This is a genomic window from Virgibacillus sp. FSP13, from assembly GCF_054048505.1.
This window is the reverse complement of the sequence record NZ_JBSVKG010000006.1, coordinates 1-115,343: the sequence shown is the minus strand read 5'-3', so window position 1 is coordinate 115,343 and position 115,343 is coordinate 1. Positions and strand designations below refer to the sequence as shown.

Here is a 115,343-nt window from a genome sequence, read left to right as displayed (position 1 = left end):
AATTTAGATAATCACGAATTATTGCTCTTAACTGGTGATGAAGACGCTGAATTCATTGAAGTGAAAAGTGCTACTGGTGATGCGTCAGTGCTGTTAAAATTCCTGTTCTATTGCATTGTTGACACATCGGAGACGCCGGAATTTATATTTGGAGTTCATACACCATCAAGTCACGCAAGTGTCAAAGAGCAAATGCCTATTTTAATTAGGCGCATCGAACGTAAACGGGAACACTTTGACGAGCCATTCAAATTACTTTGTCGTATTGTTTTAGCGATGACAGCAGAATCAGAAAACATTTCATTTTCTTCTTATGCTGCGGAACTAGAATGGGATGACATTGATCCGCGCGATGGAAAAGAAGTAGCGGATGAGATTAAAACAATTGTTGAAGCATTGACTAAAGCGCTTGATGGTAACTTGATTAGTATTGATGCGGCGGTTGAATTCTTGAAGCAATATATATCAACTATGAATGATTTTGAAAGTGACGACGACAAGGTTCCTGGCGAAAAAGACCGTATCATGAAAACAAGATTAATGAACATGCGATTGGAAGATAGCCAATTCAATGAGGATCAGCTGGACGAGATTAATAAATTGCTAGAAAAAATTAATAAGGAGTAATCCATCATGGCCACTCCGGAAATTAATGCGAGACAGTTAATTAAAGATTTGCAGTATCATGCGGGCCCTTATGCCAAATATGCACTTGAAGCCAGGAAAAAGTACATTGAATTACGAATGCATCAAGACAAGCGGATCCAGCAAGTTTATTTAAGGGCTATTAAACGGATTGCGAAGGAGCTCAAAGAATTAAGTTCGACAGGCGGTAATCCTCTAAAAGTAAGACAATTGCTGGATATCGAAAAGGCACTTGCTGAAGAATTCAAGAAATTGAATAGTGAGATTGACGATCTGACACTTGAGTACATTAGAGGCGGTGTTGCAGCTGGTGTATCGTACAGCCAAGCCATTACTTTAAGCGCGCTAACTGAAGCAGGAATAAAGAAAACACCAATGATTAAGACGTTTTCAAAGATAAACACAAGAGCAGTCGAGGCTATCTATGCTAGAACACATAAAGGATTGTCTACATCTGATCGTATTTGGAGGAACAGCAAAAGAGCTGAAACTGTTGTCCGAAACATCATCCAAGAGGGTGTTGCAACTGGATCGGATGCAAAGGAAGTAGCCCAGGCATTAGAAAAATATGTTCAATCAGACTCTAAAACAATGGCTGAACATTATCCGAACATGATGGAACGGATCCAAAGCAGGGTTCCAATTCGATTATCCTATGAAGCTTTAAGACTAGCACGTACTGAAATGACTGCAGCATTTGGAGAAGGAACAATCCAAGGTGGCAGGGTTTCACCTTCATATATCGGTACTAGGTGGGTGCTATCGCCTTCACATCCGGTTAAAGACATATGCGATACGTTTGCTAATGCTGATCATGGACTCGGAAAAGGCGTTTATCCAAAAGGAGAAGAACCAATGTTCCCTCCACACCCCAATTGTTTATGCACACTATTACCGGTTCATGAACAACCGGAAGATTTAGTTGCTAGATTAAGGGATTGGATGAAAAGACCTGCTAGTCAACCAGATTTGGAAGAGTGGTACCGGGATGTTTATAAATCGGCATAAGTTGAGTGAAATTATTTTAAAGGTGGCGTTTACTATGTCAAACAATTTCAAAAACGCAGTATCAGAGTCATTGCGCATTACGTTCGTGGCACTTGTAATCACGTGGATAATCGCATCTTGGTGATTATTTTGAAAGGGAAGACTGGTATCAAAATGTTTATAAAGTAGCGTAAAGGAGTGTTTCGAAGTTGACGCCAAACAAGATAAAAGTAGCTGGAATTGATTATGAAATAAAAGAAGTCGATGGATTAGCTGATGAACACGGTTTGGGTGGTCTGATACTTTATGAAAAAGGGATTATAAAAATTGATTCTAGTATGTGCAAAGATAAGAAAGAACAAGTATTTGTTCATGAATTATTGCATTCTATATTCAACGAAGCCGGATATGATGAGCAAAACGAGGACATGGTCAATCGTTTGAGCATTGTATTATATCAAGTTTTGAAAGATAATAAGTTAATTTTTTAATAGAAATGTCATCCGAATTGAAAGGAGTAATTATTTGTATCTAAATGGTTTATATGCACTGATTTGGATTGTGGCAATTTTATTTTTAGCCCCGATTATTGACTATGATCCCCTCATTGTTTTCGTGGCTATGATTCATTATTACGTTCTAATGAATTACTTGAAAGGGGGTGAGAAAAAGCATGAGCAAAAAGCAACTCATGATGCTTTTCGGTAATCTTAGTGGCGAAATGCAAGTAACAGGTGTTCCGTTAGCTTCCGGTGTAGATATCGAGAAGTTTAAAAAAGAAGATGAGGACTTAATGGAAGTTGTCGTTGAAATACCTGCAGGTCCATCTACCCGTGGGTGGAATTACACCAAATTTGCATTACAAAGCATTGTAGATAAGGTTATGCGCAATACATTAGCCGGGTTTCTTGGTCATCAAAAGCCTGAAGCGGTTAAAAATGAATTCAAAACACCTGTAACGCATTGGATAGGAGCGAAAATGGAGGGCGAATCAGCTTTTTTTCGTGGTGTGATAGATAAATCTGCTACCGATCTAAAAAGGTGGCTGAGAACAGGCCGTATTAAGCAAGTAAGTATATTTGGTTATCCTAAACTCCAAACGTCAAACGGGGAAACACAAGTAATTGATTATGATGCTCTTTCTATTGACTGGACGCCTTTAGACAGGGCGGGCATGCCTACGAAGATTGTCGCCACTTCTGGCGAAATGTGGGATGTAGAAGGAATTGGTCCGGAAGTAATTAATAAAAATAATGGAGGTGCAAAGGCATTGAATCCTGAAGAACTTTTGAAGGAACTTGGCAAAATGGCTAAGAATAAACAAATCACAGTACCAATGATAGCTGGAGAAATGGGGCTATCTGTTGAACAAATAGCTGGTGAGATGGATTCATCATGGCTAGAAACAAAAACAAGCGCTGAGAAGCAATTAAAAGATGTTTCTGATGCATTAGGTATTAGTGGAGAAATGAATGTTGTGGAAGTAGCTAAAAACGCTGCTCAAGCTGTAAAAGAAAAGGAAACCGCTGATTTCGATAAACTTGTCGGTGAAATGATGGACGAGAAAATTAAATCTGATGCAGTGAAAAAGGATATTCATAATTCAGAAACGCAAATCGGGAAACTATTTTTCTATCATTCCAAAGGTCTAACTCCGGGGATGGAAAAAGACAAGATTGCTGGTGAGTTAGATAACTTCCTGGCAGATAAAGTGGTTAAGAATATTATGGATGCATATCACACAGACAGACCTGCTGGGATTGGTTCAACTGGTTCTGTGACTAATACGTCTAGCAGATTAAAAACAAAGCGTACATCGCTATAAGGAGGGAATTTGAATGGCTTACAAAGGGCAAGCAGTACCAACTACCGTTCATAAAACAGGTCGCGCAAAAATCGGCGATGGTAAAAGTGTTCGGGTGACTGTACCTGAAAATACAACTGTAGCAGCTAATGGACTATATGAGTTTGATGGATTTCTGGGCTTTGCAATGCAATCAGTTGTAACTGGCGCAGGAGAAACTGAGGAAATTGTACTAAATATTGAACAAGCGGAATATGAAACGGATCAGATCAGCACTTCCCAACCTTTTGAAAAGGGTACGAAAGTCTATTACAACCCGTCAACCAAAAAACTAACCGAAACAGCTGAATCTGGAGACGCAGAACCTGTCCCATATAAAAAAGCGGGGCGTGTAACTTCAAAGAAAGATTCAAATAACGTTATCTGGTTCATTCTTGGACCACAAGTATAAGGAGGGGAAATAACACATGAAAACATATAGCATTGAAACATTAAAAGATAAACGTCGTCAGGGTACATTCGAATTGGATGTTCCTTTTTTATTGAATGGCGAAATGCAGACAGTTAAAAAGAAAATTGTAAATGGCGAGATGGAGTCATACGATCTAGGAAAACCAATCGGGGAAATGATGACTAACGCTACTACCCGAAAAGAATTCCTGCAAAAAGTCGTTCTTGATGTGGAACTCGGGCGTGAAGAAGTGCCAACTCTTTACGGTCCTATTTACGAGCGCATGGAGGATTCAAATTTCCCGGAAGACTTTGAAGCAAAGTGGGCGCAATATGGGCAGGTAATCTTTTTCGAACATGCAGAAGGTGAAGAAGTTAAGTTTGGTAGCCTTTCTGCAGAGCAAGGACCAATCGCACACATTCGTGGGTTTGCTGCCGGGTTTGAATACACAAAAGAGATTGAGTTGTTTAACCAAACATTTAATCTTGAATTGCTCAACCGCGCATTTGGCGAGGCGCACAACGCTATGTTGAACCATCTGCACTTTGCGCCAATCATCAAGGCGAAGTATAAAGCTGATAATAAAGCTGAAGCTGTCTATGTTGATGAAAATCGTAAAGAATTACAAAGCGAAGATGGTAGTCACTATATTTTAAGTCTGCGCGAAACAATCAAAAAAGGACTACAAGCAACACGTACAGCTAAACGTCCAGCAACTATCTTGCTTGCTAATTCCGCTGATCAATACGACATTGAAGAAGCAATGGGAAGCTTCACAATTAACGGCACACCACATAAAGGCATTTCGGGTGTTGACTCCATCATTTATTACGATGGTTGGGAAACAAATGTTGGTAAAAAATCTTACACTTACGATGGTGTACCTGCTGGTAAAATTTATGCTGTTCGTCCAAAACGTGGATTCAAAGAACTTATCAAACAAGACATGCAAATTAATGCAACGATGGGTGATGCTTCTCGTTTAGTTGAATCTCAAGTAATTGGAGATTTCTGGCGCGGTGTATTTGCTGCTGTTGAAGAAAACGTCCAAGAAATCACACTTCCGGGAAACTAAGGAGTGATGAATCATGACTCCAACTAAGGAGTTAAGAACACGTCTACGCAAGCTATTGAATGAGCGCATTCCAAGCGATGGATCAGCTGATGATACTAACTTTGCTGATGGCGAATTAGATGAGCTTATAAGTGAAAATAATAGTATTTATGCTGCAGCATCATTCGGTTGGACTGAGAAGGCCGCTCTGTTACAGGGTGACATCGAACAGTATTCAGCGGGTGATGAAAGATATACCCTAACATCGCTAAAAGATAAGCTGAGTCACGCAATGCAAATGGCTGCTCATTATGGGGAGCTAGGAAAAACGGATTCCGGCGGAGGATTTATGTTTAAGGTAACGCCACCAGAGGTGCTGTAAATGGATTTTGTAGCATTGAGAAAAGCGCATATTGATTGGAATATTAATCAGAATCCAACAACAATATCGATTAAACGAACAGAAAAAAAGAGGATCGGCGGTGGCTTCGACGAGGTTGGAAGCACTGTTGGTCCTTTTGTTGTGCGCGTTTTTGCTAAAAGTAGTAAGTCTGGAAAAGATGTCAGTACATTAGCAGGGACGAAAGAAGTTAATACAACGTGGTCTTTGCTTGCTGATTCGAACGCAGATATTAAGTCGGGTTCCGAGGTGAAAGACGAATTCGAAGTGGATGTGCTAGGTAAATTCCTAGTCATTTCTGTTCGCCCGCAAATAATTCAAAGTGCAATTGTCGGTTATCAAGTTGATCTGGAAAGGTTGAGTTAATATGTCGGGTGCAGTGGATAAAATCAGAAGAAAAAAAGCAGCGTTATACGCATTAGCTGAAAATTTCGCCGGACATATGGAGTCTTACGCTAAACAGAATGCATCTTGGGTTGATCGCACAGGCCATGCAAGACAATCTATTCATGGTGGTGTAGAAGAAAGTGGTGATGAGGTTACTATTTATCTTTCACATGGCGTTCAATATGGACGTTATCTTGAAGAGGGTACGTCACCACATATTATAAGACCTAAAACCAAGCAAGCATTGTATTGGTATGGTGCTAATCATCCTGTAAAGGAAGTGCATCACCCAGGAACAAGAGCACAGCCGATCATTGGACCAACTGTTGACACATTCTGGCCACGTATCAAAAAGGCAAGACGAGAATTGTTCAGGGAGGATTAGCGTATGAGGAATGCAATACGAGAAAAGTTGCTTGCAGAGATAGCGGAATTCAATGATGTATACGAGCCTCATGCTGCTGGTCCTGATTCCGATAAACCTTATGGTGTCATCCGCCAGGGTGTGGATACAGAAGAAAATGACTGGATGGGTTTCCGTAGAATTGTTGAGATCTGGCCTTATGTATCGAGGAGCACATTTACAAAAGTAGATGACCTGCAGAATAAAATAGTAAAGGCTTTGGATCAGCGAGTCATAACAGATTCCGCAACCGGAGAAGTGTTTTCTTGTATATATCTGGGAACAGCCGGGCAAGACGTTGTAGACAATGATTGGGATGCTATTACACGTGGACTAAGATTTGCTGTTATGGCATTACAACATGTTGAACAGGGCGCGATAATTAAATCAGAACCATGGATAACCGCATTGTCTAAATGGACAGGCGGTTTTTTAGATGATTCATGGACTGTATATGAAAACCAGTTGCCGCTTGGTTATAAAAGGCCGTGTGTATTGTGGCGGTTGGATAACTATCAGGTTGAAGGCGTTTCGCGTTCTGTTTACGAGGTTAGCAAGGCAATTGTCGGTCACGTTATTAGTCCATACGCCAATCAAAAAATTGAAGCGGGATCAACTATCGTTGAAAAATTAATGGCTGAAATTAAGGTTCCGTTAAATATTGATGACAGACGATATATGACAGTGCACCAACCAACTGCTGATTTTAAAGCAGATGGATTAAATAAAGGTCAAATAAATGTCCGGTTGTCGAGAAAATCGAGCCGGATTAAAGATGATATACCTATCATGAAAGAAATCAAACATTCGGGTGGATGGAGGTGATTTGGTTGGCAGATAAGACGGAGAAGAAGCAGCACAAAACAAGTGATATCGAATCAAAGTATAGTAAGGATGAACTTGTTTTAAACGCAAAGAAAGCATTTGGAGTCGCGCCGGAAGTAGTTGCCGGGGCACTTTTTAATTTTAAACAGGAAAAGTTTACAAAAAAAGAAGTTAAAGATGCAATTGATAAATTCTTAAAAAGGAAGGTGTAGTTAAATGGCACGAGGAGAATGGAATCCATCGGAAGAAAAAGTATTAGCCGGTTTTTATATGCGGTTTGTTTCTGCAGCAGAGAGGTTAATCAGCCCTAGTCCACGTGGGGTCGTGGCTATCCCTGTAAAGGCAAACTGGGGTCCGGTAAAGAAAGTTGTCGATATTGTTGGTAATGGCGGTCTGATAGATACGTATGGAAGCGATGTTTCCGGTGATTTCACAGCCTACAATGCTATTAACCTAGCAATTTTAGGTAAGCCAAGTAAAATACTAGGCTATCGGTTGACGGATGGTAGTGAAAAGAAAGCAACCGTTACACTAACTGGTGGTGAAACGCCAGCTGATGCGCTAAAATTGGAAACTATTTATCCGACAGAACGTGATTTTAATGTTACCGCACGTGAAAGTTTAGAAGGTAAAGGAAAACAAGAATTAATCCTATTTGAAGGAACGAAACAACTTGAATCATATACATTCACAAATGTTGATGAAGCTGTTTCTAAAATTAATACTGATAGCAAATACGTCACAGCTACTAAGGTTGCTGATGGTCCGTTGACTGTCGTATCTAATCAAACATTCACTGGTGGCAATGCCGGAATAGGATCAATCACAAATGCAAAATATCTCGATGCAATGACAGCATTTGAAGGTAAAACATTTAACGCTTTTGCATTAGATAGTGTATCTGAATCCGACTTACAGGCATCGGTTGTTTCCTGGACAAAGCGCTTACGCAGTCAAGGTAAACGTATTTTGTCATATTTAGGTGGCTCTGTGGAAGACGATAGGGATCCTAGTATAGGTAATGCACGTTCTAAAGACTTTAATTATGAAGGGATTATCAATCTCATTGTAAGTGTGAAGCTAGGTGATAAATTATATCCAAGCGGTGAGGCAGCCACATTTTTAGCTGGACTAGCTTCAGGACAGGAATTACAAGAAAGTTTAACGTTTGCATCTACACCATTTACGGATGTACAGCCTTCCCTAACCCCAGAGCAACGATCGGAGGCAACGTTGGCTGGATCCTTTGTAATGTTTGAAGAAAATGGTCTTGTGAAGTGCGCTCGTGGAATTAACACACTTACAGTTTTAAGCGATGATCAAAACGAATCTTGGAGCAAAATTAAACTTACTAGATTACGTGATGCCATTGACACTGATTTGGCCAATGAAGCAAATTCCCAATACGTTGGGAAGCTAATAAACAATGATGATGGACAGGCAGCTTTGTTATCAGCAATTAAGGTTTATTTCGAAACGTTGGTTCCGAATTTAATTGCTCCTGACTTCGTTGTTCAAAAAGACGAAGCATTAAATGCCGATGCTGATAAAGATCAGTTTTTCTGGGAGTATTACGTAACTGATGTTGACAGTATGGAAGAAATCTATGGTACAGGAAATCATCAATAAGAAAGGGTGATAATTAATGAGTTTAGAAGCGGAACGCGTCGTCAATGGTAGTTTTGGCGAAATGTGGGAAGACGGTCAATGGCAAGAAAATATTAATAGTTTGACTGCTAGTGTAGAGATCACAAAGAATGCTCTTAACGTATCGGGGACACGGTGGTCAAAACATAAAGTTGTAGGTTTGAACGGCACGGGAACAGCAAGCGGATTTAAAGTAACGTCAGGAATGATTCAGAAAAACTCCTGGGCAATGGGTGATCGCGGCGTTCCTAAAAAAACAGAATTAATCAGTAAATTAGATGATCCAGAAGCATACGGGCATGAGCGCGTACGGTTGAAAAATGTTAAGTGGGATTCCATCTCATTAGCTAACTGGACAGCAGGACAAGAAATAACTGAAGAAACACCATTTACTTTTGAAGGATTTGAATTGCTTGATCCAATCGAAGCTTAAAATAGGAGGTCGTGAAAATGGCAGAAGTCAACGAAAAACAAATATTAGATAAATTATTTAGCGCTGGCGAAGAGGATAGCGTGCCAAAAAGAAAGGTGACAATTGATCGAATTGACCTTTCTTTTTTAATGTCCGGATTACGTGAAGGGAAAATTGAACAGATCGAAAAACGGTTTACAACGAAAACTAGAGTGCGCGGGGAAGAACGCGAAAAGCTAGATAGTAAACGATTTAATCGCGCACTTGTAGCGGAAGCAACACTGGCTATCGGTGATGATGAGAATGTTCGTTTTGATCATCCGCAACTGCTTTCTAAATATAAGGCTTCAGGGGCGGAGCAAGTTGTTAAGAAAATTTTATTGGCTGGTGAAGTTGCACAATTAGCTGATGTGGTACTTGATCTATCTGGTTACTACGATCAAGCGGAAACGGACGATGAGTTAAAAAACTCCTTGCCGGACGAGGATTAACATTCCTTGTCTGGGAAGCCGCTAAAAAGCTTAGTAAATGGCCGAAGGAAATTTGGGAAAGGGATCCAGATGAACGAAGGCTGATTTTACGAGGCGTTATTAACGATATGGAAGAGGAAAACAGACGGGGTAAACAAGGGGGTGGCTTAATTGGCTGATGAATTCTATCGCGAAGAGATAATCTTTGATGTTAATGACGATGAAGCAATAAGACGTGCAAAAAGAGCAGAGGACAGAATAAAAAAGACTTTTGAACGCACTCAAAGACGCGCAAAAGCGTTAGGTAGGATGAGGGCAAAACCTATTATTATGGCTAGAGATAGAATGACAAAGCAAGTCACTAAAGCGGATCGAATGATTAGGCGCTTGGATTCCAAAAAAGCCTCCCCTATTATTACCGCTAAGGATGAAGCGACACGGGTAATTAAAAAAACAGACAAGCTGTTAACGTCCATGTCAAAGAAAGATGTTGAAGTAACAACAAAAATGAAAGGTGACCTATTAAAAGATATTTCAAAGACTCGAAAGGTCATAAAAGAAATTGACACAGCGAGGATAGGCCCTAGAGCTCGTTTAAAGGGAAATATAGTAAAGGAATTAAAGCGCACCGAAGCATTAGTAAGAACTGTTGGCATGCTGAGATCATACCCGAAGGTAACTTTAAAAGACCGTGTAACAGCAACACTCAAACGAGTGCAAAGTGGTTTACGGAAAGTATCATCGAAGTCGTGGGAAATAGTCATTGCAGCCAAGAACAAAACGTTTGCTGTATTCAGAGCGATTCGTGGCCAACTTACCAGCTTAAAAGGTATGGCAACAATCGCGATTTCATTTATTGGTCTAAACAAGCTTAATCAGGCAACAACTGGTGCTGCAATGCAATTTGAAGAGTATGAAGTGGCTATGGGTCACTGGCTCGACGGTAACATGAAAAAAGCTAACAAATTAATTGACTGGATGGGTCGTTTTGCTGATAAGACGCCATTTAATTCAGATGATTTATTTCCGGCCTTGACTAGAGGTGTTGGAATAACCGATAGTGTTGACCAAGCGAAAGACCTGTTAAAGATTTCCACTGATATGGCTGCGTTAACACCAGGTAAAACGGTTAATGATGCTATGGAGGCATTAGCTGACGCTCAAATGGGTGAATTTGAACGAATGAAAGAATTCCAGGTGAAAATGACCAAAGAGCAATATGATGCGATTGGTGGTTGGGCCGGGTTCATCGATGTTGTTCAAAAGCGTGTAAAAGGTGGAGCTGAAAAGCTATCTGATACCGCATCAGGCATGATATCTACAATACAAGGCTATGCAAAGACATATTTTCGTTCGCTTGGTGAAGGTATTTTAACATCCTTAAAGCCGAGATTAGAATCTATAAGTAAGTGGATCGACAATAACCAAGATAAATGGAATGAATGGAAAGAAACAATCCGAAAAGCAGGGGAACAGGCTTCTGAGTGGGCTTTTGAAAAGCTAGAAAAGGGATTTAATTACATTCGTGAAAACTATCTTGAAAATGAAGATTTTAAAAAACTAGATTTCGCTGGAAAAGTATCCTTCGTTATCGGCGATTTTACTGATAAACTCACCGAATGGGTTGAATCTGATGGTGCAAAAGCCGTAGCAAAAGCAGGGGCTGATCTTGGCGTTGGAATAATAACTGCTATGGCTAAAGCTATGGGAAAAGAGATATTAGAGGACCCTATAACAGCGTTTCTGTTAGGCGGGATAATAGGTTTAAAGACACCAGGACCGCCAACAGTAAAACTAGTTGTTGCTTTGGCAATTGCCGCAACTCCATGGGTTAAGAAAACTTTGGATTTTATTCGTGGTCATTCACCATATATAACGGACGAGAAAGTCAAAGAATATAACGATACCATGTCCGGTAAAAGTACACCAAAACATGGGTACGGTGGCTCGAATGCAAAAATAGATGAAGCACCGGAAAAAGGGTTTTGGGGTAGCACATGGGATAACATAAAAGGCGGATTTAATAGTGTAAGGAAAGCTGTACGCGGTTATGCAACTGGCGGTTTTATTAATCAAGAACACTTAGCGATGGTTGGTGAAGGTAATCGCCCTGAAGTTGTTATTCCTCTAGGATCAGAAAAAAGAGATCGTGCTATGGATTTGTGGCATAAAGCAGGGGAGATAATGGGTATCACCCCATTTGCAAACGGTGGCATAGTTAACGCTACTCCTAGTGGTGCAGTTGTCCAAGCCTCAATGAGTATCAATCAAGTCTCTGCATCAGGAATTGATAAAGAGGCGAATAGCTACGGTGAAAAATTTTCTGAATCAGTTGCTGATGGAATCAATGGAAGCGTTATTTATTTAGATAGCTGGAAGAAACGAAATATACACCAACCGATGCAAGGCATTGTAAAGGAAGCGGTTGGATTTGGATCCGACACAACAACTGCATTTGCAACTGGAATGAAGTCACAAGAGGCTAAAGTGAAGGAAACATCCAAGTACCTTGCTGAACAGGTTGAGAAGACGTTTAAAAAAGAATTAGGAATTCATTCGCCTTCTAGAGTAATGGCAGAATTAGGGCAATTTGCATCACTTGGAATCGTAAAAGGTCTTGATTCTGTTGACATCAAGGGGTTTGCTGAAAAGCAAGCAGGGTCACTAGCTGCAGCATTTTCCGGAATGGGTTCGATTGGTGGAAATGTTAGCGAATGGATAAAGGCGGCTATGATGGTCACAGGCGTCCCAGATTCATGGCTTGGGCCATTGTCTGTGATTGCGCAAAAGGAATCCGGCGGTAATCCGCTTGCTCAAAACAATTGGGATATTAACGCAGCAAGAGGAACACCGTCAAAAGGATTAATGCAAACAATTGGCCCGACATTTGAAGCGTACAAAGGAAACGGGATGAATAATATCCTTAATCCTATTCATAATGCGGTTGCAGCAATCAATTATATTAAATCACGTTATGGAACGGTATTTAACACACCAGGCATTCAATCAATGATGCATGGCGGACCATACAAAGGTTATTTCCGTGGAACACCGGGACCACTTTCTCAAGATCAAACAGCTTGGGTTGGCGAACGTGGGCCAGAATTATTGAAATTGCCTAGAGGGTCAGAAGTTATTCCAAATCATCAAAGCAGAGGATATAATGCACCTGAATATCAAGCACCAGAGCCTAACTATGATAATGGTGGCAGTGGTGGTGACGTACATTTACACTTTGATATGGATGGTATGGTTGGTCAAATCTTAGTGGAAAACAAAGAGGAAATCGACGGTAAAGTGGATGAGGTTGCAGATACCTTTGCTAAAAAGTTAAAAGCAATCATCGAAAATTTATCGTAATTGGAGGTGCGAAACATGGATTTTTACCTAATCCCTCCAGGAGGAAAGAAATTTCAATTCCCTGTGAACCCGGAAACGGTTGACGTTCAAACAGAAAAGCAAATAGACACAATTACCCTAAATGATATAGGGGAAATTGATGTACCTACGGGAGAGAGGAGAGCTGGTTATCAGTTCTCTTCTTTCTTACCTAAATATCATGATTCATACTGTCAGTATCAAAATATACCAGATCCGGATGCGGCGATAAAACAATTAATCAAAATGAGAGAACAAGGCAAACCAGTAAGATTATTGATTAGTCAGTCATCGATTAATGAATTAGTCTTAATTACGAATGTGAATCACCAAATTAAAGGCGGAGAAGTAGGTGACGTTTACTTTGATATTGAGATGCGCTCATGGAAAGAGGTCAAGGTCAGAAAAACCACACGAAAAATCACCGTTCCAAAAAGACCTAGACCTAATCCTAAGCCGAAATCAAAAACATACGTTGTAAAAAAAGGTGATACCTTGTGGGATATTGCTCGGGAATACTATGGATCCGGATTGAAATGGCGGAAGATCTGGAATGTTTCATCCAATAAATCAATGCTAATTAAAAGGGATAGTCGCAATAAAACGGATCCGGGTCACTGGATTTTCCCAGGTCAATCCTTGGTGATCCCATCATGAGTTATGAATTAATTGTTGATCGTAAATACGACATAAGTGAATTAAACGAATCGGTAGAAGTCGAGGAAAGCCTCGATGAAGTATCTGTTCGTGTCAGCGCGACATTTTTACAGACTAAAGATTTTCCAAAGTTAGATGGTGGGGAGGATTTTTCTGTATTCGGCAAACCATATGGAACCTCTAAAGTAAAACAACTATTTAGTGGTGTTGTGTGGGAAATAAACGATAATAAACGCGGATCTAATAAGATAACCCTTCAATGTTATGACCGAAGCATTTATATGGCAAAAAGTGAAGATGAATACCTTTTTCCAAAAGGAAAGACTGCTACACAGCACATCAAGCAATACGCCAATGATTGGGGCATTCCAACGGGTAAATTTGCTAACACTTATATCGCTTTATCAAAGGCAGTTTATAGAGCGCAGCCAATCCAAAGAATGATGGAAAATGATCTGAAGGAAACGTCTGATAAAGGCGGTGGGCTGTATATTCCGCGTATGAATGTAAACAAGCTAGAACTTATTCACTTTGGTAACAATAAGGAAGTTTGGATATTAGAATCCACTGAGGAAATTGATCGAACTAGGTCATTGGAAAACATAGTAACACAGGTTAAGGTACTTGGAAAAGAGGAAGAAAGCAAGCGATCGCTTGTACTAGCTACTGTCTCAAAAAATACAAAAAAGTACGGAACAATTCAAAAGGTGCTGCAGGATTCAAAGGTTAAAAAGAAATCAGATGCTGAAAAAGCAGGAAAGAAGATGCTGTCCGGGATTAGCGAAAGGATCATCGTTCGTGCGCTTGATATAAACACTATAAGAGTCGGCGATGCAGTGAAACTGGATGACAAAGAATGGTTTGTTGTTTCCGTTAAACGTAACTTGGGACCATCCGGGATGATGACATTAGAATTGGGATCACTTGATTATATAAGGAGGAAATACTATGACTGATCCATACAAAGATCTGGTCAGGACTTTGGAGAAAAGAAATAAAAAAAATATGCAATATGTCATGTTAGGTGTTGGCTCAGATCTAGGTACTATCACCTCCCGAATGGAATTGAAGTTGGATAATTTCAAGCATCCAATTAATGACTATATGATTTCTGAACATTTAACAATGAATCCTGATTATTTTACGAAAGTTGAGGAAAACACCCATGGACACAGAGTAATAACGAATAAAGAATTAAAACCGCTAGCACCTGGGGACAGGGTAGTAGTTCTACTTGTGAATGGCGGTCAAGAGCATGTAGTTGTAGCAAGGGTGGTGGCTAACTGATGCCGAATTTATTCCCTGAAGATGTAACGGATGATTTAAATGTCGAAGATATAGATGAATCTGAAATTGTTGAATTTGGACGGTCCTGGAAGTTCGATTTTGAAAAAGGTGAGTTTGTACTGAATCCAGTTGGCAAGGTCGTAGAAACATCTCCATATGATGCTTGGGTTGAGTGGTGTCAAAAGGCAATGTACACACAAAGATACAGATATCTTATTTACTCCGATGATCACGGCCAAGAATTTGATGAATTAATTCAATTGGATCTTACTCGAGATGCAAATGAAAGTGAAATACAACGGATGGTGACGGAATGCCTAATGGTTAATCCACGTACTGAAAGTGTTGGTAATTTTAGTTTTGAATGGGAGAAGGATAAACTGTATTTTTCTTTTGATCTGTACAATGTAATGGGAGATAGACTGCGAATGGATGAAAGCGTGGTGGTCAAATGAGCGATATCGAATTGCCAGCTTTTTTGGAAGATGAAGACGAAGAAACAATACTGCAGCGAATGTTGGATCTAATTCCTGACGATATTGATAAGTCAGAGGGATCCTATATATGGGATAGTTTAATGCCTGTTGCCATCGAGGTTGCGAAAACAGGGGAATGGGCAAGGATGGTGTTGGAAAGAGGATTTACATCAACTACCTACGGAAATTACTTAGACCTAAAGGCATCCGAAAAAGGACTAGAAAGACAAGATGCAGTAAAGTCCTTTGGTTCTGCTACATTTTATGGTACTGCAGGAACGATAATTCCAATAGGCACTCGAATTTCCACATTGTCCGATAACGTAACTCCACCGATTGAATTTGAAACAACTGAGCAAGGGACAATACCTGAAGAAGGTAGCGTTGTTATTCCAATCGAGGCGGTTATTGCTGGTGAAAGTGGAAACGTTAAAAAAGGTGCAATAAGTATTATTTTGAATGATATTAGCGGTGTAATATCTGTAATCAATCAGCATGCCACATACGGTGGCTTTGATGAAGAAAGTGATGAAAGATTAAGGGATAGAGTCCTAGCAGAAAACAAGAGGGCAGATGGTGCTGGTAACATTGATGACTATATATCTTGGTCTCAGGAAGTACCTAGTGTTGGGAATGTAGTAGTTGAACCCATTTGGGATGGGATAAACACTGTAAGAGTAATTGTTTTTGACAGAAATGGGGATTCAGCATCACAACAATTAATTAAACAGGTGCAAGATTACCTGGATCCAACAAAAGATGGTGGCGGTCATGGAAAAGCGCCAATCGGAGCAATTGTTACGGTTGGAACCGTCTCGAAAGTAAATGTAGACGTATCAATTCAAGGATTGCAAATAGAAGATGACTATAAGCTTGAACAATTAAAAGAAGACATAACAAAATCATTGGTTACTTATTTAGAAACGATTGATGTGGGTGGCACAATTATGCTAAAGGCTGTTTCTGCAGCGATAATCCAGACTGAGGGTGTGTTTGATTTTGCTGATGTTACCTTAAATGGCAATAAAGAAAATATACCAATTACAAATACCCAAGTTCCATCTTTAGGGAGTGTGACGTATCTGTGATCTTTAATGTTGATAATCTAACAACATCGGAAAGGTTATTAAATATGCTCCCAGATTACTATAAAAAATCTCTTGTAATGAAAGAAATAATGAAATCGGATGGGGCGGAACTCGGGATCATTCAAGATGGTTTAGACGATATATTATTGCAGTTTTACATTGATACAGCTACGTGGAGCATCACACTTTGGGAAAAAGAATATGATGTTGAACAGAAAAGTCATAAACCTATTGAAGAACGGCGGGAAGTCGTTAAATCAAGGATGAATAAAGGTGATACCTCATATGCAGTACTAATAAAAAGAGTGGCGGATGCTTACACAAACGGTGATGTTGAGACTAAGTTTGAAAACGGGGTAGTTGTAAAGTTTACTAGTTTTTATGGAATTCCATCTAATCTTGATGATGTGAGAATAAGCTTAGAACGGATTATACCTGCACATTTACCTTTGATTTTCAAGTATAGTTATGTGCTAATTAAAGAAATACATGGTGTGAAAACATTGCATGAAATGGAGCAATTAACACTAAATAAGTTTGCAGGAGGTGCGTGATTATGGCGAGCAATACGCAAAATTTGAAGTTGCTAAAAAAGGATCCAGTAGCGGATGGTAACGAAACATTTAATATTGAAACAATGCTTAATGATAACTGGGATAAAATTGATGAAAAGGTTGCTACAAAAGAAGAATTAGATAACATCGATGTTCCTGTTAAATCGGTTAACAATAAAACTGGTGACGTCACCTTATCAGCTAGTGATGTAGGCGCGGAAACACCAGCAGGAGCACAAGCCAAAGCAAATACAGTTGAACAGGCTGCAAATGAGTATACAAATCAAGAGGTAGGCGCCGTGCAGAAACAGCTTGATGATCATCAGATGGATTATTCGCAGTTTAAAGGTGATTTGTCTACTTTAAAAACAACCGCAAAAGACAGCATTCCGAATATCGTGAATGAACTTTTTACAAATGTCAGTAATGGGAAAAAAATAATCGGCGGGGCTATTACTGACGTAGACGATAGGGTGAATGTTCCTGCCGAGGCTACATTTAAGCAGTTGGCAGATGCGATAGGACAGATTCAGACAGGGAGGAAGTGGGCATACGGTGAAGGAACAGGACTGACTGGCATATTAGAAGTAAATGGACTAGATTTCACACCAAGATTCCTTATGGCGAAGTTCTTTGATAACGGACCTAATAGCGAAAGTAAAAACTTTAGTGCCTACGCTCCATTTAGAGGGGGAAATGAAACCTATAATTTAAACGCTTCGGAGTTCGCAGGAGACACTCATCCGATAAGGGACTTAGAGATGGGACCGGGGTACTTTAAAATGCTCATTTATGGGGAAAAACGATACAGGTGGTACGCATTTGAATAAAGGAGGGTTTATATGAAAATAGGAAGACGTATTTATTATGAAAAAGAAACAGGGAATGTAATCTTAGACACAGGAGAAAAGCAGGGATTCATCAAGAAGACTACAATCGAACAAGATATTAAAAACTATAGAAATTTGACTGGATTAAACCGAGATACATTCGATGTTCTTGAATTGGAATACGGTCAACACGCCCAAGATTTCGTGGAATCTAATGGTTATCGAGTAAACCCAGAAACTAAAACATTAGAGTTTAGCTATCCTGACCCAAACGAGGAGGAACCGCAAGAACCGGTTTACCAAGAACCTTTAAGTATAACGGTTGAAAACATGAAAAAAGAAAATGAACTACTAAAAGCACAAAACAAAGCAACATCAGAAAGAGCGGATTTTATTGAGGATGTCATAGCTGAAATGGCTATGCAGGTCTATCAATGATTATCCGCTTTTTATTATGGCTTCTAATCAAATTGGAAGGGGGTGAGATCATGATTGAAATGTTTTTCGCACAACGTGTTATTCTTGGCAAGACACAATATAATAAAATCCCATCTACTTTACAATCTGGTGTAAAAGAGATCCTGGAAGACAGCGGTCTTGGTTTTTTGATCGATGGTGAGTAATTTCATCGGATAGTCAACCCCACTTCCTTATGCTAAGATTATTAGAAAAGGAGTGGGGGGTTATGATTTTTTATCACTTTTCCAACGAGAATATTAATGTTTTAGAACCGAAGTTGGGTCCCAGGAGACACAGTTCGGAAGACTCATCAATTGTAAATAAACCAGTAATTTTTCTTAAAGCTAATGCAAATATCATGTTTTTCGACGGCAAGCCTTCGTTATTCAGATATACAGTAGATATAAACACCTTGGACAAAAACTTATATCGTGACATGTCAATGGACCATGATTATGAGATTATGAAATCACTAGATCCGACCAATGCCACTATTGATAATGCTGGGGTTTATTATTATTTGGATAACATCAAACCAATAAAAAAAGAGCAATGGAATGGAGAATTTTATGAATGATATATTATTGCGTTTTTCTTGCACATCAGGATGATGCGCAATAAGTAAAAGCACCCAATTGAGGTGTGTTTTTTATTTAAAAAAGGATTTATCCTCCCTTTGTCGAAATAAGTAGATGGAAGGGGGAGGAAAAATGAGACATTATAAAACTGAAGGTCTAATTGAAGGTTATATTCAACCACCAGTTGATAGAGTTGCATACACAATGGCTTTTATGGTTGAAGGTCAACTTGCATTAGAACTTAACATATCACATGCAGCAACTTTAAATTCAAATAGTGGGGTAACGGAAGAAAATGTTTATCAGTGGTTATGGGAAAAAGGAAATGAACTTTTTTTAGATGCACTTTCGTTCCCATATGGAACTAAGATTACCCTAACTTCCAATGATGTCATTAACGGAAATATAGTAACTCCATTTGAAAACTTGAAAAATGAAGGGATTAAGCATCTATAAAAGGGTGCTTTTTCTTTGTACTGTTAGGGGGAAGACGATGAATGAAACATTAATTCAATATTTTTTGACACAAGGGCCGTTCGCGGTCCTTTTTGTGTGGCTTTTTTATTCATCTAGGAAGGAAAGTCAAGAAAGGGAACAAAAACTTTATAAAACCATAGATGATCAAAACGATATTATGAAAGGTTTCAGTAGCAAATACGATATTGTCATAACAAAATTAGATGACATTGAAGAACGTTTACCACCCAGGTAGCGTTCTTTTTTATTTGTTTTGAAAGGAGGTGTTTTATTTGGACAAAGGTACATTGATCCGAACTGTGGTGCTTATTGTAGCGCTAATTAATCAGTTTCTAGTTACAGCGGGTTTGAATCCAATCCCCGGAGCAGAAGAAACCTGGGGAGAAGTAGTAACAATGATTATCACCGCTGTTGTCAGTGCTTGGACGTGGTTTCGTAATAATTATGTCACAGCAACTGGTAAAAAGCAGAAAGAAGTTTTAGACCGAAATAATCTTACAAAATAAAAAAGGAGATTGATATTATGACTTTCAAATTATATTTAGACCCAGGACATGGCGGAAGCGATCCAGGTGCAAGTGGATACGGAATTAAAGAAAAAGACGTTGTTTTAGACATGAGCCTACAAATTAGAGATTATCTTCTAAGTAATTACAAAGGCATTGACATTAAAATGTCACGAACTGGAGACACTTATCCTACACTCACGGAGCGAACAAATGAAGCTAATGCGTGGGGTGCTGATGCTTTCCTATCGATTCACATTAACGCAGGCGGTGGTACAGGCTTTGAGTCTTATGTTTATCCAGGTGTCGGCGGAAAAACGAAAGAATTTCAAGACAAAGTGCATAAAGAACTGATGCGTGACACGTACTTTGATTTTACAGATCGTGGGCAGAAAATGGCTAATCTACATGTATGTCGTGAATCGCACATGCCGGCTCTACTAACGGAAAATCTGTTTATTGACACTAAAAAAGATGCAGATTTTCTTAAGCAATCCAAACAAATTAAAGATGCTGCAATTAATCATGCACATGGGGTTGCTAAGTTTGCTAATCTGAAAAAGAAAAGTGGTGGGGGTACTGGCTCCGGTGGTTCGAATGGTGGAACGTATACCGTTAAGCCTGGAGACACCCTAAGCCGAATTGCAGTTGATCACAATACGACTGTTGCTAAACTTGTTGATATTAATAATATTGATGATCCTAGTCTTATTCATCCTGGGCAGAAGATTAAATTAAGTGGTTCGGCCAAGAAATATCATAAAGTCGTTTCCGGAGATACAGTATCAGAGCTTGCTGTCAAATTCGATACTAACTTAACCAAAATCAAAGCATGGAATGATCTTGACAACAACTTTACGATTTATGTTGGGCAGAAATTACGTGTGAAATAAAAAACGCCCCTCGTTATGAGGGGCTAATTAAAAACTTTTTGTAAGCCTGTATAAACCTAAAATCCTATCATCTTTCAAGAAACTGAGACCATATTCTTTATGCAATCCCTGCACTTTATTTATTAAATATTCGATATTAGTATCCTCTATTAATTCAGTTATATCTAATATGCCAGATAAAGGTATTTTTTTAACACCTAAATCATTTATATAATATTCTTGAAGGTGCATTAAGAATGCTGCTTTTGAAAAGCAATATTTGAAAGAGGTAGGGCTTATATTAAAATTAAAATCCAATTCCTTAAGTAAAGGTTCCTTGATGTTAATATTTAGAGATGTTATTATCTTCTCATCATAAACTTTACGATTGGTAAGTACTCTATGTACCTCGAAACAGTTGCTGTTAAAATCAATAGTATCGAATTGACTTACCCCAACTTTTATAAGATATCCAGCACATCCATAGTGTCCCATTTCAATAGACTTTACAATTCCTAAAATTATTATTTTTGCTAAACTATTACTTTTTTGGTCAATTTTATAGGAAAAACTCTCGCCATCTACAATTTGTTTATTTGAATATAAATCAGATTCGCTTCTAACAAGATTAAAAGCTAAGTTAATTATAGTTGTTAATTTTTTTACATCATTTTCCATAACTGATTTGTATATTAAAGAAAAGTATATTGTAAATATATTGGTTGCGGTAATAAATGCATGTGATTGATTTGACTGATTTACTAATCGAGTTAGACAATGATAAAGGTTTGGATGATTATTGATACTTAATATCGTTAAAGCGTTGTATAAGTTTTTATAATATTTAATGTTTCGTTTCTCAAAAAGTGTAACTTGACTTGTTAAAATTTCGGCATCCCCATTCAATTCAATTTCAAAAATGCTTTTATTAATTTGGAAGACACCTGGAACAATTTCATTATAATGCGACAAAATCTTTTCCGTATCTTCTGGTCTTAGGTTTTCTGATATTTTAGAAAGCAATAGATTGTTATTTTCAAGGCTTGTTTCATAAAGAACAACAGTTAAATCAAATAGACGTAAAGCAATGACTTCTTCATAATATCGATTATGAATGCCCTTAATAAATTCTGTTTGTATTTCTAAGTACTCATCTATACTATTACTTAAATCTTTAGGTAAGTTATATTTAATTTTGGAAATTAAAATTTGAATAATTATCTGAGAACTAATATTATATTGGTTGATAAATCTTTTTAATCGCCAACGAGGCACAAAGTCCTTTAATTTATACAGGATTTTAGATTTTCTGTTAGATCTTCCTCGTAATATTGATTTTGTTTTTTTGTTATTCTTTCTAAGAATTTTTAAATGTTTGTTTTTAACTTTAAAGATATTTATAGATTTAATTATTTTACCATATGAATATATTATATTAGCGCTCCAAATAAAGAAGATGACTATGGTCAAAATATTCATCAAGGTAGTATATTCATTAAATAACTTAGTGTTATTTTTTATCCCCCACAGAATTATTATAATTATAGTAAGTGTTATGAAGGAAATAATTGATTTCTCAACCTTTTGTTTGAAACTTGAATATGCAATATCCTTTCTTTCTCTGTAGGAAAATATGTATATAGTAAAACTTAAGGGGATGATAAACTTGAAAAAGGAAAGTACATCGCCTAAAATATAATTTGAAAAAGAAGACATAAGATTATAAATAAAAATACCCCCATAAAAATAACAATTAACAGTATCAAATTAAGATACTGTTAATTGATGGTGTTTGTCAAAGTAATCTTTTATAATACTAATTTCCATTTCATCGTCCGTATATATATAATTTGGAAGTCCTTTTCTTATTTTAAGCCAGGGTTCCTCTTGATGTGTTTTAAATTCTAACTGCTTTCCATTGAATTTTTTATATTTATCCCATACTCTTTCTAAAAAGGTTATCGTTTCACTATCTATTGATAAACTCTTTATTTCTTGTTCTGTAATGTCGTTTTTGATCTCATTGAAATCATATGAGCTATACTTTTTATAGACCTCCCTTACAACTGGGCCATGTACCCATGCCTCAATGGGTTCCTTGAAAAGTCTTTCTCCATGGTTTTCAGATAAATAATGACCTTGGGCGTAATAAAGCAACTTTTGTAGTTTTAAGTTAGTAATATTTTCTATTGTATTAGGGATACTTTTATGAATAAAATATTTGGCTAACTCTAAAGAATTATACATAAACATTTCCCTCCTTGCTAATTTTCGAATAATTAAATAAACTTATCTTTAATTATATTATCTCATTTATTTAGTTGTTTTACAAATAATTTTAGCCTACTGTGCGGCTTTTTTTAAACCTAATGGGATGTTACTTTTAGAAAATTATCTTTACATTCCTCCCAAGTCCTATATTCATATAAATAAACAGCATAATCATACTTTGTAGAATCACCCACGTGATTCCGAAACGACACTTTAACAACCTTTCCCGTCTTATTATCCCTTATCGTCAAATAGCAAGATTCACTCTGCCAGCTTTTTTCAAGTTTTAAACTGTACCTTGTAGGTAAATCACGTTTAAGTTGATCTACCAATGATTCAACATTTGACTTTATCTTCTCGCTTATGTAATACGGAGGACGCACATTCCTTTCCAATTTATATGATCCGATCCACATTTCAATTCTCCTTTTCATTTTTATACGTCCTAACATCACCCGACAATTCTGCACACAGCTTGTCACATTCCTTTTTACTCGGCGTATCTTTATATGCATTATATCTTTCCTCTGACATAGCGCCGCCAAACCAAATATGTTCCTCGTAATCCTCCAGTTCCTGTAATGAACCAAATCCAATCAAGTGACCATCCATAATCTTTTCCATATAAAATCCCTCCTCATAACTATAATCGAAATAAGCAGCACAGAAAGTGTCATCTTTCCGAAATAAAATCTATTTCCATAATTTAACCGTATATGTGTTCGCGTTTTGTGATATAATAAGAACAAACATTTCTAAACTGGAGGTTTTTAAAATGATGAAACCTGGAGAAAGACTAGAAATGATTTACATCGATCACAACAATAAAATCACACAACGAACAATCAAAGTGCTGCGATCAAATAAAGATACGGTGCTCGCTTATTGTTATACAAAGAAGCAAGTAAGGACGTTTAAAATTGAAAATATATTGTCTACACAACCAATAAGAAGAATGGGGGCTTAACGATGAACAAACTTACACCAGGTAGTAACATGATGTGGGAATCAAGTCGCATGATGTTGCCTGAACATAAAGCGCGGATACGGCAACATCAAAAAGAAATGATGAAAAAGACAAAACCAATCTTAGACGATCAGCAGAAATTAGAGATTGGATACAAATTGCAATGCGCATTACATAATGATTTGACTGTTGAGGTGAAGTATTTTGATGACGGGGATTTTTTAACGATTAAAGATAAGTTGCGGATGATCGATACACGTAAAATAAGATTACGTGAAGGAGAAGAAATAGCATTTAATGATGTGCTGGATGTCACAATAGAATAGCCCCTCATGAAAAGGGGCTATAATCATCAGCTATGCATTTTTTGGATGGACTCTTTTATTCGTAATTTTATTATAAGCAGCGTAAAACTTGTTTTCGGCGTATTTTAATGACGACCTATCATCTTCCATTTCCGCAAATCCTAAAACTGCTCTTAAAAGAAAATCGATTGTATAGTCTTTTTCTTTATCTGGTAGATCAAGATGCCAATAAAACGGCTCATCCGTATCTAAAATCTCCCTGCACATCAACGCTATCTTTTTACATCTTTCTTGCTCGCTCATTTTATAGCCTCCTTTTTAACAAGATATTCGTTTGCTAAGGGGCTTATTCATTTTAACGATTACGGGGCTATTTTTTATGTCCAAAAATCATCGAATTCCACATCATATCCAGCCTTTCTAAGCGCCTTTATAATCTTAGATCCATTCTTCATAGAAGGTGTATTATCATCATCCTTCGCTATCCTGCTAATACTGTTTTTGTTTACCCTACTCTCTTTAGCGATTTCCTCTTGTGTGATTGAGTTCTTATCAAGAAACTTCCCAAACTTTGAACGTGGTTTTCCTAGTCCGAACATTGCTACATCAACCTTTCTAAATATATGTTTAGGACCATCATTGACAATAAACTTGTACTTTAATCACATTTTTGTGATTTTGTATAAAAAGTTAGGAATAATGGACAACCAGTACATAATACCTATATATCAAGTAGGTGATATCCAGATGAAAACATCATTTAGAAGGGGTGTAGATGTCATGAGAATGAAGAATGTGCCTGTTTCTTTCAACTTGGATGACCCGGAACAAAAGAGATTGTACAATTTTTTGACTAGATTGCCCAATGGGAAAAGAAGAAACGCCAGCGGATATTTGAAAAGGCTTGTCGATCGGGATTATCAGATCCAAAAAAACGAGGATATAAAGCAAGTGTCATCTAAAGGAAATGGAGGTATCAAGTTAACTCTGTAGAAAAGCAAAAAGAACGCCCAAGGTCGCTGACGTTCTTCACTGTCAGCTTATGCGCGGGGTCTCTTAAATATGACTGTTTTATAAAAAAGGAGGTATTTTTTGTGCAGACAATAAAGTTTGATGATTTTTTAAATCGGAATTTCAAAAAAGAAAATAAAGTGGTGTCTCACTTTAAAAATCATAAGAAAATTTATTTTGCTGCAGGAACCGCATTGGTTTTTTTGGGAATTCCCGACATCACTTTTGCAAGTACCGGAATCGATGTAAAAGCGAGAGAACTTTATTTTGGTAAGTTCATGACCTTTGCGAAGTGGGCAATTATTATAAAAGGTGGCTGGGACACAATAAACAAGGCAATGAAAGAAGATTTTGACGGGGCTAAAAAATCGTTCTTTTCATATCTAATCGTTTATGTCATATTGCTAGGGTTACCGTGGGCGCTCGATGAAGTTGAAGGTGTGTTTGCGACATGATCGTAAAAATGAATGGAGAGAAATTGTTAACTGTCACTCCACCAACTGAACCAGAGCTCAATCCATTTCTTCCTGGTATTGAAAGTGGAAGCGCGGTAGTGGAAGGAGAAGTTCCGTGGTGGGATATTAAAGGTCAATTCGATTCAGCTTTTGAAGGCCTTAAAGAAGATATGACGGAATTCTTTGTAGAAGGAATAATTTCATTTTTAGAAGCTGCGGTAAAGGTTTTAGTTGATCTGAGTTATTCCTTTGCTTTAGTGGGAGGTGGCATTTTAATTCTTTTAAAAGTAACAACTGGTTCCCGAAGGTTAGGAAAATGGTTTTCTGCCTTGATTGTTATTCACTTTTTAATAACCTTTATTTTTGCATAGGAGGATGGACATATGAAGGGCAAAAAGTTGTCTAATATATTAAAGGTTGTTAGCCCAAAATACGTTTACATCAAGTTAAAACCAAATAATTCAATTCGGAATAATAATACACACTTAATTGCTAGAACGATAGCTTCATTGTATAAAAGCCTTTGGCATAGCGTGAGAAAAGAAGATGAAAAAACATATAAATTACTGGGGAAAGAACTTTTTATAGGTACAAAGTGGAGTTTTGAACGGCAGGGGAAAATCGCCTACTACATCTATATTGAAAAGGAGAAGGTTGAGTTTTATTTTATTATCCCTGAACAGCATTTAAGTATTATGAAGGAAAAATTAGGCGATGTTTGGGGGAATATTACGGTGGAGGAAGTAGCTGAAATACCTTCTTTCGATGAAAAATCAATAAAAAAACAACTAATCTATGAGAAAGAGGATCCACTGAGTTTGCGAATTGATAGACGGGATAACGACTTGCTGGAAAGCAATTTGAACGTGATCGATGTTTTAGAGGAAGGCGACAAAGCGGGAATCCTGTATAATTTCATACCGATGCCACAAGGGAGTTTTCGGCATAGTCATCGTTATACTATGGAAAAGGTTAAAAACAGCCAACCTGTAGATCGCGATAAAACGGGAACGGCATTTATATTCAAGTATGTTATTAGCTTGATAGATAGTTTGCTTCAAAGTGTGAGCGATGCCTTAGTAGGGGAAAAGAAAAACAACAAAGAAAGTGCCCTGGAAAGTATTGTAGATCGATTGAATGGTGGCCAAAAAGTGAGTGATCATACTGAAAACAAAGTTCATTCAACAATACTAAATACACAAATATTAGTTATGAGCGAAAGCAAAGAACGTATTAGAGAGAGAAATAATGCTAAAAGTTTAGTGCAAAGCTTTGATATGTTAAGTGACGATAATAGGCTTGTAAGCAAGAATTTTAAAGGAAAAATCAATATTCAATCAAAAAATATATCCGGTGCTGCGGTTAACAAAATGAGTGACAGTGAAGTGCAAAACTTCATATCCCTTGCAGGAAAAAGCATTCTTGAAAAGTACCCATTTGTTGATAAAGTCGAAACGCAAGAAACAACGGTTCCGGAAGATTTACGAAAGGGAACCATGCGAATAGGTGTTAATACCTTCAGAGGCATTAAACAGCCAGCATATTTAAGCGTAGATAAGGAATTCCGTTATTTATCACTTATTTTAATTGGACCAAACCGTTCTGGTAAATCAACTCTGATCGGAAATCTTTCATATGACAGCATACAAAATGATGAATGCACAATCATATTCGATTACATTGGAAACTGCGAATTGAGCGAGGAAGTTTCCGATCTTTACCCTGACGACAGGGTCCTGAACATTGAATGTGATGATTTCGAGAAACTGCAAGGACTTGGATATAACGAAGCTGGATTCGACCCGGATCCATTTAAACAATACGACAACGCTAAAAAGCAAACCACCCAACTAATGACGCTTATCAACTCCATTAATACTTCCGAAACTCACTTATCCCCAAAAATGGAACGTTACCTGGTTGCCGCATCGTTGGTCACTTTTATTAATAATGGCAGCATACGTGATGTATTCCAAGTCCTGCAAGATCATGAGACCAGGCACGCGTTTCTCGATGATATTCCAAAAGAACAAGTCGATAACCTAAAAGAATATATGCAGTCACTGGACGAATTAGACGACTACAACAAGGAAGGAATGATTGTAGGGACAAAATTAAGTTTGATCGTTGGTATCATCGATCGGTTGAATAAATTAAAAGCAAATACCTATATGGAGCTCATGCTCAAAAAGTCTACAGAGAATAATATTGATTTAGTTGAGGAAATGCAAATAAGTCAGTTGATTTGCATTAAAATGCCGGAGCATATGTTTACAACAGATAATGAAAAAGATGTCTATTCTACTTATTGGATCACTAAAATTTGGATGGCTTTGCAAATAAGAAAATCAATGTATAAGAGAGAAGAAATGAAAAAGGTAAATCTAGTTATTGATGAATTGTACCAGGTGCAAACAACTGAAAAATTTCTCACCACAAAATTAAGCCGTTTACCAAAGTTTAATATTAAACCAATCATTAGTTGCCATTATCTGAATCAGATCAAACATATACGCGAGGAATTGCGATCTGCCAGCGCATCTTACATGCTCATTAGCGGATGCGATAAACAAAATTATTCTGAACTAAAAGATGAATTATATCCATTCGATCTTGACGATCTGCTAAAACTTAAACGCTACCATTCTTTAAATTTGATAAAAAACAAAGAAGGGTATGGAAGATTCATAACAAGGCTGCCAAAGCCAATAACAAACGAAAGGATGGTTGAAGATGAAGGCAATAAAGGTGAAGACGAAAGGTATGAAGGGAACACAGATGAAGGATCTAGGGAGCAGGCTTAAACCATACATTCCTGACTTCGAAGATTATCATTGTGACGTGTGCGGAAAGTTATTTAAAGATGATGATGAAATCGTCATCACAGACGATGTTATATTGCATGAAGACGAATGCTTTATGGCATGGTGCTATTTAACATTTGGTGGAAACTATACCTACAAAGAGTATCGGGATGAAATATTGGAGCGTTTGGGCTGAATTCTTTAAGCAATAACGGCACATACTAAGAAAAAAGGATGTGTCAACATGCTATTAATTGTCGGGCTTATCTTAGGAGCAGTAATCGGATATAAAATAAATGGATTTGTTAAAAGAATGGATCGTAATGGTATTAAGTTTAAAATGTTTGGACTGAACATTGCCATAAATAAAACAGAAGAGGAATCTTTAATGATAGATACCAGTAAAGCAAAGAAACCTGTTAAGCTTCATATAAGAAGTTAAAATTTCATGTTGTTGACGAATTGTTGACGAAATCCGTCAACAACAACCAAAATTAATCACATTTAAACCAAAACCAAAAATATTTAACCCTAAAAACTTGCGATCTGACCGCATTTAAGTTTAAATAATTATATAAGTTCATATTACAATTTCCTTCGGGGTCGGGTGAAATTCCCAATCGGCGGTGATGAAGCGAGGGCTTCTCAGTCCGTGACCCGTGCGGTTTAATGCCAAACGGTGGATCTGGTGAAACTCCAGAGCCGACAGTTATAGTCTGGATGGGAGAAGGAATTTTTCAGGTAGCAAGTATGTTTCTGTGTGAAAATGATCAAAACAGATAGTTATTTGTGTATGCTTCTTTGCGTATATATGAAATCTATTTGTATACCATTTTTAGATGAAATGTTTTACATACGTGTTTTACTTATTGAAAATTCTGCCCTAACACCTCCGAAGTATTTCGGGGGTTTTTTTAATGCTAAAAAAAGAGGTGATGAGTCAATGGATGATGATTATATGCGATTTGCTTTGAGGTTGGCTAAGGAAGTGTTGGGTCAAACAAGTCCGAATCCACCAGTTGGTGCTGTAGTTGTAAATGAAGGTGAAATACTTGGTTTTGGCGCGCATTTGAAAGCGGGAGAGGCGCATGCCGAGGTACATGCTTTAGAGATGGCAGGTGATAAAGCGAATGGTGCAACAATTTACGTAACACTTGAACCATGCAGCCACTACGGGAAAACACCGCCATGTGTCGAACTTATTATTGAAAAAGGTATAAAGCGTGTAGTCATTGCGGTAACAGATCCAAACGAAAAAGTGGCTGGTAAGGGAATTGAAGAACTGCGAAAAGCTGGGATTGATGTAGAGGTCGGCATTTTACAGGCAGAAGCTGAACAAATAAATGCCGCGTTTTTCCACTTTATCAAAACCGGGGCACCATATGTAACGGTAAAATCGGCAGTCAGCCTTGATGGGAAAACGGCTACGGTTAATGGAGACAGCAAGTGGATTACAGGTGAACAGGCCCGGATGGATGTGCATCATTATCGACATACACATGATGCGATTCTAGTTGGGGTTAACACTGTTATTATGGATAATCCTAGCCTTACTACAAGACTTCCAAACGGCGGGAGGAACCCAGTGCGTATTATCTTAGATACCCACCTCAGAACACCAATAGATGCCAACGTTGTGACAGACAATCAAGCAGACACATGGATTTTTGTCGGAAAAAATACTAGTAATCAAACAATGACTCCATATCAAAGTAGGGACCGGGTCAAGGTCATTCAATTAGATGAAGAAGTAATTCCCATTGAAAAGGTGCTCAAAGTTTTAGGAAGCAAGGGGATCATGTCGGTGTTCGTGGAAGGAGGAGCTGAAATAAATGGAGCATTTTTAGAAGAAAGGCGTCTAAATCAAATGATTCTTTATCTTGCCCCCAAATTGATTGGCGGGAAAACAGCTCCAACAGCCTTTGCTGGACGTGGCTTCCAGTCCATTGCTGAGACATTATCACTTGCTATCAGTGATGTTGAGATGATTGGCGAAGATATCAAAATAGTAGCTGCACCAAGAAAGGATGAGTAGATGTTTACAGGGATTATTGAAGAAAAGGGCACGATACAAAATATGAATAGCGTTTCGGATCAATCCATCAAATTAACGGTTGAATCGAAAAAAATAATTGAAGATGTAAACGTTGGCGATAGTATTGCCGTAAACGGGATTTGTCTCACGGTAACAGATTATTCCAAAACATCCTTTCAAGTCGATGTTATGCCGGAAACGTTCAAATCTACTGCACTGAAGTTATTAGAAGTTGGATCACATGTGAATCTGGAACGATCGATGCCTGCTAGTGGTAGATTCGGCGGTCATTTTGTTTCCGGACATGTAGATGGGACAGGAGAAATCACCAGGAAGGAAAAACATGAAAATGCCGTTTATTATGACATCCGTATTCCAGAAGCGCATGCAGCATTAATTGTCCTAAAAGGTTCGATTGCAATAGATGGGATTAGTCTTACTGTTTTTGATGTAAAAGCAAGTTCACTAACCATTGCACTTATTCCACATACCGTTTCAGAAACGAATCTGGGCGAAAAAAACCAAGGTGACTTAGTTAATATCGAGTGTGACATGCTCGCAAAATATGTACAGAATTTGTTAACCAAATAGTCTTAAAAGAAGGCATTCCTAAACAGTAATAGACTTATATGAAAGGGAAGTGGGAATATGTTCCATACAATAGACGCTGCAATTGCAGATTTAAAACAGGGAAAACCAATTATCGTTGTTGATGATGAAAATAGAGAAAATGAAGGGGACCTAGTTGCATTATCAGAAAAAGCTACACCAGATGTGATAAATTTTATGATCACGCATGGAAAAGGGCTTGTCTGTACATCAATTGAGACTGATTTAGCCAGTCGACTTGAATTACCAGAGATGACTAGTCTTAGTACTGATCCATTCGGCACCGCTTTTACGGTGACGATTGATCATAACGACACGAGGACAGGGATTAGTGCTGCGGAACGATCCCAGACAATTCGTGCATTGGTTGATGCTAATGCAGGTGCAAATGACTTTAAGCGCCCAGGCCATGTTTTCCCATTGGTTGCAAAAGATGGAGGTGTACTCGTTCGGCAAGGTCATACCGAAGCATCTGTTGATCTAGCAAAATTGTGTGGGGCTTTTCCGTCAGGGGTGATTTGCGAGATTATCAAGGAAGATGGAACGATGGCTCGCGTGCCTGAATTAACCAAAATGGCAAAGGAGTTCGAGCTTAAGCTGATAACGATTGCTGATTTGATTGGTTACAGGAAAAAGCATGAAAAACATGTTAAACGTGAAGTGGAAACAGTTTTGCCGACAGATTTTGGTGACTTTAAAGTAGTTGGTTATACAAATGGTCTTGATGGGAAAGAACATATTGCCCTCGTAAAAGGGGAGATCAACTCAGATGAATCGATTTTAACTCGAGTACACTCAGAATGTTTGACTGGTGATGTATTTGGATCGCATCGCTGTGATTGTGGGCCACAATTACATGAAGCTCTTGCGGACATTGAAGCGGCTGGTAAAGGAGTTTTGCTTTATATGCGACAAGAAGGGCGCGGGATTGGACTACTTAACAAATTGCGAGCGTATAAACTACAAGATGCAGGTGTAGATACAGTAGAAGCGAATGAACAGCTGGGATTCGCCCCGGATTTACGTGAATATGATGTAAGTGCACAAATTTTATTAGATTTGGGCGTTACGAATGTCCAACTCTTAACGAACAACCCTGAAAAAGTAACGGAATTAGAAAAGCACGGAATTTGTGTTGAAAAACGTATCCCGATTCAAACAACTATTCGGAGAGAAAATGAGAAATACATGCATACGAAGTCAGATAAGTTAGGACATATTTTGGAATTTCATTAAAGGCCCCTATCGTAATGCTTGTTGCTATTTAAAATTTCGTAGTTGATATAAAAAGCGATGCTATTTTGCGACGTTTTCTTCCGGTCTAATAAGCTGAGTGCTTGTATTCCGCTCCGGCAGAATACTTCGCTTTCCGCGGACACGGCTTCAGCCTACTCGCGGAAAAAACACCGCTGCGGGGTCTTCAGACACGTGCTGTTCCCGCAGGACAAGAAAAGCTTCGGCAGCGTTACATCGCACGCAGAAAATGGATCTTTATTTTCAAGGAGTCTACGTATTCTGCCTACGCTGGTGGTAGTGTTCTAATTATTAGAAGGGGAAAACTAAGGAATCTACGTTACGCGGACTTTTACACCCTTGAACAGAAAGCTATTCAAAGCCGTGGAAAAATGCGAGACTTTTTTAAAATATAAACCAATTTGCTAGTACCGATGTAGTGCTGTTGAAGCGTTCTCGTCGCAGGACAAGGAAGACTTCGGAGCGATACAACTTCATGAGAAAAAGTGCTTTTCTTTTTCGGGGAGTCGACTGCCCGCAGTGGGAATCAACTGTCTTATTCTTATTTAAATACATTAATAAATAGTCGAAAAGGTAAAACAGCGGAGGAAATACGCTGAGACTCCTGGGGGAGGAAAGGCCTAGGTGAGACCCCGCAGTGCGTAAGGGGAACAAAGGCTAAGGTCGCCACGTCCTGTGGCAACGCCTTTGTGACCAACGTCGTGTTGGCTTGAGTAGGCTCAACAGCCGCCCCCGGAAAGCGAAGTGTATTTCCGTAGCGGTGGTTAGTGCGCGCATTTTATATCCATTGTGTAAAAAAGCAACAAATGTTTTCGATGGGGAGAGTAATCGTAGTCCCGATCTATTAGAAGACAGCATCATTAAAAGAAGGTTGTTCAAAAGTTACCAATTGATAAATGAAATGGTGGTTTATGAACACTAATAAATAAAAGGGGATGGAGAAATGGGAAAAACATTGGAAGGAAGTTTAGTCGGAACAGAATTAAAAATTGGTATTGTAGTTGCACGGTTTAACGAATTTATTACTAGCAAACTTTTAGAAGGCGCCATTAGTACATTAACAAGGCACGGGGTCAGTCCAGATAATGTGGATGTAGCATGGGTTCCGGGTGCATTTGAGATTCCATTGGCAGCAAAGAAAATGGCAGACAATCAGGAGTATGATGCAGTTATTACATTAGGCGCGGTTATCCGCGGTGCAACACCACACTTTGATTATGTATGTAACGAAGCGGCTAAAGGGGTTTCGCATGCATCCCTAATGACAGGAAAACCAGTAATATTTGGCGTTTTAACAACTGAAACAATTGAACAAGCAATTGAACGTGCGGGTACAAAGGCCGGGAACAAAGGTGCAGAGGCCGCAGTCGCAGCAATCGAAATGACTAATTTAGTAAAACAAATGGATTGATCAGGAGGAAAGAGAGCAGCTATTAAGGCTGTTCTCTTTGCTTTTATTGAACTCCTAAATCTTTTTCTTTTAAGAGGTTTTGAACACGCACTTTAATGGAAAAATTGAGGTTGATGGGCTAAACTAAAGATAGATAATGTAAAGGTTGGAGGAGTTTGCAATTAAATTTTTAGGCTATCAACTAACTGCAATTTCCATTATTTGGATTGGGATGGCATTCTTCTTTTCAAAGATGGACGATGTTAGTAAAATAATATTTTATGCTGTGACATCATGGCTGCTATTTTTGCTGGTTATTTTTGTTAAACAATTCACTAAAAAGCGGAAGATGAAGGAATAATCTCTCGCGTTCTCTTTTTCCACGCTTGAAAATCCATTATACTATACTTATTGAAGCTTTTCAGTGAGGAAGGAAAATAAATGCTTACAGTTGAAAATTTATATAAATCATTTGGCGAAAAAATATTGTTCAATCATGTTTCATGCTCTATTTCTCCGTATGACCGTGTAGGGTTGATCGGTGTTAACGGAACGGGCAAGTCGAGTTTCCTAAAAGCGATTGCTGGACTTGAACCTGCTGAAGAAGGCACAGTGAAACATGCAAAAGATTACAAAATAGAGTATTTGGCCCAGGAGCCTGAGCTTGATTCCGATTTGACGGTGATCGAACAAATTTATTATGGTGAAGCTCGTATGATGAAGGTTATCCGAGAATATGAACAGGCGCTTCAACAATTGCAGAAAGAACCAAGTAATGAGCAAGCCCAGGAACATGTCTTGAAAATGCAACAGCAGATGGATCAGTATGAGGCCTGGGAAGCAAATACAGTAGCGAAAACGATTTTAACGAAATTAGGGATTACTGATTTTGATAAAAATGTTACGGAACTTTCCGGTGGTCAGAAAAAACGCGTTGCCATTGCAAAGGCATTAATTCAACCGGCAGACTTATTGATTTTGGATGAACCGACAAACCATCTGGATAATGAAACGGTTGAGTGGCTGGAAAAGTATCTGACAACCTATAAAGGCGCGTTACTACTTGTTACCCATGATCGCTACTTTTTAAATCGGGTGACGAATCACATTTTTGAATTGGATAAAGGAAATCTTTATACGTATGAAGGCAATTACGAGTTATTTTTAGAGAAAAAAGCGGAACGGGAAGCATTGGAAGAAAGTCTTGAGCAAAAACATCAAAATACATTAAAACGAGAGCTTGCCTGGCTAAAAAGAGGAGCAAAAGCGAGATCTACCAAGCAAAAAGCACGAATTGACCGGGTTCAGGAAATGAAGGAAAAGAAATTTGACACAACCAAACAGGATGTATCCTTTCAAGTAGGATCAACCAGACTTGGCAAAAAGGTAATCGAAGCACAAAACATTACAAAATCGTTTGCGGGGAAAAAGTTACTCGATGATTTTAATTACTTGGTCGTTCCTGGTGATCGCCTAGGTATTATTGGTCCAAATGGTTCCGGAAAATCAACTTTATTAAATATCATGGCAGAACGAATCACTCCAGATGGCGGGTCCATTGAGATTGGTGAAACAGTTAATATCGGCTATTATACGCAAGGTGATGAGGAACTGGATGAAAGTATGCGAATCATCGACTATATTAAAGAAGTTGCTGAAGTAATCTACACTAAAGACGGTGAGACGATTACGGCAGAACAGATGCTTGAGCGATTTCTATTTTCCCGTAGTGAGCAATGGACGTATATTAGTAGACTTTCTGGTGGGGAGAAGCGACGTCTGTATTTGTTGAAAGTTTTAATGACGGAGCCGAATGTTTTGTTTTTAGACGAACCGACAAACGACTTAGACACGCAGACGTTAAGTGTGTTGGAAGAATATCTGGATCAATTTCCTGGCGTCGTTATAACCGTTTCCCATGATCGGTACTTCTTAGATAGGGTTATTGATCATTTACTAGTGTTTGCGGGTGATGGCAATGTGGAACGTTTTTATGGGAACTATAGTGAGTATTTAGAAAATGAAAGCAAGAAGAATGTACAGTCTGCCCCAGCATCTGTCAAAGAGAATGTCACGAAACCAGCGAAAAAGAAGAAGTTATCCTATCTGGAACAAAAAGAATGGGATCGGATAGAAGATGATATTACCGAATTGGAATTGAAGATAGAAGCACTTCAAGAGAGTGTTGCCAATGCTGGTAGTGACTTGGATAAAGTGCAAGAGTTTTATAAAGAGCAGCAACAGGTGGAGGAAGAACTAGAAGCGAAGATGGATCGCTGGACAGAGCTTTCTGTGTTAGTTGAGGAACAAGAAAATAATTAAGTAGAAAAAGGGCCTTGAACGATGTCATATCGTTCAAGGCTTTTTAATGTTAATTTGAATAGTGCATGACCATGAATCAGAAAACTACTCTGTCAATCCATCAATCTCAATCGTATCAACAATTCCTGTGCCATTGTCACGGATGTTTGCTTTCATCTTTACATTATCTCCTTCGCGTAGGAATAATGCTAGTGGAGCTTTTCCAACATTGATGGTATAAATGGTTTTGTCTCCTTTTAATAGGAATTGAACGACTTGACCGGATTTTTGGGTTGTAACTAAGGCACGATCAACTTCCCCTTTTACTTCTTCCAAAGCACTTTCTCCGGTTGCTTCTACATTACTTGGATCCTGTGCTAGTGCCAAGCGGTAGGATTCCAATGTTTCTCTTGCTGTGTCACCAAACACAACAAAATCAGAGTCAGCAGCTTTGATGTAGGCATATTTCTTAAATAAACCATTTGGATCTAAAACATTCACGACCCATGTGGGATTTCCGTCAATATTATAAAGAATTGGCATTGATCCTTTCCATTTTTTCTCTGGGTATTCTTTATTGACGATCTCCTTGGCCCCTTTACTATCCATGATTCCGCTGTTTTTCTTACTGTTGTAATAGGTTAATTCACCCGTTCTTGCATTAATTAAGGTGTAACCAAGCGCAGAATCAATGTTTTCTTTTGGTGATGCCATGTCGGTAAAGTAGTACATATCGCCATTTTCATCAAAAATCGGGGTAACACTACTTTCTGTACCAGAGTCATTTGGAATTTTTACATCCTCTTTGCCAAACAACGAGTTTAGCCAGCCATGTACATATTTACCAAAATAATTGTTCTCATCTGTTGCCATTTCGGAACTTAATGAACCGTCAATAAAGTCTGGCGCTTGATCGATTGTATATGAACTTGTTTCACTTGTTACAGGGTCAACGACGGCAACTCGCATCGTTTTCATATTCGGTTTGTTTGTTAGGCCAATTGGTTTATATAGCGTCTGGACATACCATGGCTTGCCATCTTCATCGACTTCGATCTGCGGTTCTCCGCTTTGAATATAAGTTGGATATTCGGAGTAAATCGTTCGTTCAATATTGTGATTAAAATAGCTTGAGTTTGTATACTTCATTTTACTGTCGATAAATTTCGGTTGTGCATTTGTATCGGTTGCCGAAATGGTGAAATACCCTGCTGTTTCTTTGCCGCGGAAATACTTCCAGAATCCAGTAAATTCAACAGGGGCAACGAAAACAACATCACCATCAATTTTCTGCACTTGCAATTTGCCTAAATCATAGAACTGTGTATCTGGGACGACACTCATTGATTTTTGTACTTTATTTCGGGCAAATTCTGGTGATACTGTAATCGGTGTATCGTCTTTATTTAATGGCTTAGCCTCGGCCACTTCTTGCTTATTAATTGATTCATAAGTATCGTCTAAGGTGAAAATTCCCAGTACAAAAACGGTTGGAATAGCCAAAATACCCAATAGAATGATAGCGCCTAATACTGCTTCATATGACCCAATTTTTTTCTTTTTCAGTTTTGTCGCGGTTATGCCATATAATAGGAAAATACCGATAATCGCAATAACGATGTTGGCAATTAGGATATTAGGTACAGTGATTGGTAATAAAATCATATAGTTTGCCAAACCGCCAATAATAAATAGGAAAATAAATATGAATAAAGCAGATGTCATCGTTCCTTTACGGTGACTGTTTTTAGCTATGATAATACCAGCTAAAACAAAATACATAATAAAAGATAGGATTGTTGTTGTTAAAATTCCTGCCATTCTCTCAACTCCTGTGATGTTTGATTCATTATGTAATACGTTTTGAAGCTTGATTGGTTTCACTTTTTGGTGATTTCTTATAGACTTGTACTAGTTAAAGAAAAGGGGTCGTTGTTTTGAAAAAGATTTACAGTGACATCATTCAATTTCGTGGTACACATCGTGATTTCGGATATAAACAAGGTATGTTATTAAAGGATTCATTAACAATAAAAAATCGGGAAAAACAGTGGAAGATCAGAAGACCACGTTTTACGATCGATGTAAATGAAACAAAAGAGAAAATCGAAGCCTTTGCTCCAGGTGTATGGGACGAGTTGCTCGGTTTACAGGATGCATTGGAATGGGAAATGGAGGACGTCCTGCAAGAGTTTGGGGGTTATCGGTTGGAATATGTTCGTAGTGGCTGTTCCATTTTTACAGGCTCGGATTATATGATTCGTAATTATGATTACCATCCTAAAACATATGAGGGGCGGTATACGATTTTTCAGCCGTCTGATCAGGGATACGCGATTATTGGACCATCTCAACGGATCACAGGTCGTATGGATGGTATGAACGAAAAAGGCTTTGTGATGGGATACAACTTTATGCATCGGAAAAAACCAGGGGAAGGATTTATTTGTAATATGATCGGTAGAATGGTTTTAGAGAGCTGTGCAACGGTTGATGAAGCAATTAAGATGCTAAAAGAGATTCCACATCGCCATTCGTTTAGTTATACGGTTCTTGATAAAAATGAAGAAACCTTTGTTGTGGAGGCAACGCCAAGAAGTGTTGAGGTCCGTCAATCAAACGTTTGTACAAATCATTTTGAGTTATTAAAAGATGAAAACCGTCATCATTTAACTGACTCTTATAAACGTATGGATGCAATGCAAGCACAAAAAGACAACATAATGGATGGCTATCAAGCTTTTCGAATGCTGAATGATACGGACAAAGGAGTCTTTTCCAAGCAATATAAAAATTGGTCTGGGACGATTCATACATCGGGGTATTTTCCAAAACAGCGAAAAGCGTGGTTTGCTTTAGGCGGTGATCGGAAGCCGATTGTGTTTGATTTTGCCAAGTGGCTGGAAGGAAATAAGGAAAAAACAACGCGTATTTTAGGTGAGGTTGATACTAATTTACCATTTGTCCATATGGATGAAAATGTGCGTTAAATGAAGTGGATTTGCGTGTAGGAGTTGAACATCATGAAAAAGTATTTAACACAAAAGTGGATTGTCATAAGTATTGCTGTTTTTTGCTCGATTCTATGGGGGAGTGCTTTTCCGGTTTTAAAAATAAGTTATGATGAATTACAAATGGCAGCAGATGATACCATTGCTAAAATAGTCTTTGCTGGTATACGCTTTTTATTGGCTGGATTAATCTTGTTAGTGGGAATGTTAATTGTTAAGCCAAAAGCTTTATTGGTAACGCGGAGACAAGCGATGTTCCTAGTTATTTTTGGGATTATCCAGACTTCCTTACAGTATTTCTTTTTTTACAATGGATTAGCAAATACGTCCGGTATGCAAGGGGCCGTTTTATCATCTAGTGGCACATTTTTCACAGTATTGCTTGCTCATTTTTTCTATGCAAATGATCGATTGAACTGGGCTAAAGCGATTGGCTTATTGGCTGGATTTACGGGGGTCATTGTTGCCAACTGGGGACAGGAAATGAAGCTAAGTTTCGAACTTACTGGGGAAGGATTTATGATTTTAGCAGCGCTTACTGGTGCAATTGGTACGATTATGGCCAAGGAAATGGCAGTAGGAATTCATCCGTTTGCCTTAACAGGGTGGCAGCTCACAATCGGCTCGATTCTCATGCTTACGGTTGGTGTTCCGCAAATGAAACCCGATGCCATTACATTTACACCACTTGGCTGGGGATTGCTAGGATATGCGGCAGTACTTTCGGCGGTAGCGTTTGCCTTGTGGTATTCGCTCCTAAAATATAACAAGGCTGGCGAAATTAGTATTTATAAATTTGTGACACCTGTATCGGGAGCAATACTGTCATCTATTTTTATTCCTGGTGAAAATTTAACTGTATTTATTATTGGTGCACTGGCATTGGTAGCAGTCGGTATTATTGCGGTGAATTATAAACATAGGAAACCGGGTAAGCAGGTAAAAATAGAAACGTAATTTGTCACATTTTGTTCGTATGATTGTGTTCTATACTATGGATGATGGAGGGGAGGTGAAATTAGATGCAAAATGAAGAAAAATAATCGGGATGCTTGAGGAAATTTTAAGTAAGCAGGACGAGCACGGTAAGAAATTAGATGAGCATTCGAAAATATTGGATGAGCATTCTAAAATACTAGAAGAACATACTCAGAAATTTAACGACCATGAGGCTAAATTTGACTACCATGGCCAAATGTTACGTGCGCTGTTGAGTGGTCAAGAATATTTGAAAGCAGAAATAGAGGGTATGCGGTAAGCTACATCCTCAAAGAAACATACCCATTCGCTTATTTTTATTAACCCCATAGAACACTACAAAATAGCTCCTCAATTATTCACCCTTCTGTATAAACACACGGCATACTTTACAATAAAGCTAAAAATAGTATAATAAAGTCGTTTCATGTAGTTTTAAAAAATATAAAATTATGGAATGTGAGTATATTAGTTAACTGTAATAGTCGCGTCCAGCTCCAGCGCCCAGCGACTAGTAGACTTCCTTCTCCTCCTTACGATAAGTCAACATCGAATCGCTTACGCTCTTCGTGTTTCCTTTATCTCATACGGATCAGTCCAGTCTATACGTCGCTACGACGCACAGGACGTGCTAGTACAGGCGTTGCGACAGGACGTCGCGCTCTTAGCCTGTAAGGACGCTTACGCTTTTGTTGTAGAAGGGTGGTAAAATTTTGCTTGGAATTGAATTAACATCTGAATCGATTATTGCACTACTGAAAATTATCGCAATTGATATCATCCTTTCTGGTGACAATGCGGTTGTTATTGCGATGGCTACTAGAAAGTTGCCTAAGCAACAGCAAAATAAAGCAATCTTTTTAGGTACTGGCGGTGCGGTGATATTACGTATTCTATTCGCAATTGTCATTGTCTATTTATTACAAATTCCGTTTGTTCATTTAATAGGTGGCATCTTATTGCTTTATATTGCTTATCATGTTCTTGTAGACGACGAAGAAGAAGCAAACATTCAATCGTCGAGTAACCTAGGAAAAGCTGTTATGACAATTATTATGGCGGATGCAGTAATGAGTCTTGATAACGTTGTAGCAGTTGCTGGGGCAGCTAAAGGTCACATTGGGATGATTGCTTTAGGTGTTGCGGTCAGTATCCCTATCATGATCTTTGGTGCGAAATTGATCGTAAAAGTATTGGAAAAGTATACATGGATTGCCTACATCGGTGCGGGAATACTGGCCTGGACAGCTGGTGAAATGATAACAGAGGATGAGTTTGTAACTGATACACTGCATTTTCACCATGGCCCATTCTCGTATACGGTGATCGCTATCCTTACTGTATTTATTTTACTTTTAGGTTATAGTAAAAATAAAACGAAAAAGTAATGAGCTCTTCTTTAATGAAGGGCTCTTTTTTTGCATTAGGCTATAATGGTTTACCCTAATAACTACTATCAAAGTTAGATAATTTTATTTTAACTGGTTATGCTAATATAAAAATGGTACAATAGCTTTTACTTTAGGATAAATTACATATAATAGGTTTAGCATGCTTAAGTGAAAGGGAAAATATTCTAAGCCATTATTTTAAAATAGGAGGTAACGCAGGTGAAGCTTTTTCAAGTAAGAAAGGGACAATTTGTTTTTTATAACAATGAACTTCATAAGGTGTATTCTGTTAAGCCGATGTTTAAGAAATCCGTGCACTTATATCGATTGAAGGATATGCAGCAAATACTTACCAAAGCAAGTGAAATCAATTTGTATCGTCCAAAACATATGGATTCATTTATTTTTTATGGGAAGCGATATACTATTGATAAGGATAAAGTCCCTGAACAGGGTGATTACATTTTAATTATTAAACCAGCACCAGACTTCCTTGATCATTATTCACTTAATGAAATTGAAAAAGTTGACAGTGTGGAAGATGGCAATGTGGTGACAACGAGGGATAATGGGGTTAAGCATAGCGAATATGTTGTAATGGTTCCAGGTCGCGCAGAAGAAAGTCAAGATATTGCCTACTTTGATAAAAACCTAGTTTCCGAATCGCAATTGACTGCAGATGAATCGCCTAAATACTTACAGGCATCAGAATCACAGTTGAAACCAGTTGTTGGAGATATTTATTTTGACGTAAAAAATGATATCAAGGCTATGATAGTTGCTATGACAGACGATGAGTTGGTTTTTGGACATGGTGTTCGGATTCATATTAGTGAATTACTCGATGAAAATAAATATACATTGATTTACCGTGTTGAAGAGGATTTGTAGACATACAGTTTTGATTTGAATAATCTACGGGAAAATCTCCAATAAAAAAAGATGCCAGTCCGGCATCTTTTTTTATTGGAGATCTACGTCGTATTTTATATCTATTGTGTCAAAAACAACAAATGATTTTGATGGGGCGAGTAATCGCAGTCCCAATCTTTTAAAAACAACTTTTTTATATAAATCCAAGTGATCCGATAAAAACGATAATGATGGTAACTGGGACGAGCCAGCGCATGATTTGAAACCAAAGTTGATAAATACCTGGTCCTAGATCTTTGCTATAGAAAAACTCCTGCTTAACGAGTGCTTTATCCATTCTATACGTAATAAATAGCGCAATTAACAAACAACCTAGTGGAAGTATGATGTTACTCACGAGATAGTCGGAGGCATCAAATACGGTTAACCCAAATAGGTGGAAATCTGCTAATGTGCTGGATGATAAACCGGCAGGGATTCCTGCAAGAAAGATGATGAACCCAGCAATCCAAGCAACTTTGACACGTGAGCGTTGCTTGTTTGCCGTGAATGCTGACGTAATGATTTCCAACATGCTAAAGGACGATGTCAGAACAGCAAATAAAAATAATAACAAAAACAAGCTTAGAAACAGCTCACCAAAGGGCATCTGTGCAAATGCTTCTGGCAAGACCACAAATAATAATCCGGGCCCTTGTGCCGGTTCAAGTCCAAATGAAAAAACAATCGGAAAAATGGCTAATCCCGCCAATAAAGAAACAAAAATATTCATGATCGAAACGGAGCCAGCAGACATTGGCAGGCTAACATCTTTGTTTAGATATGAGCTATATGTAACCATTACGGAGATACCAACAGCAAGTGAAAAGAAAGACTGTCCAAGTGCGTATAACACGCTATCCCCTGTTAATTTAGAAAAATCCGGTTGCAAGAAAAATGCTAGTCCTTCCGAAGCACCTTCAAATGTCACGGCACGGATTACTAATATGATAAAAAATACAAATAATAATGGCATTAATAGTTTACTCGCCTTTTCGATTCCATTTTTGATACCAAATGAAATGACAATAATATTAATGATCATAAATAATCCAAGTCCCAATATTGTTATGCCAGGATTACCAGTTATGGTCGCAAATAATTCCCCGTAATTTGCGGATTCCTTGATAATTAAACCGGGTATCGACATGGCACTGTAGATAAGCACCCATCCACCAACAACACTATAAAATGACATCAAGATAAAGGATCCAAATACACCTAGTTTACCTACAATCGACCAGCCACTATTTGGTGCGAGCGTTTTATAGGCGCTGACAGCTTCCTTTTGTGCACCTCTACCAATAATAAATTCTGCGATCAATAAAGGGAGACCAATAATAATTGTAAACCCAATAAATAATAGAAAAAATGCGCCACCACCATTCATGCCGGTCATATACGGAAATTTCCATATTGCACCAAGGCCAATTGCTGCACCGGCTGATGATAAAATAAAGCCAATTTTTGTTGACCATTGATCTGCTTTTTTCTGCATACTATGCCTCCCCTGTTTGCAATGATTTAACATTAAAAATACCACTATTTGCTGGGAAAGCGCAAGTAGAAATTGGAGATCAATTTATGCGCGCTCGGCGGGAAATCGCGCATATCCGCAGGGAGTCGCGCTTCTCAGCGGAAAAGATGCGACCCCCAGCCAGAAAGTCGCGCACCTCGGGCAGAAAGGGTGCACCTCGGGAAAGTCGCCGGATAAAAGTGAAAAGTCGCCGGAAAAAAGCGGAAAGTCGCCGGACGAAAGCAGGAAGTTGCCGGAAAAAAGCAGAAAGTCGCCGGACGAAAGCGAAAAGTCGCCGAAAAAAAGCGAAAAGTCGCCGGACGAAAGCAGGAAGTCGCCGGACGAAAGCGAAAAGTCGCCGGAAAAAAGTGAAAAGTCGCCGGACGAAAGCAGGAAGTCGCCGGACGAAAGCAGAAAATCGCCGAACGAACGAGAAAAGTCGCCGGACGAAAGCGGAAAGTCGCCGGACAACCGCAAAAAGTTGCCGAACACCCGAGAAGTATCCGTCAAAAAAGCTGCACCATAAAAATTGGGTGCAGCATAAAGGACAATATTACAATTTGGTTCGAATCTCCCATAACTCAGGAAAGAAATAATGATCCAAAACCTTTTTTAAATAGCCAACGCCAGATGATCCACCAGTACCTTTTTTATGCCCGATGATTCGCTCGACTGTTTTCATATGACGGAAGCGCCATTGTTGAAACCAGTCTTCAATGTCAACGAGCTTCTCTGCTAATTGATATAGATCCCAGTAAGAATCGACATCTTGATACACTCGGAGCCAAGCATTTTCGACAGAAGCATCCTTTTGATAGGTTTTGGAAAAATTGCGATTTAGTACAGTAGGATTGATTGAAAAACCATTACGGGATAGTGCTTGGATGGCGACATCATATAGTCCTGGCTTTTTATAAGCTTCTTCCAAGATGGCATGTACTTCTGGATTCTTCTTATAAATTTTCATAATGTAGGGTGTTTTATAACCGAGCACAAATTCAACTAAACGATATTGATAGGATTGGAAACCGGATGCATTTCCTAACGAATCTCGAAATTCCATATACTCTGCCGGGGTTAGAGTGGATAAAACATCCCAGGCTTGAATGATTTGCGTTTGAACTTTTGAGACACGGGAAAGCATTTTAAATGATGCCTGTAGATCATCCTGTTCAATCATTTGAATCGCGGCCTTTGTTTCATGAATGATTAGTTTTAGCCAAAGTTCGCTTACATGGTGAATAATAATAAACAGCATTTCATCATGATGATCGGATAATCGCTTTTGACTGGATAATAATGTATCAAGTTGTAAATAATCACCATATGTCATTTTTTCTTGAAAATCGGTATGAATGTTTTTCTCTGATTTAAAAGTATTAGTAGAATCTGCCATGCTATCTCCCCTTTTTAATGGTGTCTTTATTCAACGGGCTTGATGACTGCTCGGACCGGACTGCCATCAGCACCATGAATAGCGAGCGGCAGTGCGATTAGTTCATAAATTCCAGGAGTTACATGATCTAACATGATATTTTCTAAAATGTGAACTTCATTTTTATGTAATGCATGATGTGTATCCAATTCTTTACTGTCTGGTGCATCAACTGAAGGCATATCAACCCCGAGCAATTTCATCCCTTTTTTATGTAAAAAAGCTGCTATTGTCGGGTCTAGAACGGGCATGCTTTCCGGAAAATGGGTTGGGTTATTTGGCAAGTTTGTTTTTAATAAGACACGTGTTACCCCATCATCCCAATCGTAAGCCCGTAGCACTTCAGGGGTTATGGTATCGACATGACTCACATCAAGCACGATAGCTTTTCCGATATATAGGTTTACATCCAGTTGATCAACGGTCATGCCGTTATCGTCAAAGTGATAGGGTGCATCGATATGTGTACCTGTGTGAACACTTGTCGTGATTTGGCCGATATTTACGGATCCTGTTTCTGTTTTTGAGTAAGTTAAATCATAGGAGAAAGGGGTATCGCCAGGCCAATGGGCGATTTGGTTTGTTAATGGCTGTGAAATATCAATCCACTTTGTCATTATGCAATAACACCTCTTAAATTTTCATATTGTTTATAGTGCTCTTCCTTCATAATTGTTTGAAGTATCTGGACTGTTTTCCAAACTTCTCCAAATGTGTTGTACAATGCGACAGGTGCAAGGCGGATCCCGTTTGGCATACGGAAATCAGGAATAACGCCATCAGCTTTCAGTGCCTTGCAAATTCGGGCTGCTTCCTCGTGTTCAAGAAAGATATGACCACCACGTGTTACATCATCTTTTGGATTTGCGATGGTAAAGCCATACCCCGCTAATTCGCTTTCGATCAACTCCATGAAGTAGTTGGTTAAACGTAGTGACTTTTCCCGTATTCGCTTTATGCCTGCTTCCTGAAACAATTCCAATGCACCAAGTAATGGAGCAGTACTTAACAAGTGCGGTGTACCGATTTGATAGGCACCAGCATTTGCCGCAGCTGTTAACGTATGTTCCATGTCAAATTGCTTCTCTTTGTTTGAACTGAACCAGCCAGCGAGACCAGGGTCTTTTCCAAAGTGCTGTTTATTCACGTAAAGTCCAGCTACACTGCCAGGTCCGCCGTTTAAATGTTTATATGTACACCAAAAGGCAAAATCAACATCCCAGTCTGATAACTGGTGGGGTATCGAGCCGATCGAATGGCATAAATCAAAGCCAATCAAAATTTCTCGTTTGTGTGCTTCTTTTGTTATCGTTTTCATATCTAAAATTTGGCCACTGCGATAGAGCACACTAGGAAGCACAATCAGCACAACATCATCGGTCATGTTGGCAATAATATCGTCCGTACTCAGCGTATCGCCATCGTTGCTTTGTACCTGAATGAAGTGTTTGCTAGAATCATAGCCTTTTAACTGTAATTGACTTTTCAAAGCATAAATATCAGATGGGAAGTTAAGTTCATCCGCTAGAATTTTCGTCCGTCTTCCACTAGGTTGATAAAAACTAGCGACAAGTTGATGCAGGTTGGTTGTGGTAGAACCTGTTACAATGACTTCCTCGGGGTCCGCTCCAACAAGTGGTGCCATTTGTCCCCCTAGTTTTTCCGATAAATAGAACCACGGATGACTTCCCTCTGTCCATCCATCAATTGCATATTTTTTCCATGATTCCATTAACAATTCGACTGTCTGTTCAGCGCGTTTTGATAGAAGCCCTAATGAGTTCCCGTCAAAATAAATTGTATGATCGGAAACGTAAAACTCATTGCGAAAATCCTTTAATTCATCTTGCTGATCCAGATACTGTGAATAACTTTTTTCCGTATTCATTTTCTACACCTCATTTTTTATATAAATATTCCAACTAATTAAACTATAAAGTGCGATTCATCTTGTGTCAAAAGCACGTATCTTAAAAATGGTGAAAAAATACTCTGTATAAAAAGAGGATTCTGTAATTAAATATAGAATATCGTGAATAGTTTAAAATGTAAGCGTATTCATTAAGGGGGTGGTATGTTCGCTGGATCCCATTTTGGAGTGGGAATAAAAAATAGGGAGGTTGACCCATGGAGAATACGATTTGGTCGTTAGTTCCACCAATACTTGCGATTATCATGGTGCTGCTCACGAAGCGGGTGTTGTTATCACTTGGTGTCGGGATTGTTGCGTCAGCTTTTTTTATTGGCAGTTTTCATGTGGGGGAATCACTTGGGCTGGTGTGGGAAGCGTTTAAAGGTGTATTTGTCGACGGGGGAGCAGTGAATACGTGGAATGTTTATATTCTGTTATTTGTATTGATGCTCGGTGTTTTAACCGCTTTTGTAAGTATAATGGGTGGAACGAAGGCATTTGGTGACTGGATGATCCGCCGTGTTAAAACAAGGGCCGGGGCGCAAATCATGACCATGGTTCTTGGGGTAATTGTTTTCGTCGATGATTATTTCAATAGTTTAACAGTTGGGCAGGTGGCAAGACCGGTTACAGATAAACACCGTGTTTCACGAGCGAAATTGGCTTACATTGTTGACTCCACCTCTGCACCGGTTTGCGTGATTGCACCTGTGTCAAGTTGGGGTGCTTATATTATTGGGATACTTGGAACCGTCTTGGCGGCACAAAGTGTGACAGGACATACGGCATTTGGTGCATTTTTGCAAATTATTCCGATGAATTTTTATGTCTGGTCAGCATTAGGGGTTGTTCTGATAATCGCCATCCGTCAAGTAGATTTTGGACCAATGAAGATTCATGAAGAAAGAGCAATTCAAACGGGGGAAGTGCTGGATCCGGCGAATAAAGAGGCGGTGGACACAGAGTCGAACCTACCAACAAGTGATTCGGGGAAAATTAGAGATCTCGTTGTACCGATCGTAGTTCTATTTGTCGCAACCCTTGTGGCTATCTATTTAAATGGGTTTGGTGCTGTAGAAGGTGACAAAACACTGATTAACATTTTTGGCAGTGCTGACGTCTCAGTGGCATTGCTTTATGGTGGCTTAATCGGGCTTGCTGTTACATTCACCTTGTTTTTAGCTCATATTTTTAATGGAAAATTAACACCAAAGCATTTTGGAATTGGGTTGTTTGAAGGCATAAAGTCGATGCTCCCTGGCTTTACCATTTTAATTTTTGCGTGGGCAATTGTCTTTTTAATTGGTGAACTCGGAACAGGTGAATATTTGGCAGGTGTTGTGGATAATGCCAATATTAGCTTGGTGTTCTTACCATTCATCATGTTTATTATCGCTGGTTTTATTGCTTTTTCAACGGGTACTTCATGGGGATCATTTGGAATTTTATTGCCAATTGCCGGTGAGATTGCTGCTGTAGCAGACGTATCACTTATCTTGCCGATGCTAGCTTCGGTACTGGCTGGTGCGGTATTTGGGGATCATTGTTCGCCAATTTCAGATACGACTATTCTCTCATCAGCGGGCTCTAGCTGTCATCATATTGATCACGTAACAACCCAGATTCCATATGCGTTAGTAGCCGCTGGAATCGCAGGTGTAGGGTATATTGTTTTAGGTGTATTTGGGAATGTTTGGCTTGGACTGTTAGCTGTTATCATTGGGTTAGTCTTGTTTTTCCTATTTGCTAAAAGGCTGGATAATGTGGAAGCAGTGGATGACACAATTGCACAATAGGCGTTTAGTACTATTTATTTTCTGTTAATTATCAACTATTGCAAATTTTAAAAAGTTGATTTACACTAGTAACAGAATTATATGAAATGCTGTTTCGATTAATGAAATAGGGGGATGGATGATGTCTTTTGTTTCTGACAAGGTGAAAGATTTACCGCCATATTTATTTGCTGAATTTCAGAAGAGGAAAACGGAGCTTTTGGCAAAAGGGGTAGATGTGATTGATTTAGGAATTGGAGCACCAGACTTACCAACGCCTGAGTTTGTAATTGAGAAACTTGCTAAAGAAGCGAAAGATCCAGCTAACCATCGCTACTCGCCGTATAGTGGTAGCGCAGAATTTAAAGAGGCTGTGGCGGAATTTTATCAAAGCCACTATGGGGTTGATTTAGATCCTGACACGGAAATATTAGCATTGATTGGTTCAAAAGAGGGAATTGCAAACCTCATTCAAGCCGTTATTAATCCTGGCGATGCTGTATTGGTTCCAGATCCTGGTTATCCGGTTTATCGTACTGGCGTTCACTTAGCTGGTGGAGAAAGCGTCCGGTTGCCGCTTGATACTGAAAATGGATATGTGCCTCTATTTGATCACTTATCTGCTGCTGATAAAAAGCGGGCAAAGTTAATGCTGTTAAACTATCCAAGTAATCCAACAGCAGCAACCGTTCATTTAGATACCTTTCTGGAAGCGATTACATTTTCTCGGGAAAATAATGTGTTGCTCGCACATGATGCGGCCTATGATCTGGTCACATTTGGTGGGTATAAAGCTCCAAGTGTGATGCAAGTGCCAAATGCCAAGGAGTGGGCTGTTGAGTTTGGTTCGTTGTCAAAAAGTTTTAGTATGACCGGATGGCGGATTGGTTATATTGTCGGAAATAAAACGATTATTCAGGCGTTAGCAACCTTGAAAAGTAATCTTGACACATCTCAGTTCCTCCCGATTCAAAAGGCTGCTGCAACTGCATTGAGAAGTGATTTATCAGCAGTTGCAGCAAATAATAAAACATATGAACTACGCATGGAAAAGTTATATTTTGCATTAAAAAAAGCTGGGATACATGCTGAAAAGCCTAAAGGGTCCATTTTCCTTTGGGCGCATGTACCGGATGGATTTACCTCTGCTGGCTTTGCAAACAAAATGCTTGATGAAGCGGGCGTGATTATGACACCTGGTACAGCCTTTGGCCCGTCTGGGGAAGGCTTTATCCGGATCGCTTTATCGGTGACAACAGAACGTTTGGAGGAAGTAGTGAGAAGAATTGAAGCGCTGGATTTACAGGGGGTGACCGAACAATGAACACAGGATTAAGTCCACAAAGGGTCAAAAAGCTAACAGGTGCTCAGGCCATTGTGGAATGTATGAAGATCGAAGGCATTACCAACGTTTTTTGTGTTCCAGGGGAAAGTTATTTACCTGTTTTAGATGCGTTGTATGATGAGGCATCTATTCATGTGATTTCTACAAGGCATGAAAGTGGTGCAGCATTTATGGCAGAAGGCTATGCAAAATCTGCTTTAAAACCTGGTGTGGTACTAGCGACAAGGGGAGTTGGAGCTGCAAATCTTTCAATAGGTGTTCATACCGCCTATCAAGATTCAACTCCAATGGTTGTATTCCTTGGGCAGGTACATAGCAAGTTTAGAGGGAGAGAAGGATTTCAAGAGGTTGATTTAGATCGTTATTTCCAACCTATTGCCAAATGGGCGGTTGAGGTAAAAGACCCTGAACGCATGCCAGAGATCGTACAACGTGCTTTCCGCACGGCTCAAACTGGAAGGCCTGGACCTGTCGTTGTTTCATTACCCGAAGATGTTTTGCCAACAGTTGTCGATGTGACGTTTAGGCCGGGAATAGTGAAGCCAAAACCAGCACCCGCAGATGTTGAAATTGACAGAATGGAGAAGCTTTTACAGGATGTACGTCACCCATTAATTATTGCAGGCGGTGGTGTTAAAAGCTCAGAAGCCGAAGATAGGTTGTTGGCATTTGCTGAGAAATACCAAATACCAGTTGCAGCAGCATTTCGCAGGCATGATGTTTTCCCGAATGATCATCCTTTATATGTTGGGCATCTCGGACTTGGAACGAATAAAAAAGTTTTACAAACTGTTGCGGAGGCCGATGTGATTTTGGCGCTTGGTACACGGCTATCAGAAGTTACAACCCAGGATTATCAAATTTTGCCTAGTAACAAAAAGCTAATTCATATCGATATTGATGATGCCACTATTGGGAAAGTGTATGCACCGGATCTTGGGATTGTTGCCGACCTTCAGGAAGCACTAAAACGTATGGTGTCTATGCAGGTAAGCCCGTCTTGGGAAATTTGGGCCGGGGAACGGCGTAATGCTTATGAATCGATTAGCCAGTTAACGGCAACTGACAAGGATGTGATAAATAAGCAAATTATTGCATTGCTCAAAGACAAATTGCCGGAACATTCACTTCTCACCAATGATGCTGGCAATTTTGCCGGATGGCTTCATGCGTTTTATCCATTTACGGAAAAGCATACGTATGTCGGTCCAACATCAGGAGCGATGGGATATGGAATGCCAGCTGCACTTGGCGCAAAACTTGCTTTTCCAAATAAACAGGTTGTCTCTTTGTCGGGTGATGGCGGCTTCATGATGACTGTTCAGGAATTGGAAACAGCGGTCCGATATAACATTCCGGTCATAAGTCTCGTGTTTAATAATAATATGTATGGAACGATCCGCATGCATCAGGAAATGCATTATCCGGAAAAAGTGATGGCAACTGATTTAGGTCACGTATCATTTGCCGACTTGGCCAAAAGTGTTGGTGCTGAAGGGATTACAACGAACACACTGAATGATTTTTCAGAAGCCCTGGACCATGCACTACAAAATAATAAGCCAACTGTGATAGAGATTATCACCGGTAAAGAACAAATTTCCGTATCATCAACAATCAAGGAAATACGTGATCAATCAAAAAAATAGCGGACTAAAATTTTTAATAGAATAATCAAGGAGGTAATTTTCATGGCAGAAGCATTATTAGACGTAAAAAGCCTTAAAAACTTTATTAATGGAGAATGGGTAGAAGCAGAGAAAACAACACCAGTGATTAACCCGGCGACAGGCGAAACGGTCGTTCATGTTCCATTATCAAATAAGGATAGTGTAAATAATGCGGTTTCAGCCGCTAAACAGGCACAAAAAGAGTGGGCTTTGGTACCAGCACCACAACGTGCAGAAGTGCTATTTCGTGTTGGAAGCTTGATGAAAGAACGGAAAGAGAAATTAGCGCAATTGCTAACAATGGAAAATGGAAAAGTCATCGAGGAAGCACGTGGAGAAGTACAAGAAGGGATTGATATGGCCTTTTATATGGCTGGTGAAGGACGCCGTTTATTCGGGCAAACAACACCTTCTGAATTAAAAGATAAATTTGCGATGAGTGTGCGGGCTCCAGTTGGGGTTGTTGGTATTATTACACCTTGGAATTTTCCAATTGCCATTGCCACATGGAAGTCATTCCCAGCAATCGTAGCAGGGAATGCTGTCGTTTGGAAGCCAGCAACAGAAACACCAATTATGGCATTTGAGCTTGCAAAGATTTTGGAAGAAGCGGGGCTGCCAAAAGGAGTTATGAACGTTGTATTCGGTTCTGGATCTGAAGTTGGCGATGCAATGGTTGAACATGATGATATTCGAGTAATTTCATTTACCGGATCAAATGACACAGGACGAAATATTGCCGGCAAGTGTGGACAGCAATTGAAAAAGGTTTCCCTTGAAATGGGTGGAAAAAATGCTGTGATCGTCATGGATGATGCTGATTTAGACTTGGCTGTTGAAGGAATTCTATGGAGTGCCTTTGGAACAAGCGGCCAGCGTTGTACTGCATGTAGCCGAGTCATCGTACACGAGTCAATAAAAGAACGATTAGCGGAGCGGTTACTTGTTGAAATGGAAAAACTAACAATCGGTAATGGCCTTGATGAGTCGATTAAAGTCGGTCCAATTATTAACAAAGGCGGTATTGAAAAAATTAAACAATACATCGAAATTGGGAAAGATGAAGGAGCCAAAATGCTTGCTGGCGGTTATGTTATGAATGAAGGCGATCACAGTAAAGGGAACTATTTTGCCCCAACATTGTTTGCGGATGCAACGGCAGACATGCGGATAGCGCAGGAGGAGATATTTGGCCCAGTTGTTTCCTTGATTCCGGTCAAAAGTTTTGAGGAAGCAATTGAGGTGAACAACGGGGTAACATATGGCTTATCGAGCTCCATATTTACTGCAGATGTGAATCGGGTATTTAAAGCACAGCGTGATCTTGATACAGGTATTATCTATGTAAACGCTGGTACAACCGGAGCGGAAATTCACCTACCATTTGGGGGAACCAAAGGCACAGGAAATGGACACCGCGATTCCGGGGTCGCTGCGCTTGATGTGTTCACAGAGTGGAAAGCCGTCTATGTTGATTTTAGTGGAAAACTCCAACGCGCACAAATCGACGTGGAATAAAAAACAACAAACATTACGAAAAGGGCCTAAGTGAACAAACGAAACTTATATAAGGAGTGGATTGGATGAAAATAGGTGTATTAGGGTCTGGTTTAATGGGAAAAGAAGCTGCACGTGATTTGGTATCAAGTGAAGGCGTGGCTGAAGTTGGCTTGGCAGACATTGACTTTGCAAGGGCAAAACAGGTTTGTGAATCGCTACATTCTCCTAAACTAACAGCCTATCAAGTGAATGCTAGTAATGAGGAAGAATTGGCAAATTATATGATGCAATTTGATGTTATTATTAATGCATTATTCTATTCTTTCAATGAAATTGTTGCAAAGACGGCAATTAAAGTAGGCGTTCATTCAGTTGATCTAGGTGGCCACATTGGTCATATGACAGATAAAGTGTTAGCACTTCAGGAGGAAGCAAAAGCTGCAGGAGTTACATTAATTCCTGATTTAGGTGTTGCACCGGGGATGATTAATATTTTATCTGGACACGGTGTAAGTAAAATGGATAAGACGGAATCGATTAAATTGTATGTCGGCGGAATTCCGGTACGACCTGAACCGCCATTTGAATATAACCATGTTTTTTCCATGGAAGGTGTTTTTGATCACTATACAGACCCATCCTTGATTATTAGAGATGGTGTAAAGCAGGAAGTACCATCGCTATCGGAAGTGGAACGGGTCCATTTTGAAAAGTTTGGTCCACTGGAAGCTTTTCACACATCTGGTGGGACATCAACATTATCGATTTCTTATCCAGATTTAAAAACATTGGAATACAAAACCATTCGTTATCCAGGCCATGCGGAAAAGTTCAAGCTGTTAGTAGATTTGAACCTAACGCGAATGGATTATCAAGTAGACGTAAACGGTCAATCGATCAATCCCCGAGAAGTGCTTTTAAAGGTGCTTGATCCGATTGTAGATTTAAAGGATAAAGATGATGCGGTATTATTAAGAATACTAGTTTCCGGTGAAAAGGATGGAAAACCAGTTACACATGCATTCGAAATGACAACATATAAGGATCGGGAAACAAATGTTACTGCAATGGCTCGTGCTACAGCAAACACGATTTCGGTTGTTGCACAAATGATTGCGAGTGGTACAATTTCAAAAAGAGGTGTTTATCCGCCAGAACAGATCGTGACAGGGGACACGTACATCAAGGAAATGGCGAAGCGTGACGTACACATTAAGGAAACGGGCAGTCCCGAAAAGGCACACGTAAATAGTTAACTATTCATCCCTCTACTTATTCATGGTAGGGGGAGATTTTTTCTGAAAACGAAGGAGCAAATAATTATGAACCAGAGTGTCATCAAGGCGTTAAAGTTACTCGATTTATTTACTGAGGACAATGAGGAATTAACGTTAAAGGAAATTTCTAATAAGGCTGATATGCCGAAGCCAACTGCATACCGGCTGCTGTCGGCTTTGGAATCGTGCAATTTTTTATATAAAACCAAGGAAAATGAGCATGATAGCCGCTATCGATTAGGGCTGAAGCTATTGGAATTAGGTCAAATTGTTTCCGATCAACTAGAGTTAAGGGGCATTTCCTTACCTGATATGGAAGAGTTGGCACAGGAAATTAACGAAGTCATTCACCTGGTCATCGTCAATCAAAATGAAGCAACCTATATTGAAAAAGTAGAAAGCGCTAGGGCATTACGTCTCTATACTAGAATTGGAAAAAGTTCTCCTTTGTATTTGGGGTCTGGTCCCAAAATGTTACTCGCATTCTTGCCCCAAGCAATGCAAGAAAAGGTTTTAGGGGAAGGGGAGTTGTATTATCTTGGCAGTCATAATCCGATTGATCGAAAAAGTTTGAAAAATGAACTGGAAAAAATCCGTCAAGAGGGATATGCTTATAGTATTGGGGAACAAGACGCTGATACAACGGGAATATCTTATCCAATTTATGATCATCTTTCCCAAGTTATTGCAGCGTTAACTGTTAGTGGGTTATCGAGTCATTTTGAAGGTGACAATCTTTCATTTATTAAAACAAAAACGAAAAAAGCAGCACAAGCTATCTCCGAAAAATTAGGATACCGCGGTGCAAGCTTTTGAGACTTTGGAGAGGATGACACAGGTGATGAATACGGTATTTATTGCAGGACATGCCAGATTGCCATCCGGAATGGCAGCGAAAAGTATTTATGACACATTAACAATAACAGCAGAAATTGATAAAAAATATGGAGTTATCGTAACGGCTGGCTGCACGTTGGCAACTGTGCATGGAAGAGAATATGTGCAGCAGCTTTTACGTGGCTACAGCTTGCAGGACGGAATTGAAAAGCCCGTCCAAGAAGTGAAGGTGCATTATTTAGGCAAAGCCGGCAATGCGCTGGAATCGGCATTGAAAGATTTGTATAAGCAGTATGAGCAGTATCATGAAGCACTGGAAGATTAAGTAGGTGTTGTACCTGATAGGTTGTGCGTCGAATGCAAGAGGTCGGGTGATAAACGCCAAGAATTCGCGCACCCCGGGAGAAAAGAGTTGCGCATCTCGGGCGGAAAGTCGCGCAGGCATGCACCAAGAAAAGTCGCGCACCTTGGGCGGAAAGCCGCGCATCCCGGGCGGAAAGCCGCGCACCTCGACCGGAAAGCCGCGCATCCCGGGTGGTGAATTAATTAAACTAAATCCCCATCGAAACAAATTTCCTCTCGAGAAATTCTTCCATACCGTAGTGTCCGCCTTCTTTGCCAATCCCGGACTGTTTTACGCCACCAAATGGAGCCTCGGCAACGGCAGGGAATACATCATTCACACCGACAATTCCATAATCCAGTTTTTCTGAAACGCTGATGGCACGAGTAGTTGTTTCAGTGAAAATATATGCTGCCAGGCCATAGTCTGTATCATTGGCTTTGTTAATAACAGCTACTTCATCGGAAAACGGTTGGATCGGGATGATTGGTCCGAACGTTTCTTCATTCATAACCAGCATATCATCGGTGATTTCCGAAAGAACGGTTGGCTGATAAAAATACCCGTTTAGCTTTCCGTTCCATTTTGTTCCACCGCAAATGATTTGTGCGCCTTTTTCAACAGCATCATCAAGGTGATCCTGGACTTTAATTGATGCTTGTTGATTGATCAATGGTCCTAAATCAGTGCCATCGTCTAGCCCAGAACCAATTTTGAGCTGTTCCACTTTTTCAGTCAGTATTTTTGTAAACTTTTCCTTAACGGATTCATGGACGTATAATCGGTTTGCACAAATACACGTTTGGCCATTATTTCTAAATTTACTCGCCAATGATAATGTGGCGGCTTTTTCCAAATCAGCATCGTCAAACACGATAATCGGTGCGTGCCCACCAAGCTCAAGCGATAGTTTTTTCACATGATCGGCACTTTCACGCATTAAGTATTTTCCGACCTTTGTTGATCCGGTGAATGTAATTAAGCGGACGTCTTTGCTTGTCAACATTGCATTTCCGATCGCTTCAGCATCACCAGTAATGAGATTAACGACACCATTCGGCATGCCGGCACGTTCTAGAATTTTTACAATTTCAATCGCCGATAATGGTGTTTCGGGAGCTGGTTTCAAAACAACTGTACAGCCTGCTGCGAGGGCCGGTGCTATTTTTCTAGTAATCATCGAAGCAGGGAAATTCCATGGCGTAATGGCACCGACAACGCCGACTGGTTGCGGGATAACCAACATACGTTTTGATTTTATCGAAGACGGAATCCATTCTCCATAACTTCTGCTCGCTTCTTCTGCATACCAGAGTAGAAAATTGGCGGCACCTTTAATTTCACCTGTTGCCTCTTTTAATGGCTTGCCTTGTTCCGTGGTTAGTAGTTTTGCTAAACGATCAGTTTCTTCCAACATGAGCTGATATGCTTTATATAAAATTTTTGATCGCTTACGTCCGGTCAATTCACTCCATGTTGAAAAAGCGGTAGAAGCAGCGGCAATTGCCTTATTTGTTTCGCTTGCTCCACCGTCCGCTACTTCTGCGACAGGTTCTAATGTTGCCGGATTATAAACGGTTGTCGTCTTATCCGATTCTGCGTTTTGCCATTTACCATCGATAAAAATACTTTGAACCAGTGTATCGATCATATAACGTTCCTCCTTGAATTCTAGTAAATAGAACCGCATCTTGCCTCACACAAGTATATGAAACTAGTACAAGCAAAATGCGGATATGAACAACTATTTGGAAATTAACTCTTCTTTTTCCCATGCAGGCAACATGTTATTTAACGGTTTATCTTTACGATAACCAAGTACATATTCCGCCTGCATAATGGTGTGGACCTCGCGCGTTCCTTCATAAATGACAGGTGCCTTCGAGTTACGTAAATAACGCTCAACAGGGTATTCATCAGAATATCCGTATGCACCGTGAACCTGTACGGCGTCATCAGCGGCTTTATTGGCGAAATCACATGCTTGCCATTTGGCTAGTGATGTCTCTCTTGTGTTGCGCTTGCCTTGATTTTTCAATTCGCCGGCACGATAAACAAGTAAGCGGCTCATTTGCAGGCCTGCTTCCATGTTAGCAATCATCTGCTGTACAAGTTGATGTCGCCCAATTGATTTACCAAATGTTTCCCGTTCATGGCAATACTTCACACACGCTTCTAGACACGCCATAATTTGACCACATGCCCCAGATGCAACCGTAAAGCGCCCATTATCTAATGATGCCATGGCAATTTTAAATCCTTCTCCTTCTTCACCAAGCAGGTTTTCCGCTGGTACCCGAACATTGTCAAAGAATAATTCTCCTGTATTACCAGAACGAATGCCTAATTTTCCTTTGATTCCTTTAGAAGAAAATCCCTCCCACTCCCGTTCCACAATAAATGCAGAAATACCGTGGTGTTTTTTTGATTTATCTGTATAGGCAAAAACAAGAAAATGATCTGCCGTGTCACACAAGGAAATCCATGTTTTTTGCCCATTTAAAATGTAGTGATCGCCATCTTTAACTGCGGTTGATTGCAGGGAAGCAACGTCAGAACCTGCGCCTGGTTCGGTTAAGCCGAATGCACCAACTTTTTCACCTTTAGCTTGTGGTACTAAATATTTTTGCTTTTGTTCCTCGTTGCCCCATTGTAAAATAGACATACTGTTTAAGCCTGTATGCACGGAAACTGCGGTACGAAATGCAGTGTCGCCACGTTCCAGCTCTTCACAAACGATGGCAAGCGCGTTGTAATCCATTCCACTTCCACCATAGGCTTCAGGAATACAGACACCCATCAAACCGAGATCGGCTAATTTTTTCATAATGGATGGGTCAAATGTTCCATTTCGATCCCATTCGGCAATGTTTGGCATTATTTCCTTGTCAACAAAATTTCTAACTGTATTTCGCAACATATTTTGTTCTTCTGAAAAATCAAAGTTCATCTGATCATCTCCTAATTATTTGTTTTGGTAATCCCTAACTGTGCTAAAACTTCGTCGGTATGTTCACCGGCATCTGGTGGGTGATGTTTCACTTCTGTTGGTGTCCGGGAAAATTTCAATGGACTGCCAATCATTTGCACCTGGCCAGCTGTTGGGTGCTCACATTGGACAAACATATTTCTTGCTTGCAATTGTGGATCGTTCGTAACTTCCTCGATGTTTTGAATCGGTCCACATGGAATCTTGGTTTGGCGGCATTGTTCCTGCCAATATGCAGTAGACTTAGTGGAAAAAATGCTCTGCAATAGCGGTACCAGTTCTTCCCGATGCTGTACACGATTCGGGTTAGTCTGGAACCGTTCATCATTAGCAAGTTCGGGTTTTCCAAGAATGCCACATAACGCTTTAAACTGATTGTCGTTCCCTACAGCAATCACCATTTCTCCATCAGCCGTTTGAAATGTTTGATATGGAACGATGTTGGCATGATGGTTACCGAGTGCTGCTGGGATTTTCCCGGACATTAAATAATTACTGCCGATATTTACAAGTGAGCTTACCGCTGCATCATAAAGGGAAATGTCCAACTTTTGCCCTTTGCCTGATTGGGTGCGCTCGAGCAATGCCCCTTGAATGCCAATACATGCATACAGTCCTGTTAAAATATCTGTAATTGCGACACCGAGTTTTTGCGGGCCGGAATCTTGGTCGCCAGTAATGCTCATTAGACCACTCATCGCCTGAATGATAAAGTCATACCCCGGCATGTTTTGATATGGACCGGTTTCGCCAAATCCAGTGATCGAGCAGTAAACAATCCCCGGATTTATGTCGGCGAGAGTTTCGTAATCAAGACCGAATCGTTCCATAGTACCGGATTTGAAGTTATTAATGATGACATCGCTTTCACTAACGAGTTTTCTAATCACCTCGATACCAGCTGTAGATTTAAGGTCGACTGTTATACTTTTTTTGTTTCGATTCGCACATAAATAATAGGCACTTACACCATTTTGAAAAGGGGGACCCCATTTACGGGTATCATCACTTCCGCCCGGCGCCTCTACCTTGATCACCTCTGCACCGAGATCACCAAGGATCATCGTACAATAGGGACCAGCCAAAACACGGGACAAATCAAGAACCTTGATATTTTCAAGTGCTCCAGCCATATCATCACTCCTTTCTAAGTTAATAAAAAAAGCCAATCCAAAATGACCACAGTCGTGCTGTCAGTCAAAATGAACTGGCTTTTATCTGTTGGAACAGAACTGGAATAGAACTGTAAACAGATTAGGCAGTGTAATTTTAGTTGGAATTATATGTCTAGCTTGTGTGGTAGTCCACATCTCTGAATGATTCTGATCATGTGATTGAACGCGGAGACGTTTCAACATGATTCTCTACTTATTAGTATAGTCTATTCTGAAAAATTTGTAAATGTTTTTTGGAAAAATATTATGCTTTTTAATTTGTTGAAGGTTATTTCTTATCTTCGGTTGTGAATGAAGCGTTGACTATTCTAGAAAAATCTACAATTTTGGTTAATTCATCATATAATTGGTCAAGTTCCTTCTCATCATTAACATGGTTCCTGACATCTTCAAAATGGGATTTATTACGGTAAACAGATTGACCAAAGAAGACCAATTCGTCATCCGCAACATTAATTATATCCAGCAAGCCCATGTAACCTTGCTGCCCATTTAGATTGTCAGCAAGATATGTGGTATCCTCCAACGCACCATTTGCCAGATAAATTTCACTGGCTCGTTCATTAATATCTAAAAACTGCTGTTTATGTATTTTATTTACTCGATAGATTTTAATAACTGTATACATGCAGGTCACCTCGCTAAACTTATTCTATACATTCCACAATTAGTGGAAAAAATCCTTTATTTTTTTGAAAAAAGTTAAAAAATGTGAAATGGGAGTGTGATATGTGGAGGGATGTCGATTTGATGGAGGTAAGTTGATCGATATTAGTTGGAGAGCATTGGCTGAAGGACAGAGGGTATCGGCGGGAGAGCAGAAACATCGGCGGGAAAGCAGAAACATCGGCGGGAAATAAAAAACGTGCACCCCACTGGGATGCACGATTCAACTATTATTTTGCTGCTTTTTGTAGTTTGGTGATCATTTTTAGGGCGCGCCCTGTCCCGATAGCAACAGATTCAAGTGGGTTTGGTGCAATGTGAACGGGAACGAATATTTCGCTAGCGAGCCAATCTTTCATTCCATTTAATAAGGATCCGCCGCCAGTTAATACAATTCCTCTGTCAACGATATCGCCACTTAATTCTGGTGGGCAGTTTTCCAATGTTGCGCGGATTGCTTCTAATATTTGTTGCAGGGATTCTTTTAAGGCATTGTAAATTTCTTTTGATGATACGGTTACTGTTTTTGGCAAGCCGTTGACCATATCACGGCCGCGAACTTCCATTGTTTCCTCATCATGATCGGGATAGGCGTAACCAATTTCCATTTTAATATTTTCAGCGGTACGTTCTCCGATTAAAATGTTATACTTTTTGCGGATATAATTAATGATCTCTTCATCCATTTTGTCACCGCCGATTCTCACAGACTGACAGGAGACAACCCCGCCAAACGAGATAATACCCACTTCAGAGGTTCCCCCACCAATATCAACAACGACATTGGCGATCGGTTCATCGACTGGTAAATCAGAGCCGATTGCAGCGGCAACTGGTTCTTCGATTAAATGGACATGTTTTGCACCGTAGCTTGACACGGCGTTATGAATAGCCCGCCGCTCTACCGTTGTACTTCCGGAAGGTGTGCACACAACAACGGTCGGTTTACGCATTGACAATCCCATTTTTTTGCTTACCTTTTTCAAAAATTCCTTTAACATTTGTGCGGTTATATCATAGTCCGCAATGACCCCGTCTTTTAATGGTCGGATCGGGACAATGTTCTGTGGAGTTTTTCCTACCATTTCTTTTGCTTCCGCGCCAACAGCAACGACGTTTTTTGTATTAATATCGATGGCCACAACTGATGGCTCGTTTAAGACAATTCCTTTTGTTTTTGAATAAACAAGAATATTTGCAGTACCTAAATCTATTCCAATTTCGGCATTAGATAACATATAAGCTCCTCCAATGATGACAATTTTCTTGTATAGCATTTCTATACCATAACACAATTTTTGGGGGTAGATAAGTACTTTACATAATTTGTTATTTTACGAAGGAGTTCCTTTGTTTTATTGCCAAACAGGAGCAATGAATAGGAATAAATCAAGTGACATTATCATTACAAATCTGATAATTTTGTAATATAACAGGTGTGAATAAATCAGTGTCAATAGCCACTTTTTTGTATGTTTTTCCAACTCGTTGAGGATTTTCCTATTTGTCCGATATTAGGAATTAGCATTTTCCCTATAAATAAAAGGTTTTTACTATATTCACTTGTAAACTATCTCTGGCAAACCGTACATGGTAACGACTTCCACTTTTATTACAAAAAATGCATGCTATGATTATTTTGCAAAAACAAAAACCAAAGGAGAGTGTAGCAAGATGTTCAAAAAAATCGGGGTTGTTACAGCATTATCGACAGCATTATTATTTGGCGGTTCATTATCCTCTGTAGATGCATCAGCAAGTACTGATCATTCACAGGGTCAACAATATAAAGTATATTATTCTGTGAATGGTGGACATTGGAATAGCTTTTCACAAGATGATTTTAGTAATCTATTAAGTAATTATTTTAAAAAACACCATATCAATTGGGATTGGAATAATAAAAAGGCAGCACATGCCGAAAAGAAGCAAGATGTGAAACAGTCAGAAAAGGCACAGGAACAACCAAAGAAAACCGAAGAACAATCAAAGCAAACGCAAGAACAGTCAAAACAAGAGCAACCAAAACAAACACAAAAACAACCAGAAAAAACAAATTCACAAGCACAACAATCAGGTGCTAACAAGCAAGAGCAACAAACACAATCACAACTACCTCAATTAAGTCAATATGAGCAACAGGTTGTGGAATTAACAAATGACGAACGGGCAAAACAAGGCTTATCACCACTTAAAGTAGATTTAGAGTTAAGTAGAGTTGCTCGTGAGAAATCTCATGACATGCAAGCAAATGGTTATTTCGATCATAACAGCCCAACTTATGGCTCTCCATTCGATATGATGAAGTCATATGGCATTAGCTATCGTACAGCTGGTGAAAATATCGCCAGAGGACAACGTACACCTGAAGAAGTAGTCAATGCATGGATGAACAGTGAGGGCCACCGTGCTAACATTTTAAATCCTGACTTCACGCATATTGGAGTAGGATATGTTGCTGACGGAAACTACTGGACACAACAATTTATAGGAAAATAAGATAGATATACTATGAGAGACTAGCTTCGGTTAGTCTCTTTTTTTACGAAAGCGAAAAGTTGCCGGAAAGAAGCAGAAAGTCGCCGGACGAAAGGGGAAAGTCGCCGGAAAGAAGCAGAAAGTCGCCGGACGAAAGGGGAAAGTCGCCGGACGAAAGGGGAAAGTCGCCGGAAGAAAGCGAAAAGTTGCCGGAAGCAAGGGGGAAGTCGCCGGAAAGAAGCAGAAGGTCGCCGGACGAAAGGGGAAAGTCGCCGGACGAAAGGGGAAAGTCGCCGGACGAAAGGGAAAAGTCGCCGGACGAAAGGGAAAAGTCGCCGGACGAAAGGGGAAAGTCGCCGGACGAAAGGGGAAAGCCGCCGGACGAAAGGGAGAAGTTGCCGGACGAAAGGGGAAAGTCGCCGGACGAAAGCGAGAAGTCGCCGGACGAAAGGGAAAAGTCGCCGGAAGAAAGCGGAAAGTTGCCGGAAAAAAGCGGAAAGTCGCCGGAAAGAAGCAGAAAGTCGCCGGACGAAAGGGAAAAGTCGCCGGAAGAAAGCGAAAAGTTGCCGGAAAGAAGCAGAAAGTCGCCGGAAGAAAGCGAAAAGTTGCCGGAAGCAAGCGGAAAGTCGCCGGAAGAAAGCGAAAAGTCGCCGGAAGCAAGCGGAAAGTCGCCGGAAAGAAGCAGAAAGTCGCCGGAAGAAAGCGGAAAGTCGCCGGAAGAAAGCGAAAAGTTGCCGGAAAGAAGCAGAAAGTCGCCGGAAAAAAGCGAAAAGTCGCCGGACGAAAGGGGAAAGTTGCCGGAAAGAAGCAGAAAGTCGCCGGAAGAAAGCGAAAAGTCGCCGGAAGCAAGCGAGAAGTCGCCGGAAGCAAGCAGAAAGTCGCCGGAAAAAAGCGGAAAGTCGCCGGAAGCAAGCGGAAAGTCATCGGACGAAAGCCGAATCCCCTCCAATTGGCCAATGTGTTCGATTGAATTAGACATCAACGTAATGATATGATTGCCTCTCTTAAGTTTTGCAAGCAATTTTAAGTGGAAGTATCTTAGACAGGGTATGCTATTATAGGTCGTGTTCCGCATAACATAATCCTCTTTGTAAAAAATATAGTTGCGGATATGTAGCGATACACGTATGGTAGCATAAGTATGATTATAACGGAGAAAATTATCTTAGGTGATTTTATACATAGACAATTGTGAGGTGAGTGTATGGTTCAAGGTGCAGCAAATTGGAACACCGAGTTAACGCAGGAATGGCTCGAAAATTATGTTGATGACTGGGTATCCTTCTATCGGAAGCATACGACTGAAGGGGAAGTGGCTTCTTATATACCCATCCTCGCTGAGGCAAATCGAGACCATTTAGGTATTTCGATTATTGGAAGAAATGGCATGACCATTCGTTCCGGTAATGTGGATGTTCCGTTTACGGTACAGAGCATTTCCAAGGTGCTAAGTTTCATTGCAGCCTGTATGGAACGAGGGGTCGGCTACATGCTTGATCGAGTCGATGTTGAACCTACAGGTGAGGCATTTAATTCCATTATGCATTTGGAAATGAAACAAGTAAAGAAGCCGTTTAATCCATTAATTAATGCGGGTGCGATTACCGTTACATCGATTTTAGAAGGAAGAACGTCCGATGAAAAATTAAAGCCAATTCTGGATTTAATGGAAATGATGCTTGGGTATCGTCCGGCGATTAATGTGGATGTTTATGAATCAGAACGTGACTCATCGATGCGAAACAGGGCAATTGGCTATTACTTGTTGGAGACCGGCTTTTTGGAATCGGATTTAAATATTACGCTAGAGACGTATTTCAAACAGTGTTCCATCGAGGCAACGGTTGATGATTTGGCAAGAATCGGGATGATACTTGCAAATGATGGGGAAGATCCTAAATCAGAAGAAGAAATTATCCCACGGCAAGTTGCCCGGATTGCTAAAGCATTAATGTTGACGTGTGGAATGTATGATGCGTCAGGGAAATTTGCGACATACGTAGGTATTCCTGCTAAAAGTGGTGTTTCAGGTGGGATCATGGCAGTAGCTCCACCGCGTGTTCGCGAAGAAGAATTACCGTTTATCAATGGATGTGGAATTGGAGTATATGGCCCTGCTTTAGATGACAAAGGGAACAGCATAGCAGGTATACGTCTACTGCGGCATATCGCCAAACAATGGGACTTAAGTATATTTTAATTGGGACGGAGGGGACAGGTCTCTTTCCCAAAGTGGGAGCGGGACAAGAAACCTGTCCCCATGTCCCGTTGAGAAACCTCTCATCCTAGATCAAAGGTTCATAAATGTTGTTGCCTTTTGTTTTGGGGCCTTTGTGACAAGGCTTACACTGATGAACAGTATCGTCGAGATAAGCAGTCCCCAGATGCCGGCGCCTAATTCTAATGGTTTTACCCCGGTAAACTCCAAGATCAGAACAATAATTGCCCCAAGCGATACACTGGAAATGACGCCGTAAGCTGTTCCGCGTTTCCAAAAGAATGTCCCGAAAAAGGATGGAACCACAACGATTAATCCGGATGACGCAGCGACAGATAGTACAGCAATTAAATCCAGTTTTAATTCGGCAAATGCAAAAGCCAATACCGCGATTACCGGGATGACGATTTTTCCGACTTGCAATTGTTTGGTATCATTTGGCCGTTTTTTTAAATTACCGTAGACATCACGAGCGAACATGGATGACAATGTCAGCATAATCGAGTCGATCGTCGAAACGGCGGCAGCCAAAATGCCAACCATCACGATGACTCCAAGGATCGGCGGAATCAGATCGGAAGACAACAATTTCGGTGTTGCTAAGTCCGCAGTCGAAAGATCCGGAAACATTTGCAATGCAGAAAAGCCCCATAACACGGATACGAATGTATAAATGAATCCAAATAATAAGAAGCCAATCAACATTTGCCGTAATCCCCTAAGCGACGAAGGCATAAACATCCGTTGGCTCACCTGTGGATTTGACAGGCTAAAGAAAAACCAGGGCAATGTCAATCCAAGAAATGTTAGAAAGTCAAAATAGCCATTACCAGGAACGGAAAGGGATTCTGGATGGTTAGTTTTTAGCGTATCAAAAAATTGCCCAAATCCGCCCAATCCGTGGATCAAAAGCAGGACGACGATGGTTGACGTGATGATCATGATGACCGCTTGCAGGGAGTCTGTCCATACAACAGAACGAATGCCTGCTGTGTAGGAAAATAGCAAGGCTAACACGGTTGCAATAATGACTCCTGTAGTGAACGGAATTGCATTGTTTGTGATACCTTGCAGGAGATAACCTACGCCAGCAAGCTGAACTGCGCAATAAGGAATAAGAAACAAACAACTGACAAGTGCAATTGCCGCAGCTGCCGTCTTGCTTTCATACCGATCACCAACCATTTCGGAAGGTGTTACATACCCAAATTTTTTACCAGCCAGCCAAAAGCGCCGTCCAAATAAAGCAACAAGTGTAACTCCGGTAAAATAGACAATCTCAAACCCAAGTGCACCGACACCACCTTGATACGTAAGTCCAGCCAACCCGACCAGCATAAATGCACTGTATGTTGTTGCGCTATAACTTAACGCGGAGAGGATACCATTCATTTTCCTTCCCCCGAGAAAAAACCCTGACATATCCGCCTGCTTACCACGCCGCGATATAAAAGCAACCGCTAATGCTAGAATAATATAAATGGCAATTCCCCAACTTACAATTGTTGTATTCATTCTTCTTTCCCCCAATCTTTTGTGACGATAATAGTAGCGATGATTATGAGTATCCCGATTATTCCCCACACTAAAAAGCTGCCATACCAGGCTTGGACATCTGACATTACGGTGTAGGGAAGCAGGTAGGCCAGCATAATTAATACACAAATGATTGCCCCCAAAATTAATGTTGATTTTTTGTTTGTCATGTTTATTTTTCCCTCTCCTTCATGTGAATGATTGAACATAATGGAAAATAGGTTGATAAATTCCTATTCTATTCCATTATACATTCGCAAATTTTATATGTGTCTTTACACATATATTTACATAAATGATTTGAAAAAGCAACATTTTTTAAGCGTGTCTAATACATACTTCTTTGGTATACTAGAGATAATAGCTTGACGCGTGGAGTGATATTGCGCTTTAAAATACATGAGTGAATGGAGGGTAAGCGATGAAAGGGGAAGGCAGTAAGGTGCTTGGGGAAGAAAGAAGGCAATTGATTTTGACCTGGTTGAAGGAAGGAAGCAAACCATTATCAGGGAAAATGTTAGCAGAACAGACAAATGTAAGTCGACAAGTAATCGTACAGGATGTTTCCCTTTTGAAAGCAAAGGGCGAACCAATCATCGCTACTTCACGTGGTTATGTTTACTTCAATGAAAATAATAAAAATCCTGCATGTACCATGATAATCGCTGTTAGTCATCAATCGGAGGATACGGCAGATGAATTGTATACACTTGTTGATCGTGGTGTTTCAGTTAAGAATGTCATGGTCGAGCACCCGATTTATGGGGATATCACTGGCTCATTAATGTTGAAAAATAGGCGGGATGTCGATGCTTTTCTTCATGAATTAAAATCGAAGCAGGCGGAATTATTATCTCGACTCACAGAGGGTGTGCATTTACATACGATCGAGGCTGATACACAAGAACAATTAGATGAGGCTTGCGAGGCATTAAAAGCAGCCGGTTATTTATTGGAGCAGTAAGAATAAAGGAGCTTGCCATTTTCATCATCCGAAAATGGTGAGCTCCTTTTGAAAAGTTACGATGCCCTTGACGCTTGTTTTCGTTCTTCTTTTTCTTCCTTAGCAACTTTTAGGAATTTCTTTGTTTCGTATACAACGACACCTGACAGGCCTAATAAGCCAATAAGGTTCGGAAAGGCCATTAAAGCGTTCATAATATCGGCAATTCCCCAAACAACATCAAGCTTTTCTACGGCGCCATACATAACGGCTAGAACGAATACAACTCGGTAGTAAGGGATAGCCTTATCATTAAATAAATATGCAAAACACTTTTCACCATAATAGGACCAGCCAACAAGGGTTGAGAAGGCAAAAAGTACGATTCCTATTGTGACGATATAGCCACCGGTGTCACCTAAAAATGCCGTGAATGAAGCGGCTGTTAAATCTCCGCCTTCCAAGCCACTTCCAGCCAAGCCTGACATAACAATCGTAATACCGGTGATGGAGCAAACAATAATCGTATCAATCAATACCTGTGTCATGGAAACGAGTGCTTGTCTGCCAGGATAATCTGTTCTGGCTGCAGCTGCTGCAATTGGCGCAGAACCAAGACCCGCTTCGTTAGAGAATACCCCACGGGCAACCCCATATCGGATAACTGTTCCAAGCACACCACCGCCAAGTGCACTACCTGTGAAGGCATCTTCAAAAATTAGTCCGATAACAGATGGTACTGTATCAATGTTCATGGCTACGATAATGAGGCCACCAATTACATATAATAAAGCCATGATTGGAACGAAAAATGCGGTTACTCGTCCAATACTTTTAATCCCACCCAAAATCACCAACCCAGTTAGAATCGTAAGGATAATGCCTGTTGCTAAAGGTGGTATATTAAATGACCGTTCCAACGCATCTGACACAGAGTTGGATTGGACCATGTTGCCAATACCAAAAGCTGCAATGGCGCCAAAAATTGCAAATAATACACCAAGCCATTTCGCTTTTAGTCCGCGTTCCAAATAATACATTGGCCCACCAGACATTTCACCTTTACTATTTTCAACTCGATATTTTACAGCAAGAATCGCCTCAGAATATTTCGTTGCCATACCGAATAGAGCTGAAATCCACATCCAAAACACTGCTCCTGGACCACCGAGGACGACCGCTGTTGCTACCCCAACAATGTTACCTGTCCCAATGGTTGCAGCCATTGCAGTTGTTAATGCCTGATAATGACTGATATCACCCTTTGATTTTTTGTCTTGGCGTGCCGGGCTAAATGCAAGTCTTAACGCATATGGCAGCGTACGGAATTGTAGGAACCCAAGACGAATGGTGAGATACAGGCCTGTCCCAACAATTAAGACTAATGTTACAGGCCCCCAAACAAACCCGCTTATTTTGTCGATAATATCATTCATGTTTTTCCCCCTTCACCTATTTTTTAATTAATATGCCTATAATAAATATTCCGAAAATTAATTGAAAAAGTCAAGTGCTTTTTTAAAATTGTTTACGATAAATTCTGAAGGGAAGAAGGAAACATAGAATTTTTTCCAACTAAAACGAAAATCCGTTATAATAAAACTAGCATATGTTAGAAAGTAGGTGTGTTTCATTATGATACAATTGTTAAGGCATTTTATCCGATGGAATACGGGTTTAGCACGTACATAAGAATGATTTAATGATGAATGATCAAAATAGAAAGGATTGCAAAACTTGAGCGGGAAAAGCTAATGATGGTCATGTGAAATGAACTATCATTCCCAATCTTATTTTCAACCGATTCACGTTGCGTAGACCTTATTTCAAAAGGGTCTAAGGCTTGTTAAAAAATCATAACATTTCACAAGGAGAGATTGTAATGGGTAGACAAAAATTATGTTTGGGCGTTTTATTAGGGGCGATGGCAGGTGGATTAGCCGCATTGTATGATCAGGAAACGAGGTACTATACGAAAAATAAACTAAGTTCTGTAAAAAGTACAGCAAATTATTATGTAAAACATCCATCTGAAGCGATTCGAAATGCGAAAGATGCTTGCAACCAGTTGAATGCTAGTTTTAATCATAATGCAGATAACGCAATCAATGCTTTAGAGCAGGTAGAAGAAACGGTAAATAAAATTAGCAAGAAAGAGGAGCCGAAAAAACTGGAAACAACCATGTAATCTAATGTGGAAGGGGACAGGGCATATGGAAAAAATAAAACAATTTTTTAAGCAGTTATTCCATCGGATTTTTGAGGATGATATCTTTGGTTTAGCTGCACAACTCGCATATTTTTTTCTATTATCTCTTTTTCCCTTCTTATTATTTTTGGTAACCTTAATTGGTTATTTGCCATTGGATGAGTCCGTTGTCACTGACTTTCTAGGAACATATGCACCAGAAGAAACGATGGATTTAATTAACAACAACATTAGTCAGTTGGTAAATAATCAAAATGGTGGTTTGTTATCACTCAGTATCATTGGTACATTGTGGTCGGCCTCAAATGGGATTAAAGCAATCATGCGCGCATTCAATCGTGCTTATGATGTTGATGAGGATCGTTCGTTTGTGGTTGGACGGTTAATCGCGATTGTTTTGACGGTGACAATGGTGCTTGTAATTTGTGTAGCATTTTTATTGCCAGTTTTCGGAAGGATGATTGGGGACTATTTATTTTCTTTCTTTGGATATTCCGAAAGCTTTATTCATTTTTGGAACATAATTCGCTGGGTAATATCGTCGATCATATTTTTTATTGTTTTAACCTTCTTATACAAACTGGCTCCGAATAAGCGAGTTTATTTTAGACATGCGATTTGGGGTGCGATATTTGCAACAATTTGCTGGCAGTTAGTGTCATTAGCTTTTTCATATTATGTAAGTACGATTGGTAATTACTCGGCAATGTATGGCAGTCTTGGGGCCGTTATTATCCTTATGATTTGGTTTTATATTTCAGGGATTATTATCATCATTGGCGGCGTGATCAATGCGGTAATTATTAAGCAAAAGTTATTAAAGTAGCTTTTCTAGAAATAATTAGAGGTGCAAACAGGAAAAAATTATGTAATCGCATAGAAATTGGCAATAAAAAAAGCAGAAGAATTCACGTCTGCTTTTTTTTATTACACTGAGAGTTATATTGTTATTAATGATGATAAAGGCATGTTTTGTACCTCAAAAGAAAACCTATTATCGATAATTACGAGTTACTTTAATAACCGTAATCCATTTAAAATAACGAGAATCGTACTACCTTCATGCCCGACAACACCCAACGGCAAGTCAAGTACCTGGAAAAAGTTTGACGTGATCAATAGTAAAATAACAGCCAAAGAAAAGACTACATTTTGTTTCACAACTTTATTCATTCGTGTGGATATTGTAATAGCATTCGTGATTTTAGGTAAATCATTCTTCATTAACACGACATCTGCTGTTTCTAAAGCGACATCTGTTCCTTCACCCATCGCAATCCCGACATTTGCGGTTGCCAGTGCAGGGGCATCATTAATCCCGTCACCTACCATTGCCACAGATTGATATGTTTTTCGTAATGCTTTCACATGATCTACTTTTTCTTCTGGCAAACATTCCGCAATATAATCATCGATACCTGCTTCTTGGGCAATCGCTTTGGCTGTAATGTCATTATCGCCTGTTAGCATAATCGTATGGATGCCTTGTTTACGAAGAGCTTTTATAGCCCGCTTTGTGTTATTACGTATCGTATCTTTTAGAGCAAAAAGTGCTACGATTTTATTATTCCTTTTAACGAAAACAATTGATTTTCCTTGTTGGGCCAAATTTGTTCCAATTCCATTGTGAAAACGAAATGCCTCATTCTCGCCAACAAATTGAGCTTTACCAATTTTCCATTGTTCCTGATCAATCATCCCTGTTACACCATTCCCAGTTATCGTTGTAACTTCTATTACATCAACTGTTTGTGTATCCAAATCGCTTTGTGTCTGACAATGGGCGGTTATTGCCTGGGCGAGTGGATGGGTTGATTCTTTTTCAATTACATTTGTTACAGCTAAAATACGCTCTTTCTCATCGTCAGAACCAAAGAATGCGTCAGTTACAACAGGTTTTCCGTTTGTTAATGTACCTGTTTTGTCGAAAGCAATTGCCTTGATGTGGTTTAAATTCTCCACATGGACGCCACCTTTAAATAGGACACCATTTTTGGCGCTATTGGAAATGGCTGATAATGTTGCTGGCATGATTGAGGCGACAAGGGCACAAGGTGATGCAACGACAAGGAGAATCATTGCTCGATAAATGCTCTCAGATAGTGGCCAGCTGAATAACAAAGTCGGTAAAAACATCATGATGAAAACAACTGCCAACACCACTTTAACGTATGTTCCTTCAAATTTTTCAATAAATAATTGCGATGGAGATTTTTCTGCTTGTGCAGATTGTACTAATTGAATGATCTTTTGAAATAATGTCTCATTCGCTTGCTTGGTGATTTGAACAGAAATTGATCCATCAAGTGCAACCGTTCCGGCGAAAACATCGTGATTGATCAACTTGTTGACTGGAACCGATTCACCGGTTATCGCACTTTCGTCAATCGCAGTTTGGCCTTTGATAATAATGCCATCAGCGGGAATTCGTTCACTTGCTTTAACACGAATCGTATCATCAACCTTCAAGTCAGAGACAGGTACTATCTTTTCTTGCCCATTTGTAGTTAGTAATGCTTCTTCAGGCTGCAGATTCATTAGGGATGAAATTTCTTTATTACTCTTATTTTCTGTATATGTTTCCAATGCTCCAGACAAAGCAAAAATAAATATAAGTATTGCCCCTTCCGTCCAGTAGCCAATGATAACGGATCCGATGGCAGCAAAAATCATAAGCATTTCCACATTCAGTTGTTTATCGGCAATTGTTTCCGTGATACCTTCTTTTGCTTTGGCGTAACCACCGACAACAAACGCAGTAATGTGAAGCGCGACCCAAAAAGAGTGAGTTAAATAATCTCCAAAAGCCCATGCAATAAGTATAAGTAGTCCACTAAATAGTGCAGCAATTAATTCTTTATGTTCAACAATTTGGCTAAACCATTTGTTAGGACGAAAAGCTGTAATGTTTCTTGCTTTTCTTGCCTTTGGTTGGTTTAATGCCTTCGAGTTGGTAATCATTTTCAATTCCTCCTATATAATTGAGAATAATAATCATAGACAAGTAGACCGTTCAACAAGTAGTTTGATGATTAATGGACAAAGAGTTATTTATAATTATTATAATTTAATATTTGTTATAATATTATCATGTTACTTAATAAAGTCAAGACTAAATTTTTTATACGAAAAAGTTTTGCATTCATGATGAGTGAAACAGACTATATGTGACGTTGATAACAGATGTATATTATGTTGAAATAGAAAAGATTAACTGTTACAATCATGATGGAATTTTTTCTATAACAATATATACATGGAAAGGATGGATGGCAATGAAGTTAAAAGTAGGAGCATTATTACTTACATTAGTATTCATTTTAGCGGCGTGTGGTGATGCTAATGAGCAAGGTGGGAAAGGTGATAGCGAAAAGGCCAACGGGAAATGGGCTGAGATAAAAGATGCTGGAGAATTAGTGGTTGGAACTCCTGGCACACTTTATCCTGCTTCGTATTATCCGGAGGGTTCGGATGAATTAACTGGTTATGATGTGGAAGTAATTCGTGAAATTGGCAGGCGATTAGATTTAGATGTAACCTTTGAAACTTTAAGCTTTGATGCGATGTTTGCTTCATTAAAGTCAGGACGAATCGATGTTGTTCAGGCCGGTCTGAGGGAAGATAACCAAAAGAAATTTGCTTTTAGTAACCCTTACAAATATTCGTATTCCACGATGATTGTTCGAAAAGATGAAGTATCAGAATTTACTTCATTAGAAGATTTAAAAGGGAAAAAAGCTGGTGGGGCAGCAACGACCGTTTACAGTGATATCGCTCGGAAATTCGGTGCCGATGTAAAAACGTATGGCAATGTCACGAATGATGTTTATTTACGGGATGTTGATAATGGACGAACAGATGTCATTATTAATGATTATTATTTGCAAAGCCTTGCATTAGAGGCATTTCCAGACTTGAATATTATGATTCAACCAGATTTGAAATTCTATCCAACGACACAAAATGTTGTAATGGAAAAAGATGCTGATACATTGAAAAAGAAAGTAAATAAAGCATTAACAGGTATGCGTGAGGACGGAACACTGACGAAATTATCGAAGGAATTTTTTGGTGGAAAGGATGTCTCGCAAAAACCTGATGAAGAAATTATAGAAATTGAAGGTATAGAGTAAGATGTTTGATCTCCAAATAGATGTCGTCCAGTTAGGAAAGCTATTTGACTGGCGGCTCGCCTGGGAAAGCCTACCATTTTTACTGGAAGGAATCCCAGCAACCTTATCCGTTTCGTTCATTGGTATGGCGATAGGGCTGTTATTAGGATTTTTCCTTGCTTTAGCACGTGGTTCTGACCGAATTATACTCAGATGGCCAGCACGAATGTACATTTCCTTCATGCGGGGTACACCAATCTTAGTATTTTTGTTCATTCTATATTCAGGTTTGCCTGTTGTTGGAATCGAACTATCAGCATTTTTGGCTGCATCAATGGCTTTTGGCCTTAATAGTGCTGCATATATTGCTGAGATTAACCGTTCCTCATTAAACAGTGTCAGCAGTGGACAATGGGAGTCAGCAAAAGCGCTTAACATGGGTTATTGGCAGACAATGCGTAAAGTCATCTTACCCCAAGCTATCCGGATCGCAATCCCACCTTTGACAAATGTTTATCTAGATCTAGTGAAGGCAACATCATTGGCGGCAGTTATTACCGTGCCAGAGTTATTTCAGAAGGCACAAATCGTAGCTGGAAGAACGTATGACTCGATGACGATGTACATTTTAGTTGCGCTAATCTATTGGCCGATTTGTGTGTTGATTTCCTTTATGCAAGATCGATTGGAAAAACGATATAGCCGGTTTATTTAGGGACTGACCTCGTTGACGGGGTTGGATCCTGTTTCTCTATCTTTTTTCCAAAATACAGCCCCCAATATAACCAAAAGCATCACAACAATTACATAGAAGAATGACATCTCGGGTAAAACCTGCAAGAGCAAGCCACCAAGGTATGGTCCACTAATGCTGCCAATACTAAAGGCAATGCCGACCATTAAATTTCCTGCCGGCAGAAGCGGTCCTGGTAATAAATCTGTCATATAGGATATACCTAAAGAAAAAAGCGATCCAACAAACATACCGGCTAGGGCGAATAGAATAAATAATGCAATTGATGATGTTTCTAACATAGCGGCAAAGAAGAAACAGATAACGCCAGCCGACAGCACATACAAGAGAACTTTTCGCCTACCAATTCGGTCACTAAGTATTCCTAAAGGTAACTGAGATATAAGGCTTCCTGCTGCAAAACAAGGGATAATCAATGCTAAGATATCAACATTATGGCCGATCCGTAGTCCATATATCGGAAAAATTCCATGTAAGGTGGCTTCTAAAAATCCATAACCAAATGCAGGTAATAATGCAACCCAGGCGATCTTTCCTGTTTGAATAAAGCGACTAAAAGAGCTTGTCCCATGTGATGTATTCGTCTCTTCCACTGGCCATTTATTTCGGACAAAAAACATCCCAGACCATACGACGACACTAAACAATGCCGATAACAAAAATGGTAATGTTTCATTAACAGAAAGAAGGCGGGTCATTAACGGCCCAAGTGTAAAACCGACACCAAAAAACAATCCATATAGTGCGATGTTTTTACCTCTATCTTCTTTTGCTGAAGTTGTTGTGATCCATGTCTGCGTGCCAAAGTGAAGCATATTGTCGCCAATTCCAATTGTAACGCGTAAGATAAACCAGAACCAAAGCGCTTGAAAAACTGGAAACAATGCCATCGATACAAATACTAGTAATCCACCAACAACAATGATCGGTTTAAACCCAAATTTGCGCATTGGTTTTTCCATAAATGGAGAAGCTATTAATACACCAATATACAATCCTGTCGCATGTAATCCGTTCACAGAGGAGGGGACACCATTTTGCTCCAAAATAACAGCGAGTAATGGTAATAGCATTCCTTGAGAAAAACCAGAAATTGTTACAAGTGAAATTAGAATCCAGAATCTGACTTTTGCAGTTACCATCGTATCGCTCCCCTTTAAAAATCCTCGCAAAATTCAATTTAATGGTTTTTAAACAAAAGGTCAATCATCAAGCAAGAATATAATGAATTTTTACGTTATGATAAAAGGAAATTAGGTTAATGCATAATAAAAGAGGTTGTTCAAAAAGTCACCAAATAATAAGCGGCGAATCTCTTCGTTGGCTTGCGTCTAATTTGGCAACTTTTTGAACACGCACTAAAAGGAAAAGGAAGTGACTAGTATGGAATTTTTTATGAAAGATAATGGAATGCGGGTTGAATTTGATTATGGTGAACTATCGATTTCGGGAAATGAAGAATACGGATTCCGTCCTTTTCAACTAATGGTAGCGTCTATCGCTGGTTGTAGTGCGTCTGTTTTTCGGAAAATTTTAGATAAGCAACGAACTGATTATGAGGATTTGCAAATTCGAACGGAAGTAGAACGAAATCCAGACGAAGCAAATCGAATCGAAAGCATTACTTTATACTACACAATTAAAGGGAATCATTTAGATCCAGCCAAAATGCAACGTAACCTGGAATTATCCAGAAAAAATTGTTCCATGGTTCGTTCGGTTGAAGGCAGTATAAATGTAGAGGAACATCTGGAAATAATTGAACTTAGTCGATAAAAATGTATCTTTCAATGGGGGATTGCCGACCGTTAATATAGGATAAATGGCAGGTATAATATTCATGTGTCTGAAAAAACTAAGGTTACGTAAGGTAATGGAAAGGAATGGGACACATGAAACAAAAAAATATTTACCGGATTGGATTCATTGTATTTGTTTTCGTTTTACTTTTCCCATTGAACAGTTTTGCGAAAGAGAAGGAAAAGGCAAAAAATGATTTTGAAGTACCAAGCCATGTACTTAATATTTCAAAAGAAAACACGTTCCCGAATTCAACCGAGGACCAGGAAATCGTGGAAGCAAGTGAATCGACCAAGGAATTGATCGACAAAGTGGATGTTCCAATTGAAAATCCCGATCTTATTAAAATGCTAAACGAAACGACAGTAGATCCCTCATTCGTTGCGATTGGATACCGTGGAATGATTTACTTAGGTCGTTGGCCCGTTAACTACAAATCACTGGATACAACGATTAATTGGGAATATCAACAAATAAACGAAAACGAATTAAATAACCTTGGCGGAGATACGAATCAAAAGATGAATTATATTCAAGAGCAAAAGAAAGAAGTAAAAGGTGCACTTACCAACAAAATTGCCAAGCCAGATGACATCAAGAAAATGATGTTGTTAAAGGCAAAAGATAAAACAGATCTACCATTGTCTTATCAAACTGTTATCGGGAAAAACACCAAAAAGGAAAATTCGTATGCTGTACCGACCGAAAAATTTGGATCATTGAAAGCATACGCACCAGCAGTCAATGAAAAAGGGCAAGTAACGTTTGGTGAAGTGTACATCAAATTGAAAGGCAATAAAAAATCAATCGTCGTAAAAAACGTAACGAAGCAAGGAATTGGCGCTTGGGTACCAATTCAAGACTATATTTCCTTTTCGTTTAATTTAAAATAGCCCTCGTGAAAATCCCTGCTTGAAGCTTTGTACAGGGATTTTCTTTATAATGATTCAAAGTAACACTAAAAAGCCTATCAGAATACTGAAGACGTTCAGACACCCTGAATCGGGTTAGTACTGCATAATTCATGTCTAATAGGAAAAAGTAAGAAAAAACAGGTGGGTTGTTATGCGGAAAATACTTAATTTGTTTACCATCATGGTATTGTTTTTGCTTGTCTTCTCTCAGATGGGTTCTGCCGTTCAAGCTAGTAGTTATGGTTGGGGTTATAAAAAAAATTCGGATCATCAAATACCTGATATTGGAAAGTATCGTGATATGCTTGATAAATACGGAGCCTATTATGCGGATCATTCTGGAGATAAAGTTGTTTACTTAACGTTCGATAACGGTTATGAACAAGGCTATACAGATGATATTCTGGATGTATTGAAGGATGAAGATGTACCGGCAACGTTCTTTGTGACCGGTCATTATGTAAAAAGTGAACCTGAACTTGTGAAGCGAATGGCGAATGAGGGCCATATTATTGGCAACCATTCGTATCATCACCCAGATTTCACCATCTTGACCAAAGATGCGATGAAAAAAGAGCTGGAAGAATTGGAAGCAGCAGTTTCGGATCTTACAAACCAAAAGGACATAAAGTATATGCGGCCACCAAAAGGGTTGTTCAATGAGCAAACATTAAAGTGGGCAAATGACTTAGGGTATATTCATATTTTCTGGTCATTAGCCTTTGCTGATTGGAATACAAATGCGCAAAAAGGCGGGGATTATGCTTTTGAGCAAATTATGCAACAGATGCATCCTGGTGCCGTGGTATTGCTACACACGGTTTCTTCCGATAATGCAGCTGCATTAGCTAAATTGATTACAGAGTTAAAAAAACAAGGTTATCAATTTAGAAGCCTTGATGATTTAGTGTTAAAAGATATGCTACCAACCGGAATATTTGAGCTTTAAAATAAAAGCGTAAACGCCAAATCGGGCGCTTACGCTTTTGTTATTATATATGATTCTTTCTTAAATAAAGATACGGGTTTTCGTTAATAAAGTTTGTATCGGGTATTTCTTGATTTAATCTTTGCAGTACAGTCATTTTATTAATGACGACCGCAAGTCTATCCTCATTAGATTCATGAATATCAAAATTAATCCCGTAATGGAATGTATCCCCTTTTGCTTCGTTTTTCCAAACCAATGTACCGTCAAAATCAAAGTTTTCTCCGAGTAGCCGAATGGAAAACTTCAATTTCATTGGTGAATTAACAGGTAGATTTAAGGACGACAGAATTTTGATTCCGCCAAGGCCGATATCCTTAACCAAAACATCGGCAGAACCGAGATTTACTTTTCGTTTGTTGACCTCTGTAATCGACATTTCACCAAGCACATGCCGCGGGAAAGCAAAGCGATAAAAGCTTCTTCTTTCTTCTTCTGGCTGCTTGGTTACTTTCTGTTTGGTTGGTTTAATATAGCCGGTTTGCAGCATTTGTTCAAATGTATCAATGGGAACAGGCTTTGAAAACAGAAAGCCCTGGACCTCCTTGCATTCCTTCTGTTGCAGGAATTCCAATTGCTCATAGTCCTCTACACCTTCCGCAACTACTTTCATTTCTAATCCTTTTGCTAAATGTAAAACGGATGAAATGATGGCAGCATTACTTTTGTTATCTGCGGCAATTTTTTCTACAAATAGCTTATCAATTTTTAGTGTATCTGCATGAAATTGACGTAAATAATTTAAGGATGCATATCCCGTACCAAAATCATCAATGGCGATTTTGATGCCTAGATCTTTCAAGCCTTGTAACGTTTCGAGTACTTGTAGCTCACTTCGTAATAATGAGCTCTCGGTAATTTCTATTTCCAAATACTTTGCTGGTACATCATACGTCGTTAGCTGTTCTTCAATAAATGCAACTAACCCTGGTCGCATAAAACTAAGTGGTGAGATGTTAATGGAAATAGGGTGCAGTTTGACTCCGTTATCTTTCCAGGTACGCAATTGGGAACAAACCTGCTTCAAAACAAATTCCCCAATATGGTGGACAAGATGATTTTCCTCTGCTAACGGAATGAATTCACCTGGTGAGACAAGTCCCCACTCTTCATGATTCCAGCGAATTAACGCCTCTGCCCCTTGGATAACACCAGACTTTGCATCAACACGTGGTTGGTAATACACTTCGAATTCTTCATTTTCAATTGCTCTTCGCATATCTTTCTCAATGACATACTTTTTATAGGATGAGATATCCCGTGAAAACGAATAGAGCTGATAGTTATTTTTGCCAAGATTTTTCGCATGGTATAAAGCGGCATGAGCATTTTCGATTAGCGAGAGTTTCGTTTCACCATCATCGGGAAAAAAGCTGATTCCAATACTTGTGGTAATGTGTAACCCGTAGCCATTAACTGTTAGTGGTTCCATCATTTTCTTTATTAGAAATTCCGCAAGTTGGAAAAGGCCGTCTTTTGTATTATAATCTTCTATTAATGCTACAAAATCATTACTGCTGATTCGTGCTACATAGCTGTTGTTCGGCAATATTGATAATAATCGACTGGCAATCTGATTTAGTACTTCATCACCAATTTGATAGCCTAATGAATCGTTAATCATTTGGAAACGGTCTAAATCAAGGTAAAACAAAGCAAATTTTTTGTTCGTTCGCTCAGCGCATAAATGGTCGAGTTTCTCATATAGACTGCGTTGGTTCGGTAATCCTGTTAGTGTATCATGTGTTGCAAAATAGTCGAGCTGCTGCTGCATTTCCACTTCAGGTGTGATATCAGCGAACATGCCAAAAACCTTGATAAGCTTCCCGTTTTCATCAAACCATGGTACCGTTTGGTCAAAAATCCATTTCGTTGTACCATCACCACAAATAATACGATATTTGTGCAGCAAAGTTTCCCCATTTTGCAACAGTTTCTGTCTTTCAAGTGCTTCTTTCCGATCATCTGGATGAACAATATTTTGCCAAACATTTGCGGAATTCCGATTATAAAACATTTGAAGCGGATACTGCAAAATATCTTCCATCCTTTTGGAAATGTACGTGACGTTACCTGAATCATAATCCCTTAACCAAATACCGACATTCAAATTGTCAAAAATATGCCGGTAGCTTTTCTGTGTTTCTATCATTTGACTTTCTAAGTGTTTTTGGGTCGTATAATCTTTTATTACCCCAACAAGCTTATATGGATTATTATTTTTCCATATTACTTCCGCCTGTACTTTAATGTATTTTAATTTGTTTGTTTTTCCATGATAGATACGAAAATCAACCGCATAGCTGATTCCTTTTCGGCAAGATTCGTCTACGATTTTCCTCACTTTCACATTATCTTCGGGATGGACAAATGCAAATGGTTTATCCATTGTTGGGATCGTCTTTGATTTATCGAATCCGAAAATGTCATAAAAATAGTCCGAACAAAACAGTTTATCTCCCGTGATATCGTATTCCCAACTGCCGATATTGGCAATTTGCTGAGCATGTGTTAAATGGCGCTCTTTTAAAGCAAGTTCATTCTGCAAACGTTTATGTTTCGTGTTGTCGCGAATAATTATGTAAATGCCCTCAACATCCCCGTTTGTCTTTCTGATTGGGATAAATGTTAATACCGTATTTAATAATTCCCCGTGTTTATTCCGGATTATCACTTCATGTCGTTGTGGCTTTCCTTTTAATGTAGCGTAAAACGCCGATTGAACGGTTGAATAACTGTCTTGATTAATAAAATCTGAGTAATTTATTTTCTCTCTTGAATGATACCCCAAAAATTCATTCAGACTTTTTCGATTTTGAGAAATGATCTTACCATCTAGTGAAAGAACAACAATTAAATCTGGGTGATAATTTGCCAATGATTGATAGTAATCTAGTAAAATATCATTCTCAATAGGTGATGTATTCTCTGTTTTTATATTATTTTGCTTAAAAAGTGAGCGTAAGAAATTGCTGTTTTTCTTCTGGGGAACCTTGGCCATGTTATCACATCCTTATTTGTATAATAAGAAAATATAAATGCATTGTTCTATAACAATAGTATAGTTCAATAGTCATGATATTGGAATACATTTTTGTCGAAAGAGATCGAAATTTATTTTAGTTGAAAAATATATATTTAAAGTTTTCTCAACATTTGCTATAATAAAATATATATCCTAGTAATGGAGTTGATACAGATGAACAGAGAAGACTTGGTTGCTCCAAAGAATTATAATATTGTAATGGAAATGGAGCGTTATGCAACAGATCCAGAACGAAAGGCATTAATTTGGCAAGATGATGCTGGGAATAACGATATAGTTACTTATACCCAATTGATGAAAAATGTAAACCGGATTGGAAACGCTTTCCTGGAGAACGGTTTGAAAAAAGGCGATAAAATTTTAGTTATGATCCCACGATTGATTTCCGCTTATGAAGTTTATTTAGCTGCATTAAAGACGGGAATTATCATAATACCAAGCTCGGAAATGCTTAAAACAAAGGATTTGCAATATCGCATTCGTCATGGGGAAGTCAGTGGAGTTGTAAGCTATTATCCATTTGTTGACCAATACAAAGAGATTAATGAATACAATGAACTAACCCGTTTTGTCGTTGGCGAACCTGTTGAGGGATGGCTCTTTTTGGATCGATTAAAGGACGAGGCATCTGATAAATTGGCAATCGCAGATACGACAAGCGATGACATTGCGTTTTTGCCATATACATCTGGTACGACAGGAAATCCAAAGGGTGTTGTACATACACATGGTTGGGGTTATGCCCATTTAAAAACAGCGTCGGAAAATTGGTTATGCATCAATGATGGTGATACTGTGTGGGCAACAGCTGGGCCAGGCTGGCAAAAGTGGATTTGGAGTCCGTTCTTATCTGTATTAGGATCTGGCGCAACAGGCTTTGTCTACCATGGGAAATTCGATGCCAAAACATATTTATCATTGCTTCAGGACAATGAGATTAATGTCTTATGTTGTACCCCAACGGAATATCGGATCATGGCAAAGGTAGATAACTTATCGGATTACCAACTGCCTGCGCTGCATAGTGCGGTATCTGCTGGTGAACCACTAAACAGAGAAGTGATTGATACATTCCGTAAACACTTTGACATAACGGTTCGCGATGGTTATGGGCAAACAGAAAACACGTTGTTGCTTGGTTTTATGAAAGATATGAAGGTCAAACCAGGTTCAATGGGAAAACCGACACCAGGCAATGAAGTCGAGATAATCGATGAAAATGGTGATCCGGTTGCAGCAGGCGAAGTAGGTGATATTGCGGTTCAACTTGATTGTCCTGCATTATTCCGCGAATACTATAAAGATCCTGAACGTACAAAAATAGCCCAGCGCGGCAATTATTATGTGACGGGTGATCAAGCTTCAAAGGATGAAGATGGCTACTTCTGGTTTGAAGGACGTAGCGATGACATTATTATTAGTTCCGGATATACGATAGGGCCGTTTGAAGTAGAAGATGCATTGGTCAAACATCCATCTGTCCAAGAATGTGCTGTTGTCGCAAGTCCACATGAAGTCCGTGGCAATATTGTCAAAGCATTTGTCGTTCTACGTGCAGGAGTAAAGGATAATCAGGAGTTGGTTAAAGAGTTGCAAGATCATGTCAAGAAGCTAACTGCTCCATATAAATATCCAAGGGAAATTGAATTTATTAAGGAATTACCAAAAACAACGTCAGGGAAGATCAGACGAATCGAATTAAGACAGAAGGAAAAAGCAAAACTGTAATATAGGAAGAAATGGGTGTGGCTTAATTAGCTGCACCTGTTTTTTTGTAAAAAAATTAACCAAACCTCTTGAAAGTCAAAAAAGGTCAGAGTATAATGAAGTTACAAGGTCAAAGATAGTCAAAGTCAATATTGACGAAAGACGATTTGATCAGAGTGGAATGTCAGACGCTTCCGCTTTAGAATTCACAAGGAGGAATGACATGATGAAATGTCAACAATGTGGTATTCAACCAGCAACAATTAATATGTCGATGCAAATAAATAATGAAAAAGTGCAAATGCATTTATGTAATCAATGCTTTCAAGAAATAAAAGGACAAATGATGAATCCAACGAATAACTTCTTCTCTGGTTCAGGTTTTGGTTCCGATCAACAAGGTGATTTTGCACAACATTTTTTCCAAGGAAATGGTGCACAACAAGCCGGAACAAGAACACAAGAAAGACAAGGGAACCAAGGAAATGGATTGCTTGATCAATTAGGAAAAAACGTTTCTAACGCTGCACGCGCAGGCTTGATTGATCCAGTAATCGGCCGTGATAATGAAGTAAAACGTGTGATAGAAACACTTAATAGACGAAATAAAAATAACCCAGTTCTAATTGGTGAACCAGGTGTTGGGAAAACAGCAATCGCAGAAGGCCTAGCTGTGAAAATCGCAGAAGGTAATGTTCCAACAAAATTGATGAACAAAGAAATTTATTTGCTTGATGTAGCATCACTCGTAGCAAACACTGGCATAAGAGGTCAATTTGAAGAACGGATGAAGCAATTAGTTCAAGAATTGCAAACACGTCAAAACGTTATTCTATTCGTTGACGAAATCCATCTATTAGTCGGTGCAGGCACAGCAGAAAGCTCACAAATGGATGCAGGAAACATTCTAAAACCAGCACTTGCACGTGGTGAACTGCAATTAATTGGTGCAACAACACTAAAAGAATACCGCAACATTGAAAAAGACGCAGCGCTCGAACGTCGCCTACAGCCAATAATGGTCAAAGAACCGACAGTCGAACAAGCTATACAAATTTTAAATGGTATCAAAGAGCGTTATGAGAAATTCCATGAAGTAAAATATTCCGATGATGTTATCCGTTCGTTTGTAACGTTATCACAACGGTATATTCAAGACAGATTTTTACCAGATAAAGCAATTGACTTAATGGATGAAGTTGGATCTCGCTTGAATCTTGCTAATGCAGAAAAAGATTCGGATTCCATTGAACAAAAATTAAATGAAGTAGTGCAGGAAAAAGAACAAGCTGCTGAAAAAGAAGACTATGAACGTGCAGCACACTTGCGCTACCAGGAAATACAATTGCAAAAACAACTGGATAAAGCAAAAGATGAAGCACAAGTAATTGATGTAGGATTAGAAGATATTCAATTAATTATTGAAGAAAAAACGGGAATTCCTGTTACGAAACTGCAAAAAGATGAACAAGAACAAATGAAAAACCTTGCAAGCAATCTCTCGCAAAAAGTAATTGGTCAAGAACAAGCAGTTGATAAGGTTGCAAAAGCAATTCGCCGTAGTCGTGCAGGATTAAAATCAAAATACCGTCCAATTGGATCATTTCTATTCGTTGGTCCGACTGGTGTAGGAAAAACAGAGTTAACCAAAGCACTTGCAGAAGAATTGTTTGGCTCTCGTGACGCACTTATTCGTCTGGACATGAGTGAATATATGGAAAAACACGCGGTGTCAAAAATTATCGGTTCCCCTCCAGGCTATGTAGGTCATGAGGAAGCAGGACAATTAACCGAACGTGTTCGTCGAAATCCTTATTCCATCATTTTGCTTGATGAAATTGAAAAAGCACATCCAGATGTACAAAATATGTTCTTGCAAATTATGGAGGATGGTCATTTAACCGACTCACACGGTCGTACGGTAAGTTTTAAAGATACAGTTATTATCATGACAAGTAACGCTGGAACTGGTATAAAAGAAATTAATGTTGGCTTTAATCGATCCGAGCATGAATCTGTATCCATCTTGGAAAATTTGAGCGCTTATTTCAAACCAGAATTCTTAAACCGGTTTGACTCAATTATTTCATTTAATGAATTAAGTGAAGCTAATTTATTGGAAATTGTTGATTTGATGCTTAACGATTTAACACAAAATATGGAAGAGAACAATTTGAATATTACAATTTCTGATGCAGCAAAACATGAATTGGTTCGACTTGGTTATGATCGACGCTTTGGTGCAAGACCATTACGTCGGGTTATCCAAGATAAAGTAGAAGATCAATTAACAGACTTGCTATTGGAAAACAATGATATAACGGCAATAAATGTTGATATGGTTGAGAACAAAATAACAGTAAAACAAGCGTAAGTTTCATTAAATCCTGTCCCAAAATTTCGGGGCAGGATTTTTTTGTTGGTAGATACTGTTTGAATAAAATTGTTTCTAAAAGATTGGGACTGCGATTACTCGCCCCATCGAAAACATTTGTTGTTTTTACACAATATCCATAAAATGTGCACTAATTACCGCTACGGAAATACACTTCGCTTTCCGGGGGCGGCTGTCGAGCCTCCTCGTGCTGGGTGCTCATCGCGTTGCAAGTAATTTCGGTGAAGTATCGCTCCTCGCAACTCGAAGCTTACTAGGTGGAAGTTTCGCTCGTCGCACTGCGAGGTCTCACCGATGCCTTTCCTCCCCCAGGAGTCTCCGTATATTTCCTTCTCTGGTATAATAGTACGTTGCTATATCCAACATTTATTGCTGGATCAAATAACAATAATTATTATTCATTTTTTAATATAGTTGATTGGAGTGAAGGGCAGTCGACTCCTGCGGGAACAGCACGTGTCTGAAGACCCCACAGGACAAGGGAAGCTTCGGCAGCAATACATCGCACGCAGAAAAAGTGGTTTTCTTCCGAGGAGGCTGAAGCAGTGCCCGCGGAAAGCGACTGCCCGGAACGGAAATCAACGGAGCACTTACTTCGTATTAATTTCGGAGCGGTAGAAGTGAAACACCAATCAATAAAACACTACGTCACAGTTTATATCAACTGCGAAATTAAAAAACAACAAACATTACGAAAAGATCCTTAGGTAAAAAATAATTCACCTGCATCATTCATAATACATGCCGAATTTGAAAAAACTAAGAGAACTAAAGCAATTGTAAAAAGGATGTTTCATATGCGGACGTTTACACTAATAGGGCTTGTCCTATTTTTTCTTTTTCCTAAAGATATTATTTATGGAGAAACGATGGATCAAATGAAGGTACATTTTATTGATGTAGGTCAAGGGGACAGCATTTTTATTCAAACACCAAACGAAAAAACAATTCTTATTGATGCTGGCCCACCAAAAGCTGGAAAGAAAGTGGTTAGCTTTCTGAAAGAACATCATGTGGAAAAGCTTGACCTGTTAATTGCAACTCACCCGGATATTGATCATATTGGAGGAATGCCAGCAGTAATGAAGTCATTCAAGGTTAAGAAAATAATTGACTCAGGCAAATTGCATACAACAAAAACCTATGCACGCTATATCAGCGCAATTAAAAACAATCAAATACCGGTAGAAATTGCCAAGCTAAACGATACGATCACCATTGATCCACTTGTGAACATACAGATTTTAAATGCATATGAAGAAAATAAAAATAATAACCAATCGTCCATTGTTTTAAAGGTGAGTTTTCAAGAAATCGATTTTTTACTTATGGGTGACTCTGAGCGGGAACAAGAAAAACGCTTAATTCAGACGGAAGATATCCAGTCGGAAATTTATAAAGTTGGGCATCATGGTTCTAACACGAGTACGTCTTATAAATTTGTGGATCTTATCAAACCAAAAGTAGCGATTATTACGTACAGTAAACAAAATGATTATGGTCATCCAGTTGATCGGGTAATTCGCAATCTACAAAAGGTTAATGCAAACATTTATTCTACGGCAGTATTTGGCGATATTACCATTTCAACGGATGGAGATGGTTATTTTATCATGACAGAAAAAACACCGATTGATGGATTGACGGAAAAGGCAGGGTGAATAGGCTAGAGGCAGTGTGGTTTCAGAAAAAGAAACTACACTGCTTATTTATTTAGGATAGGCTAGATGACTAAATAACAGAAAATAAAAATAATTAGTTTACAAAATTAAACAATAGTGATATCATTTTAATATAGGTATAATATATTGGGAGGGTTTGCTATGCAGGAAAAAAATGCTTGGTCGATGAATGGGTTTTTGGGAATAATCGTAATTGCTGCACTTATTGCCGGAGCCGTTTTTAGCTTGATTAACCAGCAATTTGTTATTGGTGGAATTTGTCTTGTTGTTGCGATTACACTTGGTAGTGGTATTACATTGGTACAGCCGAATCAATCAGTTGTCGTTATTTTTTTAGGAAAATACATGGGGACGATCCGCCGGGAAGGGATTGTGATTACGGTTCCTTTTTCCATCAGAAGGACAATTTCATTGAGGGTGCGAAATTTTAATAGTAAGCGGTTGAAGGTTAACGATGTCAATGGAAATCCAATTGAAATTGCTGCTGTAATTGTATTTAAGGTGGTTGATGCGGCAAAAGCTGTGTTTGATGTTGATCGTTATGAACAGTTTGTGGAGATTCAGAGTGAAACTGCGATACGAGCGGTTGCAACGAAATATCCGTATGATACATTTGAAGATGTTGAATTGACGTTAAGAGGAAACGCTGATGTCGTGTCCAATCAACTGGCAACGGAGTTACAGGAACGATTAAACGTTGCGGGTGTAGAAGTAATTGAAACGCGTTTGACACATCTTGCCTATTCAACTGAAATTGCTCAAGCGATGCTACAGCGGCAACAAGCAAGTGCTATCATATCTGCCCGCCGGCAAATCGTTGAAGGTGCAGTCGGAATGGTGCAGGATGCCATTGAACGGATTGAAAAAGAAGGAATTGTTGATTTAGACGAGGAACGAAGAGTGGCCATGATTAATAATTTACTTGTTTCGATTGTGTCCGATCATGGTGCACAACCAGTTATAAATACTGGATCATTGTATCAATAAAACAGCCAACGTTTTAAACTTAGTAAAAGAGGGATTCTATGGCAAAGAAGAAGAATTTCCCATTACGTATAGACCCGAAGTTGTACGATATTTTGCAAAGATGGGCAAAAGATGAATTCCGTAGCGTCAATAGTCACGTGGAATTTTTGTTACGCGATGCAGCAAAGAAAGCTGGCAGGCTTCCTAAAAAGGAAGATAAAAAAATTGGCGAAGATTAAAAAGTTAAATTTAAAGTTTTGCACATTATTAGTAGACATTCCCTTTTGAGGTGCAAATAAGAAAAAATCATAACTAATCGAATAGAAATTAGCAATAAAAGTAGCAGGAGGATTCACAATACTGGGAATTCGTTTCTGCTATTTTTATTGTCATTTTTGGATTATATATTAGTAATACTTTGGAAGTTAATGATAATTTTATTGCATGTCAGTGCGTAGTAATATAAAAATATTTTAGAAAACTATTGACAAATATGCCTCTCAGTTATATGGTTAGTTACATAAGTAATTAACCGATTAACCGAGGTGGGTATCATGAAAAATACGTTGGATGAAAACAGGCCAATTTTCCTGCAGATAAAGGAACAACTAGAAGATTCGGTTATCAATGGGACCATTAAACCTGGTGAACGGGTACCATCAACGAATGAATTCGCAAGTTTTTACAAGATAAATCCGGCAACCGCAGCAAAAGGAATAAATGAACTCGTTCATGAAAATATTTTATTTAAAAAAAGAGGTGTTGGAATGTTTGTGACAGACGATGCCAAAGAAATTTTAATTGAAAAACGAAAGGAACATTTTTATGAAAAGTTCATTCAACCATTAAGGAGTGAAGCAAAAAAATTACAATTAAGTGATCAAGATTTACTAGAAATGATTAAACGGGGGGGAACAAATAATGCGAATTGACGTACGAAGTGTAACAAAGAAATATAAAGACACATTAGCTCTTGACACGATTTCATTTTCATTAGATGAACCAAAAATCTATGGGCTACTGGGACGTAATGGAGCGGGAAAAACAACCTTTATGGAAATATTATCTGGTCATATTTTGGCGACAAGCGGTGAAATTTTGATCGATGGGGAAAAGCCGTTTGATAATCAGCGGTTAACAGAATCCATTTGTTTAATTAAAGAAGGTAACAACTTTAAACGTGATTTAAAGGTTAAAAATGTACTACGGATGTATTCGTTATTTTATCCGACGTGGGACCAAGAGCTGGCCGATGAACTAATGGATGTTTATAAGTTAAAACGTAATGCTCGAGTGAAGGCGCTATCAAAAGGGATGGCATCAGCCCTGGGGATTATCGTTGGTTTAGCGTGTAAAGCACCGATCACCATTTTTGATGAACCATATATCGGTTTGGATGCGGCAGCAAGAAGGAAATTTTATGAGATCCTGTTGGAAGAGTATGAACAGGAAAAACGTACGATCATCTTTTCTACGCATTTAATTGATGAAGTAAGTTTGCTGTTTGAAGAAGTATTGATCATTCAAGATGGCAAGCTTGTATTGAAGGAAGAAGCGGAGGTTTTACGCAATAATACGTGCGCTGTTTCTGGGAGTATAGAAGAAGTGGAAGCTTTTATTAGTAATAAGCAGGTTATTAGTAAAAAGGAACTTGCAGGGATGATGACGGCATATGTCTATGGGAGTAGGCGACAGGCGGAGTCAGCTGGTTTATCGGTTGAAGGGGTGCCAATTCAGGAATTAATGATTTACTTGACAGAAAGCAAGAAGGGGGCCTGAATATGGGAAGACAAGTGAACGGGTTGCTTTATTTTTTCATTACGGATGTCAGACATTCTTTATTTATCTTTTGGACCATTTTGATTAGCACATTAATTATTAGTATTGTTGGAGCATACCTTTTAATGAATGTTGATGAAGGAAGAATGGTTTTTACCTTATCAATGGCGATTTATATTTACTGTGGAATATTTGGTTTTATTACAGTGAAACAGGGGATACCGTTTTCGATTAAGATGGGTGCAACAAGAAAGAATTTGTTTGTGAGTATAGGAATTTTCTTTCTGGGATTGGCACTAGTAAAAGCAATACTAGCAAATACCATTCACTCACTTGTTATATGGATGTCGGATGGGGTAGGTATTGACACATTCCGCTTTATCCATCCGGCACAATTAATGACGGATACATGGTTAACACGTGTTATGATTGATACCACTGTCATGTTTTTCATCTTGGCATTCATGTTTACAATTGGGTTATTATTCTATAAATATGGTTTACTAGGTGGAGGGGCTGTTGTTGGTGCACTTGTTATTACACTATTATTTGGTGTAGCATATGGTTGGATTATCGACTTTTTCAGCGGTATACTCGAATCACTAACGATGACATTCTTTGTTGAGCTATTGCTAATTGGTTTGATACTATATGGAATTTCATGGATCATGCTGCGAAAAATAACAATTGAAGTGGCACGGTAGGAACAAAAAGCGCGAGCGAACCGATGTTGGACTATGGGAACGGAGGTGAAGAAGGTCTCGCCGCAACTTTAGCGCTGGAGCTGGACGTGGCTCACCCTGTCCGTGAACAAAATAGGCTCAAATTTATATTATCTTACTAGTTAGAAAAGGGATGACACGTTCATTCCTTTTCTCCATCTCATAATCGTTCATATTCGTCAATCATTGTAGCGAATAAAAGGTGCAATGATTTTTGTTTTTTCATTGGTAGCTTTTTTAGTCGATGAATTTGTTCCTTTAAAAGTGGATGCATCATTAAGTACTCAACCAGCTCCATCACCTCAACATCGAATGGTCGGGCTTTGGAACTATATACTCGTTTAAAGTCTTTTAGCAGATCCTCCCGTAATGTGTAATTACCAACGATGTGATCAATCGTTACATCAAATACCACGCTAAGTTCAATCAGTGATGGTACGTCAGGGGTAACCACATTGTTCTCCCATTTTGCGATAACAGAACGTGAGGTTGATAGCTTTTCCGCAAGCTCTTTTTGTGTCCACTCATTCTGTTCACGTAAAAATTTAATATTGTAGGCAATCTGCTCCAAATTCATGATTATCACACTCTAACAAATAAAATTAGGATATAAACAGGACCTTATAGCTATCCTTAAGATACTTTCAATCCTATCATGACAAACAGGAGAGAAATGCTTATTGTTGTTCTTATCGTGAACATATAGTAATATGTTCCTAAATAGAACGTGCGGAGGGAGCAAAGTGCTATGGTTAATTGTTTGATTTTATATCATCATACCATCACGAGCTTAACAAAATGTTTCATCTTACGTGCAATGTTTAACAGCGAGGATTTTGAAATTCATGTATCGGGAAACAACACGGTTAGTATTTATTTGTGGAATGTAGAGCATGTTGCAGTCTGGCAAGCTGCAATGGATTTTGAATCGACTAATATTATGACGGGGTACGGGTATGGCAAGCTAAAGAAAGATGCCGAAAAAGCTGCTATGAAAGTTTTATTAAAACGAATTGCCCAGGAGGAAAAAGGTTTTCACGTGAAAGAGGAAACCGAAACATATAGGATTAAACTAGCATATTAAGTATAAAGTTATTCACAGAGTTATCAACAAACAGGAGACCAGTTTCTAACATATAGGTGGAATTATCAACATTATCAACAGGGCGTAGATAAGTTATTAACAGGGGGGCTTTTCCTGTGGATAAAAAAGGAACCCGGATTGATTATCTCCGGGTTCCTTTTTGGGAAAATTGGTTATACACTTTATCAGCGCTTTTAAATTCCCGCTGATAAAGCACCTCTTGCGTCTTCGAAAGAAATTTTTCTTCTTGATGATTATGCTTTGGGTTCTTTTTCATAAATATCCCTCGCTTTGTTCTTAGCATTTGCCTGTTAAGGGAGATTTATACATACAACAATTAGGAAACTTCCTCATCACTAGATGTAGAGTCAGCATTGGCAAATTGTTGATAGGCCAAGTAATGTTCTTTTGTGATAACAAACAGATCATAAATTTCTTCTTGTGGATTAATCTGTTGATAAACAGCTGTGTAAAGTGTGTTTCCTAGCACTGTATAAGGCAATTTTAAAACTGCTTTCAGAGAACGAGTATTTGTTTTTCTTACTTTCATAAAAATAGCTTCGATTGGATAATCAAAAAAAAGTTCCGCAAAAAATTGCTCCTTGGCTAGTTTGTTATATCCTTTTCCGAAATAAGGTTTGCCGATCCAGGTGGCCAAAAACCCGTGATTGTCCTGGATTTCAAATAAATTTATTGTACCAATCGGTTGCCCGAATTCATCTAAAATGGTTCGGGAAATCAATTCTCCATTTTCTTCTGCTTCTATTGTCTGTTTTGTAATGAAATAATATTCATCACTTGTTGTTGCTTTTTGTCTTACATAGGGAAATACTTCCGGGTGCACAAGTAATTCGAATAATCCAGGTACTTCGTGTAAATCACGCATTTTCAGCATAAAAAATACCCTCCTTATTTACAGGTGGGTATCCTTAAGTTAAAAGGGAATCAGTAGCACGGACCACCCACGAATTTTTAGTTAGCGTTCAACAAAAATCCGGGGTGGGAATCGAACCCACTAGAACCAGTATGTACTGGTGGCGCACCATTTGCCTTCCCTATTTAATTCTATTCTGCTTTTATTTTACACTGGATTTGTATAAATGAAAATAACTTTTTTGAGCCAAAATGCGACGATGTTATGTTGCTATTTCTGAAAGATTTGCTTTAACTGCACTCCGAAAGAAGTCTCCCTCCTCAAGGAATGTGAAGGGCTATAGCCCAATGAGTAGGTGGGAGATGAATTTCGGTTGGCTTAGCCAAATGCTTTGTATTCAAACTGCCAATTGTTATGATGACTGATTTGTGTCAATTCCTTAAGACCAACTTGCTTATAGCTTTTGTTTGGCATGGTGATATAATCTCCATCAATAGACTTGACATAAGCACCACTTGTTCCAGTAAAGCCTGTAATGTAACCGGTTTTCTCATATAACCTTACTTTGTCATTCAAATAAAATCCCTTGAGATATTTCTTGTTCTTTTCATTTCTTTTACTCGTGATGTTTTTAGATTTACGTCCCTTCCTTGCTGTCGCTTCGTGTAATGAACGTTTCTTTTTGCGGAATTGCTTGATTTTGAACGTTGTCTCGGCGTTTTCCTTGATGGATGAAATACCACTGATGGCAATCGCATCATTTGCATGCGTTTTTTCCAATTCTAATGCTTTACGTTTCGGTGTTGTCACTGAACCGTATGTAATTCTTGCATGAGGATACTTGGTAAATACCCTCTTACGAACAATATTCATGAATGGACCTTCTTTGTACTGTGCCAATCTTTTCCCTTCTACCATCCATTTCCAAAGAATGTTTCCCCGCTGATGGTTGTCATGTGTATGGCAGTCTGTACAAACGGTAATCAGGTTGTCTGCCCGATTGGAACCTCCGTGTGTACGGTATATAATGTGATGTGTATTCAAAACTTTGCCTTTCTTTTTGCACACTTGGCAAGTATAGTGATCTCTTGCCAATACAAAGTAGCGCACATCATGGTAGCCATACGTCTGACCTTCTTGATAGGCCACACCTTGAATAGCTGGATCAATCATTTTTTGCACATCGAATTTACCGACCTCCATTGTCAACTCAGGATTTGGCACAAGGTCACAAAACTTGTCAATCCAAAAGAAAGTGTTTTCCACCCGGCTTTGTATACTCGGCGGCAACCATCTTTCTCCTCGGGCACGATTTTGAAAACGCGGCTGACGATAACGTGTTTTCCTGTTTCTTCTGGAACGTCTGTAGGTTCTTCTGGTATCAATGGCAGATTTGACATCCTGGCGAAGCTCCACTTCCCCTTTGACTAGCACCTTGTCTTTGCTCGTAATGGCGATGCCGACATATTTCGTTCCTAAATCAATGCCAATCTTCACTTCCTGTGTGTAACTATTGGTTTCATACAATAATTGAATTCCAAATGGATTGCGGGAAACAATTTTTGCCTTCTTTTCTTTGAGCAGCAATCTTGCTTTTCTTGGTTTGCATGGCATTAAAGGTTGTCCATGCTTATTGATAACGAACACAACCATTGTGTTCCTCCTCTCAGAGTGGTTACCCTTCGCCAATGTTGGTAAGGCTTTGCGGTAATACCGCCAAATTCCGGTTGACCGTTCCTACCCAATCAGAACTATTACAGTGCCGGCACAGAGCAATGGACTAGGGTATCATCCTTGGGTGTGATAACCAAACCAACGTAGTCAATGAAGACTTAGGCTAGACAACTAAAGCTTTTTCAAGCCCCCACTTCAATCAGGCCGAAAGGCCGATAAGTGGTGGGTAGTTGACTGCATGCTCTACATCAGGATATGCAAACGAAAAATTGTTTGCCTCCGCTTTTTTTGGTAAAACATATTGTCCTTTTGTGATTAATTGGCTCATTTCTCCGATGCCAATCCGCATTAATGGAGATGGGGCAGGAAGCCAATGAGGTCGCTTTAACACATGTGCTAATATTTTAGTGAAATCCTTGTTTCGCTTTGGATTCGGTGCCGTTACATTTATTGGTCCTGAGATTCGTTCGTTTTGTAAACAGAAAAGAATGAGTTGAACGACATCTTCCACGTGTACCCAGGAAACCCACTGCTCTCCGTTGCTAATTTTCCCGCCGGCGAATAATTTAACAGGTAACCCCATATATGGGAGTGCCCCAGCTTCACCTAAAATAACACCAAAACGGGTATAGACAGTGCGGATTCCCATGTCTTCTGCTTGACTAGCTGTTTTTTCCCATTCCATCACAACATGGGCTAAAAAGTCGTCGCCAGGTTCAGTTGACTCTTCCGTAAAAATCATATCTTCTGACGTACCGTAAAACCCAATGGCAGACCCGCTAATGAACACGGACGGCTTTTGGAACAATTGCTTCATCCAATCAATCAGCAATTGTGTTGTGTTAAGCCTGCTTGTTTCGATCGCTTGCTTTTTCTTTTTTGACCAATAGCCAAAAAGTGATTCGCCAGCCAGATTAATTACAGCGTGGATAACGGGAAGGTTGCTGACGTTATGGTTGTATCCAATAAATGTATAGCTAGATGTATGTTTTTCAGGAAAACGTGTAAGTATGTAAACGTGATGATCTTGTTTCATTAATACTGTTGTCAGGTGTTGTCCAACAAAGCCGGTCCCACCGGTTAACAATACATTCAACTTGCTCACTCCTAGAGTAAATGATGTTATTTTTAAGATATGAATAAATGATAGTAACGATACCAAGTTATGTTAGGCATTTTGTGTATTTAATGGGCACTTGCACTTTTATTCTGTTAAAATTTAAAAAAGGGGGATGACGATGACTAAAAAGATTACCCGAATCACGACACAAAAAAAACAGAAGCATCGTTACAATATTTATTTGGAAATGGATAAGGGTGAAGCATATGGCTTTAGTGTGGACGAAGCTGTGCTGATTGAGTACCGATTACATAAAGGACTCGAATTAGATGAATCCATGATTGCCACACTTGTCAAAAAAGATACGTTACAGAAGTCATATACCCTTGCGATCAACTATTTAAGCTACCGAATGCGTACAAAAAAGGAAATTTACGATTATTTAGTAAAAAAAGAAGTAGAAGCAGAGCATATAACCAAAATTATGGAACGTCTGCAAAATGAAAATTTAATCGATGATCAACAGTTTGCGAATGCTTTTGTCCAAACACGCATCAATACATCGAATAAAGGACCGATGTTAGTAAAAAAAGAACTGCAGGAAAAAGGTGTTTCAGCAGTTATTGCTAGTCAAGCTGTTGAACATTACACCTATGCTATCCAATATGAAAAAGCACAAAAATGGGTGGAAAAGAAATTAAACCATAATAGCAAGCACTCCTTTCGCAAGCAGCTTCAACAAGTACAAGCAACATTAATGCAAAAAGGCTTTCAACAGGATGTTATTAAGGAAGCGCTAGCTGATGTCGATGATGAAAAGGATAACGATGCGGAATGGGACGCACTCGTTCATCATGGCGAAAAATTGATTCGGAAACATCAAGCGAAATTAATGGGTTATGAATTGCAGCAAAAAGTAAAAGAAGCACTTTATCGGAAAGGATTTTCCCTAGAACTGATCAATCAATTTTTAGATGAACATGTTACAGATAAATGACCGACCGAGAATCTTTAATATCATTCTCGGTCAACTAATTCATCCCGCCACAACGAATAGAAAAATCCCACTTTATTTATCCACAAAAATTTCCTTCCGACCGTCATCTTCCTGAAAGATTTGTTCCGCAACTACTTCTGGCCCTTTTAAGCCGGAAGCATCTTTTACATGGGTCGAATTGTCCCAAAATGGTGTGTTCATTCCGCCCATATAGACTGCAGTAATGCTGTATGGTTCATTTTCCCACTCTTTTTGCAAGCTTTCGGTAAACCCTCTGACAGCAAATTTGCTAGCACAATAGATTGATTCATTAACTTTTCCCCGAAGTCCAGCCGTTGAGATGATCGTCAAGATTCGACCTTTGCTTTCCATGATCAGAGGCAAGGCGGCTTGTACGGTTAGGATGCTTCCTTTAACATTTGTATCTAGTGTTTCATCAATATGGTTGATCGAATAGTCTTTTACCGGCCCAAAGATTCCGATTCCTGCGTTGTTAATAAAAACGTCAAGTTCACCGATTTGTTGAAAGGCAATCCCAACAGATGCTTCTTGACGTACATCACATAAAACAATTGCGGCCTGACCGCCTGATTCTTCTATCTCGTGCTGGACAATATGTAATTTATTATCTGTTCGTCCAAGTAAAAACACTTTATAACCATTTTTTGCATATTCAAGTGCAAGTGCTTTGCCAAGTCCGCTTCCTGCACCAGTTATCGCAACATTTGGCATGATTATTCTCTCCCTTATTCAAAAAGTGATCACGATCATTTCCATTGTCCTAAACTATTGGTAAAATGTAAATAGGCAGATGAAGGGAGAATGAGGAATGGATTACCGATATAGTGATTTTACAGTTGAACAGCTGCGTCAGGAAATTGGCCGATTGAAAGAAAAGGCACAAAAAGCAGAGCAGCTTGGAAATATTAGTGAAGTGGCAATAAATGAACGTAAGATGCAGGTAGCAATGGCATATACATTGAATCCAGAAGATTTTCATGCGAACGACATACATGAAATGAACGGAGACCCCGGGCATAAATTTAAAATTAATTATATAAATGGTGTGTTTGCATGGGGTCATCGGGTCAATTTACTTGATGAAACATACGAAAAAGAAGAAGCTGTACCCATTTCAATTTTGGGAGATAAAGTGGAATAAAAGCGCAAGCGCCCGTTAAGCAACGTACGGAGGTGAGAGAAGTCTCGCTAGTCGTTGGGCGCTGGAGCTGGACGTGGCTCGTCCTACCCAAGAACAAATTGAATCCTAAATTCCATATTTTAAAAGAAGGGTCTGACCTCTGCTAGTAGGTCAGACCTCAGTCTTTTAAACCGGATTATCGCCAATGAAAAGTTTATTTTGTAGTTTTTGTTCGGAATAAATCCAACCGGTGTACGAACTCAAGATCCGGAAGTTATCATCAACGTGTACGACTGCAACAAATGGGTAATGGCCCTTTGATCGATAACGTAAATCAATAAACCGTACCTCGGTAAAATCGTCAAACGTATTTATTTCCCAGCGATAAACGGGTGAGAAAGATAAAAAGGCAGCAACGTTTTTATTGGCTTGAGCAAGATTCATCAATTTTGTATTTGGTAATGGAATTTTATTGAACTCATCCACAATTTGAATATGACCATTTTCAACAGATCCAACATAAAATTTATCTGTAGTTGTAATTGCTACACGCCAAATGTTTTGTTTAATTGTTGGCGATGTCGCAATTTGTTCAACGCCGGAAAAAGAATCATTTATTTTTCTTACAATTTCTCTTTTATCGAGATACCGTTTAATATAATATAAGAAGATTACTGTATAAATAATTAACCATGTATAGCCTGGATTTGCGCCAAGTATCCATGCTATAATTCCAGCGATGTGTAGTAGAAAAATGTATGGATCAAATGTGTTGATAAACCCATGCGCGACCCATCGATTGGTGAATGGGCGATAAGCCTGGGTCCCATAGGCATTAAAAATATCGGTTAGCACATGGATAGAGACAGCTAAAAATGTCCATATCCACAAATGAAATAAATTTGTTTGCGGAACAAAAGCATGAATGATCCCGGCTATTAAAATGCCCCACATTAAAATGGCTGGAACCGAATGCGTTGCACCGCGATGGTTACGAATATATACAGCGTTGTTTTTCATTTTCAAAATGGTGTCAAAATCGGGTGCATGGGAACCTACAATCGTGCCAATAAAGACGGCATGAAATAACGTAGGATCTTGCTGCACAACGGGGTCAAGTGTTGCAATTCCCCCAAGTGCAATTCCCATCACGATATGGGTACCAGTATCCATAGAACTAGTTCCTCCTTAGGACTGTTTCGGGATGTAGAAAGGTAATCGTTACAAGCACTATAGAGGTTGTTTAAAAAGTCACCAAATAATAAGCGGCGAATTTCTTCGTTGGCTATTGACGTGACGTTCTTAGTCGACCTTGCTTCTAATTTGGCAACTTTTTGAACACGCACTATTATTAGCTGTATTGGTTTGTATTTTATGAACGAAGTTGTCGAAAATGTGTAGACGCTTCAATGTTTTACGCAATAATTGTACCATAAAGGATGAAGTATTTTGATAGATGAAAAGTTACGAAATTTCGACATTTCCACATTTCAACAGGATTTAATCGATTGGTATGAAACGAACAAACGTGATCTTCCATGGCGAAGAACACAGGATCCATATAAAATTTGGGTATCGGAAATCATGCTCCAACAAACAAAAGTCGATACAGTTATTCCTTATTTTCACCGATTTATTGAAAAATATCCAACCCCACAAGATTTAGCAGAAGCTGATGAACAGGATGTTTTAAAAACGTGGGAAGGTCTAGGTTATTATTCCCGTGCACGCAATTTACAAAACGCTGTCAGAGAAGTTGTTGCTGAATATGGTGGAAAAGTTCCGGAAAACAAAGCGCAATTAGGTTCTTTAAAAGGTGTCGGCCCTTATACGCAGGGTGCCATTCTTTCCATCGCTTATGATCAGCCTGAGCCTGCAGTGGATGGTAATGTGATGCGCGTATTTGCTAGGGTTCTGAAAATAGAAGAGGATATTGCCAGGCCTCAAACAAAGAAAATCGTTGAGAAATATGTTCATCAGCTCATTTCTACTGATAATCCTTCATCATTTAATCAAGGCATTATGGAATTGGGTGCGCTTGTCTGTACACCGAAAAATCCAGCTTGCCTACTTTGTCCAGTAAGAGAGCATTGCAGAGCATTTGATGAAGGATTAGAAGAAGATTTGCCAATTAAAACAAAAGGGAAAAAGCAAAAGACAATCCCATATGTCGCCTTATTAATAAAAAATAATAAAAATCAATATATAATTGAGAAGAGGTCGGAAAATGGACTGTTAGCCAATTTATGGCAATTCCCAATGGCACCAATTGGAGAAATAGGGATGGAACATATCGAAAATTGGGTTCATGGGGAATATGGCATCGACCTTCGTATTGGTGAGTACAAAGGTAAATTGAAACATGTATTTTCCCATTTGATTTGGCAATTAGAAATTTATAACGCAACAACTATTCAGGAGGAAACAACCGATGAACGAATAAGTTTTGTTGATCAGAAAGACATAACCTTATACCCGTTTCCTGTCTCCCACCAAAAGATGTTGAAGTATATAACGGATTAGAAATTAACGTATTGCAGCATTTTGCGGTAGGTTAAATTTACCAATATATTCTTTTGGATAACTTTTTGCTATGTGGAGATGTTAAGTAGTGCGGAGGTGATATAGATGGCTAAAAAACCTAATCAACAGGCTTCTGGTACAAACGTGCAGAAAGTAAAACAGCAAAATCAACAAGCAGCACAAGGCCAGGGTCAATACGGTACTGAATTTGCATCTGAAACAAACGCACAAGAGGTTAGAAAACAAAATCAAAAATCTCAACAAAATAAGAAGTAACTTTTACCTACCCCGATTTTTGCAAAAAGAGTTTCCTGCTAAGGAAGCTCTTTTTGTCGTTTTAGGCTTGTTACGTTATAATAGAAAAAAGAAGCAAAGTTAGGAAGGGAAGATATAATGGCTGGTCCCAATACAGGTTCAAAAATTCAAATACATAGTTATAAGCATAACGGACAATTACATCGCGTATGGGAAAACAGTCTCGTTTTAAAAGGAACGGAGTCGCTCGTGATCGTGGCGAATGATAAAACACAAGTACTCGAGAGCGATGGTCGAACATGGGTGACAAGAGAACCGGCCATATGTTATTTTCATGCCAAATTCTGGTTCAATATAATCGGCATGCTTCGTAATGATGGCATATATTATTATTGCAATATTGGATCCCCATTTGTATATGATGACGAGGCATTAAAATATATTGACTATGACTTAGATGTGAAGGTGTATCCTGATATGACATTCGATATATTGGATGAGGATGAATATGCTGAACATAAAGAACAAATGAATTATTCTCTCGTTATCGATCATATATTACATCAACATTTGGAATATTTGCTAAGCTGGATTAGGCAACGAAAAGGTCCTTTTTCTCCGGGATTTGTTGATCAGTGGTATGAGATGTATTTGACTTACAGGTGAAAAATAACTCAAGCGCTTAAGCCGTTTAGTTGCCACTCAGCCAAATACACCTTATAATTCAATACATGAAGAAACATGACTTTCGCTCATAAGGCATTAGCTTTAGGCAAACAATAGGTAATATAGATGAATGATCCTTGTTACAAAAAGTAGCAAGGCTTTTCTATTCATGGGAAGTAAAACGAGGTTGATAACGTTATGAACAGTATTAAGCAATACATGCAATTTGTTAAACCATATAAGTGGAAAATAATCTGGACCGTATTGATTGGTATACTCAAATTTGCTATTCCATTGTTATTGCCGCTCATTTTAAAATATGTCATTGATAACATTATTGGCGCCAATGACATGAGTGATTCGGCAAAAATCAACAGGCTCTTCTGGGTAATGGGAATCGCGTTTGTCGTTTTCCTTGTCTTGCGTCCGCCAATTGAATATATTCGACAGTATTTGGCGCAATGGGTTGGGAACAAAATCCTTTACGACATAAGGGATCGGCTGTTTGATCACATCCAAAAACTTAGCCTAAGATTTTATTCTCAGACAAAAACCGGCGAAATTATTTCCCGGGTAATACATGATGTCGAACAATCGAAAATTTTCGTGATAACTGGGTTAATGAATATATGGCTCGATTTGATTACGATACTTATTGCCATTGGTATCATGCTGACAATGGATATTCCGTTGACAATTGTTGCAATCATTCTCTTCCCTCTGTTTGGTTTTTCAATAAAATATTTTTATGGGAAATTACGTCGATTAACCCGTGAACGCTCACAAGCATTGGCCGAAGTACAGGGACATTTGCATGAAAGGGTACAAGGAATTCCGGTAACAAGGAGTTTTGCTTTAGAAGGTTATGAACAAGAACAATTTGATAAACGAAATGTGAACTTTTTAGATCGGGCGATTAACCATACCGATTGGAACGCAAAAACATTTGCCGTTACAAATACAATCACAGATTTAGCGCCTTTACTTGTTATATCTTTTGCTGGGTATCAAGTAATTAACGGTAATCTGACGATGGGTACAATGGTTGCGTTTGTCGGGTACATGGAACGGGTTTACAGCCCATTGCGTCGGTTGGTCAATTCCTCGACAACGTTGACACAATCAATTGCTTCCATCGACAGGGTATTTGAATTTTTAAATGAAAAATATGATATAAAAGACAAAGCAGATGCTCAAACATTGAATTCTGTCGAAGGGAAAATAGATATTGAGCATGTTTCTTTTCAGTATGAATCAGAGGAGCATTATGTATTAAAAGATGTATCATTACACGTTAAGAAAGGTGAAACGATCGCATTTGTTGGTATGAGTGGAGGCGGAAAGTCAACGTTAATCAGCTTAATTCCACGATTTTATGATGTAACAGAAGGCTCGATCAAAGTGGATGGAGCGGATGTTCGCGATGTAAAAGCTCGTTCATTACGTGACAATATCGGTATGGTTCTACAAGATAATACATTATTTAGTGAATCGATTGCTATGAATATCCGAATGGGAAATCCAGATGCAACTGATGAAGAAGTGAAGACAGCGGCAAAAGCAGCGAATGCAGACGTGTTTATTCGCGATTTACCACAAGGCTATGACACATTAGTAGGTGAACGTGGTGTTAAATTATCCGGTGGGCAAAAGCAACGCATCGCAATCGCCCGTGTATTTTTAAAAAACCCACCAATCCTGATTTTTGATGAAGCAACTTCAGCACTTGATTTAGAAAGTGAACACACCATTCAGGAAGCGGTTGAGAAATTAGCATCTGAACGGACAACATTTATTGTTGCACATCGACTAGCAACTATAACCCATGCTGATCGCATTGTTGTTATTGAAAACGGTGAAATCAGCGAGATGGGATCACATGAAGAATTGATGCAACGTCAAGGAAGTTATTACGATTTGTATCAAGTGCAAAACTTAGATCAGCCAGATTATATTGGTACAAAATGATGAGGTTTAATAAAAGCTCCCCCCTAATTTTTAAAGTGGAACCCATGTCAAGGACACTTTATTTTGTTGGGTGGAGTTTTTTGTTTCTTTTTGGTGTGTGTGGGTATCGGTGTGGGCAAGGGGGATCGGCGGGAGAGCAGAAACATCGTTCCGAGAGCGAGGAACATCGGCGGGAGAGCAGAAACATCGTCCCGAGAGCAGGAACATCGGCGGGAGAGCGAAAACATCGTCCCGAGAACAATAAAAAAGTGCACCCCTCTAATTGGGGCGCACCAACCAATATCAACATCACTTACTAGCCATTTCAGCAAATGCCTTGCCGACAGCTTCAACAGTCAAATCAATATCTTCTTCTGTATGCTCAGTAGTTAAAAACCATGCCTCATATTTTGATGGTGCAAGATTGATACCTTGATTTAGCATCAATTTAAAAAATCGTGCGAATGCATCGCCATCACTAGCTTCTGCATCAGCATAATTTTTAACTTTTCCATCACCAAAATAAACGGTCATTGCACCACATAAGCGGTTGACAGAAATTGGAATTCCAGCTTCGGAGGCTTTTTCTAAAATTCCTGCTTCCAGTCGTGCGCCTAGATGATCTAATTTGTCATAAACGCCTACTTCCCCTAAAACCTCCAAGCAAGCAATTCCTGATGCCATTGATGCAGGATTTCCGGCCATTGTTCCTGCTTGATATGCAGGTCCGAGTGGTGCGACTTGTTCCATGATTTCCTGACGTCCACCATATGCACCAATTGGTAAACCACCACCGATAATTTTCCCCATTGCGGTCATATCTGGTTCAATACCGTATACTTGTTGGGCACTTCCATATGTAAATCTAAATGCCGTAATAACTTCATCGTAAATAACGAGTCCACCGGCGTCATGTGTGATCTCATTGACAGCCTGCAAAAACCCTTCCTCTGGTTCAACAATCCCGAAGTTGCCAACGATTGGCTCAACTAAAACAGCGGCAATCTCGTTTCCCCATTTTTTGATAGCTTCTCGAAATGCATCAAGGTCGTTAAATGGTACTGTAATGACATCAGCAGCTACAGCTTTTGGTATCCCGGCCGAGTCTGGTGTGCCAAGTGTTGCCGGACCAGATCCAGCTTGAACTAATACGGAATCAAAATGGCCATGATAAGAGCCAGCAAATTTTATTACTTTTGTACGGTTTGTATAAGCCCGTGCGACTCGGACCGTTGTCATGACAGCTTCGGTACCGGAATTAACAAAGCGTACCTTATCCAATGAAGGGATTGCCGATTTCAACATCTTAGCAAATTTATTTTCCAAGGCGGTTGGGGTACCATACAATGTTCCATTTGTTGCCGCGTATGAGATTGCCTCCGCAATGTGTGGATGTGCATGCCCTGTAATAATTGGTCCATATGCAGCTAAATAATCAATATATTTGTTACCATCGACATCCCAAAAGTATGCACCTTTAGCATGTTCCATGTAGACTGGTGCACCACCACCAACAGCCTTATAAGCACGCGATGGCGAATTGACACCACCAACAATATGTTCAAGTGCCTCTTCATGTAACTGTGTTGATTTTGTAAAATCCATAAAATATAAATCCTCCTGAAGAAAAAATTTCGTTGGACAAGGGGGACATGGGGACAGGTTCCTTGTCCCAACGAGAATCCCCCGTCCCTCAAGGCGAAAGGAGTGGGACACTTAACCTGTCCCCATGTCCCGGGACGGGAACTGACTATGTCCCGCCGCCGCGCCCTTGTCCTACGGTGTTCATTTTACATGACCTTTTTCAATTTGGCTGTGTAGACGTTTCGGATGATAATAAAGTTTATTAGGTGGACAACGAAAAAGAATAAGATAATGATTATGCTTGGGAATAGGACGGAGGCTGCCATCATGTTTTGCAAGGCTTTAAAGGCGAAACCAGCATGGACGACAGCAACTAGAAATGGGATAAAAAATAAAAAGCCGAGTTGTCGTGTGGCAATTTTCCGCATTTCTTTGTCGGTAAGTCCGATCCTGTAAAGCGAATGATAATAGTGTAAATCGTTGTCGATGCCCTGGTACATGCGAAAATATAAAATAGATCCCGCAGCTAAAAAGAATAGGACACTTATAAATATACCAAAAAAGAACAAATAAGCCATCCCATCTTTCATCGTTGTATAGTAATCCGCTTGTGAATCTGGATAAACCTCCTCAGCATCCAACTCTAATAAAATTTGGTTCGTCTCCGGAATGTACGAAACCCAATTTGGGATGTTCATGGAATACATATTGATTATCTCACTTCCGTCACCAGTTTGCATGAATTGGTCAAACCGCTTGTCAGATACAACGATATTAAATGTACTATAGATAGTAGCATTCAGATAAGATTTGGCAGGTTTAACCGACAATGGAACGGATTTATTTTTGGTTGCTACCGTCAACTTAGAAGGCAGACTCCACCTGTTAGTACTAAAAATGTAATCGGGAATTAGTATAGTTGCTTCCTCATTAGTCACCTGAAAAGGAACATCTTTTTCATGAAGTCTGGCAATTGCTTGGTAATCCGATAAGGCAAAAATCCGAACATGTACATCATTCCAATAATCATCATCTGATTGTAATATTCCTTGTATCGATTGGGCTTGTTGATCGTTGAAGGCTATTTCTTTTTTCTTGAACGCATTGTTGATAAAAGCTACTTCCTGCTGAAATGCATCTGTGTTCTGCTCTCCTTTACTGACTACCGACACATCTTCTGGAATAAACCGCTCTGCTTCAGCTTCAACACTATGAAATAAGCCAAAAAGAACCCCTGAGGCTGTAAGGGCAACCGCACTTAGCGTTGTCACCATGAATAATAACCGAGCATTATCTTTTAATTTGTAAGCCAAGTCAGCAACAGTAAGTAAATTCAATCTCCTAAAATAAAATCCCTTTTTCCGCTTTAAGGTCGTAATAAATGCAATGCTAAACTGGCTAAATAGCAGATATGTTCCTAAAACAACGAAGAACAGAATAGGTAGCATATAAATAAAAATTGTAAACACAGTGGAAATATATGCAAGGTAATAGCCTGTACCAACAAGTCCAACTCCTAATATGCTTAATACCCACGAAAATTTTGGTGCCTTTTTTGGACCTTTTGACCCGCGAAAAACATCCATAATGGAATTGGTACGTAATGTCCATACAACAGCCAGTGAGTTAAGTTCAAACATGATAAAAAATAATACTGCCGTCAAACCGATTGCTCTTAACGATAAATAAAAGGGTAAAATTTGGTCGATTCCTAATACTTGTGAAAAAATCATTAAAAATAATTTCGTTAACAAAGCTCCAAGTAATAAGCCAGTAGCAATGGAAGCAACACCGATAATTGTATTTTCCAGCATGAGCATTCGATTTAGCTGTGACTTACTAATGCCAAGTGTTGTCAAGAGGCCATATTCTTTTTTTCTAGATTTAATGAATGTACCTGTAGAAAACAATACGAACAAGAAGGAAAATCCATAAATAAGCATTTCGGATAATATAATTGCTTGCTGAATGATATAACGGATTTCGATCTCTTGGATGTCGGGATGGAACACGACAACGGCATACATGAAGAAAACGGTCACAGCAAATGTACAGCTTAAAAAATAGCTTAAATATTGCCTCGTATTTCGCTTCACATTGTTAAAAGCGAATTGTCTGAAGGTCATCCGTATTTCCTCCTAATAATGACTGCACATTCAAAATGTCCTGGAAAAATGTCTGACGGTTTTCACCACGGTGGATTTCGTTAAATAATTTTCCATCTTTAATAAAAATAACCCGCTCTGCAAAACTTGCTGCAAAGGGATCGTGGGTTACCATCACAGTCGTTGTATGATGTTTTTGCTTCAGTGTGGACAATGCCTCCATCACCTGCAGTGACGATTTTGAATCAAGATTTCCTGTTGGCTCATCAGCGAAAATAACGGTTGGGTCATGAATCATTGCCCGGGCAATCGCCGCCCGCTGCATTTGCCCACCAGATACTTCATATGTTCGTTTGTTCAAAATACTGTCGATGCCAAGCTGTTTAGAAATCGCGGTAAGCTTTTTTTTCATCACATTTACTTTTTCTCCCAAAAGCGTTAAAGGTAATACAATATTTTCGCCAACTGTTAAGGTTTCAAGCAAGTTATAGTCTTGAAAAATAAATCCCATTTCTTGACGGCGAAACGTTGCCAATTTATTTTTCGACAATGACAAGATATTTTTACCATTGATTATCACGCTTCCAGCAGTTGGGCGATCGATCGTGGCCAACAGGTTTAATAAAGTCGTTTTTCCACTTCCGGATGGGCCCATAATCGCAAGAAATTCTCCTTTTTCCACGGTCAATTTAAATTGATTTAACGCTTTATGTTGCACACCGCGTTTTGAACCATATACCTTCGATAGGTTTTCTGCTACAAGTACGTCCATTTTCATACCTCCCTGAGGACAATAATGCTATTCATAGTTTACCGTAAATCTGCTCATATAACCTATTGCTTTTTCTTTCATGTAAAAAAAGAAACCTTGCAAAATTGTAAGGTTTCTATCGTCCAACTCCTGTTCAACATATAAAAGCTAGTTCACTTCCGCATTTCCAACCGTGTTCTCAAATGTAATCGTAACCGTTGTGCCGACATTTTTTTTCGAAGTGATCGTGATTGTATGTCCAAGTGCTTCACATATTTCCTTTGATAAATACAAGCCCATTCCCGTTGATTCGCGAAATGTTCGACCATTCATCCCAGTAAAAAACGGTTCGAATACGCGTTTGATATCCTGTGATGGAATACCATGCCCGCGATCACGAACGTGTAATGCGAGATTTTTACCGTTGACTTCAGCTGTAAAATAGATTTTTTCCGAGGTATCATGTGAATATTTGATCGCATTGGAAATAAGCTGATCCAGAACAAACCTGAGCCATTTCTGATCGGTTGCAACAATAAGCGTTTCATCAATTGATAACTCTGGGAAGACCTGATTACGGATAAAGCTGGATTTGAATTCTTGGATCGCATCTTTAACCAATGTTCGAAGTGCAAGTTTTTCCACATGAAAATCACGATCAAACTTTTGCAGACGCGACTGATATAATGCTAAATCAAGCCCTTGTCTTAATCGCTCGGTTTCTTCCTGCATACTTTGCAAGAATTCCTCGGGCAAGTGCAATTTTTCTTTTTGTAGCGTTAAATCCATTACTGACACTGGTGTTTTCATTTGGTGAACCCATTGCTGGATGAAATCAAACCCTTGTTGTTTGTGTGCCTCAAGTGCTTCTACTTGTTGGCGATAGCTGATGTATTGCTGTTCGTGTTGTTCTTTCACATGTTCGAGCAAATGATTAGGTGGATCGGGGAACCAGGAATGATCCAGCTGCTCGGTATCCTCATTTGATAGCTCGGTATAAAAATCACGAAATTTATGATACCGAAAACCAAGAAAGATCAGCAAGAAGCAGGTTGGTAACAAAAACATGTAAACGATCATGCTGGAACCCATTGATACATCAAGGCCTACTAGCGTTAATTGGGCTGTTAAAATAACTAATGCAAGCTGCGAATAAAAGAACAAAATAAATGGTACTTGATCACGCAAAAAATGCTTCATTCTGTTTCTCCCCATGTATTTATCATTTTATAACCAGCACCTCGAACCGTTTGAATGCTATCCTGAATGCCAATATCAGCAAGCTTTTTGCGCAAACGAGTAATATTGACAGATAATGTGTTGTCATCCACAAATTGTTCATCGTCCCAAAGCTTTTCCAATAAATAGGTTCGTGACAATACATGATTTAATTGATCGATGAATGCCTTTACGAGTACGAACTCATTTTTCGTCAGCTGAGTGGATTGTTCCTGATACTCGATTTCCATTGCGGTTAAGTGTAAGTGGAACCCATCTATTTCTTGAAAATCCGCTTGCCTGGAAATCGCATATTCTCCGTAAATACGGCGGATAATGCCTTTGATTTTTGCCTGGACAACGTCGAAATTAAATGGCTTTGTTATATAATCATCTCCACCATTTTCAATTGCCATTACCTGATCCATGCCACTATCACGGGCTGACACAAAGATGATGGGGCAATTTGAAATGCTACGGATTTGCCTGCACCAGTAAAAGCCATCATAGCGTGGCAGGTTAATATCGAGTAAAACAAGGTGTGGATCGAGTTGCTTAAATTCATCGACAATCGCCTCAAACTGCTTGGCAATGGTAACTTGATATTCATATTTTTCTAAGTAATCTTGTAAAAGTGCAGCGATTTTTGGGTCATCTTCGACTAAATATATACGTTTCATGCCAACCATTCCTCTCTACGTCATATCCTATCGTATTACACTAGAAAAATAAATGACAAACTAGTCTGTGGATAAGCATATGAATAGAATAAAGTATGAAAATAGAAGGGGAATAGATGGGTACGTTATCATGGATTGCTATAATCGTTATTTGTTTGATTGTCATTGCCAGTTTAGTTGGATTTATTCGTGGTGGGAGATTCCGTTTCCAAGTAGAAATGCGGGAAAGTCGTTTCTCAGCGGAAATTTTTTATACATTGCTCGTTATTTACAGCATTGTCATTATTGGCTTCGGGCTGATTTACTTTATACTATCGCTTCATCACATTACCCTAGTTGAAAATGGTGAACTAAAGGAAGTCAGCATATTCGGTACGTTAATTCACTCTTTTTACTTTAGTGGGGTAACATTATTGACGATTGGTTATGGTGATATTACGCCGATTGGCATTGGAAGACTCATTGCGCTTATTGAGGCATTGATTGGCTATGTACTGCCAACTGCTTTTGTTTTGAAATTGGTGCAAAATTCACATGAGGGACGTAAAGATTAGCCTGATGTTTGGTGGAATGATATAGTGAAAACAGAATATATTGTATGGAGGGTTTTATATGACAGTTGAAGTTGGAAAAGCGGCACCAGATTTCACACTACCAAATCAAGACGGTGAACAAGTAAGTTTGACAGATTTTAAAGGCAAGCATGTTGTCCTATATTTTTATCCAAAAGACATGACACCAGGCTGTACAACAGAAGCATGCGATTTCCGTGATCAGCACGAAAGTTTTGGAGAATTGGATGCAGTTATTATCGGAGTTAGTCCAGATCCTATTGACCGTCATCAGAAATTTATCGATAAACACGATCTGCCATTCCTATTATTAGCGGATGAGGATCATAAAGTAGCAGAGGAATATGGAGTTTGGAAGCTAAAGAAAAACTTCGGTAAAGAATATTATGGAATTGAGCGCTCAACCTTCATAATCGACAAAGAAGGAAAACTGCAAAAAGAATACCGTAAAGTACAAGTCAAAGGACACGTTGAAGAAGCACTAACATTCATCCGCGAAAATTTATAAGTGGGACATGGGGACAGGTTAGGTGTCCCAGTCCTCGCGCCTTGCAAATTAAGAGATTCTCAACGGGACAAGGGACCTGTCCCCATGTCCCGTTTAGGAAATTGTCAGGAGGAAGCAAAATTGATGATCCTTTTTTCTGCAAAACTATCTAGTAAACATCAAACAAAACTAGCACAACATTTTCCAGATCAACATTTTCGATTCCATGAAAATATGAATGAGGCGAAAAATGATTTGGCTGAAGCGGAAGTTCTTGTAACATTTGGGGACGATCTGACAGTAGAGCTACTTGCGAAGGCGAGAAATTTAAAATGGATAATGGTTCTGTCAGCAGGGATGGATCAGATGCCACTTGCTGCAATTGGCAAGCGAAACATCTTAGTGACCAATGCACGCGGAATCCATAAAACCCCAATGTCAGAGTATGTTATCGCCATGCTCCTGCAAGTTTACCGTCAGGCGAAAACCTTAATACACAACGAAGAAAATCATCATTGGGATAAAGGGGTACATATGCAAGAACTAACCGGAAAGACAATGCTAATCGCTGGTGCGGGTGCAATTGGACAGGAAGTAGCGAGGCTTGCGAAGGCCTTTCAAATGAAAACAATTGGCATTTCCAGAAGCGGCAAATCGGTCGACTTTTTTGATGAAAATCACTCGACAGCAGAATTGACAACATTACTTCCGGAAGCAGATATTGTTGTATCTGTTCTACCAAGCACACCAGAAACAAAGCAATTTTATACGTATGAACATTTCCAACTTTTGCCAAATCATGCAGTCTTTTTAAATATGGGACGTGGGAGTGCTGTAGATGGTGATGTGTTGTTACAAGCCGTACGCGAAGGTGAAATTACCCATGCCATTTTAGATGTATTTGAAATAGAACCACTTCCAGAAGATCATCCATTTTGGCAAGAAGAAAGCATTACCGTTACACCACATTTGTCAGGTGTTTCCAAACAGTATATAACACGTGCATTAGAAATTTTTGGCCATAATCTGAAAACCTATCAAAAAGGGGAAACAAATTTTATCAATTCAATTGACGTAACCAGGGGGTATTGAGATGCGTATTTATACAAGATCAGGGGATAAAGGATCAACATCGCTCATATATGGCAAGCGTGTTCCGAAGAATGATTTACGTGTGGAAGCATACGGTACTTGTGATGAGGCAAATTCGATGATTGGCCTTGCTTTAAGCTTTTTGGAAAATGAAAAATGGGAAGAAAAAGAAGCATTTCTGAAAGTTATGCATCGTGTGCAGACAATTTTGTTCCATGTCGGTGCAGAGCTAGCAACACCAAACGATAAAGAAGTAAAGTGGAAGTTGAAACAAGCGTATATCCAGGAATTAGAGGATCAAATTGATACATGGGATAAAAATTTGAAAATGCTACACAACTTTATTCTGCCATCTGGTCATCGTGCTTCAAGTGCATTGCATACGGCACGCACAATTACAAGACGAGCAGAACGGACTGCAGTTGGTTTAGGTGATGAACTGCCGAATCCACTTGTCGTATCTTATTTGAATCGCTTATCAGATTTTTTATTTGTTGCAGCGCGGTATGTAAATCAGAGCTTGGGTGGCGAGGAAATACCACTGCAAGCAGACGTTTAAACAATGGTAAACGAGCAGTACGTTCTGGAATAGGAATGTGCTGCTCGTTTTTGGTTAAATTAGTGATGACAATGTTATAATGAAACATTTTTCATAATATATATAGAAGAGAATGTTTTAGTGGTAGGCTGCACTTGGATGTTTATGGAAAATGCATTTTTAAAAAAACTGTTCCCATCGCTATTTAGAAGGTAGTGTATCGATGCAAGTTGAAATCCGTGCAGATTTTGCTTGCACTTAAATCCTTAAAACGCCGCTACTTCATTCTCTGTGGTATAGGATGTGACATATGAAGTCGATCTTGCTGTTCATTTGCTAGCTTTTTTGAACACGCACTTGTATTGACAGAACATTGTTAGAGCAGGTACACTAATTATAAGAATTACAATTTAATAATGATATTATAATTATATTGTTAGAGGTTGTACTAAATATATGAAAGCGAGGTGCATGACGATGTCTGAACAAAAATTACGTGAAGCAATCGACACGCTAAAAGAATCAGGCGTACGGATTACACCACAGCGTCATGCGGTTCTTGAGTATCTTCTAAATTCCATGATCCACCCAACAGCGGACGACATATATAAAGCACTCGAAGGGAAGTTCCCGAATATGAGTGTCGCTACTGTATATAATAATTTACGGGTGCTACGTGAAATAGGGTTGGTTCGTGAGTTAACATATGGTGATTCCTCAAGCCGATTTGATTGTAATACATCGAAACATTATCATGTTATCTGTGAAAACTGTGGCAAAATTGTTGATTTCCACTATCCTAGTTTGGATGAAGTGGAAGCACTGGCAGAACAGGTGACAGGATTTAAGGTTAGTCATCACCGAATGGAAGTTTACGGAAAGTGTGAAGACTGCCAAAAGGTAGCTACACAAAAACATTAACACAATATGATCCCATAAAAAATCCAGGTGCTAAAGCGGTTAGCATCTGGATTTTTTATGATTGATTACGGGGACGAGTAGGGCGCGTAAAAACCAACAGGAATTGCTTGAACATCAACTGGAACATTTGATACTTTACCTCAAAAAATAAATCCACCAGAACGGCGGATTATTTTTTACCAGGTTTATTCTTCTCTTTTAATTCTTTCCGATAATGTCTTGAATTATATTTTTCATCAAACTCTTTACCTTCTAAGTCCTTGTCGAGTGTAAGTGGTTGTTTACAGTGCATGCATGCATCAACTCGTCCAAGCATTTTTGTCGGCTTTTCGCAGTTTGGACAAATAATTGGAACAGCGCGCGTTGATAGCATTCCAATCCAAAAGTAAACGACACAGCTAAAGACAACAAAGAGCACACCTACAATGAAAAAGACGGACATCAGCCAAGGGATTTTTTTAGTTAAAATGCCACCATACATTAAGGCAATGCCGGCAAAGATTAAGATCAAAGCAAACGAACGAATTTTATTTATTTTACTAGAATAGACTAATTGTTGTGCCATATCTATCCTCCTTCTATATCACATAAGCTAGTATAGCATATTTCAACGTATATTTCGTTCCTAAAAGAGTGTGTTCAAAAAGTCGGTAAATTAGAAATAAGCTAATGAAGGAAATTTATCTAGGCTCATAGTGGGGTGAATTGATGCGCAAAAAGTCCTTTATTCTTGATAACCGAACGTAAATTTCCATTTTCCTTCTGTGTAAAAAAGGATATTACAGTTTTTTAGCGAATTATATTAGTATACATGTATTGGAGGAATCAAGATGGAAGATTTGCTGAGACCCATTTATCAGGAACGAGCTAGTGATGCAAATACACTTGGCGTTTTATTAATTGAAAAGATGAAACCAAATAGCCCAATTACAGATAATTTTGATGTCATTTTACTTATTGTTGTGAAGGATGCTATTCAACCGTGGCATGTGAAGCATTATGAATTCGACGGTAAAACAGCTGCTATGCATATTGTTACCAAAGAACTGCTTATGAAATGGATCGATACAAGCGGATACCGAAAAGCGATCGCTTGGCTTATCTATGGGAAGGTTATTTTTGATCGCAATGAATTTATCGCTAATTTCAAGGAACAGTTGAGAGAATTTCCGCATGAAAAGCGAAATCTGCGCAAGGCAATCGAATTTGGAAAACTAGTTCGAAGCTATACTGATGCGAAAGATTTATATGAATCTGCGCAATATAAGGATGCATATAGTCGGATAGTCCATTCCTTGCACTATCTTGCCCGATTAGCTGTAATTGAAAAAGGATATCACCCCGAGGTAACGGTTTGGAGCCAGGTAAAACAAATCGATTTGGAAGTGTATAAATTATATGATGAATTAATCGGTAGCAATGAAGAACTAAAGAAACGTGTCCAATTAATGATTCTGGCTACAGATTTTGTAATAAGTAGCCGTGCAGAAGTATCTGCCAAACATTTATTAGATATTATTCGCTCAAAAGATGATGCATGGACATATGGCGAATTAAAATCTGATCCACTTGTATCGCCATATGCACTCGATTTAACAGCAATGATTGCATATTTGATCGAAAAGGAAATTATCCAAACGGAGTTAACAGAAACAAAAGGTGTAGGCGTTTATCATCGTAAATATACTGCCAAATCTGTATGATAGAAAAACAGATTATGTTTGTCTCAAGTAGTACATTTTATTAATTTGGGAATGGTTCCTCAACAAGGATCCCACCTTTAAATTTCATTAACAGATGGATTGACCACTTGTTGAGGAAATCTCCCTCCATATGGGTCCAGTTATATAGGAAATAATAGATGGATAGATTTTTTTTACTTTTACTTTGTAATCCTGGTTATTTTAATAAGCGATGTGTCTATTTAGGTTTCGAACAGAGTTTCTCATTAAAAAATCGGGTTTTAATATCAAACGAAAAATTTATTTTGTAAATTCCATTGACTTTATAAACTGTGCATGGTAAAGTTAATTCCGTCGTCAAAAAGGAACACAACTTAGGGCGACACGGAATATAAAAAAATAAAATTTCTTGTTGACATGTTAACGGGGAATATGGTATTCTAATAAAGTCGCTGTTAAAAG

At 39.0% G+C, this 115,343-nt stretch carries 122 protein-coding genes, 2 pseudogenes and 1 riboswitch (1 of these 125 running past the window's edge); of the genes and pseudogenes, 89 read left to right on the top strand and 35 right to left on the bottom strand.

From position 1 onward, the window contains the following. The 29 genes and pseudogenes from ACW2QC_RS07510 to ACW2QC_RS07370 all read left to right on the top strand — a co-directional run. Positions 1-627, top strand: partial view of a phage portal protein gene (locus tag ACW2QC_RS07510; protein WP_457543360.1) — the final stretch only. 885 nt of this gene lie to the left of the window's left edge; only the last 627 of its 1,512 coding nucleotides appear in the window; its start codon lies beyond the left edge, outside the window; it ends in the stop codon at positions 625-627. Between the two features lie 6 nt (positions 628-633). Continuing rightward, the gene (locus tag ACW2QC_RS07505; protein ID WP_457543359.1) at positions 634-1,653 is read left to right on the top strand and encodes a retron-type reverse transcriptase; all 1,020 of its coding nucleotides are present in this window, start codon (positions 634-636) and stop codon (positions 1,651-1,653) included. Between the two features lie 188 nt (positions 1,654-1,841). Next, on the top strand, positions 1,842-2,123 hold the full coding sequence (locus tag ACW2QC_RS07500) for an ImmA/IrrE family metallo-endopeptidase (protein WP_457543358.1): 282 nt from the start codon (positions 1,842-1,844) through the stop codon (positions 2,121-2,123). Between the two features lie 182 nt (positions 2,124-2,305). Further along, complete coding sequence (locus ACW2QC_RS07495) at positions 2,306-3,457, top strand: hypothetical protein (RefSeq protein ID WP_457543357.1); 1,152 nt, start codon at positions 2,306-2,308, stop codon at positions 3,455-3,457. 13 nt (positions 3,458-3,470) lie between these two features. Beyond that, positions 3,471-3,887, top strand: coding sequence for a DUF2190 family protein (locus ACW2QC_RS07490; RefSeq protein WP_457543356.1), 417 nt, complete (start codon positions 3,471-3,473; stop codon positions 3,885-3,887). Positions 3,888-3,903: 16 nt separating this feature from the next. Continuing rightward, positions 3,904-4,962 (top strand): hypothetical protein, encoded by a 1,059-nt coding sequence (locus ACW2QC_RS07485; RefSeq protein ID WP_457543355.1) that lies wholly within the window; start codon positions 3,904-3,906, stop codon positions 4,960-4,962. Positions 4,963-4,975: 13 nt separating this feature from the next. Then, on the top strand, positions 4,976-5,323 hold the full coding sequence (locus ACW2QC_RS07480) for a hypothetical protein (RefSeq protein ID WP_457543354.1): 348 nt from the start codon (positions 4,976-4,978) through the stop codon (positions 5,321-5,323). Beyond that, the gene (locus tag ACW2QC_RS07475) at positions 5,324-5,707 is read left to right on the top strand and encodes a hypothetical protein (RefSeq protein ID WP_457543353.1); all 384 of its coding nucleotides are present in this window, start codon (positions 5,324-5,326) and stop codon (positions 5,705-5,707) included. It begins immediately after the preceding gene. A gap of 1 nt (position 5,708) precedes the next feature. Beyond that, the gene (locus tag ACW2QC_RS07470) at positions 5,709-6,113 is read left to right on the top strand and encodes an HK97 gp10 family phage protein (RefSeq protein ID WP_457543352.1); all 405 of its coding nucleotides are present in this window, start codon (positions 5,709-5,711) and stop codon (positions 6,111-6,113) included. A 3-nt stretch (positions 6,114-6,116) separates the two neighbouring features. Next, positions 6,117-6,956: a hypothetical protein gene (locus ACW2QC_RS07465; RefSeq protein WP_457543351.1), complete on the top strand. Its 840-nt coding sequence runs from the start codon at positions 6,117-6,119 to the stop codon at positions 6,954-6,956. Between the two features lie 5 nt (positions 6,957-6,961). Continuing rightward, positions 6,962-7,168 carry a hypothetical protein gene (locus ACW2QC_RS07460; protein WP_457543350.1) on the top strand — a complete coding sequence of 69 codons (207 nt, stop codon included), beginning with the start codon at positions 6,962-6,964 and terminating at the stop codon, positions 7,166-7,168. A gap of 4 nt (positions 7,169-7,172) precedes the next feature. Next, positions 7,173-8,585, top strand: a complete 1,413-nt coding sequence (locus ACW2QC_RS07455; RefSeq protein ID WP_457543349.1) for a phage tail sheath subtilisin-like domain-containing protein — start codon at positions 7,173-7,175, stop codon at positions 8,583-8,585. Between the two features lie 16 nt (positions 8,586-8,601). Then, positions 8,602-9,036, top strand: a complete 435-nt coding sequence (locus ACW2QC_RS07450; protein ID WP_457543348.1) for a phage tail tube protein — start codon at positions 8,602-8,604, stop codon at positions 9,034-9,036. Between the two features lie 17 nt (positions 9,037-9,053). After that, positions 9,054-9,506, top strand: a complete 453-nt coding sequence (locus tag ACW2QC_RS07445) for a phage tail assembly chaperone (RefSeq protein ID WP_457543347.1) — start codon at positions 9,054-9,056, stop codon at positions 9,504-9,506. Positions 9,507-11,939: 2,433 nt separating this feature from the next. Further along, positions 11,940-12,578 (top strand): annotated as a pseudogene (locus tag ACW2QC_RS07440) (transglycosylase SLT domain-containing protein); the annotation flags it as partial. Between the two features lie 282 nt (positions 12,579-12,860). Then, complete coding sequence (locus ACW2QC_RS07435) at positions 12,861-13,520, top strand: LysM peptidoglycan-binding domain-containing protein (RefSeq protein WP_457543346.1); 660 nt, start codon at positions 12,861-12,863, stop codon at positions 13,518-13,520. Next, entirely contained in the window at positions 13,517-14,476 is a 960-nt protein-coding gene (locus ACW2QC_RS07430; protein ID WP_457543345.1) for an XkdQ/YqbQ family protein, read from the top strand. The genes ACW2QC_RS07435 and ACW2QC_RS07430 overlap by 4 nt, the downstream gene beginning before the upstream one ends. Continuing rightward, positions 14,469-14,807, top strand: coding sequence for a hypothetical protein (locus ACW2QC_RS07425; protein ID WP_457543344.1), 339 nt, complete (start codon positions 14,469-14,471; stop codon positions 14,805-14,807). Before ACW2QC_RS07430 ends, ACW2QC_RS07425 begins: the two co-directional genes overlap by 8 nt. Beyond that, positions 14,807-15,262, top strand: a complete 456-nt coding sequence (locus ACW2QC_RS07420) for a DUF2634 domain-containing protein (protein WP_457543343.1) — start codon at positions 14,807-14,809, stop codon at positions 15,260-15,262. Before ACW2QC_RS07425 ends, ACW2QC_RS07420 begins: the two co-directional genes overlap by 1 nt. Next, entirely contained in the window at positions 15,259-16,371 is a 1,113-nt protein-coding gene (locus ACW2QC_RS07415) for a baseplate J/gp47 family protein (RefSeq protein WP_457543342.1), read from the top strand. Before ACW2QC_RS07420 ends, ACW2QC_RS07415 begins: the two co-directional genes overlap by 4 nt. Beyond that, positions 16,368-16,925, top strand: a complete 558-nt coding sequence (locus ACW2QC_RS07410; protein ID WP_457543341.1) for a putative phage tail protein — start codon at positions 16,368-16,370, stop codon at positions 16,923-16,925. The genes ACW2QC_RS07415 and ACW2QC_RS07410 overlap by 4 nt, the downstream gene beginning before the upstream one ends. 2 nt (positions 16,926-16,927) lie before the next feature. Then, positions 16,928-17,755, top strand: a complete 828-nt coding sequence (locus tag ACW2QC_RS07405; protein WP_457543340.1) for a hypothetical protein — start codon at positions 16,928-16,930, stop codon at positions 17,753-17,755. Positions 17,756-17,767: 12 nt separating this feature from the next. Next, the gene (locus ACW2QC_RS07400) at positions 17,768-18,193 is read left to right on the top strand and encodes a hypothetical protein (protein WP_457543339.1); all 426 of its coding nucleotides are present in this window, start codon (positions 17,768-17,770) and stop codon (positions 18,191-18,193) included. A 50-nt stretch (positions 18,194-18,243) separates the two neighbouring features. Continuing rightward, positions 18,244-18,378, top strand: a complete 135-nt coding sequence (locus tag ACW2QC_RS07395) for a hypothetical protein (RefSeq protein ID WP_457543338.1) — start codon at positions 18,244-18,246, stop codon at positions 18,376-18,378. A 62-nt stretch (positions 18,379-18,440) separates the two neighbouring features. Beyond that, positions 18,441-18,791, top strand: a complete 351-nt coding sequence (locus ACW2QC_RS07390; RefSeq protein WP_106494862.1) for a hypothetical protein — start codon at positions 18,441-18,443, stop codon at positions 18,789-18,791. Positions 18,792-18,924: 133 nt separating this feature from the next. Further along, positions 18,925-19,248, top strand: a complete 324-nt coding sequence (locus ACW2QC_RS07385) for a hypothetical protein (protein WP_457543337.1) — start codon at positions 18,925-18,927, stop codon at positions 19,246-19,248. A 37-nt stretch (positions 19,249-19,285) separates the two neighbouring features. After that, complete coding sequence (locus ACW2QC_RS07380) at positions 19,286-19,504, top strand: BhlA/UviB family holin-like peptide (protein WP_457543336.1); 219 nt, start codon at positions 19,286-19,288, stop codon at positions 19,502-19,504. A gap of 28 nt (positions 19,505-19,532) precedes the next feature. Next, positions 19,533-19,775: a phage holin gene (locus tag ACW2QC_RS07375; protein ID WP_457543335.1), complete on the top strand. Its 243-nt coding sequence runs from the start codon at positions 19,533-19,535 to the stop codon at positions 19,773-19,775. 17 nt (positions 19,776-19,792) lie between these two features. Next, positions 19,793-20,668: an N-acetylmuramoyl-L-alanine amidase gene (locus ACW2QC_RS07370; protein WP_457543334.1), complete on the top strand. Its 876-nt coding sequence runs from the start codon at positions 19,793-19,795 to the stop codon at positions 20,666-20,668. Between the two features lie 27 nt (positions 20,669-20,695). Here ACW2QC_RS07370 and ACW2QC_RS07365 read toward each other — a convergent pair whose 3' ends face one another. The 3 genes from ACW2QC_RS07365 to ACW2QC_RS07355 all read right to left on the bottom strand — a co-directional run bounded on the left by ACW2QC_RS07365 (position 20,696) and on the right by ACW2QC_RS07355 (position 23,542). Next, positions 20,696-22,129, bottom strand: coding sequence for a hypothetical protein (locus ACW2QC_RS07365; RefSeq protein WP_457543333.1), 1,434 nt, complete (start codon positions 22,127-22,129; stop codon positions 20,696-20,698). A 285-nt stretch (positions 22,130-22,414) separates the two neighbouring features. Then, positions 22,415-22,894, bottom strand: coding sequence for a Panacea domain-containing protein (locus ACW2QC_RS07360; RefSeq protein WP_457543332.1), 480 nt, complete (start codon positions 22,892-22,894; stop codon positions 22,415-22,417). A gap of 441 nt (positions 22,895-23,335) precedes the next feature. Next, a complete protein-coding gene (locus ACW2QC_RS07355) occupies positions 23,336-23,542 on the bottom strand; it encodes a hypothetical protein (protein WP_457543331.1) in 207 nt (68 codons plus the stop codon). A gap of 151 nt (positions 23,543-23,693) precedes the next feature. Here ACW2QC_RS07355 and ACW2QC_RS07350 point away from each other — a divergent pair, with 151 nt between their 5' ends. Next, positions 23,694-23,885, top strand: coding sequence for a hypothetical protein (locus tag ACW2QC_RS07350; protein ID WP_457543330.1), 192 nt, complete (start codon positions 23,694-23,696; stop codon positions 23,883-23,885). A 2-nt stretch (positions 23,886-23,887) separates the two neighbouring features. Beyond that, on the top strand, positions 23,888-24,211 hold the full coding sequence (locus ACW2QC_RS07345; protein ID WP_457543329.1) for a YolD-like family protein: 324 nt from the start codon (positions 23,888-23,890) through the stop codon (positions 24,209-24,211). 30 nt (positions 24,212-24,241) lie between these two features. Here ACW2QC_RS07345 and ACW2QC_RS07340 read toward each other — a convergent pair whose 3' ends face one another. Continuing rightward, a complete protein-coding gene (locus tag ACW2QC_RS07340) occupies positions 24,242-24,493 on the bottom strand; it encodes a hypothetical protein (RefSeq protein ID WP_457543328.1) in 252 nt (83 codons plus the stop codon). Positions 24,494-24,567: 74 nt separating this feature from the next. After that, positions 24,568-24,789, bottom strand: a complete 222-nt coding sequence (locus ACW2QC_RS07335; RefSeq protein WP_457543327.1) for a helix-turn-helix domain-containing protein — start codon at positions 24,787-24,789, stop codon at positions 24,568-24,570. 148 nt (positions 24,790-24,937) lie between these two features. On the opposite strand from ACW2QC_RS07335, the gene ACW2QC_RS07330 reads away from it, so the two are divergent. The 12 genes from ACW2QC_RS07330 to ACW2QC_RS07275 all read left to right on the top strand — a co-directional run bounded on the left by ACW2QC_RS07330 (position 24,938) and on the right by ACW2QC_RS07275 (position 36,070). Beyond that, a complete protein-coding gene (locus ACW2QC_RS07330; protein WP_457543326.1) occupies positions 24,938-25,183 on the top strand; it encodes a hypothetical protein in 246 nt (81 codons plus the stop codon). A 101-nt stretch (positions 25,184-25,284) separates the two neighbouring features. After that, positions 25,285-25,656, top strand: coding sequence for a hypothetical protein (locus ACW2QC_RS07325; protein WP_457543325.1), 372 nt, complete (start codon positions 25,285-25,287; stop codon positions 25,654-25,656). Next, positions 25,653-26,027 carry a hypothetical protein gene (locus tag ACW2QC_RS07320; RefSeq protein ID WP_457543324.1) on the top strand — a complete coding sequence of 125 codons (375 nt, stop codon included), beginning with the start codon at positions 25,653-25,655 and terminating at the stop codon, positions 26,025-26,027. Before ACW2QC_RS07325 ends, ACW2QC_RS07320 begins: the two co-directional genes overlap by 4 nt. Before the next feature lie 27 nt (positions 26,028-26,054). Beyond that, on the top strand, positions 26,055-28,460 hold the full coding sequence (locus tag ACW2QC_RS07315; RefSeq protein WP_457543323.1) for a hypothetical protein: 2,406 nt from the start codon (positions 26,055-26,057) through the stop codon (positions 28,458-28,460). Continuing rightward, positions 28,435-28,656: a hypothetical protein gene (locus tag ACW2QC_RS07310; protein WP_457543322.1), complete on the top strand. Its 222-nt coding sequence runs from the start codon at positions 28,435-28,437 to the stop codon at positions 28,654-28,656. Before ACW2QC_RS07315 ends, ACW2QC_RS07310 begins: the two co-directional genes overlap by 26 nt. 48 nt (positions 28,657-28,704) lie before the next feature. Then, entirely contained in the window at positions 28,705-28,902 is a 198-nt protein-coding gene (locus ACW2QC_RS07305) for a hypothetical protein (RefSeq protein ID WP_457543321.1), read from the top strand. Positions 28,903-29,049: 147 nt separating this feature from the next. Then, a riboswitch (FMN riboswitch) is annotated at positions 29,050-29,196 on the top strand. Between the two features lie 207 nt (positions 29,197-29,403). After that, positions 29,404-30,495 carry a bifunctional diaminohydroxyphosphoribosylaminopyrimidine deaminase/5-amino-6-(5-phosphoribosylamino)uracil reductase RibD gene (gene ribD, locus ACW2QC_RS07300; protein WP_457543320.1) on the top strand — a complete coding sequence of 364 codons (1,092 nt, stop codon included), beginning with the start codon at positions 29,404-29,406 and terminating at the stop codon, positions 30,493-30,495. Then, entirely contained in the window at positions 30,496-31,086 is a 591-nt protein-coding gene (gene ribE / locus ACW2QC_RS07295; protein ID WP_457543319.1) for a riboflavin synthase, read from the top strand. 57 nt (positions 31,087-31,143) lie between these two features. Then, positions 31,144-32,340, top strand: coding sequence for a bifunctional 3,4-dihydroxy-2-butanone-4-phosphate synthase/GTP cyclohydrolase II (locus tag ACW2QC_RS07290; RefSeq protein ID WP_457543318.1), 1,197 nt, complete (start codon positions 31,144-31,146; stop codon positions 32,338-32,340). Positions 32,341-33,301: 961 nt separating this feature from the next. After that, positions 33,302-33,769, top strand: coding sequence for a 6,7-dimethyl-8-ribityllumazine synthase (gene ribH / locus ACW2QC_RS07285; RefSeq protein ID WP_457543317.1), 468 nt, complete (start codon positions 33,302-33,304; stop codon positions 33,767-33,769). A gap of 145 nt (positions 33,770-33,914) precedes the next feature. After that, the gene (locus tag ACW2QC_RS07280; RefSeq protein WP_457543316.1) at positions 33,915-34,109 is read left to right on the top strand and encodes a hypothetical protein; all 195 of its coding nucleotides are present in this window, start codon (positions 33,915-33,917) and stop codon (positions 34,107-34,109) included. A gap of 80 nt (positions 34,110-34,189) precedes the next feature. Beyond that, on the top strand, positions 34,190-36,070 hold the full coding sequence (locus ACW2QC_RS07275; RefSeq protein WP_457543315.1) for an ABC-F family ATP-binding cassette domain-containing protein: 1,881 nt from the start codon (positions 34,190-34,192) through the stop codon (positions 36,068-36,070). An 84-nt stretch (positions 36,071-36,154) separates the two neighbouring features. On the opposite strand, the gene ACW2QC_RS07270 is transcribed toward ACW2QC_RS07275, so the two are convergent. Further along, positions 36,155-37,870: a DNA-binding protein gene (locus ACW2QC_RS07270; protein WP_457543314.1), complete on the bottom strand. Its 1,716-nt coding sequence runs from the start codon at positions 37,868-37,870 to the stop codon at positions 36,155-36,157. 116 nt (positions 37,871-37,986) lie between these two features. Here ACW2QC_RS07270 and ACW2QC_RS07265 point away from each other — a divergent pair, with 116 nt between their 5' ends. The 5 genes from ACW2QC_RS07265 (at position 37,987) to ACW2QC_RS07245 (ending at position 42,320) form a co-directional block, all read left to right on the top strand. Further along, entirely contained in the window at positions 37,987-39,039 is a 1,053-nt protein-coding gene (locus ACW2QC_RS07265; RefSeq protein WP_457543313.1) for a C45 family autoproteolytic acyltransferase/hydolase, read from the top strand. A 33-nt stretch (positions 39,040-39,072) separates the two neighbouring features. Next, on the top strand, positions 39,073-40,017 hold the full coding sequence (locus tag ACW2QC_RS07260; RefSeq protein WP_457543312.1) for a DMT family transporter: 945 nt from the start codon (positions 39,073-39,075) through the stop codon (positions 40,015-40,017). Positions 40,018-40,108: 91 nt separating this feature from the next. Further along, complete coding sequence (locus tag ACW2QC_RS07255; RefSeq protein WP_457543311.1) at positions 40,109-40,318, top strand: hypothetical protein; 210 nt, start codon at positions 40,109-40,111, stop codon at positions 40,316-40,318. 442 nt (positions 40,319-40,760) lie between these two features. Further along, complete coding sequence (locus tag ACW2QC_RS07250; protein ID WP_457543423.1) at positions 40,761-41,426, top strand: TerC family protein; 666 nt, start codon at positions 40,761-40,763, stop codon at positions 41,424-41,426. A gap of 222 nt (positions 41,427-41,648) precedes the next feature. Beyond that, the gene (locus ACW2QC_RS07245; RefSeq protein ID WP_457543310.1) at positions 41,649-42,320 is read left to right on the top strand and encodes a hypothetical protein; all 672 of its coding nucleotides are present in this window, start codon (positions 41,649-41,651) and stop codon (positions 42,318-42,320) included. Positions 42,321-42,495: 175 nt separating this feature from the next. On the opposite strand, the gene ACW2QC_RS07240 is transcribed toward ACW2QC_RS07245, so the two are convergent. The 5 genes from ACW2QC_RS07240 to kynU form a co-directional block, all read right to left on the bottom strand. Beyond that, on the bottom strand, positions 42,496-43,839 hold the full coding sequence (locus ACW2QC_RS07240) for a sodium-dependent transporter (RefSeq protein ID WP_457543309.1): 1,344 nt from the start codon (positions 43,837-43,839) through the stop codon (positions 42,496-42,498). An 84-nt stretch (positions 43,840-43,923) separates the two neighbouring features. Continuing rightward, positions 43,924-44,367, bottom strand: coding sequence for a hypothetical protein (locus tag ACW2QC_RS07235; protein ID WP_457543308.1), 444 nt, complete (start codon positions 44,365-44,367; stop codon positions 43,924-43,926). A 43-nt stretch (positions 44,368-44,410) separates the two neighbouring features. Beyond that, the gene (gene kynA, locus ACW2QC_RS07230; protein WP_457543307.1) at positions 44,411-45,253 is read right to left on the bottom strand and encodes a tryptophan 2,3-dioxygenase; all 843 of its coding nucleotides are present in this window, start codon (positions 45,251-45,253) and stop codon (positions 44,411-44,413) included. A 26-nt stretch (positions 45,254-45,279) separates the two neighbouring features. After that, positions 45,280-45,909 carry an arylformamidase gene (kynB, locus tag ACW2QC_RS07225; protein WP_457543306.1) on the bottom strand — a complete coding sequence of 210 codons (630 nt, stop codon included), beginning with the start codon at positions 45,907-45,909 and terminating at the stop codon, positions 45,280-45,282. Continuing rightward, entirely contained in the window at positions 45,909-47,180 is a 1,272-nt protein-coding gene (kynU, locus tag ACW2QC_RS07220) for a kynureninase (protein WP_457543305.1), read from the bottom strand. The genes kynB and kynU overlap by 1 nt, the downstream gene beginning before the upstream one ends. 239 nt (positions 47,181-47,419) lie before the next feature. Here kynU and ACW2QC_RS07215 point away from each other — a divergent pair, with 239 nt between their 5' ends. The 7 genes from ACW2QC_RS07215 (at position 47,420) to ACW2QC_RS07185 (ending at position 55,933) form a co-directional block, all read left to right on the top strand. Further along, positions 47,420-49,000 (top strand): Na+/H+ antiporter NhaC family protein, encoded by a 1,581-nt coding sequence (locus ACW2QC_RS07215; protein WP_457543304.1) that lies wholly within the window; start codon positions 47,420-47,422, stop codon positions 48,998-49,000. A gap of 121 nt (positions 49,001-49,121) precedes the next feature. After that, on the top strand, positions 49,122-50,303 hold the full coding sequence (locus ACW2QC_RS07210) for an aminotransferase class I/II-fold pyridoxal phosphate-dependent enzyme (protein WP_457543422.1): 1,182 nt from the start codon (positions 49,122-49,124) through the stop codon (positions 50,301-50,303). Continuing rightward, the gene (locus ACW2QC_RS07205) at positions 50,300-51,973 is read left to right on the top strand and encodes a thiamine pyrophosphate-binding protein (RefSeq protein ID WP_457543303.1); all 1,674 of its coding nucleotides are present in this window, start codon (positions 50,300-50,302) and stop codon (positions 51,971-51,973) included. The genes ACW2QC_RS07210 and ACW2QC_RS07205 overlap by 4 nt, the downstream gene beginning before the upstream one ends. Positions 51,974-52,015: 42 nt before the next feature. Continuing rightward, positions 52,016-53,512, top strand: a complete 1,497-nt coding sequence (locus ACW2QC_RS07200; RefSeq protein ID WP_457543302.1) for an aldehyde dehydrogenase family protein — start codon at positions 52,016-52,018, stop codon at positions 53,510-53,512. A 65-nt stretch (positions 53,513-53,577) separates the two neighbouring features. Continuing rightward, positions 53,578-54,750, top strand: coding sequence for a saccharopine dehydrogenase family protein (locus tag ACW2QC_RS07195; RefSeq protein WP_457543301.1), 1,173 nt, complete (start codon positions 53,578-53,580; stop codon positions 54,748-54,750). A gap of 66 nt (positions 54,751-54,816) precedes the next feature. Continuing rightward, the gene (locus tag ACW2QC_RS07190; RefSeq protein ID WP_457543300.1) at positions 54,817-55,587 is read left to right on the top strand and encodes an IclR family transcriptional regulator; all 771 of its coding nucleotides are present in this window, start codon (positions 54,817-54,819) and stop codon (positions 55,585-55,587) included. Between the two features lie 25 nt (positions 55,588-55,612). Next, entirely contained in the window at positions 55,613-55,933 is a 321-nt protein-coding gene (locus tag ACW2QC_RS07185) for a DUF3870 domain-containing protein (protein ID WP_457543299.1), read from the top strand. Positions 55,934-56,159: 226 nt separating this feature from the next. Here the strand turns inward: ACW2QC_RS07185 and ACW2QC_RS07180 are convergent, their stop codons facing one another. From ACW2QC_RS07180 to ACW2QC_RS07165, 4 genes are all read right to left on the bottom strand, one after another. Continuing rightward, positions 56,160-57,602 carry an NAD-dependent succinate-semialdehyde dehydrogenase gene (locus ACW2QC_RS07180; protein WP_457543298.1) on the bottom strand — a complete coding sequence of 481 codons (1,443 nt, stop codon included), beginning with the start codon at positions 57,600-57,602 and terminating at the stop codon, positions 56,160-56,162. Between the two features lie 93 nt (positions 57,603-57,695). Beyond that, positions 57,696-58,901 carry an acyl-CoA dehydrogenase family protein gene (locus ACW2QC_RS07175; RefSeq protein WP_457543297.1) on the bottom strand — a complete coding sequence of 402 codons (1,206 nt, stop codon included), beginning with the start codon at positions 58,899-58,901 and terminating at the stop codon, positions 57,696-57,698. Between the two features lie 11 nt (positions 58,902-58,912). After that, positions 58,913-60,073: a CaiB/BaiF CoA transferase family protein gene (locus tag ACW2QC_RS07170; RefSeq protein ID WP_457543296.1), complete on the bottom strand. Its 1,161-nt coding sequence runs from the start codon at positions 60,071-60,073 to the stop codon at positions 58,913-58,915. A 310-nt stretch (positions 60,074-60,383) separates the two neighbouring features. After that, positions 60,384-60,743: a DUF1428 family protein gene (locus tag ACW2QC_RS07165; protein ID WP_457543295.1), complete on the bottom strand. Its 360-nt coding sequence runs from the start codon at positions 60,741-60,743 to the stop codon at positions 60,384-60,386. A 103-nt stretch (positions 60,744-60,846) separates the two neighbouring features. Between ACW2QC_RS07165 and ACW2QC_RS07160 the strand changes: the two genes are divergently transcribed. Beyond that, on the top strand, positions 60,847-60,975 hold the full coding sequence (locus tag ACW2QC_RS07160) for a hypothetical protein (RefSeq protein ID WP_457543294.1): 129 nt from the start codon (positions 60,847-60,849) through the stop codon (positions 60,973-60,975). Positions 60,976-61,011: 36 nt separating this feature from the next. On the opposite strand, the gene mreBH is transcribed toward ACW2QC_RS07160, so the two are convergent. Next, positions 61,012-62,019, bottom strand: a complete 1,008-nt coding sequence (gene mreBH, locus ACW2QC_RS07155; RefSeq protein WP_457543293.1) for a rod-share determining protein MreBH — start codon at positions 62,017-62,019, stop codon at positions 61,012-61,014. Between the two features lie 436 nt (positions 62,020-62,455). Here mreBH and ACW2QC_RS07150 point away from each other — a divergent pair, with 436 nt between their 5' ends. The 3 genes and pseudogenes from ACW2QC_RS07150 (at position 62,456) to ACW2QC_RS07140 (ending at position 65,459) form a co-directional block, all read left to right on the top strand. Further along, a complete protein-coding gene (locus ACW2QC_RS07150) occupies positions 62,456-63,280 on the top strand; it encodes a CAP domain-containing protein (RefSeq protein WP_457543292.1) in 825 nt (274 codons plus the stop codon). 454 nt (positions 63,281-63,734) lie between these two features. After that, positions 63,735-64,229: pseudogene (locus ACW2QC_RS07145) on the top strand (hypothetical protein); the annotation flags it as partial. A 234-nt stretch (positions 64,230-64,463) separates the two neighbouring features. Continuing rightward, on the top strand, positions 64,464-65,459 hold the full coding sequence (locus ACW2QC_RS07140) for a glutaminase (RefSeq protein WP_457543291.1): 996 nt from the start codon (positions 64,464-64,466) through the stop codon (positions 65,457-65,459). 90 nt (positions 65,460-65,549) lie between these two features. Here ACW2QC_RS07140 and ACW2QC_RS07135 read toward each other — a convergent pair whose 3' ends face one another. Together ACW2QC_RS07135 and ACW2QC_RS07130 are read right to left on the bottom strand one after the other, a co-directional pair. Beyond that, positions 65,550-66,992, bottom strand: a complete 1,443-nt coding sequence (locus ACW2QC_RS07135) for a sodium:solute symporter family protein (protein WP_457543290.1) — start codon at positions 66,990-66,992, stop codon at positions 65,550-65,552. Further along, entirely contained in the window at positions 66,989-67,183 is a 195-nt protein-coding gene (locus ACW2QC_RS07130) for a hypothetical protein (RefSeq protein ID WP_457543289.1), read from the bottom strand. The genes ACW2QC_RS07135 and ACW2QC_RS07130 overlap by 4 nt, the downstream gene beginning before the upstream one ends. 251 nt (positions 67,184-67,434) lie before the next feature. Here ACW2QC_RS07130 and ACW2QC_RS07125 point away from each other — a divergent pair, with 251 nt between their 5' ends. Next, positions 67,435-67,977, top strand: coding sequence for a 3H domain-containing protein (locus ACW2QC_RS07125; RefSeq protein ID WP_457543288.1), 543 nt, complete (start codon positions 67,435-67,437; stop codon positions 67,975-67,977). Between the two features lie 56 nt (positions 67,978-68,033). Here ACW2QC_RS07125 and ACW2QC_RS07120 read toward each other — a convergent pair whose 3' ends face one another. Then, positions 68,034-69,392: an alanine/glycine:cation symporter family protein gene (locus ACW2QC_RS07120; protein ID WP_457543287.1), complete on the bottom strand. Its 1,359-nt coding sequence runs from the start codon at positions 69,390-69,392 to the stop codon at positions 68,034-68,036. Positions 69,393-69,838: 446 nt separating this feature from the next. On the opposite strand from ACW2QC_RS07120, the gene ACW2QC_RS07115 reads away from it, so the two are divergent. Together ACW2QC_RS07115 and ACW2QC_RS07110 are read left to right on the top strand one after the other, a co-directional pair. After that, entirely contained in the window at positions 69,839-70,144 is a 306-nt protein-coding gene (locus tag ACW2QC_RS07115) for a YtxH domain-containing protein (protein WP_457543286.1), read from the top strand. A 25-nt stretch (positions 70,145-70,169) separates the two neighbouring features. Further along, on the top strand, positions 70,170-70,991 hold the full coding sequence (locus tag ACW2QC_RS07110; protein WP_457543285.1) for a YihY/virulence factor BrkB family protein: 822 nt from the start codon (positions 70,170-70,172) through the stop codon (positions 70,989-70,991). A gap of 185 nt (positions 70,992-71,176) precedes the next feature. Here the strand turns inward: ACW2QC_RS07110 and ACW2QC_RS07105 are convergent, their stop codons facing one another. Beyond that, positions 71,177-73,126 (bottom strand): heavy metal translocating P-type ATPase, encoded by a 1,950-nt coding sequence (locus ACW2QC_RS07105; RefSeq protein WP_457543284.1) that lies wholly within the window; start codon positions 73,124-73,126, stop codon positions 71,177-71,179. Between the two features lie 308 nt (positions 73,127-73,434). Here ACW2QC_RS07105 and ACW2QC_RS07100 point away from each other — a divergent pair, with 308 nt between their 5' ends. Together ACW2QC_RS07100 and ACW2QC_RS07095 are read left to right on the top strand one after the other, a co-directional pair. Beyond that, positions 73,435-74,298, top strand: coding sequence for a transporter substrate-binding domain-containing protein (locus ACW2QC_RS07100; RefSeq protein ID WP_457543283.1), 864 nt, complete (start codon positions 73,435-73,437; stop codon positions 74,296-74,298). A 1-nt stretch (position 74,299) separates the two neighbouring features. Next, on the top strand, positions 74,300-74,992 hold the full coding sequence (locus tag ACW2QC_RS07095) for an amino acid ABC transporter permease (protein WP_457543282.1): 693 nt from the start codon (positions 74,300-74,302) through the stop codon (positions 74,990-74,992). On the opposite strand, the gene ACW2QC_RS07090 is transcribed toward ACW2QC_RS07095, so the two are convergent. Further along, positions 74,989-76,173, bottom strand: a complete 1,185-nt coding sequence (locus ACW2QC_RS07090) for an MFS transporter (RefSeq protein WP_457543281.1) — start codon at positions 76,171-76,173, stop codon at positions 74,989-74,991. The genes ACW2QC_RS07095 and ACW2QC_RS07090 overlap by 4 nt on opposite strands. Before the next feature lie 241 nt (positions 76,174-76,414). Here ACW2QC_RS07090 and ACW2QC_RS07085 point away from each other — a divergent pair, with 241 nt between their 5' ends. The 3 genes from ACW2QC_RS07085 (at position 76,415) to pdaA (ending at position 78,694) form a co-directional block, all read left to right on the top strand. Further along, positions 76,415-76,807, top strand: coding sequence for an OsmC family protein (locus ACW2QC_RS07085; RefSeq protein WP_457543280.1), 393 nt, complete (start codon positions 76,415-76,417; stop codon positions 76,805-76,807). Between the two features lie 107 nt (positions 76,808-76,914). Next, positions 76,915-77,724: a YfkD family protein gene (locus ACW2QC_RS07080; RefSeq protein WP_457543279.1), complete on the top strand. Its 810-nt coding sequence runs from the start codon at positions 76,915-76,917 to the stop codon at positions 77,722-77,724. 172 nt (positions 77,725-77,896) lie between these two features. Further along, positions 77,897-78,694, top strand: a complete 798-nt coding sequence (pdaA, locus tag ACW2QC_RS07075; RefSeq protein WP_457543278.1) for a delta-lactam-biosynthetic de-N-acetylase — start codon at positions 77,897-77,899, stop codon at positions 78,692-78,694. Between the two features lie 43 nt (positions 78,695-78,737). On the opposite strand, the gene ACW2QC_RS07070 is transcribed toward pdaA, so the two are convergent. Then, a complete protein-coding gene (locus tag ACW2QC_RS07070; protein WP_457543277.1) occupies positions 78,738-81,734 on the bottom strand; it encodes an EAL domain-containing protein in 2,997 nt (998 codons plus the stop codon). Between the two features lie 198 nt (positions 81,735-81,932). On the opposite strand from ACW2QC_RS07070, the gene mbcS reads away from it, so the two are divergent. The 8 genes from mbcS to ACW2QC_RS07030 all read left to right on the top strand — a co-directional run bounded on the left by mbcS (position 81,933) and on the right by ACW2QC_RS07030 (position 91,012). After that, positions 81,933-83,507, top strand: a complete 1,575-nt coding sequence (mbcS, locus tag ACW2QC_RS07065) for an acyl-CoA synthetase MbcS (protein ID WP_457543276.1) — start codon at positions 81,933-81,935, stop codon at positions 83,505-83,507. Between the two features lie 205 nt (positions 83,508-83,712). Then, positions 83,713-85,860, top strand: a complete 2,148-nt coding sequence (locus ACW2QC_RS07060; RefSeq protein WP_457543421.1) for an AAA family ATPase — start codon at positions 83,713-83,715, stop codon at positions 85,858-85,860. An 818-nt stretch (positions 85,861-86,678) separates the two neighbouring features. Next, positions 86,679-87,542, top strand: a complete 864-nt coding sequence (locus ACW2QC_RS07055) for a ComEC/Rec2 family competence protein (protein WP_457543275.1) — start codon at positions 86,679-86,681, stop codon at positions 87,540-87,542. 162 nt (positions 87,543-87,704) lie between these two features. Beyond that, a complete protein-coding gene (locus ACW2QC_RS07050; RefSeq protein ID WP_457543274.1) occupies positions 87,705-88,550 on the top strand; it encodes an SPFH domain-containing protein in 846 nt (281 codons plus the stop codon). A 38-nt stretch (positions 88,551-88,588) separates the two neighbouring features. After that, entirely contained in the window at positions 88,589-88,768 is a 180-nt protein-coding gene (locus ACW2QC_RS07045; RefSeq protein ID WP_106494586.1) for a toxin-antitoxin system HicB family antitoxin, read from the top strand. A 315-nt stretch (positions 88,769-89,083) separates the two neighbouring features. Continuing rightward, complete coding sequence (locus ACW2QC_RS07040; protein ID WP_457543273.1) at positions 89,084-89,461, top strand: GntR family transcriptional regulator; 378 nt, start codon at positions 89,084-89,086, stop codon at positions 89,459-89,461. Next, complete coding sequence (locus ACW2QC_RS07035) at positions 89,451-90,308, top strand: ABC transporter ATP-binding protein (protein ID WP_457543272.1); 858 nt, start codon at positions 89,451-89,453, stop codon at positions 90,306-90,308. Before ACW2QC_RS07040 ends, ACW2QC_RS07035 begins: the two co-directional genes overlap by 11 nt. Positions 90,309-90,310: 2 nt before the next feature. After that, positions 90,311-91,012: a hypothetical protein gene (locus ACW2QC_RS07030; RefSeq protein ID WP_457543271.1), complete on the top strand. Its 702-nt coding sequence runs from the start codon at positions 90,311-90,313 to the stop codon at positions 91,010-91,012. 178 nt (positions 91,013-91,190) lie between these two features. Here the strand turns inward: ACW2QC_RS07030 and ACW2QC_RS07025 are convergent, their stop codons facing one another. Next, on the bottom strand, positions 91,191-91,607 hold the full coding sequence (locus ACW2QC_RS07025) for a helix-turn-helix domain-containing protein (RefSeq protein WP_457543270.1): 417 nt from the start codon (positions 91,605-91,607) through the stop codon (positions 91,191-91,193). 171 nt (positions 91,608-91,778) lie between these two features. Here ACW2QC_RS07025 and ACW2QC_RS07020 point away from each other — a divergent pair, with 171 nt between their 5' ends. After that, positions 91,779-92,114 carry a hypothetical protein gene (locus tag ACW2QC_RS07020; protein ID WP_457543269.1) on the top strand — a complete coding sequence of 112 codons (336 nt, stop codon included), beginning with the start codon at positions 91,779-91,781 and terminating at the stop codon, positions 92,112-92,114. Positions 92,115-92,256: 142 nt separating this feature from the next. Here ACW2QC_RS07020 and ACW2QC_RS07015 read toward each other — a convergent pair whose 3' ends face one another. From ACW2QC_RS07015 to ACW2QC_RS07000, 4 genes are all read right to left on the bottom strand, one after another. After that, on the bottom strand, positions 92,257-92,391 hold the full coding sequence (locus tag ACW2QC_RS07015) for a YfhE family protein (protein WP_457543268.1): 135 nt from the start codon (positions 92,389-92,391) through the stop codon (positions 92,257-92,259). 60 nt (positions 92,392-92,451) lie between these two features. Then, positions 92,452-93,009, bottom strand: coding sequence for a GNAT family N-acetyltransferase (locus ACW2QC_RS07010; protein ID WP_457543267.1), 558 nt, complete (start codon positions 93,007-93,009; stop codon positions 92,452-92,454). 357 nt (positions 93,010-93,366) lie between these two features. Next, positions 93,367-94,641, bottom strand: coding sequence for an RNA-guided endonuclease IscB (iscB, locus tag ACW2QC_RS07005; RefSeq protein ID WP_457543266.1), 1,275 nt, complete (start codon positions 94,639-94,641; stop codon positions 93,367-93,369). A 220-nt stretch (positions 94,642-94,861) separates the two neighbouring features. Then, positions 94,862-95,758 carry a TIGR01777 family oxidoreductase gene (locus ACW2QC_RS07000; RefSeq protein WP_457543265.1) on the bottom strand — a complete coding sequence of 299 codons (897 nt, stop codon included), beginning with the start codon at positions 95,756-95,758 and terminating at the stop codon, positions 94,862-94,864. Positions 95,759-95,900: 142 nt separating this feature from the next. Here ACW2QC_RS07000 and recX point away from each other — a divergent pair, with 142 nt between their 5' ends. Beyond that, positions 95,901-96,719, top strand: coding sequence for a recombination regulator RecX (gene recX, locus ACW2QC_RS06995; protein ID WP_457543264.1), 819 nt, complete (start codon positions 95,901-95,903; stop codon positions 96,717-96,719). Positions 96,720-96,791: 72 nt separating this feature from the next. On the opposite strand, the gene ACW2QC_RS06990 is transcribed toward recX, so the two are convergent. Next, positions 96,792-97,451: an SDR family NAD(P)-dependent oxidoreductase gene (locus ACW2QC_RS06990; protein WP_457543263.1), complete on the bottom strand. Its 660-nt coding sequence runs from the start codon at positions 97,449-97,451 to the stop codon at positions 96,792-96,794. Between the two features lie 97 nt (positions 97,452-97,548). Between ACW2QC_RS06990 and ACW2QC_RS06985 the strand changes: the two genes are divergently transcribed. Then, a complete protein-coding gene (locus ACW2QC_RS06985) occupies positions 97,549-97,881 on the top strand; it encodes a YfhH family protein (RefSeq protein WP_457543262.1) in 333 nt (110 codons plus the stop codon). Positions 97,882-98,046: 165 nt separating this feature from the next. On the opposite strand, the gene ACW2QC_RS06980 is transcribed toward ACW2QC_RS06985, so the two are convergent. Further along, positions 98,047-99,033, bottom strand: coding sequence for a metal-dependent hydrolase (locus tag ACW2QC_RS06980; RefSeq protein ID WP_457543261.1), 987 nt, complete (start codon positions 99,031-99,033; stop codon positions 98,047-98,049). A 279-nt stretch (positions 99,034-99,312) separates the two neighbouring features. Between ACW2QC_RS06980 and mutY the strand changes: the two genes are divergently transcribed. From mutY to ACW2QC_RS06955, 5 genes are all read left to right on the top strand, one after another. After that, on the top strand, positions 99,313-100,383 hold the full coding sequence (gene mutY, locus ACW2QC_RS06975) for an A/G-specific adenine glycosylase (protein WP_457543420.1): 1,071 nt from the start codon (positions 99,313-99,315) through the stop codon (positions 100,381-100,383). 105 nt (positions 100,384-100,488) lie between these two features. Continuing rightward, entirely contained in the window at positions 100,489-100,659 is a 171-nt protein-coding gene (locus ACW2QC_RS06970) for a gamma-type small acid-soluble spore protein (RefSeq protein ID WP_106494572.1), read from the top strand. A 117-nt stretch (positions 100,660-100,776) separates the two neighbouring features. Further along, positions 100,777-101,304 (top strand): nucleoside tri-diphosphate phosphatase, encoded by a 528-nt coding sequence (ntdP, locus tag ACW2QC_RS06965; protein ID WP_457543260.1) that lies wholly within the window; start codon positions 100,777-100,779, stop codon positions 101,302-101,304. 198 nt (positions 101,305-101,502) lie between these two features. Further along, positions 101,503-103,272 carry an ABC transporter ATP-binding protein gene (locus tag ACW2QC_RS06960; protein ID WP_457543259.1) on the top strand — a complete coding sequence of 590 codons (1,770 nt, stop codon included), beginning with the start codon at positions 101,503-101,505 and terminating at the stop codon, positions 103,270-103,272. A gap of 80 nt (positions 103,273-103,352) precedes the next feature. Next, entirely contained in the window at positions 103,353-103,571 is a 219-nt protein-coding gene (locus ACW2QC_RS06955; RefSeq protein WP_457543258.1) for a hypothetical protein, read from the top strand. Here ACW2QC_RS06955 and ACW2QC_RS06950 read toward each other — a convergent pair. From ACW2QC_RS06950 to ACW2QC_RS06930, 5 genes are all read right to left on the bottom strand, one after another. Further along, on the bottom strand, positions 103,561-104,856 hold the full coding sequence (locus tag ACW2QC_RS06950) for a glutamate-1-semialdehyde 2,1-aminomutase (protein WP_457543257.1): 1,296 nt from the start codon (positions 104,854-104,856) through the stop codon (positions 103,561-103,563). The genes ACW2QC_RS06955 and ACW2QC_RS06950 overlap by 11 nt on opposite strands. A gap of 185 nt (positions 104,857-105,041) precedes the next feature. Then, positions 105,042-106,961 (bottom strand): FtsX-like permease family protein, encoded by a 1,920-nt coding sequence (locus tag ACW2QC_RS06945; RefSeq protein WP_457543256.1) that lies wholly within the window; start codon positions 106,959-106,961, stop codon positions 105,042-105,044. Beyond that, entirely contained in the window at positions 106,936-107,712 is a 777-nt protein-coding gene (locus tag ACW2QC_RS06940) for an ABC transporter ATP-binding protein (protein ID WP_457543255.1), read from the bottom strand. Before ACW2QC_RS06940 ends, ACW2QC_RS06945 begins: the two co-directional genes overlap by 26 nt. A gap of 147 nt (positions 107,713-107,859) precedes the next feature. After that, positions 107,860-108,891 (bottom strand): sensor histidine kinase, encoded by a 1,032-nt coding sequence (locus ACW2QC_RS06935; RefSeq protein ID WP_457543254.1) that lies wholly within the window; start codon positions 108,889-108,891, stop codon positions 107,860-107,862. Next, positions 108,888-109,589, bottom strand: a complete 702-nt coding sequence (locus ACW2QC_RS06930; RefSeq protein ID WP_457543253.1) for a response regulator transcription factor — start codon at positions 109,587-109,589, stop codon at positions 108,888-108,890. Before ACW2QC_RS06930 ends, ACW2QC_RS06935 begins: the two co-directional genes overlap by 4 nt. Before the next feature lie 116 nt (positions 109,590-109,705). Between ACW2QC_RS06930 and ACW2QC_RS06925 the strand changes: the two genes are divergently transcribed. The 5 genes from ACW2QC_RS06925 to perR all read left to right on the top strand — a co-directional run bounded on the left by ACW2QC_RS06925 (position 109,706) and on the right by perR (position 113,199). Beyond that, a complete protein-coding gene (locus ACW2QC_RS06925; RefSeq protein WP_457543252.1) occupies positions 109,706-110,143 on the top strand; it encodes an ion channel in 438 nt (145 codons plus the stop codon). 58 nt (positions 110,144-110,201) lie between these two features. After that, positions 110,202-110,669 (top strand): thioredoxin-dependent thiol peroxidase, encoded by a 468-nt coding sequence (gene bcp / locus ACW2QC_RS06920; RefSeq protein ID WP_457543251.1) that lies wholly within the window; start codon positions 110,202-110,204, stop codon positions 110,667-110,669. 123 nt (positions 110,670-110,792) lie between these two features. Further along, positions 110,793-111,740, top strand: coding sequence for a D-2-hydroxyacid dehydrogenase (locus ACW2QC_RS06915; RefSeq protein WP_457543419.1), 948 nt, complete (start codon positions 110,793-110,795; stop codon positions 111,738-111,740). Between the two features lies 1 nt (position 111,741). After that, positions 111,742-112,299, top strand: coding sequence for a cob(I)yrinic acid a,c-diamide adenosyltransferase (locus tag ACW2QC_RS06910; RefSeq protein WP_457543250.1), 558 nt, complete (start codon positions 111,742-111,744; stop codon positions 112,297-112,299). Positions 112,300-112,755: 456 nt separating this feature from the next. Further along, positions 112,756-113,199 carry a peroxide-responsive transcriptional repressor PerR gene (perR, locus tag ACW2QC_RS06905; protein ID WP_457543249.1) on the top strand — a complete coding sequence of 148 codons (444 nt, stop codon included), beginning with the start codon at positions 112,756-112,758 and terminating at the stop codon, positions 113,197-113,199. Between the two features lie 169 nt (positions 113,200-113,368). On the opposite strand, the gene ACW2QC_RS06900 is transcribed toward perR, so the two are convergent. Beyond that, positions 113,369-113,764 (bottom strand): YgzB family protein, encoded by a 396-nt coding sequence (locus tag ACW2QC_RS06900; RefSeq protein ID WP_457543248.1) that lies wholly within the window; start codon positions 113,762-113,764, stop codon positions 113,369-113,371. Positions 113,765-114,029: 265 nt separating this feature from the next. Here ACW2QC_RS06900 and ACW2QC_RS06895 point away from each other — a divergent pair, with 265 nt between their 5' ends. Continuing rightward, entirely contained in the window at positions 114,030-114,902 is an 873-nt protein-coding gene (locus ACW2QC_RS06895; RefSeq protein WP_457543247.1) for a nucleotidyltransferase-like protein, read from the top strand. Positions 114,903-115,343 lie beyond the last annotated feature (441 nt).

Excerpts from the sequence above, each read along its gene's own strand:
- ACW2QC_RS07505 (WP_457543359.1), top strand. The coding sequence starts at position 634 with ATGGCCACTCCGGAAATTAATGCGAGACAGTTAATTAAAGATTTGCAG.
- ACW2QC_RS07495 (WP_457543357.1), top strand. The coding sequence starts at position 2,306 with ATGAGCAAAAAGCAACTCATGATGCTTTTCGGTAATCTTAGTGGCGAA.
- ACW2QC_RS07490 (WP_457543356.1), top strand. The coding sequence starts at position 3,471 with ATGGCTTACAAAGGGCAAGCAGTACCAACTACCGTTCATAAAACAGGT.
- ACW2QC_RS07485 (WP_457543355.1), top strand. The coding sequence starts at position 3,904 with ATGAAAACATATAGCATTGAAACATTAAAAGATAAACGTCGTCAGGGT.
- ACW2QC_RS07480 (WP_457543354.1), top strand. The coding sequence starts at position 4,976 with ATGACTCCAACTAAGGAGTTAAGAACACGTCTACGCAAGCTATTGAAT.
- ACW2QC_RS07475 (WP_457543353.1), top strand. The coding sequence starts at position 5,324 with ATGGATTTTGTAGCATTGAGAAAAGCGCATATTGATTGGAATATTAAT.
- ACW2QC_RS07470 (WP_457543352.1), top strand. The coding sequence starts at position 5,709 with ATGTCGGGTGCAGTGGATAAAATCAGAAGAAAAAAAGCAGCGTTATAC.
- ACW2QC_RS07465 (WP_457543351.1), top strand. The coding sequence starts at position 6,117 with ATGAGGAATGCAATACGAGAAAAGTTGCTTGCAGAGATAGCGGAATTC.
- ACW2QC_RS07455 (WP_457543349.1), top strand. The coding sequence starts at position 7,173 with ATGGCACGAGGAGAATGGAATCCATCGGAAGAAAAAGTATTAGCCGGT.
- ACW2QC_RS07450 (WP_457543348.1), top strand. The coding sequence starts at position 8,602 with ATGAGTTTAGAAGCGGAACGCGTCGTCAATGGTAGTTTTGGCGAAATG.
- ACW2QC_RS07445 (WP_457543347.1), top strand. The coding sequence starts at position 9,054 with ATGGCAGAAGTCAACGAAAAACAAATATTAGATAAATTATTTAGCGCT.
- ACW2QC_RS07435 (WP_457543346.1), top strand. The coding sequence starts at position 12,861 with ATGGATTTTTACCTAATCCCTCCAGGAGGAAAGAAATTTCAATTCCCT.
- ACW2QC_RS07430 (WP_457543345.1), top strand. The coding sequence starts at position 13,517 with ATGAGTTATGAATTAATTGTTGATCGTAAATACGACATAAGTGAATTA.
- ACW2QC_RS07425 (WP_457543344.1), top strand. The coding sequence starts at position 14,469 with ATGACTGATCCATACAAAGATCTGGTCAGGACTTTGGAGAAAAGAAAT.
- ACW2QC_RS07420 (WP_457543343.1), top strand. The coding sequence starts at position 14,807 with ATGCCGAATTTATTCCCTGAAGATGTAACGGATGATTTAAATGTCGAA.
- ACW2QC_RS07415 (WP_457543342.1), top strand. The coding sequence starts at position 15,259 with ATGAGCGATATCGAATTGCCAGCTTTTTTGGAAGATGAAGACGAAGAA.
- ACW2QC_RS07405 (WP_457543340.1), top strand. The coding sequence starts at position 16,928 with ATGGCGAGCAATACGCAAAATTTGAAGTTGCTAAAAAAGGATCCAGTA.
- ACW2QC_RS07400 (WP_457543339.1), top strand. The coding sequence starts at position 17,768 with ATGAAAATAGGAAGACGTATTTATTATGAAAAAGAAACAGGGAATGTA.
- ACW2QC_RS07395 (WP_457543338.1), top strand. The coding sequence starts at position 18,244 with ATGATTGAAATGTTTTTCGCACAACGTGTTATTCTTGGCAAGACACAA.
- ACW2QC_RS07390 (WP_106494862.1), top strand. The coding sequence starts at position 18,441 with ATGATTTTTTATCACTTTTCCAACGAGAATATTAATGTTTTAGAACCG.
- ACW2QC_RS07385 (WP_457543337.1), top strand. The coding sequence starts at position 18,925 with ATGAGACATTATAAAACTGAAGGTCTAATTGAAGGTTATATTCAACCA.
- ACW2QC_RS07380 (WP_457543336.1), top strand. The coding sequence starts at position 19,286 with ATGAATGAAACATTAATTCAATATTTTTTGACACAAGGGCCGTTCGCG.
- ACW2QC_RS07370 (WP_457543334.1), top strand. The coding sequence starts at position 19,793 with ATGACTTTCAAATTATATTTAGACCCAGGACATGGCGGAAGCGATCCA.
- ACW2QC_RS07360 (WP_457543332.1), bottom strand. The coding sequence starts at position 22,894 with ATGTATAATTCTTTAGAGTTAGCCAAATATTTTATTCATAAAAGTATC.
- ACW2QC_RS07355 (WP_457543331.1), bottom strand. The coding sequence starts at position 23,542 with ATGGAAAAGATTATGGATGGTCACTTGATTGGATTTGGTTCATTACAG.
- ACW2QC_RS07350 (WP_457543330.1), top strand. The coding sequence starts at position 23,694 with ATGATGAAACCTGGAGAAAGACTAGAAATGATTTACATCGATCACAAC.
- ACW2QC_RS07345 (WP_457543329.1), top strand. The coding sequence starts at position 23,888 with ATGAACAAACTTACACCAGGTAGTAACATGATGTGGGAATCAAGTCGC.
- ACW2QC_RS07340 (WP_457543328.1), bottom strand. The coding sequence starts at position 24,493 with ATGAGCGAGCAAGAAAGATGTAAAAAGATAGCGTTGATGTGCAGGGAG.
- ACW2QC_RS07335 (WP_457543327.1), bottom strand. The coding sequence starts at position 24,789 with ATGTTCGGACTAGGAAAACCACGTTCAAAGTTTGGGAAGTTTCTTGAT.
- ACW2QC_RS07330 (WP_457543326.1), top strand. The coding sequence starts at position 24,938 with ATGAAAACATCATTTAGAAGGGGTGTAGATGTCATGAGAATGAAGAAT.
- ACW2QC_RS07320 (WP_457543324.1), top strand. The coding sequence starts at position 25,653 with ATGATCGTAAAAATGAATGGAGAGAAATTGTTAACTGTCACTCCACCA.
- ACW2QC_RS07310 (WP_457543322.1), top strand. The coding sequence starts at position 28,435 with ATGAAGGATCTAGGGAGCAGGCTTAAACCATACATTCCTGACTTCGAA.
- ACW2QC_RS07305 (WP_457543321.1), top strand. The coding sequence starts at position 28,705 with ATGCTATTAATTGTCGGGCTTATCTTAGGAGCAGTAATCGGATATAAA.
- ribD (WP_457543320.1), top strand. The coding sequence starts at position 29,404 with ATGGATGATGATTATATGCGATTTGCTTTGAGGTTGGCTAAGGAAGTG.
- ribE (WP_457543319.1), top strand. The coding sequence starts at position 30,496 with ATGTTTACAGGGATTATTGAAGAAAAGGGCACGATACAAAATATGAAT.
- ACW2QC_RS07290 (WP_457543318.1), top strand. The coding sequence starts at position 31,144 with ATGTTCCATACAATAGACGCTGCAATTGCAGATTTAAAACAGGGAAAA.
- ribH (WP_457543317.1), top strand. The coding sequence starts at position 33,302 with ATGGGAAAAACATTGGAAGGAAGTTTAGTCGGAACAGAATTAAAAATT.
- ACW2QC_RS07275 (WP_457543315.1), top strand. The coding sequence starts at position 34,190 with ATGCTTACAGTTGAAAATTTATATAAATCATTTGGCGAAAAAATATTG.
- ACW2QC_RS07270 (WP_457543314.1), bottom strand. The coding sequence starts at position 37,870 with ATGGCAGGAATTTTAACAACAACAATCCTATCTTTTATTATGTATTTT.
- ACW2QC_RS07260 (WP_457543312.1), top strand. The coding sequence starts at position 39,073 with ATGAAAAAGTATTTAACACAAAAGTGGATTGTCATAAGTATTGCTGTT.
- ACW2QC_RS07255 (WP_457543311.1), top strand. The coding sequence starts at position 40,109 with ATGCTTGAGGAAATTTTAAGTAAGCAGGACGAGCACGGTAAGAAATTA.
- ACW2QC_RS07240 (WP_457543309.1), bottom strand. The coding sequence starts at position 43,839 with ATGCAGAAAAAAGCAGATCAATGGTCAACAAAAATTGGCTTTATTTTA.
- kynA (WP_457543307.1), bottom strand. The coding sequence starts at position 45,253 with ATGGCAGATTCTACTAATACTTTTAAATCAGAGAAAAACATTCATACC.
- kynB (WP_457543306.1), bottom strand. The coding sequence starts at position 45,909 with ATGACAAAGTGGATTGATATTTCACAGCCATTAACAAACCAAATCGCC.
- kynU (WP_457543305.1), bottom strand. The coding sequence starts at position 47,180 with ATGAATACGGAAAAAAGTTATTCACAGTATCTGGATCAGCAAGATGAA.
- ACW2QC_RS07215 (WP_457543304.1), top strand. The coding sequence starts at position 47,420 with ATGGAGAATACGATTTGGTCGTTAGTTCCACCAATACTTGCGATTATC.
- ACW2QC_RS07210 (WP_457543422.1), top strand. The coding sequence starts at position 49,122 with ATGTCTTTTGTTTCTGACAAGGTGAAAGATTTACCGCCATATTTATTT.
- ACW2QC_RS07205 (WP_457543303.1), top strand. The coding sequence starts at position 50,300 with ATGAACACAGGATTAAGTCCACAAAGGGTCAAAAAGCTAACAGGTGCT.
- ACW2QC_RS07200 (WP_457543302.1), top strand. The coding sequence starts at position 52,016 with ATGGCAGAAGCATTATTAGACGTAAAAAGCCTTAAAAACTTTATTAAT.
- ACW2QC_RS07195 (WP_457543301.1), top strand. The coding sequence starts at position 53,578 with ATGAAAATAGGTGTATTAGGGTCTGGTTTAATGGGAAAAGAAGCTGCA.
- ACW2QC_RS07190 (WP_457543300.1), top strand. The coding sequence starts at position 54,817 with ATGAACCAGAGTGTCATCAAGGCGTTAAAGTTACTCGATTTATTTACT.
- ACW2QC_RS07185 (WP_457543299.1), top strand. The coding sequence starts at position 55,613 with ATGAATACGGTATTTATTGCAGGACATGCCAGATTGCCATCCGGAATG.
- ACW2QC_RS07180 (WP_457543298.1), bottom strand. The coding sequence starts at position 57,602 with ATGATCGATACACTGGTTCAAAGTATTTTTATCGATGGTAAATGGCAA.
- ACW2QC_RS07175 (WP_457543297.1), bottom strand. The coding sequence starts at position 58,901 with ATGAACTTTGATTTTTCAGAAGAACAAAATATGTTGCGAAATACAGTT.
- ACW2QC_RS07170 (WP_457543296.1), bottom strand. The coding sequence starts at position 60,073 with ATGGCTGGAGCACTTGAAAATATCAAGGTTCTTGATTTGTCCCGTGTT.
- ACW2QC_RS07165 (WP_457543295.1), bottom strand. The coding sequence starts at position 60,743 with ATGTATACAGTTATTAAAATCTATCGAGTAAATAAAATACATAAACAG.
- mreBH (WP_457543293.1), bottom strand. The coding sequence starts at position 62,019 with ATGTTATCTAATGCCGAAATTGGAATAGATTTAGGTACTGCAAATATT.
- ACW2QC_RS07150 (WP_457543292.1), top strand. The coding sequence starts at position 62,456 with ATGTTCAAAAAAATCGGGGTTGTTACAGCATTATCGACAGCATTATTA.
- ACW2QC_RS07140 (WP_457543291.1), top strand. The coding sequence starts at position 64,464 with ATGGTTCAAGGTGCAGCAAATTGGAACACCGAGTTAACGCAGGAATGG.
- ACW2QC_RS07135 (WP_457543290.1), bottom strand. The coding sequence starts at position 66,992 with ATGAATACAACAATTGTAAGTTGGGGAATTGCCATTTATATTATTCTA.
- ACW2QC_RS07130 (WP_457543289.1), bottom strand. The coding sequence starts at position 67,183 with ATGACAAACAAAAAATCAACATTAATTTTGGGGGCAATCATTTGTGTA.
- ACW2QC_RS07125 (WP_457543288.1), top strand. The coding sequence starts at position 67,435 with ATGAAAGGGGAAGGCAGTAAGGTGCTTGGGGAAGAAAGAAGGCAATTG.
- ACW2QC_RS07120 (WP_457543287.1), bottom strand. The coding sequence starts at position 69,392 with ATGAATGATATTATCGACAAAATAAGCGGGTTTGTTTGGGGGCCTGTA.
- ACW2QC_RS07115 (WP_457543286.1), top strand. The coding sequence starts at position 69,839 with ATGGGTAGACAAAAATTATGTTTGGGCGTTTTATTAGGGGCGATGGCA.
- ACW2QC_RS07110 (WP_457543285.1), top strand. The coding sequence starts at position 70,170 with ATGGAAAAAATAAAACAATTTTTTAAGCAGTTATTCCATCGGATTTTT.
- ACW2QC_RS07105 (WP_457543284.1), bottom strand. The coding sequence starts at position 73,126 with ATGATTACCAACTCGAAGGCATTAAACCAACCAAAGGCAAGAAAAGCA.
- ACW2QC_RS07100 (WP_457543283.1), top strand. The coding sequence starts at position 73,435 with ATGGCAATGAAGTTAAAAGTAGGAGCATTATTACTTACATTAGTATTC.
- ACW2QC_RS07095 (WP_457543282.1), top strand. The coding sequence starts at position 74,300 with ATGTTTGATCTCCAAATAGATGTCGTCCAGTTAGGAAAGCTATTTGAC.
- ACW2QC_RS07090 (WP_457543281.1), bottom strand. The coding sequence starts at position 76,173 with ATGGTAACTGCAAAAGTCAGATTCTGGATTCTAATTTCACTTGTAACA.
- ACW2QC_RS07085 (WP_457543280.1), top strand. The coding sequence starts at position 76,415 with ATGGAATTTTTTATGAAAGATAATGGAATGCGGGTTGAATTTGATTAT.
- ACW2QC_RS07080 (WP_457543279.1), top strand. The coding sequence starts at position 76,915 with ATGGGACACATGAAACAAAAAAATATTTACCGGATTGGATTCATTGTA.
- pdaA (WP_457543278.1), top strand. The coding sequence starts at position 77,897 with ATGCGGAAAATACTTAATTTGTTTACCATCATGGTATTGTTTTTGCTT.
- ACW2QC_RS07070 (WP_457543277.1), bottom strand. The coding sequence starts at position 81,734 with ATGGCCAAGGTTCCCCAGAAGAAAAACAGCAATTTCTTACGCTCACTT.
- mbcS (WP_457543276.1), top strand. The coding sequence starts at position 81,933 with ATGAACAGAGAAGACTTGGTTGCTCCAAAGAATTATAATATTGTAATG.
- ACW2QC_RS07060 (WP_457543421.1), top strand. The coding sequence starts at position 83,713 with ATGAAATGTCAACAATGTGGTATTCAACCAGCAACAATTAATATGTCG.
- ACW2QC_RS07055 (WP_457543275.1), top strand. The coding sequence starts at position 86,679 with ATGCGGACGTTTACACTAATAGGGCTTGTCCTATTTTTTCTTTTTCCT.
- ACW2QC_RS07050 (WP_457543274.1), top strand. The coding sequence starts at position 87,705 with ATGCAGGAAAAAAATGCTTGGTCGATGAATGGGTTTTTGGGAATAATC.
- ACW2QC_RS07045 (WP_106494586.1), top strand. The coding sequence starts at position 88,589 with ATGGCAAAGAAGAAGAATTTCCCATTACGTATAGACCCGAAGTTGTAC.
- ACW2QC_RS07040 (WP_457543273.1), top strand. The coding sequence starts at position 89,084 with ATGAAAAATACGTTGGATGAAAACAGGCCAATTTTCCTGCAGATAAAG.
- ACW2QC_RS07035 (WP_457543272.1), top strand. The coding sequence starts at position 89,451 with ATGCGAATTGACGTACGAAGTGTAACAAAGAAATATAAAGACACATTA.
- ACW2QC_RS07030 (WP_457543271.1), top strand. The coding sequence starts at position 90,311 with ATGGGAAGACAAGTGAACGGGTTGCTTTATTTTTTCATTACGGATGTC.
- ACW2QC_RS07025 (WP_457543270.1), bottom strand. The coding sequence starts at position 91,607 with ATGAATTTGGAGCAGATTGCCTACAATATTAAATTTTTACGTGAACAG.
- ACW2QC_RS07020 (WP_457543269.1), top strand. The coding sequence starts at position 91,779 with ATGGTTAATTGTTTGATTTTATATCATCATACCATCACGAGCTTAACA.
- ACW2QC_RS07015 (WP_457543268.1), bottom strand. The coding sequence starts at position 92,391 with ATGAAAAAGAACCCAAAGCATAATCATCAAGAAGAAAAATTTCTTTCG.
- ACW2QC_RS07010 (WP_457543267.1), bottom strand. The coding sequence starts at position 93,009 with ATGCTGAAAATGCGTGATTTACACGAAGTACCTGGATTATTCGAATTA.
- iscB (WP_457543266.1), bottom strand. The coding sequence starts at position 94,641 with ATGGTTGTGTTCGTTATCAATAAGCATGGACAACCTTTAATGCCATGC.
- recX (WP_457543264.1), top strand. The coding sequence starts at position 95,901 with ATGACTAAAAAGATTACCCGAATCACGACACAAAAAAAACAGAAGCAT.
- ACW2QC_RS06990 (WP_457543263.1), bottom strand. The coding sequence starts at position 97,451 with ATGCCAAATGTTGCGATAACTGGTGCAGGAAGCGGACTTGGCAAAGCA.
- ACW2QC_RS06985 (WP_457543262.1), top strand. The coding sequence starts at position 97,549 with ATGGATTACCGATATAGTGATTTTACAGTTGAACAGCTGCGTCAGGAA.
- ACW2QC_RS06980 (WP_457543261.1), bottom strand. The coding sequence starts at position 99,033 with ATGGATACTGGTACCCATATCGTGATGGGAATTGCACTTGGGGGAATT.
- ACW2QC_RS06970 (WP_106494572.1), top strand. The coding sequence starts at position 100,489 with ATGGCTAAAAAACCTAATCAACAGGCTTCTGGTACAAACGTGCAGAAA.
- ntdP (WP_457543260.1), top strand. The coding sequence starts at position 100,777 with ATGGCTGGTCCCAATACAGGTTCAAAAATTCAAATACATAGTTATAAG.
- ACW2QC_RS06960 (WP_457543259.1), top strand. The coding sequence starts at position 101,503 with ATGAACAGTATTAAGCAATACATGCAATTTGTTAAACCATATAAGTGG.
- ACW2QC_RS06950 (WP_457543257.1), bottom strand. The coding sequence starts at position 104,856 with ATGGATTTTACAAAATCAACACAGTTACATGAAGAGGCACTTGAACAT.
- ACW2QC_RS06945 (WP_457543256.1), bottom strand. The coding sequence starts at position 106,961 with ATGACCTTCAGACAATTCGCTTTTAACAATGTGAAGCGAAATACGAGG.
- ACW2QC_RS06940 (WP_457543255.1), bottom strand. The coding sequence starts at position 107,712 with ATGGACGTACTTGTAGCAGAAAACCTATCGAAGGTATATGGTTCAAAA.
- ACW2QC_RS06935 (WP_457543254.1), bottom strand. The coding sequence starts at position 108,891 with ATGAAGCATTTTTTGCGTGATCAAGTACCATTTATTTTGTTCTTTTAT.
- ACW2QC_RS06930 (WP_457543253.1), bottom strand. The coding sequence starts at position 109,589 with ATGAAACGTATATATTTAGTCGAAGATGACCCAAAAATCGCTGCACTT.
- ACW2QC_RS06925 (WP_457543252.1), top strand. The coding sequence starts at position 109,706 with ATGGGTACGTTATCATGGATTGCTATAATCGTTATTTGTTTGATTGTC.
- bcp (WP_457543251.1), top strand. The coding sequence starts at position 110,202 with ATGACAGTTGAAGTTGGAAAAGCGGCACCAGATTTCACACTACCAAAT.
- ACW2QC_RS06915 (WP_457543419.1), top strand. The coding sequence starts at position 110,793 with ATGATCCTTTTTTCTGCAAAACTATCTAGTAAACATCAAACAAAACTA.
- ACW2QC_RS06910 (WP_457543250.1), top strand. The coding sequence starts at position 111,742 with ATGCGTATTTATACAAGATCAGGGGATAAAGGATCAACATCGCTCATA.
- perR (WP_457543249.1), top strand. The coding sequence starts at position 112,756 with ATGTCTGAACAAAAATTACGTGAAGCAATCGACACGCTAAAAGAATCA.
- ACW2QC_RS06900 (WP_457543248.1), bottom strand. The coding sequence starts at position 113,764 with ATGGCACAACAATTAGTCTATTCTAGTAAAATAAATAAAATTCGTTCG.
- ACW2QC_RS06895 (WP_457543247.1), top strand. The coding sequence starts at position 114,030 with ATGGAAGATTTGCTGAGACCCATTTATCAGGAACGAGCTAGTGATGCA.